The following is a 115343-nucleotide window of genomic DNA, read 5'->3' on the forward strand; positions in this document are numbered from 1 at the left end:
AAATAAAATCGCTAACATCATACCTTCCGGATATGCCGGGTTTACAGTACGAATTAGCACCGCCATTACGCCGATTAATGCGCCATACCACCATTTACCCGTGTTAGTAAAAGAAGCGGAAACAGGATCAGTCGCCATAAACACCATACCTAATGCAAAACCACCTAAAACAAGATGCCAATGCCAAGGCATTGAGAACATTTGGTTAGTTTCGGAACCAATAAGATTAAATAGGGTTGAAGTTGCGATCATACCGATCATTACACCGGCAATAATACGCCACGCTGCAATACGGGTGAATACAATGATTGCACCACCAATTAAAATGGCTAATGTGGAAACCTCGCCCATTGATCCCGGAATATTACCGATAAACGCATCCATCCAAGTAATCGGCGTGCCGCTTACTGCGTGTTGTAAAGCACCTTGACCACCTTGAGACCATTGAGAAAGTGCCGTTGCACCTGAGAAACCGTCTGCGGCAGTCCATACCAAATCACCGGAAATTTGTGCCGGATAAGCAAAGAACAGGAAGGCGCGACCTGCAAGTGCAGGGTTCATAAAGTTACGGCCAACGCCACCAAAGATTTCTTTTGCAACAACAATACCGAAACTGATACCTAAAGCGGCTTGCCATAATGGTAATGTCGGTGGAACGATTAAAGCGAAAAGAATGGTAGAAACGAACATTCCTTCATTTACTTCGTGACCACGTACAACAGAGAATAATAATTCCCAAACCGTACAAACGGTGAACACGACCAAGTAAATCGGAAGGAAGAAAATCGCACCTAACGCCATTTTACTACCCCAGCCTGCATTCAGGCTTAGATCTAAGCCCAAACCGTTCGCTAGTGCATAATGCCAATCGTCTGCGATTAATTGTTCTAAATTACCTAATTGATTTAACGCAGGAATCGCTTGGTTACCCACATTGTACATCCCGTAGAAAATAGCAGGGAATAATGCGAGGAAAACCGTGATCATCATACGTTTTGAGTCTAACGCATCACGAACGTGCGTGTTTTTGTGCGTTACCGTACCCGGTGTATAAAGCAAGGTGTAAATCGATTCAAAGATCGGATAAAGCTTGCTGTATTTACCACCTGGTAAAAACGCGGGTTCCATTTTTTCAAAAAGATTTTTTAAACCCATTTTTAACCTTCCTTCTCAATCTTATCCAATACTTGACGCAAGATTGAACCGTATTCATATTTGCCCGGGCAAACGAATGAACAAAGTGCTAAATCTTCTTCATCCAACTCTAAACAACCTAATGCTTGAGCACCATCTGTATCTCCGGCAATTAAATCGCGTAATAACAATGTTGGTAAAATATCCAACGGCATTACGCGCTCATAATTGCCAATTGGCACCATTGCACGCTCGCCACCATTTTCCGAGGTCGTAAAATTGAATAATTTTTTACCGAAATGACCTAATACGGTACGGGTAATGGAATATTTATTTGGTTGCGGAGTGATCCAACCGAAAAATTCTTTTTCATTACCTTCGGCAATCACCGACACTTGCAATGCGTAACGACCTAAATAGTCATGCGCACCTTTTGCCGTGTTACCACAAAGCACAGAACCGGAAATGACTCGATTTTCACCCGCAATTAGTTCATCTTTAGTTAATTGAGAAAGATTTGCACCGATCACCGTACGCACTAAACGAGGTTCTTTTACCTGCGGACCGGCAAGTGAAATAACACGTTCTACGTAAAGTTCGCCACTCGTGAATAATTTACCGATAGCAATGACATCTTGGTAATTAATATGCCATACGGTTTTTTGTGCACCGACAGGGTCAATAAAGTGAATATGTGTTCCAACAAGACCGGCCGGATGTACACCACCGAAATCATGAATTTCAAGATTTGATAAATCCACTGTTGGAATATTCGTGTCGCCGGCTTTACATAAACGCAACGGTTTAGACGGGAATAAACGGCTTAGTACGGTTAAACCATTGGTGAAATCTTGCCAATGTTCTTTTAACACTACCTCAGGATCGGCAGCCAACGGATTCGTATCCATCGCGTTTACGAAGATAGAAGAAGGTTCGCTTTCAATCGCCGGAATTTTGCTGAACGGACGAGTGCGCAATGCAGTCCATAATCCTGATTCTACAAGGTTTTGTTTTACTTGTTCGGAAGAAAGCGTATTGAGTTCATCTGCATTATATTTCGCAAAAGTGATCTGTTCATCACCTTTCACATCAATTACCACAGATTGTAATACACGTTTTTCGCCACGATTAATTGCTGTGATAGTACCGCTTGCAGGGGCTGTGAAAACCACACCCGGATTTTTCTTGTCTTCAAAAAGTACTTGACCTTTCTTAACAGTATCACCTTCGCGCACCTTCATAGAAGGACGCATCCCCACATACTCCTCACCAAGAATCGCAACCTGATTCACAACATTACCGTTGTGGATTACTTGTGCCGGTTTTCCTGCAATAGGAAGATCCAAGCCTTTTTTAATTGTAATCATATTGTTTGCACTACTTTTCAAGGTTAAAAATATGATTGCAAATAAGCAAACTTAAATGCAATCTCGTGTTTGAGCGTGACAGAGAACACTTTAATCATCAAAGCATTAACCGCTGACACATAAATAAAAAAACTCAAATCGGCTCAATTTTTCAACAAGCGAAGTAATATATGCTTATCAAAAAATTAGAAATATAAAATTTAAAGCGCCTCATTCTAGCGAAAATTGACTTTTCATTCCACTTTAACCCACACATTTTGTGAAAAAATTGTGAACTTTTTAAGAAAATACACCTAAAGGACTAGAAATCGGAAACGGCATAAACCTATCGCCCTACTCCCATACAATTGGGTGAAATCGGGAAGGATTCTCCCCGCTTTTCCCATTCTTCTTTTGTGTAAAGATGAAGAGCCAATGCGTGAATGCCATTTTTTAAATCGTCAGAAAACAATTGATAGAGTTTTTGATGACGTTGTACTTTGCCCACGTCGATGAAAGCATCACTTACAATGACCAATTTAAAATGAGAATCGGCACCTTTTCCCGAACTATGCAGATGGCTTTCATTTTCCACGGTTACAAAGTGCGGTTGAAATTCGGCGTGAATTTTATCTAGCAATTCTTGCTGTTTTGACATCATCAATCTCCAATAAAATTTGTAGATAAGGCTATACATTAGCTAGCAAGTTTGCAAGAATAGCACAGATTAATGCTATTAATTGAGGAAATTATGAAACTTACCAACAAAATCAAAGCATTCTCAGCAGTTATCGCTGCGATACTTTTTCTTATCGGCTGTCAAGCACCCTCAAACACTTTAACATTCACACCACAGGCACCAACCGCATCAATGAATGTTAATCAAACAGCGGTTGTGTACGTAATGGCAAACGATGTGCGTGCTCAACCTGAAGTTTCCTTTTATGTGAAAAACGGTGAATTGGTTAAACTTAATGCTTCCCCGAGCGTCACGCAGTTATTTCAACAAGTAATGCAACAAAATTTGATAAGCAAGGGCTTTCGCATTGGACAAGCCAATAATTCAAATGCCGGCGTTACCGTTCAAATCAAAGACTTTTTTACCAATGTTGATCAGGGCAATCTACGCTATCACTTAACCGCTAAAATTCAAGTCGATGTGCTTGTGCAAGGTTCTACCGGAAATTACAGTAAAATTTTTAACGCGACCCGCTCGCAATCGGGCGCATTTAATGCCGATAATGATGAAATTCAAAAAGTATTGGGTGAAACTTTCAAAGATATTGTGAATAACATTTATCAAGATCAAGAGATCAGCCAAGCGATTAATCGGTACAGTCGCTAATTCCAATGGGGGCGATATCGCCCCTATTTTTCTTCCCACAAAAGCTTGACGAATTCCCCTTTCAAGCGTAACATTCGCGCGATTTTTAATTAGAAGGACACACACTTTGGACAGTCATAGTCGATACCGAATATCACTTTAGACTCTCGCCAACTTATCAGCGAGAGTTCGCTGGTAAATCGTTACCTTTCTTCGGCATCTTTTATTGAACGAATCCCATATAAAAACCGGTAGAAAACCGACCGCACTTTTATTGTGCCGATTTCGTTCGATTTCTTTTTTGTTCACGGTTGGCTCTTCATAATCCTAAAAGGAGTATGACCAATGATAAACGCATTTGCCATTAACGATGCACGTCTTACACGTCTTGATGAAATGGAAAATCTCAGTTCTGCCATTTGGCTTGATTTACTAGAGCCGACCGGTGAAGAGCGTGAAATGTTACAGGACGGTTTGGGACAAAGTCTCGCTTCTTTCCTTGAATTAGAAGACATTGAAGCATCCGCACGTTTTTTTGAAGATGAAGACGGCTTACATCTTCACTCATTCTTTTATTGCGAAGATGAGCAAAACTTTGCGGATCTTGCCAGTGTGGCGTTTACGGTTCGTGACGGCCGCTTATTTACGCTGCGTGATCGTGAATTACCGGCGTTCCGTTTATATCGTATGCGTTCACGTAATCAACGTCTGCTAGAATGCAATGCTTACGAAGTATTATTAGATTTATTTGAAACCAAAATCGAGCAACTTGCCGATGTTATCGAAAATGTGTACGCTGATTTGGAAGAGCTAAGCCGTGTTATCTTAAACGGTACACAAGATGAGGCTTTTAATGAGGCGTTAAACACTCTAACGGAGCAAGAAGACACCAGTTCTAAAGTTCGTTTATGTTTGATGGATACCCAGCGAGCGTTAGGTTTCCTTGTGCGTAAAACCCGTTTGCCGGCGAATCAGTTGGAACAAGCGCGCGAAATCCTACGAGATATCGAATCTTTACAACCGCATAATGAATCTTTATTCCAAAAGGTGAATTTTCTTATGCAAGCGGCAATGGGTTACATTAATATCGAACAGAATAAAATTATGAAATTTTTCTCTGTAGTTTCCGTTATGTTCCTGCCGGCAACACTTGTGGCATCCACTTACGGAATGAACTTTGAATTTATGCCGGAGCTACATTTTAAATACGGTTACCCGATGGCAATCGGCTTAATGATTGCTGCGGCACTGACCCCATATATTTATTTTAAACGAAAAGGATGGCTATAATGGAATTATCCCAAACCGCATTGTTTATCGGTTCTTTGATTAATCTTTATGCACTTGTGCTCGTTTTACGTGCGTGGTTACAATTTGCCCGAGTGGATTATTACAACCCGCTTTCACAATTTGCGGTAAAAGTAACGGAGCCGCTACTTAAACCGATTCGTAAAATTGCGCCGGTCATCAAAAATATCGATACCGCCGCATTTTTACTTATTTTCGTACTTGGCATATTAAAAGCCGTACTTTACTTCGGCTTGGTCATTGATGTGATGCTGATTTTAGGTGTACTCAGCATTTTAAAAGCGGTTGGTGTAGCCATTTTCTACGTATTATTTGCCGGTGCAATTTCAAGTTGGTTTAACCGTGGCAATAGCCCGATTATCTATGCCCTCTATCAGCTTTCAGAGCCTTTGCTCCGCCCGGTAAGAAAGATTTTACCGACAATCGGCGTCATTGATTTTTCGCCGATGGTGATTGTTTTTGTCTTGTTATTTATCAACAATTTTATGATTGATATGTTAAAAGGACTTTGGCTGATTGCAGGCTAAAACAAAATATAAGAATTTGGTTAGCCGCGATTTTCGTGGCTTTTATTTACGGAATAAGATGATGTCAGCGATTGAACAAACACCGGACGGTATTCGCCTAAAAATCTTTTTGCAACCTAAAGCCAGTAAAGATCATATTGTCGGGCTTTATGATGATGAACTTAAAATTACAATTACCGCACCGCCGATAGACGGACAAGCAAATGCCCATTTGTTAAAATTTTTAAGTAAAGCTTTTAAAGTACCAAAAAGTAGTATCGTGCTTGAAAAAGGCGAACTGAATCGTCACAAACAAATTTGGATTCCTAATCCGAAATTAATCCCGAAAGAAATCGAAAATCTATTGTAAAAACAAACAAAAAAATCACCGCACTTTCACCTCTCTCCCTGTTAATTTATACCGTTTTACGGTATCCTATGCCACGTTTTCCAATGTAAAAATCCCGCCGAAGTGCGGTCAAAATTTAAGGTGATTTTATGCAAGAACAATATCGTCCTGATATCATCGAACCGAAAGTTCAGCAATACTGGGCAGAAAATAAAGTTTTTAAAGCTATCAAAGACGAATCTAAAGAAAAATATTACTGTCTTTCAATGTTTCCGTATCCATCAGGCCGCTTACATATGGGACATGTGCGTAACTACACCATTGGCGATGTGGTATCACGCTATCAACGTATGTTAGGCAAAAACGTGTTACAACCTTTCGGTTGGGATGCGTTCGGTCTACCGGCAGAGGGGGCGGCGGTTAAAAATAAAACCGCCCCGGCAAAATGGACATATGAAAACATTGCCTATATGAAGAAACAGCTTCAACTTTTAGGTTTTGGTTTTGACTGGGATCGTGAAATCGCCACCTGCAAACCGGAATACTACAAGTGGGAACAATGGTTTTTCACCGAGCTTTACAAGAAAGGTTTAGTGTATAAAAAAACCTCAACCGTAAACTGGTGTCCGAATGATGAAACCGTGCTTGCCAACGAACAAGTACACGAAGGTTGCTGCTGGCGCTGCGATACGCCGGTGGAACAAAAAGAAATTCCGCAATGGTTTATTAAAATCACTGATTATGCAGAACAATTATTAGGCGGTTTGGACAATCTTCCGCAATGGCCTGATATGGTAAAAACCATGCAACGCAATTGGATCGGGCGTTCGGAAGGGGTTGAAATTACCTTTGATATTGCTGAAATAAATGAAAAATTATCGGTTTATACCACGCGCCCCGATACTTTCTATGGCGTAAGCTATTTAGGCATTGCCGCCGCCCATCCTTTGGCAGATCTTGCATCGAAAAATAACCCTGAATTAGCGGCATTTATTCAAGAAGCGAAAAACACCAAAGTTGCCGAAGCGGATCTCGCAACAATGGAGAAAAAAGGGATGGCGACAGGTTTATTTGCTATTCATCCGCTAACCGGTGAGAAATTACCGATTTGGGTGGCAAACTTTGTGTTAATGCACTATGGAACCGGGGCGGTGATGGCGGTACCGGCACACGATCAACGTGACTATGAGTTTGCACAAAAATATGGTTTACCGATAAAACAAGTAATTGCTCCGCTTGCCGATCAAGAAATGGATTTAACTAAGCAAGCCTTTACCGAACACGGCATCTTAATTAATTCCGCTGAATTTGATGGTGCGGATTTTGAGGATGCATTCAATGGCATTGCCGATAAATTGGAAAAATTAGGGATGGGTAAACGCCAAGTGAATTACCGTTTACGTGACTGGGGCGTTTCCCGCCAACGTTATTGGGGTGCCCCAATCCCGATGCTTACGCTTGAAAACGGCGATGTTGTGCCTGCACCTTTAGAAGATTTACCGATTGTTTTACCTGAAAATGTGGTGATGGACGGAGTTAAAAGCCCGATTAAGGCGGATCCAAACTGGGCGAAAACAACTTTTAACGGTGCGCCTGCATTGAAAGAAACCGACACTTTCGACACCTTTATGGAATCGTCTTGGTATTACGCCCGTTATACCTCACCGAAATTTTCCGAAGCGATGCTAGACAAAGAGGAAGCGAATTATTGGTTACCGGTGGATCAATATATCGGCGGTATCGAGCATGCGACTATGCACTTATTATACTTCCGTTTCTTCCACAAACTTTTGCGTGATGCGGGATTTGTGACAAGTGATGAACCGGCAACAAAATTGCTGTGTCAGGGAATGGTGCTTGCCGATGCGTTCTATTACACCAGCCCGACTAACGAACGTATTTGGGTTAGCCCGACACAGGTTACCCTTGAACGTGATGAAAAGGGTCGTATCATCAAAGCAACGGATCAGGAAGGTCGTGAATTAGTTCATACCGGTATGACCAAAATGTCGAAATCAAAAAACAATGGTATTGATCCGCAAGAAATGGTGGAAAAATACGGTGCGGATACCGTTCGCTTATTTATGATGTTTGCTTCTCCTGCGGAAATGACCCTTGAATGGCAAGAATCCGGCGTAGAGGGGGCAAAACGTTTCTTAGGTCGGGTATGGAATTTGGTCTATCAATATCAACAAAATCCGGCAAAAACAGCCCTAGAAATAACCGCACTTTCAGCGGCTCAAAAATCCCTTCGCCGTGAGGTTCACAAGACCATTGCAAAAGTGAGTGATGATATTGGCCGCCGTCAAACCTTCAATACCGCCATTGCAGCGATTATGGAATTGATGAATAAACTCACCAAAGCCCCGTTGGAAAGCGAGCAAGATCGTGCCGTGATGGCGGAGGCATTGAGTGCAGTTGTTCGTATGCTTTATCCGATTACGCCGCATATCTGTTTTGAATTATGGCAGGCATTAGAAAATGAAAGCCCTATCGATACCGTAGAATGGGTGAAAGCCGATGAATCTGCGATGGTTGAGGATGAAAAACTTATTGTTGTGCAAGTAAACGGTAAAGTGCGTGGTAAAGTAACGGTTGCGGCAAATGCGGACGAAGAGACGGTGAAAACCATTGCTTTTGCCGATGAGAACGTGAAGAAATTTACTGACGGTCAACAAATAGTGAAAGTAATTTATGTTGCAGGTAAACTGTTAAATGTCGTGGTAAAACCACAATAATCCATAAAAATAATCGGGCTTATTAGAGCATATCGCATACGCCCTCAACAGGGTTAATCTTGTACAGAACGTATCGGCAGCTCCATAAAATAAAAGTGCGGTTAATTTTAACGGTATTAGGTAGTCGTTGTACAAACCATTGTAGGGTGGCCGTAACGCACTAATAGATGAAATAGTGCGTTACGCAAAGCTTAACTCCCCTACAATTCAAGCTATTTCTGCTTTGTGTGTTTGCAACATAATACCGAATTTTAAAGGAAATTTTTATGCTCAACTCAATCAAAAAATTAGTGCTTATTTCCGGTATCGTTTTCCTTTCAGCCTGCGGTTGGCATTTTCAAAATGGGGCGTTAATTCCTCAGGAATTACGTACGATTGCCTTTGAAAGTAGCGATCCTTATAGTGAAATGTCAATGACAATGCGTCGTCAGTTGCAAGCGAATGATGTAAAACTTGTCAATGCAACACAGGGTGTACCGGTATTACGCATTAATAAACAAACGACAAACGATCAGGTCGCTTCTATTTTTAAACGTGGACGGGAAGCGGAAAAACTCCTGCTTCTAGAAGTGGAAGCCAGTGTACGTTTAGCCAATGGAGATACTTATCCAATTACTGCAAAAGTAAACCGCACTTTCTTTGATAACTCACGTGCCGCGCTTGCAAAATCGGCAGAGCGTGATGTGATTTGGAATGATATGCGCGATCAAGCCGCACGCCAATTGATCACAAAAATGGTGGCATTACAGCAGCAAGTAAAAGGTAAATAATGAATCGCATTTTCTCTGAGCAACTCAGTCATCATCTTTCCCAACGGTTAGCCAAGGTTTATTTCTTGGTGGGGCAAGATCCGTTGTTGCTCAGTGAAAGTGAAGAAATAATTTATCAGGCGGCTAATCGACAAGGGTTTGATGAAAAAAATAGCCTACAAATTGATAATCAAACAGATTGGGCGCAACTTATTGAAAGTTGTCAGTCAATGGGCTTATTTTTCAACAAGCAATTGCTTGTTCTCAATTTACCGGAAAATTTGACCGCACTTTTGCAAAAAAATCTTCAAGAATTAACTGCGGTGTTAAATGAAGATGTACTACTGGTTCTGACAATGCCGAAGTTGGCTAAAACCACAGAAAAACAAGCTTGGTTCAGCGCATTAAATCAGTATGAACCGAATGCATTATTGGTGAACTGTCAAACGCCTAGTGCGGAGAATCTTCCTCGTTGGGTAAAAAATCGAGTACAAACCATGGGGTTACAAGCCGATGATGAAGCTATTCAGCAACTTTGTTATAGCTATGAAAATAATCTGCTCGCCCTAAAACAAGCCCTACAATTACTGGATTTGCTTCACCCTGATCATAAACTTACCTACAATCGCGTAATTGCGGTGGTGGAACAATCTTCGGTTTTTACACCTTTTCAATGGATTGATGCGCTTCTCGCCGGTAAAGTAAATCGCGCTAAACGAATTTTAAACGGTTTGCAGGCAGAGGACGTGCAACCGATCATTTTATTGCGCACATTACAACGCGAACTCTTTACATTATTGGAACTGACCAAGCCTCAACAACGTATTCGTATAACGGATGCCTTGCCGGTTCAACAAATTAAGGCGGAGTTTGATCGCCTGAAAATTTGGCAAAATCGCCGCCCTTTCTTTTTAAGTGCCGTGCAGCGGTTAACCTATCAAAAGCTGTACGGGATTATTCAAGAATTAGCAAATATAGAACGCCTCGCTAAACAAGAATTTAGTGATGATGTATGGAACAAGTTAGCGGATTTATCCGTAAAAATTTGTTTATAAATCAGGTTGATTCGGCAATTAAACGCTGGATAAGTTTTGCATTTGCCGGTGGAAATAATCCCGCATCTAATGCATTTTGCTCAATCCAAAATCCCTCTTGTCCTTCACGCCCAAAGGGTTCGCCAATCCATTCTTCTACAACATAAAAAAAGAACGAGATAATCTTAGTCGGGTATTCAAATTGAAAGCGTTCATAAAGTTTTGCATTTAGCACCACAATACCGATTTCTTCTTCTAACTCCCGTTTTAAGGCCTGCTCCGGCGTTTCACCGGCATCAACTTTCCCTCCCGGAAATTCAAGAGATTGGGCGAAATCTTGTCCTTCTAAACGTTGGGTTAAATAAATTTGTCCAAATTCATTACGAATAATACCGGCGGCAACTTGTATAATTTTCTTATCCATTTTTAATCCGAATGTAGGGAGATATGAACGTTATAATCGACAGCGAAAAGTGCGGTCAAAAATAACCGCACTTTTGCTTCATTAATTATATTTTGCACGGTTACCGTGACAATGTTTATATTTTTTGCCGGAACCGCAAGGACAAGGCTCATTACGACCGACATGACGACGAGAATCCCCCCCCTCATTTTGTGTCGGCTCACCATTTTCTCTGACAGGCTGATGAGATTGGCTTTCACGTGTCGCCATCTCTTGACGTGCACGTTCTGCTTCTTCCATTTCTTCCTGAGTGCGCACACGTACGCGGGTTAATGTTGTAATCACATGATGTTTCAATGAATCCAACATTTCCGTAAACATACGGAAAGATTCTTTTTTATATTCCTGTTTCGGATCTTTTTGTGCATAACCGCGCAAGTGAATACCTTGACGTAAATAATCCATTGCCGCTAAATGCTCTTTCCAAAGTTCATCAAGGGTTTGCAACATTACACCTTTTTCAAAGTTACGCATCGTTTCTTTTCCGGCGAGGGCTTCTTTTTCTTGGTATTCTTCTTCTGCGATTTCTACAATGCGCTCACGTAGGTTTTCTTCGTGAAGATTGCTATCTTCTTCTAACCAATGCGCAATCGGTAATTCCATACCGAACTCTTGTCTCAAGCGTTCTTCAAGCCCTTTTATATCCCATTGTTCTTCCAAAGAATTCGGTGGAATATATTGGTCAATCATGGAATTGAATACATCATGGCGAATCGCTTTAATAGTGTCGGAAATATCATCGTTATCCAATAAGTGATTGCGTTGTTCGTAAATTGCGTGACGTTGATCATTCGCTACATCATCATATTCGAGTAAGTTTTTACGACCATCAAAATGGAATGCTTCCACTTTTGCTTGTGCCGATGCGATGACTTTTGCCAACATTTTGGATTCCATCGCTTCACCCGGTACGGTAAAGGCTTTGCGCATTAAATTTAGCTTGCCTTCGTTCAGGTAAATACGCATTAAACCGTCTTCTAAAGACAAGTAGAAACGGGACGAACCCGGATCACCTTGACGACCCGAACGACCACGTAATTGGTTGTCAATACGGCGAGATTCGTGACGCTCGGTACCGATAATATGCAGACCACCGGCTTTCATCACGATTTCGTGGTTTTTCTCCCATTCTGCTTTTAACGCATCAATTTGTTGCTGGGTAGGATTTTCCAATTTTGCCGCTTGTGCTTTCCAGTTCCCTCCAAGAATAATATCCGTACCGCGTCCCGCCATATTTGTTGCGATAGTCACTGCGCCCGGATAACCGGCTTCCGCCACGATTTCAGCCTCTTGTTGGTGGAATTTCGCATTTAATACGTTGTGTTTAATACCGGCTTTATCTAAGGCTTTAGATAATTCTTCGGATTTTTCAACGGAAATCGTACCAACCAACACAGGTTGCTGGCGAGCGACACAATCTTTAATGTCTTCAATGATCGCATTAAATTTGTATTCTTCACTCTCAAACATTAAATCCGTACGGTCATCACGAATCATTGGGCGATTGGTTGGAATCACTACGGTTTCCAAACCATAAATTTGTTGGAATTCAAAGGCTTCGGTATCCGCCGTCCCCGTCATTCCTGCCAATTTTTCGTATAGGCGGAAATAGTTTTGATAAGAAATTGAGGCAACGGTTTGGTTTTCGCTCTTAATATCTACGCCTTCTTTTGCTTCAATGGCTTGATGCAAACCGTCAGACCAACGACGTCCTGCCATTGTACGACCGGTGTGCTCATCTACAATGACGATTTCCCCGTCTTTGACGATATAATCCACATCACGTTCAAACAAAGTATGGGCGCGCAATGCCGCCATCACGTGGTGGAGTAATACGATACGTCCCGGTGAATAGAGGGAATCACCTTCCGGCATTAACCCTTGTTCTACCAACCAGTTTTCAACCTTTTCTTGACCGCGTTCGGTTAAATGAGCTTGTTTAGATTTGAGATCCAAAGTGAAATCGCCTTCACCTTGATATTCTTCCGTATCTTCTTTTTCTTGTTTGATTAAATGCGGGATCAATTTATTCACTGCAATGTAAAGTCCGGAACTATCTTCCGCCTGACCAGAAATAATTAATGGCGTACGGGCTTCATCAATTAAAATAGAATCCACTTCATCCACTAAGGCATAGCCTAAAGAGCGTTGGAAACGTTCTTCTTTTGAATGCGCTAAGTTGTCGCGCAGGTAATCAAAGCCAAGTTCGCTGTTTGTTGCGTAAGTAATATCCGCTGCATAAGCCGCGCGTTTGGCTTCAGGCGGTAAACCCGGAATATTTACGCCGACACTCATTCCTAAAAATTCAAATAACGGACGATTCGTTTCTGCATCTCGGCGGGCAAGGTAATCATTCACGGTTACCACGTGAACGCCTTTGCCTTCAAGGGCGATTAAATAGCAAGGCAATGTTGCGGTTAAGGTTTTCCCTTCACCTGTTCGCATTTCCGCAATGCAACGATTAGTCAGCACCATACCGCCGATAAGCTGTACATCAAAATGACGCATACCCAAAACACGTTTGCTTGCTTCACGTACTGTGGCAAAGGCTTCCGGTAAAATATCCTGTAAGGTTTCGCCGGATTTTAGGCGATCGCGAAATTCATCGGTTTTAGCACGGAGTTGTTCATCGGTTAGCGCTTCAAATTCAGATTCTAATTTGTTGATTTTTACGACTTGTTTTTTAAGTTTACGCAAAATACGGTCGTTACGGCTACCAAAAATTTTCGTTAAAATGCTCATAATTTCTCTTTAAAAAATAATAGGTTAAATCAGGTGGTGCGAGCGAAACGGTTATATTTCACGCACACAAAAATATTATTTTGTATGAATCCTTTAAATTCAGACAAACGACGGAAAGTGGAAATTAAATAAGCGGAGGTCCGGCACGAATAGGGGCTTGAAGATTCAATACATTCGCAACAAAGTGCGGTCGAATTTCAAGATGTTTTTCTGTGGAATGGGGGATTGAGGATTGTTGAAAACTTTGACGTTGTATTTCTCGTACGACTTTTGCCGTTTCCAACGCTTGTTGAATAGATACCTGAGATGCATAATTTTCCGCAGATTGATTTTCTAAGCTTTGCGCATTAGGTAAAGCAAAAATCGCGATCATACTTAAAAGTAGTCGCGACCAAAAATTCGGTTTGCCTTTGCCTGAAATCATCATCTCGTTGTTTTGTGTAAAAATTGCGTGTATTGTAGCGAAAATTTGAATTGATGTCATTTATTGGGGCTATTTTATGGAAAACAAGGCGAAACGTTACCAAAAAGCGGTGAATATTGTGGATGTAATGGAACACTCTTCCTTTGCCAAAATGATGAAAGAAGGGCTAGCCACTCACGAATTGAATCAAAAATTCAACCGCTCTTTTCCTCAGGAGTTTAAAGGTTTATTCCGAGTCGGCCGTGTAAGCAATAACGTGCTATTTGTTGAAGTGGCAAACGCCGTTGTACGCCAAGGCATTTTATTTCGCCAAACCGCATTATTAAAATTGATTCAAGAGGATTACCCACAAGTGGAAAAATTGGATGTAAAAATAAATCCGGAATTTGTAAAAATCACGCTTTAAAAATCGCAATCAATTCCTTCACTTTCACACGTTTTTCCGAATTTTGGCTAATGGAACGCTGAACTTTTACGCGTTTGAATTTTGCCCCTTTATAAATTTCACGTGTGAATTTGGTGTCGTGGTTGGATATCAGTACGAAAACTTGCTTTTCTTTTTGCACTTTTCTTGCTATTTCCGCTAAAGCACGTTGATGATTCAAGCCAAATTCATTGCCGGCATAACCGGTAAAATTTGTCTCTTGTTGGAGTGGCGCATATGGCGGATCGCAATAAATGACAGAATTTCTATCCGCCAAGTCAAAGGTTTGTTGAAAATCACCGCATAAAAAGACCGCACTTTGTGCTTTATGCGCAAAATAACGGAGCTCGTCTTCAGGAAAATAATGGGATTTATATGCGCCGAAAGGAACATTAAACTCATTTTTGCTGTTGTAGCGACACAATCCGTTAAAGCCGAAACGGTTTAAATAAAGAAAAATGACTGCACGCTCAAAAGGATCTTGTGATAGGTTAAATTGCAGTCTTTTGCTGTAATAGTAATTGGGCGTGTTGGCATTTGGATCAAAGAAAATCGGTTTACAGGCTTGAATATAGCTGTCCACATTTTCTTTCACAATATTAAATAAATTAATCAAATCAGGATTAATATCCGCCAGAATATAGCGTTCAAAATTAGAATTGAGAAAAACAGCCCCGGCACCAACAAAAGGCTCGATTAAACATTGTTTTTTCTTTGGAAAGGCTTTATTGATATCGTCCGTTAAACGAAATTTCCCTCCCGCCCATTTTAAAAACGGACGATGTTTAATTCTAGGCTTAATTTGTTTTTTCGGACGCAACATCTTAATGCGTTTGAGTGCAGCGGCGAATGGCACTTAACACAAGAGTATGATCGGTATCTGTTGCGACATAGGCTTGACCGAGTGATTTAAGAAGCACCAAACGCAATTTACCGGCGAGCACTTTTTTATCACGCATCATATGTGGCAAATAGTCTTCCGGTTGCATGGTATCCGGCGACACCGTCGGCAAGTTAGCGCGAGCAAGTAACTTTTCTAAACGCGATACGTCTGCGATGGAAATATTGCCTAATTCTTCCGAAAGCGCAGCCGCCATCATCATTCCCGTAGAAACCGCTTCACCGTGTAGCCAGTTACCATAGCCAAGATGCGTTTCAATGGCATGACCGAAAGTATGACCAAGGTTTAGTAAAGCGCGATCACCTTTTTCTTTTTCATCGCGTGCCACAACATCCGCTTTAATTTGGCAACAGCGTGCAATGCAGTATTGTAAGGCTTCTTGTTTTAATGCGACAAGCTCGTCAATATGTTTTTCCAGCCATTCGAAAAATTGCCCTTCAAGAATTGCGCCGTATTTGATCACTTCCGCCAAACCGGCATTGACTTCACGTTTTGGTAAAGTATTGAGTGTGAGCGTATCAATCAATACGGTGGAAGGTTGATAAAAGGCACCGATCATATTTTTACCGAGTTCGTGATTTACCGCAGTTTTGCCACCTACGGAAGAATCTACCTGAGAAAGTAAAGTCGTTGGAATTTGAAGTAAACGCACTCCACGCTGATAACTTGCTGCGGCAAAGCCGGCAACATCACCGATGACACCGCCACCTAAGGCGATAATGGTGGTATCTCTCCCGTGATTTCCCTTTAAAAGTGCGGTAAAAATCAGGTTTAAAGATTCCAATGTTTTGTATTTTTCGCCATCCGGCAGTAAAACGTGCTCAACCGAACAACCGCGTTTTTCGAGGGCTTGTGTAACGGTTTCTAAATAAAACTGTGCAACAGTGGGGTTTGATACAATCATTACGCGTTCCCCCTGTTTCACCGGATAATTACGTTCATCTAGCAACAAACCGCTACCGATTAAAATCGGATAACTACGTTCTTGTAATTCCACATTGACGCACAGCATTATTTATCCTTAGATTGAGTTATTCAATCCGTTTATATTATCAATTAAATCTACGATTTGGTTTACCATTACTTTGGCATTTTGTTCATCGGTAGGAAGTGTCATATCGGCAATTTCTTCATATAAAGGATTACGAATTTTTGCCAAATCTTCCAGTACTTGACGCGGATCATCGACACCTTGCAAAAGAGGGCGTTTTTTATCACGTTGAGTCCGTTGGAATTGCTTATCCACCGTTGTTTCTAAATAAATTACAATACCGCGGGCAGATAAATAATTGCGGTTATCTTTCGACATTACCGTCCCTCCGCCGGTAGAAAGTACGATACCTTGCATTTGGGTCAGTTCATTAATAATACGTTCTTCACGTTTGCGAAAACCTTCTTCACCCTCTAAATCAAAAATCCAACTAATATCTGCGCCTGCCCGTTCCTCAATTACGGCATCGGAATCCACAAAATCCATATTCAGTTGTTGTGCTAATTGACGACCGATAGTGCTTTTTCCCGCACCCATAGGCCCTACTAAAAAAATATTACGTTTTTCAGCCATTGTTTTTTTCTAACGATAAATTTACTCAAAATCGATCTTTTTAAAAATTAAGCAAAACCACGAAGTCCGCCAAAAGATCACCCAAAAAATCTTTGAGATTATCGCAATAAATCGCCCTAATTTTCAACCTCTGAGGAAGATTTATTTTAGAAATGGCTAAAGTGCGGTCAAAAAATCCTTCTTTTTTATCACTACCTATCAGATTAACAGATTGAGCTTTCTTTTACGCAAAGGTATAGTTGCCACGCTTTTTGTGGGGAAATGGTATGAATGTTATTTTTGATTATTTTTTATCACTAAATCCGGTGTTCCAAGCATTAATTGCCGGATTATTTACGTGGTTTTGTACGATCTTTGGCTCTGCCTTTGTCTTTTTTTTCAAACAAGTAAACCAAAAATTACTTGATAGTATGATGGGGTTTGCCGCCGGAGTTATGATTGCGGCTTCGGTTTGGTCATTACTTGAACCGTCCTTTGATTTTGCTAAACAAAGTTCAATCGAATGGTATTGGTTACCGACATTAGTTGGTTTCTTAATCGGCGGATTATTTTTACGTACCCTTGACTATTTGGTTCCTCATTTGCATTTAAGCAAACCTATTGAAGAAGCGGAGGGAATGCAGCCACATCGTAGGCTCTCTAAATCAATGTTACTTTTCTTGGCGATCACTATTCACAATATTCCCGAAGGACTTGCAATCGGTGTGGCATTTGGTGCAATCGCTACCCTTGGTGAGGGAGCGGACGCGCTACCACTCACCTTAAGTGCAATCGGTCTTGCGATTGGTATGGGATTACAAAATGTGCCTGAAGGCTCGGCACTTTCTATGCCGTTGCGGGCTGAGGGACATAGCAGAATGAAAGCTTTCGCTTATGGTGCTTTTTCAGCGATTGTTGAACCGATTGGCGCAGTTATCGGCGCATTATTTGTTATTTCGATGACATCAATTTTGCCGTATGCCCTCGCTTTTGCTGCCGGCGCAATGATTTTCGTTGTTGTAGAAGAATTGATTCCGGAATCGCAAAGTAACGGCAACACGGATCTTGCAACATTGAGTTTAATGTTGGGATTTTCATTAATGATGATTTTAGATGTCGTGTTAGGATAGATGTGCCGTAAAGAAAAAGTGCGGTTAAAATCTCACAAAATCTTAACCGCACTTTTTATTATTTGATTTCTTCCGTCTTCTCCGCAGTGCCTTTAATGGTAAGGCTGATTTCTGTGGAAATGAGATATTCAAGAATAGCGGAAAGCTCGGCTAAATTGGTAAGATTGCCGTTTCCTTCTTCATCAAAATACTCCTCATCTTTTAAATTGGCGATAAAGGCGGAGAATACCGCTTTATCAAAGAACTCCGGTGCATTAATACCATGTAGTACGGAAAGACGTTGAGCCACTAATTGACTTTCTTTTTCCAGCGCACTACGTGAAATTTTCGGATCTTTTTGCAAAATAGTTACGGTGATGTAATAACGTTGCAAAATCTCACGTACGCCGGCAGACCAAAGCTGTAAAATGCGCACTTTTGAGCGGTTAATTGAAAGTAAATTGTCATTTGTATGAATGACTTCTTGGCGGGTAAATTCCGCAATAATTTTGCTGATTTGTGTTTTTAATTCTTCTTGATTGAAATGTAAGAATAATTCACCTTTTAGAAAAGGATAAATTTTACTTACGGCATCTAACATCAAATCTTTTTGAATGGCTTCGTAATGTAGCACAATGCTTGCAACCAAAGACGGTAATACAAAAGAGTGTTGAATATTATTACGATAGTAAGTCATTAACACGGCGGAAGTTCGTTCAAGACGGACGATTTCGCCGAAATTATCTTTTTCAACCAACACGCCCACGCGATCAAGACTTAATACATGTTCCAACATTTTATTAGGAGTATCCGCCGGAATCACCATATCTTCGGAATACGGCGCTTGTTGCAACATTTGTTGATAGCTGCTTAACTGCTCAAGTAATTGTTCACGAGAAAGTGCGCGCTGGCGAGAAGAGAGTAATGCCGTTCCTACAAGGTTCATCGAATTTACCGCAGCAGCTTTATTGATATTCACCATCACTTGATTGGAAATGGCATCCACAGCTTGATTAAACCATTGTGGCTTCTCTTCGCTATGACTCTCTTTCCAATCGGGGAAATGTTGGTTGAGGTAGTTTGATAATGTAATAGGTTCACCGAAATTAACGAAGCCTTGACCTAAATTACGCAATTTTTTAATCACTCGGATTACTAATCCCGCATTTTCTTTTTCTTTCGCCGCACCACGTAATTCTTTCGCATAGGTATCAACTTCCAATACGTGTTCGTAACCCACATATACCGGTACGACAGAAATCGGACGACTCTGATTATGTTGGAGTGCCTGTAAAGTCATCGACATCATTCCTGTTTTCGGTGCTAGTAAACGACCGGTGCGTGAACGCCCCCCTTCAATAAAATATTCTACAGAATAACCACGGTAAAATAATTCCGCTAAATACTCACGGAAAATCGCAGAATAAAGCCGATTTCCTTTGAAAGTACGGCGAATAAAGAAAGCTCCCCAACTACGGAAAATACGACCTACCGGCCAAAAATTCAAGTTAATTCCTGCGGCGATGTGTGGCGGCACTAAGCCTTGGTGGTAAAGCACATAAGAAAGCAGTAAATAGTCGATATGACTACGGTGACAAGGCACATAGACGATTTCATGTCCTTCAAGTGCCAATTTGCGTACGCGATCGGCATTTTGCACATCAATCCCAGAATACAATTTATTCCATAACCAGCGTAAAAATCGATCTGCCGCACGAAGGCTTGAGTGGCTTACGTCTGCGGCAATTTCATTTAAAATTTTATAGGCTTCTTTTTCCGCTTTTTCACGACTAATGTTTTTGTTTTTTACTTCATCTTCAATGGCTACTTGAATGGCTTTAGATTGTAATAATTTGTTGAACATTGCTTCACGGTTCGGTAATCGCGGACCGGTTGCAGAAATGCGTTGTCTTGCAAAGTGCATTTTCGCCACTCGTGCTAATTTTTGCGCCATTTTTTCATCCGAACCGTGTTCATTCGCCATATAACGTAGTGAAACCGCTTGAGAGAAACGCACAAAGGTGTCGCGTCCAAACCAAATTGCCGCAAAAGTTTTTTGTATACCGTTTAATAAACGTAAATTCGGTAGAGTGGCTTTATCTTCGTGTCCAGGGGAACGTCCCCAAAGCACGGAAACCGGTACCAGTTGTACATCTAAGTTTTCAAAAGTGCGGTGTAATTCTAGGTATTTATTAAATACTTGAACGGTTTCGTCTTTCGCTCCTTTAGATTTAAAAAATCGGCGGCCTTCATCTAAATATACGTAACGAGGCAAACTTACGCCCTGTATATCATTTTTTTGAGCTGGATCAGGTAAGCCCACATTCAAACAGTTACGGCGGAAAATCACAAAATCTGTTTGGGAAGTGTAAGGTAATACATAAACAATCGGTTGAGAAAGGTTAAGTTGAAGTTCTTCAGCCGGATTGGCAGGAATAGGATTATTTTTTACTAAGAACGATAAAGGAAATTCTAACAATTTACGATAGGCATTCACGATATTCGACATAATATAGGTTCTCTTTTTTATCAAACACTTCCATCATATTATCATATTAGATCGCTTATAACCCTCTAAAATTTAGTATGAACGACAAATAACGGTTGCAACGCCATGAGTTCTGTATATAATGACATAGTTTCTGTATATAACAACAGGAGTGGGTATGAAACCATTAACAAGCAGACAACAAGAAGTGCTGGATTTGCTAAAACGGCACTTAGAAACAACCGGTATGCCGCCTACGCGCGCAGAAATTTCTCGCGAATTGGGATTTAAATCGCCTAATGCGGCGGAAGAACATTTGAAAGCACTGGCACGTAAAGGGGCGATTGAAATTATTGCCGGTGCATCGCGCGGTATTCGTATTCTATTAGATGAAGACCGGATTGAGGAACAGGCAGGATTGCCGTTAATCGGTCGTGTGGCGGCGGGAGAGCCTATTCTTGCAGAACAACATATCGAAGGCACTTACCGTGTTGATGCCGATATGTTCAAACCACAGGCTGATTTTCTGCTTAAAGTTTATGGTCAATCCATGAAGAATATTGGCATTTTAGACGGCGATCTCCTTGCTGTACATAGCACGAAAGATGTACGTAACGGACAAGTTGTGGTAGCGCGTATTGAAGATGAAGTAACGGTGAAACGTTTAGAACGTAAAGGCTCTATCGTTTATCTTCACGCTGAAAATGAAGAATTTCAGCCGATAGTCGTAAATCTTGCAGAACAACCCCATTTTGAAATTGAAGGCATTGCAGTGGGCATTATTCGCAATAATGCGTGGATGTAAATCTTAAAGCTCATTAAAAGTGCGGTTAAATTGACCGCACTTTTTCTATTTTTCGCTATTATGTTGCACTTGCACAAAATATCGTAGATACCATCGATCCTATAGGGTGGGCAAATTTTACCCACCGATTTAAACAATGAATTTCAATGGTGGGCAACAAATTGCACCACCCTACTTTTCACATTGTGCAATGTGCTACATAATACTGCTGTTTTTTGTTTTTTTTTTAAGCTAATTTGCCATTCGATCTATTGCTTACTATAATGCCGAACAATCATTTTCAGGAATTAAGGATAGGAAATGCAATTTTCCAAAATGCATGGTTTAGGTAATGATTTTGTTGTGGTGGATGCCATCACACAAAATGTTTATTTCACACCGGAAACCATTAAACGCCTTGCAGATCGCCATCGCAGTATTGGTTTTGATCAACTTTTGATTGTCGAACCGCCTTACGATCCCGATTTAGATTTTCACTATCGAATTTTTAACGCAGATGGTAGCGAAGTGGCACAATGTGGTAATGGTGCCCGTTGTTTCGCCCGTTTTGTTACTCTAAAAGGCTTAACAAATAAACAAGATATTGCCGTTAGCACACAAAAAGGAAAAATGATTTTAACAGTAAGAGAAGATGGTAAGATCCGTGTCAATATGGGCGAACCGATATGGGAACCGGCGAAAATTCCGTTTACTGCGAATAAATTCGAGAAAAACTACATTTTGCGTACTGACATTCAAACGGTTCTATGTGGCGCGGTTTCTATGGGAAATCCGCATTGCGTGCTTCAAGTAGAAGATATTCGCACGGCAAATGTTGCGCAGTTAGGCCCGCTGTTGGAAAGCCACGAACGTTTTCCTGAACGTGTGAACGTTGGTTTTATGCAAGTAGTAAATCGTAATCATATCAAACTACGCGTTTACGAACGTGGTGCCGGCGAAACCCAAGCTTGTGGCAGTGGGGCTTGTGCTGCGGCAGCCGTAGGGATAATGCAAGGATTATTAGATCATAAAGTACAAGTTGATTTACCCGGTGGCAGCTTAATGATTGAATGGCAAGGGGAAGGACATCCGCTTTATATGACAGGTGAAGCGACACATATTTATGACGGGAATATTCATCTTTAAAACACAAAAGTAAATATAAAAAAGAGAGGCGCCTTTATTTTGAGGCACCTCTTTACTTTTTTATGGTTTATTTTTATATAAATTTAGAACGGAATATCATCATCAAAGCCATCCATTGGTGGTTCGGCTTGTGGCGCTGCTTGTTGTTGAACAGGGCGGGATGGCTGATTATTGTTTGGACGGGCTTGGTAAGATGGTTGTAGTGTGCTTTGTCCCATATCCGGTGCGCCGTAGCCACCGGCGTTTTGATTACGTCCACCCAGCATTTGCATTACATCACCTTGAATCTCTGTAGTATAGCGATCTTGACCGTTCTGATCTTGCCATTTACGGGTGCGTAAACGCCCTTCAACATAGATTTGTGAGCCTTTGCGTAAGTATTCACCGCAGATTTCCGCTTGGCGACGATAGAATACAATGCGATGCCATTCTGTAATTTCACGACGTTCACCGGTGTTGCGATCATTCCAACTTTCACTTGTCGCAACGCTAATGTTTGCTACGGCATCGCCGTTCGGCATAGTACGAATTTCCGGATCATTGCCTAAATGACCTACGATGATGACCTTATTTACTCCAGCCATAAAAAACCTCATTTTTATCATTAAAAAAGTGCGGTTATTTTGCCTGAAATTTTGGAAAAGATCTATAAATTTTAACTGGATATTTGCACAGATGTTTAAATGTGCGATAATGCTCGCAATTTCACAAAAAATTTAAACCAGACAAGTTGTTTTATGGAAAATATCGACATTCGTGGAGCACGCACCCACAATCTAAAAAATATCAACTTAACCATTCCTCGTGATAAGCTTATTGTCATTACCGGCTTGTCCGGTTCCGGTAAATCTTCCCTTGCTTTTGATACGCTTTATGCAGAGGGGCAACGCCGTTATGTAGAATCGCTTTCCGCTTATGCCCGCCAGTTTTTATCCTTAATGGAAAAACCGGATGTCGATTCTATTGAAGGATTATCTCCGGCAATTTCTATTGAACAAAAATCTACTTCCCATAATCCCCGTTCAACAGTGGGAACGATCACCGAGATTTACGATTATTTGCGCTTATTATTTGCGCGGGTAGGTGAACCTCGCTGCCCGAATCACGATGTTCCCTTAACAGCGCAAACCATTAGCCAAATGGTGGATAAAGTGCTGAGTTTACCGGAAGAATCAAAAATGATGCTACTTGCTCCGGTGGTGAAAAATCGCAAAGGTGAACATATTAAGCTCTTAGAAAATATCGCCGCACAAGGTTACATTCGGGCAAGAATTGACGGTGAAATTTGTGATTTGTCGGATCCACCGAAACTTGAATTGCAGAAAAAACATACGATTGAAGTGGTAGTTGATCGTTTTAAAGTGCGGTCAGATTTAGCAACGCGCTTAGCAGAATCTTTTGAGACAGCATTAGAGCTTTCCGGCGGGACGGCGATTGTCGCGGATATGGATAATCCGAAGACGGAGGAATTGGTATTTTCGGCAAATTTTGCTTGTCCTCATTGTGGTTATTCCGTGCCGGAACTAGAACCGCGTTTATTCTCTTTCAACAATCCGGCAGGAGCTTGTCCGACTTGTGACGGTTTAGGTGTGCAACAGTATTTTGATGAAGAGCGTGTGGTTCAAAATCCAACGATTTCGCTTGCAAGCGGTGCAGTAAAAGGGTGGGATCGCCGCAATTTCTATTATTACCAAATGTTGACTTCGCTTGCCAAACATTATGATTTTGATATAGAAGTACCTTATGAAGCGCTACCGAAAAAAATCCGTCAGATTATTATGCACGGTTCCGGCAAAGAAGAAATTGAATTTCAGTATATGAATGATCGCGGTGATGTTGTGATTCGTAAGCACGCCTTTGAAGGTATTTTAAATAATATGGCACGCCGTTATAAAGAAACGGAATCGATGTCTGTGCGTGAAGAATTGGCAAAAAATATCAGCAACCGTTCTTGTGCAGACTGTGGGGGATCCCGTTTACGACCGGAAGCGCGCAACGTGTATATCGGGCCAACGAACCTACCAATGATTTCGGAAAAAAGTATTGGAGAAACGTTGGAATTTTTCACCGCACTTTCTTTAACCGGGCAAAAAGCACAAATCGCTGAGAAAATTTTGAAAGAAATTCGTGAACGTTTGCAATTCTTAGTGAATGTAGGACTGAATTATCTTTCTCTTTCCCGTTCCGCCGAAACCTTATCGGGTGGCGAAGCACAACGCATTCGCCTTGCCAGCCAAATCGGTGCCGGTTTGGTGGGGGTAATGTATGTATTGGATGAACCCTCCATCGGTTTACATCAGCGGGATAATGAACGCTTGTTAAATACTCTGGTTCACTTACGTAACCTCGGCAACACGGTGATTGTGGTAGAACATGACGAAGATGCCATTCGAGCGGCTGATCATATTATTGATATCGGCCCGGGCGCAGGCGTGCATGGCGGACAAGTGATTGCACAAGGTAACGCGCAAGAAATTATGGCGAACCCAAGTTCAATTACGGGGAAATTTTTATCGGGTGAAGAACAAATTGAAATTCCGCAAAAACGAACCGCACTTGATAAGGAAAGATGGCTGAAACTGAAAGGCGCATCGGGGAATAATTTAAAAAATGTGAATTTAGACATTCCGGTCGGTTTATTTACCTGTATCACCGGGGTATCGGGATCGGGGAAATCGACTTTGATTAACGATACTTTGTTCCCATTGGCACAAAATGCGTTAAATCGTGCAGATAAAACGGATTATGCTCCTTACAAATCTATCGAAGGTTTGGAATATTTCGATAAAGTGATCGACATTAACCAAAGCCCAATCGGTCGAACGCCACGTTCTAACCCAGCCACTTACACCGGCTTATTCACACCTATTCGTGAATTATTCGCCGGCGTACCTGAGGCTCGTGCACGTGGTTATAACCCCGGACGTTTTAGTTTTAACGTACGTGGTGGGCGTTGTGAGGCTTGTCAAGGAGACGGTGTATTGAAAGTCGAAATGCACTTCCTACCGGATGTGTATGTACCTTGTGATCAATGTAAAGGAAAACGCTATAACCGTGAAACATTGGAAATTCGCTACAAAGGCAAGACGATTCACCAAGTGCTAGATATGACGGTGGAAGAAGCCCGCGAGTTTTTTGATGCCATTCCAATGATCGCCCGTAAGTTGCAAACCTTGATGGATGTGGGCTTGTCTTATATTCGATTAGGTCAATCTTCAACCACTCTTTCCGGAGGTGAAGCGCAACGTGTGAAATTAGCGACAGAGCTTTCTAAACGCGATACCGGCAAAACCCTATATATTTTGGATGAACCGACAACAGGTTTACATTTTGCGGATATTAAACAACTTCTTGAAGTGCTACATCGCTTGCGTAATCAAGGCAATACCATCGTAGTGATCGAACATAATTTAGATGTGATTAAAACCGCAGATTGGATTGTTGATCTCGGGCCTGAAGGAGGCAGTGGCGGCGGGCAAATTATCGCTACCGGCACACCGGAAGATGTAGCACAAGTAGAAGGGTCGCATACCGCTCGGTTCTTAAAACCGATTTTAGAAAAACGCTAAATAAAACGACCGCACTTACTAAAGCAATATTTATCCCGAAGTGAAGTATCAATAGCATCACAACGGGATAAATAAATATCAAATATTAGAGAATTTCTTTTGCTGTCTCAACGACGTTATCTACGGTAAAGCCGAACAATTTAAATAGTTGATCAGCAGGAGCGGATTCACCGAAGCCATTCATTCCCACAATACGACCATCAAAGCCCACGTATTTATACCAGAAATCTGAAATACCGGCTTCAATTGCGATACGTTTTGTCACTGATGACGGTAATACGCTTTCGCGGTAAGCCACATCTTGTTTATCAAAACGGTTAGTGCTTGGCATAGAAACCACACGCACGTTTTTACCTTCCGCACCTAATACTTCGGCGGCTTTCACGGCAAGCTCAACTTCTGAGCCGGTCGCGATTAAGATTAAATCAGGCGTACCTGCACAATCTTTGAGAATATATCCGCCACGTGCTACATTTGCCAATTGGTCGGAAGTACGGTCCATTTGTGCCAAGTTTTGGCGGGTGAAAATCAATGCACTTGGTCCCTCTTTACGCTCAACAGCTTGTTGCCATGCAATTGCCGATTCCACTTGATCACAAGGACGCCAAGTTTCAAGATTTGGAATTAAACGTAACGAAGCGGTTTGTTCCACCGGTTGGTGGGTCGGGCCGTCTTCACCTAGACCGATTGAATCGTGAGTATAGACAAACAACGCACGTTGTTTCATTAACGCCGCCATACGCACCGCATTGTGAGCGTATTCATAGAACATTAAGAAAGTTGCACCGTAAGGAATAAAACCGCCGTGTAATGCGATACCGTTCATTATGGCGGACATACCAAATTCACGTACACCGTAATTGACGTAGTTACCATCAACATTTTCGTGTGCACGAATTGGTTTTGAGCCGCTCCATAAGGTTAAGTTAGAACTTGCTAAATCCGCAGAACCACCTAAAAATTCAGGCAATAGGTGGGCATAAGCTTCAATCGCATTTTGAGAAGCTTTACGGCTTGCAATGCTTGCCGGGTTGGCTTGTAATTTTTCAATAAAGGCTTTTGATTCAGCCGCCCAATTCGCCGGTAATTCGCCTGTTACACGACGTTTAAATTCCGCAGCCAATTCGGGATAGGCTTTTTCGTATGCAGAAAATTTTTCTTCCCAAGATTTCTCCGCTTCCTCACCTTTCACTTTTGCATCCCACTGTGCATAGTATTCTGCAGGAATTTCAAATGGTGCATAATCCCAATTCAGCGCTTTACGTGTTAAAGCGATTTCTTCATCACCGAGCGGCGCACCGTGGGAATCGTGTGAGCCTGATTTATTCGGTGAGCCGAAACCGATAATCGTTTTACAAATAATTAAAGTCGGTTTTTCTTTTTCTGCTTGCGCTAATATGGTTGCCGCACGAATTTGCTCCGCATCGTGACCGTCTACATTGCGGATCACTTGCCAGCCGTAAGCCTCAAAACGTGCTGCCGTATCATCGCTAAACCAGCCGTCAACATGGCCGTCAATAGAGATATTATTGTCATCATAGAAAGCGATTAATTTACCTAAACCGAGTGTTCCCGCTAAAGAACAAGCCTCGTGTGAAACACCTTCCATTAAACAACCGTCACCTAAGAACACGTAAGTATAGTGATCTACAATATCATGCCCTTCACGGTTAAATTGACCCGCAAGGGTTTTCTCGGCAATCGCCATACCCACTGCATTGGTAATACCTTGACCTAAAGGACCGGTCGTAGTTTCCACACCCGGTGCATAACCGTATTCCGGGTGGCCCGGTGTTTTAGAATGCAATTGACGGAATTGTTTTAAATCTTCAATTGATAAATCATAGCCTGTTAAGTGCAATAGGCTGTAAATCAACATAGAACCGTGTCCGTTGGACAACACAAAACGGTCACGATCCGCCCATTTCGGATTGGTCGGATTATGTTTTAAAAAATCACGCCATAATACTTCGGCGATATCTGCCATGCCCATAGGCGCTCCCGGGTGACCGGATTTTGCTTTTTGCACGGCATCCATTGATAAGAAACGAATTGCGTTGGCTAATTGTCTGCGAGTTGCCATATTGTTCTCCTGTGTGAAAAAATCGCTTCGGCTATTCTACCCTATTTACTTCAAGGCAGAGGTAATTAATTCAATTTTTATGTGATAGTTTTGAGCTATCGTAAATTATGTTCTGCGGCGTCTCAAATGATAACGCTGACTATTTGATTTAACCGGTAAATTGACCGCTCTTTTCGGTTCGTGCGGTACACGGTAAGCCCGGCGATAATGACTTATAAAATAGTGAACGGAACTTGCCAACACGATACCAAGTAAAAATACAACGACCAATTCACCATAAAGTCGGCTGAAAATTTGATTAATTTTACTTTGAGAAGATTGAGCATACTGTGCATCAAAGGTTACACGTAAAAAGCCTTTAATACCGGAATTTGAATAAATCGGTTCAACAATTTGTCGTCGGCTCTTTTCTCTCTCACCTTCCTCGTCAAGCCCTAAATGCGTTCGCAAATTTTCAGAACCGGTACTTTGTGCTAATAATTTCCCCTGAGCATTATAAATTGAGGCATCAATTACAAAATGTTCTTGTACTAAATTATCAAGATTTTCCCTTAGTTTTTCAGATTGAGTATTGTTCACCAATAACACGGAGAACAAATTTGTCTGCTGGCGCACTAAAATATGGGATAAGTTGGAAACCTGATTTACTCCGGCAAGCTGCGAACCGATCTTGAATTGCTGCACGCCAAACAAAATCACAGCCAATGCACCCAAACTAAGAAGCACAATGAGTACAAGCATAAGCGATTTTGTCAGTTTTTCTTTGATTAAACGCAAGTTATTTTCCCCAATTTGCCATTAAATCGGCTAGAATAGTTTCAAGTTTTACAATTTACAGGATTTTCTATGCAAATTCAAAACCTTGCAAGCATCACACAAAAATATTCCTCATTTCCGACCGCACTTTTGCCAAATGAAAGAATCTCTTCGACCAAAGATGCTTTCATTCTTTATGGCAAAATCTTAAATCTAACCGCACTTTCCGAATTTCAACAAAAGTGCGGTCAAAATTTCCAATGTTTTGAGGCATGGAATGTGGCTCAAAATACCGTAGTATTATTGAAAGGCGAATGGCAAGAAACTTTTCTTTCAATCGCACACGAACTTGGTTTGGATATCGCCCTTCTCAATTTTGATGCCAAATTATCTGAAAAAGGTTTATTGGTCATGGATATGGATTCCACCGCCATTCAAATCGAATGTATTGATGAAATTGCAAAACTTGCCGGCACCGGTGAATTAGTTTCCGCAATCACAGAAAGTGCAATGCGCGGTGAACTCGATTTTGAACAAAGTTTACGTCGCCGCGTCGCCACACTAAAAGACGCACCGGAAAGCATTCTACAAACCGTCCGCTCAACATTGCCATTAATGCCGGGCTTGGTTGAAACCATTCAAACCTTACAACAATATGGCTGGAAAACCGCCATTGCTTCCGGTGGTTTTACCTATTTTGCGGATCATTTGAAAACATTGTTGAAGCTGGATTTTGCCGTCTCAAATCAATTCGATATTGTGGACGGTAAATTGACGGGCTTAGTGAAAGGCGAAGTTGTCGATGCCCAATACAAAGCCGACACCCTTCAACGTTTGCGTGATGAATACAAACTCGAGCCGAAAAATACGATTGCCATCGGCGATGGCGCAAATGACTTGGCGATGATGAAGGTTGCAGGTTTAGGCGTTGCCTTCCATGCCAAGCCGAAAGTACAACAGCAAGCTCAAATTGTGGTAAACTTCGCCGACTTAACCGCACTTTTATGTCTTCTAAGTGCGAACGATAAAATTTAATCATTTAATGGGAGGAACATTATGCCATCTTTTGATATTGTCTCTGAAATTACGATGCACGAAGTACGCAATGCGGTAGAAAATGCAAATCGCGTTTTAAGCACTCGCTATGATTTTCGTGGTGTTGAAGCCGTCATTGAACTTAACGAAAAAAATGAAACGGTGAAAGTAACCACCGAATCCGACTTCCAACTTGAACAATTAATCGAAATCTTAATCGGTTCTTTTGTGAAACGAGGGATTGAACACGCTTCACTTGATATTCCAACGGAAAGTGAACACCACGGTAAACTTTACACCAAAGAAATTAAACTCAAACAAGGGATTGAAACCGAGATGGCAAAAAAAATCACAAAATTAGTGAAAGAGGCAAAAATCAAAGTTCAAACCCAAATTCAAGGCGATCAAGTACGTGTAACCGGTAAATCACGTGATGATTTACAAGCCGTAATTCAATTAGTAAAAAACGCAGAACTCGGGCAACCGTTCCAATTTAATAATTTTAGAGATTAAGCGGGCTTTTCTATTAGATTTTTCATTTCAGAAAAGTAATGCAAAATGTGAGAAAAAGTGCGGTCGGAAAAACAGGTATTATACAGCAGTCGCACAAAGAGAATTTTATCTCTGATATTTCTTGGAGTAAGGTGCATTAAGCAAAGCAGTAACGCACTGATTAATATGGCTTAATGATGAAATGGTGCGTTATGACTTTGCCTAACGCACCCTACAATGTTTTGCGCAATGCTACATAATACCGAAAATATCTACCAATTTGAAACAATCATCATTTTTTGGTATAGTTCGCACACTTTTAAGAAACAATCTCTCAATTCCTACTGAGTGTTTCCATCAAAATCGCACTTCTATGTGCTGTCATCGCAGTGGTTCCACTGCACGCTTTCTTGCCTTAAGGCAATGTTAAATTAAATCGAATTTTTAAATTTATCTTACTTAATTTTTAAGGGGAAAAAGTTTGTCTTTATCTCAATTCATAAAAAATCGAACGTCATTTAATCCTTTTGTGATTGGTTTGACATTATTTTTGGTTTTGTTATTGGTGGTTATGATTTTAATTGCACCGGAGCAAACACAATCACTTTTAAACCAAACAAAAGTCGGTATTTTTACTCACTTTAGTTGGTTTTATATTTTAACATTTTCAATATTTTTAAGTTTTCTCTTTATTTTATCCGTGAGTAGTTTAGGGAATATTAAACTCGGTAACGATGAGGAAGAACCTGAATTTGGTTTTCTTTCTTGGTTAGCGATGCTTTTTGCTGCCGGTATGGGGGTGGGGTTAATGTTCTTCGGCGTGGCGGAACCACTAACCCATTATCTTTCCGAAATTACAACCGGAGCACCGGAGCATAAACAACAAGAAGCCTTGTTACACACATTATTTCACTGGGGGATTCATGCTTGGGCTGTCTATGGAATGATCGCATTAGCCTTAGCCTATTTTGGTTTCCGTTATAAATTACCCTTGGCATTACGCTCTTGTTTCTACCCATTACTAAAAGATCGTATCAATGGAAAAATAGGCGATATTATCGACATTATGGCATTACTTGCCACTCTATTCGGTATTATTACTACATTAGGTTTCGGCGCATCTCAATTAGGTGCGGGATTACATCAAATAGGTTGGATTAGCGAAAATAACTTCAGCCTACAAATTATTGTTATTGTTGTCGTAATGAGCCTAGCGATTTTTTCTGCGATTTCAGGTGTAGGAAAAGGCGTAAAAATGCTAAGCGAATTAAATCTCAGCTTAGCGTTTTTACTACTTATTTTCGTATTATTAACCGGACCGACACTTTATTTACTTTCTGCATTTAGCGATAATATCGGTACTTATCTCGGCAATTTAGTGCAACTTAGCTTTAAAACCTATATATATGAACAGGAGCATACCGATTGGTTTAGTGGCTGGACGATCCTTTATTGGGCATGGTGGTGTTCTTGGGCACCATTTGTCGGTTTATTCATTGCCCGTATTTCCAAAGGACGAACAATTCGCGAGTTTATCTTTGGTGTATTAGTAATTCCTAGTTTATTCGGTATTCTCTGGTTTACCGTATTTGGTAATACGGCAATTTGGTTAAATGATGGGCTCGCAGTCGGTTCGCTCGGTGAAATGATTTCATCACCTGAAATCTTACTCTTTAAATTCTTAAATTATCTGCCTTTACCGACCATAACAGGCTTAGTGAGTTTAATTATTATCGCCTTATTTTTTATTACTTCGGCAGATTCGGGAATTTACGTATTAAACAATATTGCCTCTCGAGATAAAAGTATCACTTCACCACGATGGCAAGCGGTGATGTGGGGCGTGTTAATGTCTGTGGTTGCGATAGCTTTAATGCAATCGGGCGGTTTAGCCAATCTTCAAACGATGACCTTAATCGTAGCATTGCCATTCGCCCTTTTAATGTTGGTTATGTGTTTCAGTTTATGGAAAGGTTTAAATGCCGATAAAAAATATTTTGAAACCAAAGTTAACCCAACCAGTATTTTTTGGACGGGAGAAAAATGGAAAGAACGTTTAGAACAAATGATGAATCAAACCCAAGAGAAAGATATTCTTCGTTTCTTAAAACACACTGCTCTACCTGCTATGCGTGAGCTACGCCAAGAATTGATCGGAAAATATAACTTGAGCGTTCACGTTAATACTTTATTTGAGCAAGATGAACCGGCGGTTGAATTAGTTATTCAAAAAGAATCTATGCGAGACTTTATGTATGGAATTAAATCCGTAGGGCACGAAGTCTCAGAACAATTAATTAATGATGAAAACTTGCCGCATATTCAACACCATACTACTTATGAGCCATACTCTTATTTCTTTGATGGTCGCATAGGTTATGATGTGCAATATATGGATCAAGATGAACTCATCGCCGATATATTGAAACAATATGAACGCTATTTAAGTTTGCTTGATGATGTAGGGCAAGAATTAATGGCACATGAACAAACGGAATTAGCGGAATAATTTGCCAGTATAGGGCAGTTCTCCTATACTTTCACTCATTCAATAAAATAGAGGTTTAGGAATCTAGTATGCGGGCAAATGCACTTGAGAATTTAAAGTCCATTGCAAAAAATAATAAACGGAGACTATTCATCACTTTCTTTTTCGTTGCGCTTGAGAATATCTTGTTTTTGACCTATCCGATATTCGGTAGCTTTGCCGTAAATGCGATAATGCAAGGGGAAATTTGGTTATCCTTGACCTATTCCCTCGTTGTATTGATTATCTGGCTTGTCGGCGCAACACGCCGTGCAATAGATACTCGTGCATTTGCCCGAATTTACGCCGAACTCGCCGTGCCGATTGTGTTAAATCAGCGTGAAAAAAATTTAAATACCTCTGCAATTACGGCGCGAGTAGCATTATCTCGCCAATTTGTCGATTTTTTTGAACAGCATCTGCCTACGCTAATTATGTCCGGCTTTTCAATTATTGGGGCGGCAGTGATGTTACTGATCATTGAATTTTGGTCAGGTGTAACCGCTTTCGGGATTTTGATATTTTTCTCATTCTTACTGCCTCAATATGCCAAAATCAACGATTTACTTTATTTAAAACTCAATAATCGGCTAGAAAAAGAAGTGCAAGTGATAGAAAAAAGCGAGTCCTATCAACTTGATAAACACTACGACTTGCTGGCTAAATTACGCATTCGGTTATCCAACCGAGAAGCGATGGGTTATTTATGGATTGGTGTTGCTGCTGCAATTTTATTCGGCGTAACCGTGATTCGGCTTGCGACAACTGACGGTATTCAAGCCGGGCATATCTATGCCGTCATCACTTATCTCTGGACTTTCGCCATGAGCCTTGGTGATGCACCAAGATTATTGGAAGAATTTTCAAATCTAAAAGATATTGGAAAACGGGTGGAAGTCTAAATACAAGCTGTCGTAAATGGAGAAAAGTTTACGGCTGTTTGTTATTTACTATTATTTTCTTAATTTACTTCAAAGACTCCTCTTCATCTCTTATTCAGTAAATATTAAAGAATAAGCATTTTATTTCATACTCCCTTTTTAATTGTTACTTATAGTCCGTTGTTTTATATACCACATCTTTGCAAAATAGCACTATTTTGGAGGTTGCTATGATTTTAGAAAAATTAGGCTCAAAGGTAAGAGAATTACGGAAACAACAGGGGTTAAGCCAAGAAAAATTTGCTCTTAAAGCAGAGATGGATCGCACTTATCTTGCTGGCATAGAACAAGGAAAACGTAACCCCTCAATTAAAAGTTTAGAAAAGATCATTCAGACACTAGGCGTTTCTTTTCATACGTTTTTTGAAGGAATGTAGCTGTTGATTATAAGTAACAATTTAATTAGAATTTAGGGAGTTTTGATGGTACATTTTGGTGAGGCTGAAAGAATTATTAAGCGTTATTTCTCATTAGGGCAGGATGTTTCATTTTTAGGTCAGCCCTTTGTTGTTGAAAAAGTTGGAAAACCTACTTGTAATAAAGGTGAACCTAAAACAGATATTTATCTTTTATTGCGAAATGAAACACAATCCCAAGAAATCAAAATTTCATATAAAAAAGATAATGCCGATTTTTTAGAAAATAAAATTAAAGATGAGCGAGCAGAACAGATCTTTGGTTGTGATTGGCAAAAAATAATTGAACAATCTACGCAACAAATTAAAACTAATTTTTTAACAAGACCACTTATTTTTAAAGAGGGATTTTCAAGAACAGAAAAAGGTGCAATTACATTAGGGTGGAAATTTGAGCTAATGAATAAAATTAGTGGCGAATTGTCAGGAAGAATTTTACTCAATAAATCCCAATTAGTTGACGTTTATGCAGGCACTCATTTACCGATGGATAAACAACATGCAACGGTAAATAATGAAGTTATATCTTATTCAGGTGTGGCAAATTACATTCTTATTGGACAATCATTCCTGTCTGCTCAAGATGTTCTAGATAACATAATTGCCATTCCTGATTATGTAGAAAAATATCCTGATATTTATTTTGCGTGTAAAGCTCTTAATTACCGTACATTTAAGCAGAAATTTGATGGAAATAGACCGCTTGCAGTTCAAATAAACTGGCAGGTTATCGAAAACAAATTAATCCCTGAGTTTATTTTTAATCTCCCATTAAAGTGGAATGGTAATGATGTAGCAGAACAATTAAAAATGTGTTTGGAAAAATTAAATATCAATACAACAGATGATATTAATGAACAAAACGCTCAATTAGATTATATTTATCAATAAGGAAAAGATGAAAGTTATTAGTTTATTTAGCGGTTGTGGTGGTTTAGATTTAGGCTTTGAAAAAGCAGGATTTGAAATTCCTGTTGCAAATGAATATGACAAAACCATTTGGGCGACGTTTAAGGCAAATCACCCTAAAACTAAACTGATTGAAGGCGATATCCGAAAAATACAGGAAAGTGATTTTCCTGATGAAATTGATGGCATTATCGGTGGACCACCTTGCCAATCTTGGTCGGAGGCTGGAAGTTTGCGTGGGATCGATGATGCTCGAGGACAATTATTTTTCGACTATATTCGTATTTTAAAAAGCAAACAGCCTAAATTTTTTCTTGCTGAAAATGTAAGCGGAATGCTTGCAAATCGCCATAATGAAGCTGTACAAAATATTCTAAAAATGTTTAAAGAGTGCGGTTATGATGTGACTCTCACGATGGTTAATGCCAAAGATTATGGGGTGGCACAGGAACGCAAGCGCGTGTTTTATATCGGTTTCCGCAAAGATCTAAACATTAATTTTGAATTTCCAGAGGGATCTACGGCTGATGATAGAGATAAAATTTCGCTAAAAGATATTATTTGGGATCTTAAAGATACGGCTGTTCCTGCTCTTACTCAAAATAGGGCAAACCCACAAGCAGTCAATAATAATGAGTATTTTACGGGTAGTTTTTCGCCTATTTTTATGAGCCGAAATAGAGTAAAAGCATGGCACGAACAGGGCTTTACTGTGCAGGCGTCGGGCAGACAATGTCAGCTACACCCCCAAGCCCCTAAAATGGAAAAGCACAGCACAAATGATTACAGATTTGTAGTGGGAAAAGAGCATTTATACCGCCGAATGACTATTCGAGAAGTGGCAAGAATACAAGGCTTTCCCGATAATTTTAAGTTCATTTATCAAAATACAAATGATGCTTACAAAATGATTGGGAATGCCGTTCCTGTCAATTTAGCATATGAGATCGCTGTTGCAATTAAACAAATAATACAAAAAATCCCAACTCATTCTATACATACAAAAACTCTGAACGTTCCATAAAGTTCTGATATTCTCAAGCGGTCGTAAACTGTAAAAACTTTACGACTGCTTATTTGTCGTCAACTGTAAATACAGTTATTCAAGAATTTCAGATAATTGCTGATTATGAAGTCTCCTAAAAGCAATCGCACTTTTATTGCTTTCCTCTAATTCTCTTTCCCACTCGACTAAGCTATTATTTACTAACAATCAATAAATTTTTAATGAGCCACAATGAACTTTCTCGCCCACAGTATGATTTCTCTTGAGTTAGAGAAAACAATACCAAATAGCCGTACGCTATTTGGTAATTTTGTCGGTGATTTTTATAAAGGACGGATCGAGAATTTAGCTGTTGCAAGCCATATTCAAGATGGCGTGAGACTACATCGGTTTATTGATAGTACGACAGATCGGCAAGAAAATTTCCTGAATCCATTACTTGCTAAAGACTTTGGGCGATTTAAAGGTATTGTGTCGGATATTGTGATCGATCATTTTATCGCAAAAAATTTTAGCGGTCTGTTTCAGCTGGATCTTGAACAAACTGAAATGGAAATATTGGAGACTATCCTTCAATATCAATCTATTTTTCCACGGGAATTTCGTTCATTGCTTAATTGGTTGTCACAGAATAAGGCGTTATCCCATTATGCCTATTTAGATTTTTTAACCGATCGTGTTTTTTCCGGAATGGCGCAGCGTATTACTCGTGGTGAAAAGTTATGTTTAGCGGGGGATGTGTTGAAAAAGCACTATGCAGAACTTGAGAAACTGGCGATACAAGAATTTCTTTATACCAAAGATGAAAGTATCCGAAAATATCAGTCTTATATAGCGCTTGCAAATATCACGTAGGGTACGGTTAGGCAAAGCCGTACGCACCAATAATGAAATGGTGCGTTACGCAAAGCCCAATGTACCCTACCCAAACAAATATTAGATACAATATTACTCTCTTGCAACAGATACATAATACCGAAAAACTTCACGAAATTTGACCGCACTTTGCTCTTCAGTTCCCCTCCATTCGCTGTAATCTCTCCCGTAGATCCTCTGCAGTTTGGCAGGTTTTAATCTTTTCAAATACGGTATCGGCTTCATCATATTCCTTATTTAAATAACGCAGCCACTGCTTAATTCTTGCGACATGATAAAAACCGGAATCGTGAAAATTTTCCATTTCGGCATATTTTTGTAAAATTTTCCGGATTTCCGACCAATACATTTTAGGGGAATTTGATTTTAGAACATAGCTTAAATTAGGTATATTTAATGCGCCACGCCCCACCATTAAATCTTGGCACCCTGTTTGTGCAAGACAATTTTGTCCGTCTTGCCAATGCCAAATTTCACCATTAGCAATCACCGGAATGGATAAACGTTTGCGAATTTCGCCAATCTTCGCCCAATTAATGCGATCCGAGCGATAACCATCGGCTTTTGTTCGTCCATGAACGGTGATTTCTGTTGCTCCGCCTAGCTCTACAGCATCGGCAATTTCAAAGGCTTGGGAAATATCATCCCAACCTAACCGCACTTTTACACTCACCGGCAGATGATTAGGTATTGCTTGGCGCAAAGCACAGGTAGCACGGTAAATTAATTCAGGCTGTTTGAGCAACGCCGCACCACCATGGCTACCATTTACCGTTTTAGAAGGGCAACCGCAGTTTAAATCAATGCCATGCGAACCAAGTTCAATGGCTCGAATCGCATTTTCCGCTAAACAATCAGGATTTTGCCCGAGTAATTGAACTCTCACCGGCGTGCCTGCGGGGGTAAATCCCTGATTTTTCAATTCGGGACACAGGCGATAAAACACTTTTTGAGGAAGAAGTTGATCGACTACTCGAATAAATTCCGTAATACATAAATCATAATCGTTCACTTCGGTAAGAAGTTGGCGTACGAAAGGATCCAGTACGCCTTGCATTGGTGCAAGAATTACCCGCACTGTTTATTTCCAGCCTTTTGCTTTACAAATTAAATCGTAAGCCGCTTGGATTTGCTGGGCTTTTTCTTTTGCCATTTCCATCATTTCCGGCGGCAAACCTTTTGCCACAAGTTTATCCGGGTGGTGTTCGTTCATTAAACGGCGATAAGCACGTTTCACCGTATTGCGATCATCGGATTCACTCACACCCAATACTTTATAAGCATCACCTAAAGTCGGGCCGGAAGATTGTTGATACGCGCCTCCGCTTTGTTGATATTCATAACCGCTGCGTTGTTGATACGCACCTTGTTGATATTGTCGGTAAAATCCACCTTGTGCAAAAGCTCGAGCTGCGGTTTCCATTGCGAGCATTTGCTCAAATTGCATACGTGATAAACCTAGTTCTTCGGCAATCACATAAAGCACCTCTTTTTCGGCTTCGTGAAGTTGAGAATCAGCAAATGCAGCCTGCACCTGCACATGTAAAAACATACGCAATAAATCGGCTCGTTGCCCACACCCAATACGAAACTCACGGATCACTTGGCGAATAGGGAAATCCGCCTCTTTACCTCGGCGGAAAGCCTCTTGTGCCAGTTTGCGACCATTATCATCTAGCTTCATTTGCGCCATTAATTGGCTTGCAAGTTGAATATCTTCTTCCGTCACCCGTCCTTTAGATTTACTCAAATGACCAAGTACGGCAAAGGTAGTCTGCATAAATAAATCTTGACGTGTCGTTTTACGCTTAAAAAAACTGGAATTGACCGCGCCAAGTTCGTATAACTTTTTATCTGCCATAGAGCCCAAAATCAGCCCGGCAATAGCACCGAAGAAACCACCCATTTTCCAGCCGATAAACACACCTAAAATTTTTCCAATAAAATTCATTCTTTCCTCTGATTACTTAAAGTGCGGTTATTTTTTTGAATATTTTTGCTCTAAATAAAGAACGTATCGCCATAAATGGTGATAAAGATCCATTTATCAAGTTTTACACACCAAACGCTGCACGATAAGCATGCATTTCAGCCAAATGGTTACAATAGCGAGGATCTTGTTCAATAAATTGCATCAAATCATCCAAATCAATAATAGACAATACTTGACATTGATAATCACGTTCGACTTCTTGAATCGCCGAAAGCTCACTCTTGCCACGCTCTTTTCGATTTAACGCAATTAACACGGCGGCAAGTTCCGCCTTGTTTGCACTAATTAATGCCATAGATTCTCGGATTGCCGTACCGGCGGTGATAACATCATCGACCAACAGAACCTTACCTTGTAACGGGCTACCGATTAAATTTCCACCTTCACCGTGATCTTTTACTTCTTTGCGGTTAAAACAGACGGGTTTATCAATATTATATCGGTTAAATAACGCCACAGAAACGGTTGTACCAATAGGAATGCCTTTATAAGCCGGGCCAAAAACAACATCAAAATCGACCGCACTTGCTTGAATTGCCGCAGCATAAAATTCCCCTAAACGGGCTAAATCCGCACCTGTATTAAATAATCCTGCATTGAAAAAATACGGGCTTTTACGTCCTGATTTCAAGGTAAATTCACCAAATTTCAATACGTTACGACTTAAAGCAAATTCAATAAAATCACGTTTATATTGTTCCATTTTTAGCCCTTAAATCCCTAGTGCCTCACGTTGCGCTACAAAAATTTGATAGCAGCCCTGTTTCGCTAAATCGAGTAATGTTAGTAACTCTTCGTGGCTGAAAGGCTCTCCTTCTGCTGTGCCTTGCACTTCAATCATACGACCGTCTTCCATCATCACCACATTCATATCGGTTTGTGCAGCAGAATCTTCTATATATTCCAAATCGCATACGGCATTTCCTTCTACAATGCCGACAGAAATGGCAGAAACCAAACCTTTGATAGGGTTCGTTTTTAAGGTTCCGTTTTCGATTAAAGCATTAATCGCATCACATAATGCAACCGCCGCCCCTGTAATAGCTGCCGTGCGTGTACCGCCATCCGCTTGGATAACATCGCAATCGAGAGTAATTGCACGCTCACCAAGTGCTTTTAAATCCACCATGGCACGTAGCGAACGGGCAATTAAACGTTGAATTTCCATAGTGCGCCCCCCTTGTTTACCCTTTGCGGCTTCACGCTGCATACGGCTATGGGTCGAGCGCGGTAACATACCATATTCAGCCGTCACCCAACCTTGATTTTGACCTTTTAAGAAGCGCGGCACGGAATCTTCCACCGTTGCCGTGCAAAGCACCTTGGTATCGCCAAATTCGACTAAAACAGAACCTTCAGCGTGTTTAGTGTAATGACGGGTAATTTTTATTTGACGGGGTTGATGATTTTCTCGATTATTCGGACGCATAAAAAAATTCCTTGATATGTAAATAAAAAAGCGCACCATTCTAGCACGCTTTTGTTTTTCCTTATGAATGAGATTGTACAAAATTTCGAATTTTATCGAAGGTTTCCGATAAATCCGCCGCAAAATTAATCTTTTGTATTTCAGGTATCGTATTTGATTTCACCAGCATTCTAAGAGGTTGGAACTGCATATTGCAAAGATAAAGCTGCTGATGTGGCAACATATGTTGTACAAATCGAGTAAGCGCGTGAATTCCACCGGCATCCAACACGGTCACCGCATCACACTGCAATACAATATGCTTGATTTCGTGATCCGTATGCACGGTTTTATCATGAAGATCAGAAAATAATTTATCCGCTGCAGCAAAAAATAACGGACCACTGATGCGATAAACCAACACATCATCCAAATCTTCCGGTGCATTATGCTCAATGGTCTTTGTCATCTCTGCGATAGTACGGATAAACAATAAACTCGCTAGCAATACTCCTACGCTAATGGCAATCACCATATCAAATAATACGGTTAAAATCAGGCAAGTGAACAATACCGCCATTTCATTTTTACCGGAACGGCGTGCAAGGTGAATAATTTCATTCACGCTTGCCATATTCCACGCCACTACTAAAAGCAATGCCGCCATAGAAGAAAGCGGTAAATAAGAAAGCGTCTGCGCAAATAAAAGTAACGCAAATAAAACTAAAAGTGCGTGAACAACACTCGCAATCGGTGAAACCGCACCTGATTTCACATTCGCAGCAGAACGTGCAATTGCCGCCGTTGCCGTAATCCCACCAAAGAAAGGTGAAACAATATTACCTAAACCTTGTGCAAGCAATTCATTATTTGAATGGTGTTTGGTGTCCGTCATATTATCAAGCACGACAGCACACAATAAAGACTCTATCGCACCTAATACCGCCATTGAAAAAGCCGCCGGCAATAGGGCTTGTAAACGATTAAAATCCCATTCAATAAGCTCGCCTTGCGCATTAGGAATATTCCAAGGCAATGCAAAATCAGGTAATACATTTGGGATTCCCTGCCCTATCGAGCCGTCAGGCAAAATATATTGAAAAGCAGAGCCAATAGTCGCCACATCAAAACCAAAGTACTGTAATACTAAAGCAAGAATAGTACCTATCATCACCGCAGGTAAATGACCCGGTATTGCAAGCCGAAATTTATGCCATTGCGTTAATATTAACAAAGTGATTAACCCAACGGCAGTATCCGCCCAGTTAATCGTTGGAAGTGCGGTTAAAATTGCGTGAATTTTTTCCGGATAATGCGCCGGCATCTTTTCAATACTGAGACCAAGAAAATCTTTAATTTGTAGCGTACCAATAGTAATCCCGATCCCGCAGGTAAAACCCAAAGTTACAGGCAAAGGAATGTATTCAATTAGTCGTCCAAGACGAAACAAAGCTATTAAAATTAAAATTACACCGGAGAGCAATGTTGCCATCAATAAACCACTCAATCCGAATTGCTGAGTGACGGGATATAAAATCACCACAAAGGCAGCAGTTGGCCCTGAAATATTGAATCGGGATCCTCCCGTAACTGAAATCACAATCCCTGCAATAATCGCGGTATAAAGCCCATGTTGTGGAGGAACACCACTGGCAATCGCCAACGCCATAGAAAGCGGTATCGCAATTACCCCAACCGTTAAACCAGCGATAATATCCCGAATCAGTGATTTTTTCGTATAACCGGCACGAAATGCATCCTTTAGAGCGCTAAAAGGTTTTACGGCTAAAAACACATTTTTAGAAAAGAGTGATTTAATGTGCATAAAAAAACGACAAAAAGTGAACAAAGTGCGGTTATTTTAGCGAAAGTTTGAAAAGATTTTAATGTTCTAGCTCAAAAAACTTGACTAAGTTAGTGCAAATCTTTATAGTTTGCGCACCTCAACACGGTGAGATGTCCGAGTGGTTGAAGGAGCACGCCTGGAAAGCGTGTATGTGCGAAAGTGCATCGGGGGTTCGAATCCCCCTCTCACCGCCAGAACACAATTCTTTAGCATTCGCCAACGTTTTCTAATGACTTTAAACTCAAATAAATTCAAATAGTTATTGTTTTTTAATGATTGCTTATATCCGCACTTTTTAGATCCCTGTTAAGATCCCTCGTTGTGTAGGGGATTTTTCTAGGGATCTAAAACGCACATTCATTTTATCTTACATACTACTTAAACACTTCAATTCCACACATATAACACATTATGTTCTATAGCTAGACTTTTATCTAACTATAAAAAAGCGATCCCGAATTGATCTGCCCCCCAAAAGTTGGACAAAATAAACCAACTCAGTCAGGGGCAGATTTTATGACCAAATACAATCAAACATTCAAACAACAAGCCATCGATTTTTATCTTAAAAATCACTTAGATGTTTCACTTACAAAAAAGCAATTTCAACTTTCCGACACCACCTTAAGACGTTGGATTACCCAATATCAACATTCAGGCAATGCAGGGCTTGCCCTATTGCCCGGCAAACGCATTTATTCCGCTGAATTTAAATATCAAGTCATCCTTGCCGTTCAAAAAGGGGATTTCTCTGCAAGGCAAGCGACAATCCATTTCGGCATAAGTAATTCAGGTCTTATCAGCCAATGGTTGAAAGCCTTTGAAAAAGACGGTATAAACGGTTTACACCCCAAACCGAAAGGAAGACCGACAATGTCCCCGAAAAAACCAAAATACGCCAAAATGCCACCGCCGCCGAAGACCGAAGAAGACCGCTTACGGTTAAGGATTTTGGAGCTTGAAGCGGAGGTGGCATTTCTAAAAAAGTTGGACGAAGTGATACGGGAGGAAGAAGCCGAACGGCGGCGATTATCCAAAGATTGAGAGGGACGTTTCCGCTTAACATCTTGCTTTCATTGGCAAATTTGTCTCGTAGTGTGTTTTTCTATCATTTAAAGCCGAAGGCGGATAAAAATACCGCACTTAAAGCGGAAATCAGGCGGATTAAAGCAGAAAATCCGGCGTATGGTTATCGCCGAGTAAGTACGTTATTGAAAGGCGTTAATCACAAACGGGTACAACACTTAATCCAACAAATGGGGCTACAGGTGAAGGGCAAAAAAGCGAGAAAGTACGCCGCCTATCGCGGTGAAATCGGAAACATCGCCCCAAACCGCTTACAACGGGATTTCACCACAACCCGACCAAACGAAAAATGGCTTACCGACATCACGGAAATCAAAGCCAAAGACGGCAGTAAATGTTACGTCTCACCGATTTTAGACTGCTTCAACTCGGAAATCATCAGCGTTGCTATCAGTCGAAGCCCGAATTGGCAACAAGTGAAAGTAATGTTGCAACAAGCGGTCGAAAAATTACCCAAAGAGGCGAAGCCGATACTGCATTCGGACCAAGGTTGGCAATATCAAATGTGTGCGTATCAACGCATCTTACAAGAAAACGGCATAGTGCAGAGTATGTCAAGAAAGGGAAACTGCCTAGATAATGCGATGATGGAGAGCTTTTTCGGGCGGATGAAAACGGAATGTATCTATGGTAAGCATTTTGACAATGCCGAGGAGGTTGCACAAGCGGTGAGGGAGTATATACGGTATTACAATGAGGAACGAATACAATTAAAATTAAACGGCTTGAGCCCGATACAATATCGAACTCAAACCATTTGTTAAATGGTCTAACTTTTTGGGGTCAGATCAAATAGAGATCGCTTTTTCATCATAATTAGCAATGACTAGTGCTTAAATAATATTGGTGATCGCATCATCAATATATAGTTTTGCTCCTTCTGCGGAATTAGAAGTATAGAGGGTATAACTATGCTCTGTACCATCTAATGCGGTATGAGTAACCTTTTCGGTACCTTTTGTAAAGGTACCCTTCGTATCCACAGTATCGTTGCTATCGCCGGAAATATATAATGGATTAGAATTTGAATTTGCCAATACATCTGATGCCTTCAGAACCACTTTCTGCGCTCCTGTTGCCGTCATATCAACCGCTTCAAATTCTCTTAAACCATCCGGTTTACTAGTACCAGATCCAGAATATCCAGAATGGAGATTTACCGTTGTGCCGCTACCGCTAATCGCAATAGTATCAAAACCTTCTCCACCACGAATATCGGTTTGATTACGCCCAGAATTGATTTCATTTCCCTTATTATTGTACTCAATTGCACTATAATCTTTTGTGAACTCAATTACATCATCACCGGCGCCACCGGTAATTTTGTAGTAATGGTTATCGGTTGTATAACCAACATCGCCCAGAATGATCTTATCGTTACCAGCTCCACCATCAATGGAAGTATCTCCAACGTGAGTCTTATAGGTGGTAGTGAATTGTGCATTACTCAAATCAATAGTGTCGTTACCATCACCACCATAGATATGCGTCATACGTAAATCACTTGCCACTACAACTAAATTGTCATCGCCATCACCAAGTTCTACATTGACCCAGAATAAATCACCTTTACCACGATTTGGTTTCAAGATAACGGTATCATCTCCGGTGCCCGCTTGAATATCAGTATATTGAATATTCCCGGCACCTTTTTCCCCCATTGATAACTTGTCGTTACCTTCACCAAGATCAATCTTGTTCCAATTGGTTCTCTTATTAACATCCTTGACAGCAGGTGTATTACCAAGTGCTCCACCACCAATAATAACCGTGTCATCGCCTATTCCTAGGTCAATCTGATTATTCAGACCGAATAATTTTCCACGCACAGTTAATACATCATCCCCATCACCGGTTTGAATAACTGAATTATTCTTTGCATTTAAAGAACGAAGGTTACCACGAATATCAACTTTATCTTCATCGGCACCCGTGTTAATTTTCGTACTAATGGCATTATTGGTAATAATAACTTTGTCTTTTCCCGCATTGGTATTAATTGTACCGCCGGTAATTGACATTCTGCCGGTAATATCATCAGCACTGGTTCCTTTACCGACCACAACAAGATCATCATTATCTCCGGTATTAATCTGTCCCTTGTCGCCAATCTTACCGGCAGATAACGGATTTTTATCTTTAATTTTTTTCACAATTCCTGAACTAGGATTATTCGGAACTGTACGTCCGGTAATAATCACATTAGGATCAGTAACCGGTCGATCATCCTCATCTTTATCATCAGCTAAATCCTTATCAGTAGGTTCATCTGAAGTGTCAGTATCTTCCTCCCAACCAGTGGTGTCTACCCAATTGTTGCTGTCTGTTGGAGGAGTCACTTCCGGTACTTGGATACCATCAAGTGCTTCCGCTTCTTTCGCTAAGTCCGCTTTGTCCGCATTGTCATCCGGTAACGCCTTAATCGCTTTTTCCGCCGCCGCTTTCTTATCCGCCGCGTCTTTCGCTTTCGCTTCTAAGTCCGCTTTTTCTTCCGCGGTGATATTTTTGTCTTCATCGGCTTTCGCTAAAGCGTCTTTCGCCGCTTTATCCGCCGCTTTGGCTTCTTCAAGTGCTGCTTTTGCGTCTTTTGCCGGATCTTCTTGCGGGGTCACGTCCGGTACTTCAATACCGTCCAGTTTACCCACTTCGTCCGTTAAGCCTGCTTTCTCCGCGTTATCCGCCGGTAAATCGTTGATGGCTTTTTCCGCCGCCGCTTTCTTCTCTGCCGCCTCTTTCGCTTTCGCTTCTAAGTCCGCTTTTTCTTCCGCGGTGATATTTTTGTCTTCATCGGCTTTCGCTAAAGCGTCTTTCGCCGCTTTATCCGCCGCTTTGGCTTCTTCAAGTGCTGCTTTTGCGTCTTTTGCCGGATCTTCTTGCGGGGTCACGTCCGGTACTTGGATACCGTCCAGTTTACCCACTTCGTCCGTTAAGCCTGCTTTGTCCGCATTGTCATCCGGTAACGCCTTAATCGCTTCTTCCGCCGCCGCTTTCTTATCCGCCGCCTCTTTCGCTTTCGCCTCTAAGTCCGCTTTCTCTTCCGCGGTGATATTTTTGTCTTCATTGGCTTTCGCTAACGCGTCTTTCGCCGCCTTGTCCGCCGCTTTGGCTTCATCTAACGCCGCTTTCGCGTCTTTTGCCGGATCTTCTTGCGGGGTCACGTCCGGTACTTGGATACCGTCCAGTTTACCCACTTCGTCCGTTAAGCCTGCTTTGTCCGCATTGTCATCCGGTAACGCCTTAATCGCTTCTTCCGCCGCCGCTTTCTTATCCGCCGCCTCTTTCGCTTTCGCTTCTAAGTCCGCTTTCTCTTCCGCGGTGATATTTTTGTCTTCATTGGCTTTCGCTAACGCGTCTTTCGCCGCTTTATCCGCCGCTTTGGCTTCATCTAACGCCGCTTTTGCGTCTTTTGCCGGATCTTCTTGCGGGGTCACGTCCGGTACTTCAATACCGTCCAGTTTACCCACTTCGTCCGTTAAGCCCGCTTTCTCCGCGTTATCATCCGGTAACGCCTTAATCGCTTCTTCCGCCGCCGCTTTCTTATCCGCCGCCTCTTTCGCTTTCGCCTCTAAGTCCGCTTTCTCTTCCGCAGTGATATTTTTGTCTTCATTGGCTTTCGCTAACGCGTCTTTCGCCGCCTTGTCCGCCGCTTTCGCTTCATCTAACGCCGCTTTTGCGTCTTTTGCCGGATCTTCTTGCGGGGTCACGTCCGGTACTTCAATACCGTCCAGTTTACCCACTTCGTCCGTTAAGCCTGCTTTCTCCGCGTTATCCGCCGGTAAATCGTTGATGGCTTTTTCCGCCGCCGCTTTCTTATCCGCCGCGTCTTTCGCTTTCGCTTCTAAGTCCGCTTTTTCTTCCGCGGTGATATTTTTGTCTTCATTGGCTTTCGCTAACGCGTCTTTCGCCGCTTTATCCGCCGCTTTCGCTTCATCTAACGCCGCTTTTGCGTCTTTTGCCGGATCTTCTTGCGGGGTCACGTCCGGTACTTGGATACCGTCCAGTTTACCCACTTCGTCCGTTAAGCCTGCTTTCTCCGCGTTATCATCCGGTAACGCCTTAATCGCTTCTTCCGCCGCCGCTTTCTTATCCGCCGCCTCTTTCGCTTTCGCCTCTAAGTCCGCTTTCTCTTCCGCGGTGATATTTTTGTCTTCATTGGCTTTCGCTAACGCGTCTTTCGCCGCTTTATCCGCCGCTTTGGCTTCATCTAACGCCGCTTTCGCGTCTTTTGCCGGATCTTCTTGCGGGGTCACGTCCGGTACTTGGATACCGTCCAGTTTACCCACTTCGTCCGTTAAGCCTGCTTTCTCCGCGTTATCATCCGGTAACGCCTTAATCGCTTCTTCCGCCGCCGCTTTCTTCTCTGCCGCCTCTTTCGCTTTCGCTTCTAAGTCCGCTTTTTCTTCCGCGGTGATATTTTTGTCTTCATTGGCTTTCGCTAAAGCGTCTTTCGCCGCCTTGTCCGCCGCTTTCGCTTCTTCAAGTGCTGCTTTTGCGTCTTTTGCCGGATCTTCTTGCGGGGTCACCTCCGGTACTTGAATACCGTCCAGTTTACCCACTTCGTCCGTTAAGCCTGCTTTCTCCGCGTTATCATCCGGTAACGCCTTAATCGCTTCTTCCACCGCCGCTTTCTTCTCTGCCGCCTCTTTCGCTTTCGCTTCTAAGTCCGCTTTTTCTTCCGCGGTGATATTTTTGTCTTCATTGGCTTTCGCTAAAGCGTCTTTCGCCGCCTTGTCCGCCGCTTTGGCTTCTTCAAGTGCTGCTTTTGCGTCTTTTGCCGGATCTTCTTGCGGGGTCACCTCCGGTACTTGAATACCGTCCAGTTTACCCACTTCGTCCGTTAAGCCCGCTTTGTCTGCGCTATCATCCGGTAACGCCTTAATCGCTTCTTCCGCCGCCGCTTTCTTCTCTGCCGCCTCTTTCGCTTTCGCTTCTAAGTCCGCTTTTTCTTCCGCGGTGATATTTTTGTCTTCATTGGCTTTCGCTAAAGCGTCTTTCGCCGCCTTGTCCGCCGCTTTGGCTTCTTCAAGTGCTGCTTTTGCGTCTTTTGCCGGATCTTCTTGCGGGGTCACGTCCGGTACTTCAATACCGTCCAGTTTACCCACTTCGTCCGTTAAGCCCGCTTTCTCCGCGTTATCATCCGGTAACGCCTTAATCGCTTCTTCCGCTGCCGCTTTCTTATCCGCCGCCTCTTTCGCTTTCGCTTCTAAGTCCGCTTTTTCCGCTTCGTCAATCTTGCCGTCTTCATTGGCTTTCGCTAAGGCGTCTTTCGCCGCTTTGTCCGCCGCTTTGGCTTCTTCAAGTGCTGCTTTTGCGTCTTTTGCCGGATCTTCTTGCGGGGTCACGTCCGGTACTTGGATACCATCAAGCGCTTCCGCTTCTTTCGCTAAGTCCGCTTTGTCCGCATTCTCATCCGGTAAGTCGTTGATGGCTTTTTCCGCTGCCGCTTTCTTATCCGCCGCCTCTTTCGCTTTCGCTTCTAAGTCCGCTTTTTCCGCTTCGTCAATCTTGCCGTCTTCATTGGCTTTCGCTAAGGCGTCTTTCGCCGCTTTGTCCGCCGCTTTGGCTTCATCTAACGCCGCTTTTGCGTCTTTTGCCGGATCTTCTTGCGGGGTCACGTCCGGTACTTGGATACCATCAAGCGCTTCCGCTTCTTTCGCTAAGTCCGCTTTGTCCGCATTCTCATCCGGTAAGTCGTTGATGGCTTTTTCCGCCACCGCTTTCTTCTCTGCCGCGTCTTTCGCTTTCGCTTCTAAATCCGCTTTTTCCGCTTCGTCAATCTTGCCGTCTTCATTGGCTTTCGCTAAAGCGTCTTTCGCTGCTTTGTCCGCCGCTTTGGCTTCTTCAAGTGCTGCTTTTGCGTCTTTTGCCGGATCTTCTTGCGGGGTCACGTCCGGTACTTGAATACCGTCCAGTTTACCCACTTCTTCCGTTAAGCCTGCTTTGTCCGCATTGTCATCCGGTAACGCCTTAATCGCTTCTTCCGCCGCCGCTTTCTTATCCGCCGCGTCTTTCGCTTTCGCTTCTAAGTCCGCTTTGTCTTCTGCACTGATGCTGCCGTCTTTTTGCGCTTCGGCTAAGGCTTCTTTCGCTGCTTTGTCCGCCGCTTTGGCTTCTTCAAGTGCTGCTTTTGCGTCTTTTGCCGGATCTTCTTGCGGGGTCACGTCCGGTACTTGGATACCGTCCAGTTTACCCACTTCGTCCGTTAAGCCTGCTTTGTCCGCATTGTCATCCGGTAACGCCTTAATCGCTTCTTCCGCTGCCGCTTTCTTATCCGCCGCGTCTTTCGCTTTCGCCTCTAAGTCCGCTTTCTCTTCCGCGGTGATATTTTTGTCTTCATTGGCTTTCGCTAAAGCGTCTTTCGCCGCCTTGTCCGCCGCTTTCGCTTCATCTAACGCCGCTTTTGCGTCTTTTGCCGGATCTTCTTGCGGGGTCACGTCCGGTACTTGGATACCGTCCAGTTTACCCACTTCGTCCGTTAAGCCTGCTTTGTCCGCATTGTCATCCGGTAACGCCTTAATCGCTTCTTCCGCCGCCGCTTTCTTATCCGCCGCCTCTTTCGCTTTCGCTTCTAAGTCCGCTTTCTCTTCCGCGGTGATATTTTTGTCTTCATTGGCTTTCGCTAACGCTTCTTTCGCCGCCTTGTCCGCCGCTTTGGCTTCTTCAAGTACTACTTTCGCGTCTTTTGCCGGATCTTCTTGCGGGGTCACGTCCGGTACTTGGATACCGTCCAGTTTACCCACTTCGTCCGTTAAGCCTGCTTTCTCCGCGTTATCATCCGGTAACGCCTTAATCGCTTCTTCCGCCGCCGCTTTCTTATCCGCCGCGTCTTTCGCTTTCGCCTCTAAGTCCGCTTTTTCCGCTTCGTCAATCTTGCCGTCTTCATTGGCTTTCGCTAACGCTTCTTTCGCCGCCTTGTCCGCCGCTTTGGCAGCCTCAACTGCAGTTTTGGCTGTATTCAAGGCCTCATTATTTGTATCAGAGTCAGAGTTGGAAGAACTACCGCCGGATGAGCTAGATGAACTTGCAATCAGTGCTCCTAAACCAATGATCCCCAAGCCGGCAAACACCCAACCCCAATTCGGTAAAAACGGAACTACAAAAGGTTCGCCGCCAAGAACTTCGGCGGCGATAACGTTTTGCTGTAATGCGGCAATGGCATCGGCACTTTCACCTGTCTGCGGGAAATAAGCATAGTAAGAATGATTCTCTGCTAAACCGATAACAGGGCTTAACTCATCATTAGCGTAGTAATCTTCAATAATTAGACTTGGTGAATTTTTTTCATCTTCAAACGCAATTTCTAAATTATTGCCATTGCGTTTAGCAAAAATAGGTTGAGGAGCTAATTGAGTGGAATCATCAACCAATTCAAAGGTGATTTTTTCTACCGGTTGTTTGATAACGGTAGCCGCACCTTTTTGATTGGTAATTGCAACGGTTTGCAATGTTTTACCACTCTCTGTATTGATTTTTAGGGTAATGTTATTCATAAAAAATCCCTCCTTAATTTAGTATCTTTTTATGAACGATTAATTACTTAAAAAAAGTAAAAACTTACCCATTGTAAAAAAAAAAAAAAAAAAACAAGCCCTAAACACCTAATTTTTAAGTTTTTTTTATTGAAAAATTAATTGAATTTAGCAAATACGCGGTACTTACTATTTGCTATTCTAGAATGAGAAATAGGATGAAGAAAAATGGCACGCCCTAAAGGATTCGAACCTTTGACCCACGCCTTAGAAGGGCGTTGCTCTATCCAGCTGAGCTAAGGGCGCATTTTAGGAATACTTCTTTTGTATGAAACTTCGGGGGAAATATAAAAGAGGTGGTCGGCGAGATAGGATTTGAACCTACGACCCACTGGTCCCAAACCAGTTGCGCTACCAAGCTGCGCTACTCGCCGATAAGTGGGGCTAATTATAGTGAGGTTTCTTATTCAGTCAATCAATTTTTATCATTTTATAGTTAATTGCTTAAAATTATCTCATTTTTTTAATCCGGTACATTTGGATTTTGTAAATCTATGCATTGTCAGATAGAATAGCAAACGTTTACGTTTCATTATTGAGGATTTTCAATGACTGCACAAATCATTTCGGGTACTGCACTTTCTAAGCAGATAAAATCCGAAGTTTCACAAAAAATCGTACATTATCGTAATGAAGGGAAGCGTACTCCCGGGCTTGCAGTTATCCTTGTCGGTGCGGATCCGGCTTCCCAAGTATATGTAGGAAGCAAACGCCGTAGTTGTGAAGAAGTGGGCATTACATCTCAATCTTATGACTTACCGGAAACAACAACCGAGCAAGAATTACTTACATTAATTGATCAGTTAAATGCCGATGAAACCATTGATGGTATTTTGGTTCAGTTGCCGCTTCCAAAACAAATTAATTCAGAAGCAGTCATCGAGCGCATTGATCCGAAAAAAGATGTAGATGGTTTTCATCCTTATAATGTGGGGCGTTTATGCCAACGAATTCCGACACTACGCGCCTGTACGCCTTATGGAGTGATGAAACTACTGGAAACAACGGGAATTGATTTACACGGTAAACACGCTGTTATTGTTGGTGCTTCAAATATTGTCGGTCGCCCAATGTCCTTAGAATTGTTGCTTGCAGGCGCAACGGTTACCGTTACTCATCGCTTTACAAAAGATCTTGAAAGCTATGTTCGTCAAGCCGATGTGCTTGTGGTTGCAGTGGGGAAACCAAACCTTGTGCCGGGTGAATGGGTAAAAGAAAATGCGGTCGTCATTGATGTGGGCATTAATCGCATTGACGGTAAACTAGTTGGGGACATCGGATTTGAAGCGGCAGCCCAAAAAGCAAGTTATATCACCCCGGTTCCCGGTGGAGTTGGTCCGATGACGGTTGCAATGTTAATGTACAACACGCTTTATGCCTATGAGCACAATAATAAGTTGAAATAATCGGTATTATACATCGGTTGCACAAAACAGAGTAGGGTGTGTTAGCCAAAGGCGTAACGCACCTTAAACCCAAGTTTGGTGCGTTACGGTAAGCCTAACGCCCCCTACATTTGAATTAAAAACAGCCTTTTGTGCAACTGCTACATAATATCGGGAAAACGAAAAAGTGCGGTCAATTTTGACCGCACTTTTGTTTTCATCGTTAATGTAGCTTCAACCTTGGTTTTAAATAACGGTTAATTTTATCCACCAAGATAATCAAGCCGATTTTAATACAACCGTGCAACGCATGTTGATGCATACGATATAAGGAAACATAAGCGAATTGTGCGAATTTTCCATGTACGGTTAGCGGATTTTTACCAAATTTATTGGTTAAACTTCCTAATGCCGTGAAACTAGAGAGGGATACCAACGTCCCTTTATCATTATATTTAAAGGCTTTTAACGGCTTGTTATCAAAGATCGCAAAGATATTTTTCGCACAAGCTTTTGCCATTTGGTGTGCCGCTTGTGCGCGAGGTGGAACCAATTTTCCATTTTCTTGAGTTAATGCCGCACAATCGCCAATAGCGAAAATACTGTCATCTACCGTTGTCTGTAACGTATCTCTTACTACCAATTGATTGATTCGATTAAGCTCCAAACCATCAAAATTGTGAGTCACTTTCGAGGTGCGAACCCCTGCCGCCCAAACGATTAAATCCGCTTTAATTTCTTCGCCTTCTTTGGTAATCAGCGTGTTAGGTTGGGCTTCGGTAATCATAGTATTTAATTTTACATTCGCCCCCATTTCCTCAAGTTCATCCAGCACTGCTGCGGATAAATCTTCAGGTAATGCCGGTAATAAACGAGAACCGGCTTCTACCAATGTAACTTGTAAACAATCGGTATTAATTTTGCCATAACCGTAAGAAGATAAATCTTCAGCGGCATGATACAGTTCAGCCGTTAGTTCCACACCGGTCGCACCGCCTCCAACAATGGCAACATTCACTTTATTTTCATCCACCAATTTTTGTTTAAATTCTTCTTCGCCAATATCGTCTAATGCGCGATTTTCTGAAAATTTTAAGAACAATTCCAACATTTTATGTTGAAAACGCAATGCTTGATCGGAACTATCTAGGAAAATGCAGTTATCAGCGACCCCTTTGGTATTAAAATCGTTAGATTTACTCCCTATCGCTATCACTAAGTAATCGTAAGGGATACGGCGGGCAACTACGAGCATATCCCCCTCTTGACCATAAACCGGAGCAAGCTCCACATATTTCTGCTCTCGGTTAATACGAATAATTGAACCTTGCTCGAAACTAAAATAATGATTTTTACCATGAGCGCGATAGCTTAACGAATCGACTCCATCATCCATCACACCTGTTGCAATTTCATGTAATAAAGGTTTCCAAAGATGAGTTGCATTACGATCTACTAAAGTAACTTTAGCCTGTTTTTTACGACCCAGCTTATCCCCTAGGAAGGTCGCCAGCTCAATACCACCGGCACCGCCACCAACGATGACTACGTTTTTCATTAATTTCTCCTAAAATGATTAAATTTCGTTAAAAATGTTAAATTAATGTAATAATAACATAAAACAACAGGTGGGATCATTACTCACTAAGGAGAAAAGATTAAGTTTGGTGAGCCTGATTATAGAGAGGTTCAAGCGATCGTATCGTTTCAGTAATAAAGGTGATGGTATCCAATTTTGCTAAATCTGCTTTTTCAACATTTTTGCCTATACACCAAAAATCGTTATCGTTACGTAGAAGAAGATCTTGTTGAGTAAATTGCTTCGCTTGTCGAAAATCATCATACTCACTTTCATCACCACGCCACAAATCAAAATCAGCAAACTTGATGAAGTCAAAATTCTCCAACCATTGATTATATTGTTGCACGTTAATTTGTGAGCGATCTGCGCGATAACAATGCCAATCCAAGCTTACAGAAAGTCGGCGACGATTTAACAGCACAGAAAAAATTGCAGCTGAATTTTGATTAAACTCATATTTAAAATAGGCAAAGAAATGCGCGCGTACCTGCCAACCATTCGTCCAACTTTCAATATGAGGTTTTGCAAAAGGTGCGCCAAGTTGAGCCGAAACAGCCTGAATTATTGCTTTCCAATTATCCCATTCTTTCTTATAACGTGCTTTGATTGACGGAATTTCTTCCGGACAAAATTTTTTCATTTGAGCAAATTGGAAAAAAGGAATATTGAAAAGATCGCAAGATTGTGCAGATAAACTCGGTATCATCATTGTCTTTCCTATGGAATAATATTTGCTACAACAGGTTTTAGATTAAAAATCACAGTAATTTTTGACCGCACTTTGCGTAAAAATTTGCTTATCTTCCCAACGCAACATCGTCATTCGGTTATTCCACACACAACCGGTATCAAGCGCATAAATATTCGGCGGTGTAATTTCATCAACCAAACTTGCCCAATGTCCAAATATAATCGACATTTGCCGATAAAGCGGATTATCCAAATTAAACCAAGGTGTGAGTTCTGCCGGGGCTTCTTTAGGAGGCAATTTACAAACAAAATCCAAACGATGGTCAAAATAACAAAAACGCATACGGGTAAATACGTTAATGATATAACGCCAACGATCGATACCTTCTAGATCGACCGACCAGCGGTCGGGCTGATTTTCATACATTTGAGAAATCAAAGCGTAAAAATCCCCGTTTTGTAATATATTTTCCACTTCTTTGGCACAAGCCTTCGCCGTGGCGAGATCCCAGTCAGGCGAGATTCCCGCGTGCGTCATCACAAAATTAAATTCTTCGTGATGTACAAGTAAAGGTTGATGACGAAGCCAATCAATAAGCACTTCAAAATCCGGTGCTTGAAAAATCGCTTCAACGTGATCACGGGGTTTAACTTTTTTAATACCGAGTGCGGTTGATATTAAATGCAGATCGTGATTACCCAGCACCGTTTGTGCCGCATTGCCGAGAGATTTTACAAAGCGCAAACAGTCTAAAGATTTATCTCCACGGGCAACAAGATCACCGACAAGGTAAAGTTTATCTTTATTTGGGTTGAATTGAACACGTTTTAACAAAAGCTGCAATTCATCAAAACAACCCTGTAAATCGCCGACTAAATAAGTTGCCATTTTGACCGCTCTTTTAAGTAAAAAATTTAAACGATGCCATTACTAGGCTTCGTCATCTATGATTTCGTTTTTATTGACATCAACAGGGGGATTATCCGCCAACCAATTCGCCAAACGTGCATAATCCGCAATCGAGAGATTTTCCGCCCGAGCATTGAGATCAACCCCAAGTGCGGTCAAATTTTCAGGAGAAAATAAACCGGAAAGGGCATTACGCAATGTTTTACGGCGTTGATTAAACGCCTGTGAACACACACGATTTAACCAATATAAATCTTTTACAGGGTGAGGGAGTTCTTTATGCGGAATTAAGCGCACGACTGCCGAATCCACTTTAGGCGCAGGTTTAAATGCGCTCGGCGGAACTTCCAACACCGGCATCACTTGGCAGAAATATTGCGCCATAATCGTTAAACGTCCATAAGCCTTGCTGTTCGGCGCAGCACATAAACGTTTCACCACCTCTTTTTGCAACATAAAATGCATATCTTGAATAACATCATGATAGTTGAATAAATGGAACATTAATGGCGTTGAAATATTATACGGTAGGTTACCAAACACACGTAATTTTTGCTTTGATGTATGAGTTTGTTCCGCATAAAGAGAGCCGAAATCAAACTGCATTGCATCGGTTTCAATAACATTTAATTTTTGGTGTAAAAAAGGATGATGACGTAAACGTTCGGCGAGATCGCGGTCAAGTTCAACCACAGTTAAGTGATCAACTTGCTCGCCAACCGGTTCGGTTAATGCGCCAAGTCCTGGGCCAATTTCAACCAAAAATTGCCCTTTTTGTGGATAAATCGCGGCAACGATATTTTGAATCACGTTATTGTCGTGCAAAAAGTTTTGTCCGAAACGTTTACGGGCAGTATGCCCTAGGTGTTTTTTTGAGTTCATAATATGCTTATCTTTTATAAAATTGCGTTCATTATAGAGCCTGTTTCGGGATTGTAAATCGTCACGCATTTAGACTAAATCAACTTTTTTCCCCTCAATTTTATTTTCATCTTTCGCATAATCCCAAAAACGGCTATAATCCGCGCGTTTTTTATCAAAATTGACCCAAAGTGCGGTCAAAAAACCATTATTTTTTAGAGGATACAATGGCAAAAGAAGATAGCATTGAAATGCAAGGCACCATTTTGGAAACCCTACCGAACACGATGTTTCGTGTGGAATTGGAAAATGGTCACGTGGTAACGGCGCACATTTCAGGAAAAATGCGTAAAAACTATATTCGCATTTTAACCGGCGATAAAGTTACCGTGGAGATGACTCCTTATGACTTAAGCAAAGGACGCATTGTTTTTCGTAGTCGCTAGTTTTATTCCACTAAGCAAAGCCGATAATTTTATCGGCTTTCTTTTTGTTCAAAAACAACTCAAATCGGTTGCGGAATGCAAAATTTTATGTATAATCCGCAACCCTTAGCCACATTGAATTTTCGTTCCTTGCCTTTGCAGATTGGTGGCTAATCTACGTCAAAGGCTGATTAACCCGTAAGGAGCAGTAATGCGTCACTACGAAATCGTGTTTATGGTTCACCCGGACCAAAGCGAGCAAGTATCAGGTATGATTGAACGTTACACAGGTTCTGTAAAAGAAGCAGGTGGTCAGGTTCATCGCCTAGAAGATTGGGGTCGTCGCCAATTAGCGTACCCAATTAATAAATTACACAAAGCACATTATGTGCTTATGAATGTAGAAGCGCCTCAACAAGTAATCGACGAGCTAGAAACGACTTTCCGTTATAACGATGCTGTATTACGCAGTCTTGTTATCCACACTAAGCACGCCGTAACAGAAGCGTCCCCAATGGTTAAAGCAAAAGATGATCGCAAAGCTTTAGCTGAAATTGAAAACAACGATTTTGAGGATGCTGAAGAGTAATTCAAATATTGATAATCGCTTATCGTTAATAGGAGTTGTAACTCAATCTCCTAAGCATTCGAAAAGTCCGAATGGAATTGAGCATTGTGGTTTCTGGTTAGAGCATCGTTCAGAAAAAATCGAAACCGGATTATCGCGCCAAGCTTGGCTAAAAATGCCAATTCAAGTAAGTGGTCATCAATTAGTAGAAAAAACTCAAAGCATTACGGTCGGCAGTCAACTTTTGATCGTGGGTTTCATTACCTCACATAAAACCTCAAACGGTTTAAATCAATTAGTATTACATGCCGAGCAAATCGAATTTATAGATTAGGAGACAGCCAAATGGCACGTTATTTCCGTCGTCGTAAGTTCTGCCGTTTCACAGCGGAAAATGTTGTAGAAATCGATTACAAAGATATTGCGACATTAAAGAACTACATTTCTGAAAGCGGCAAAATTGTACCAAGCCGTATTACCGGTACTCGTGCGAAGTACCAACGTCAATTAGCCCGTGCAATCAAACGCGCGCGTTATTTAGCGTTACTTCCATACACTGACAACCATCAGTAATTAAGGAGATACGGTAATGCAAGTAATTCTTTTAGATAAAATCGCTCACCTAGGTAATGTAGGTGATCAAGTTAATGTTAAATCAGGTTTTGCACGTAACTTCTTAATCCCACAGGGTAAAGCTGTTATGGCAACTAAAGCTAACATTGAACATTTTGAAGCACGTCGCGCTGAATTAGAAGCGGCAGCAGCGGCAAACCTTGCAGCAGCACAAGCTCGTGCGGCACAGGTAACTGCACTAGAAACAGTAAGTATTGCATCAAAAGCCGGTGATGAGGGTCGTTTATTCGGCGCAATCACAACTCGTGATATTGCTGAAGCAGTGACCGCAGCGGGTGTTGAAATTGCGAAAAGCGAAGTTCGTTTACCAAACGGTCCAATCCGTACTCTTGGTGAGCACGATGTTCGTTTCCAACTTCACGGTGAAGTATTCGCATCATTAAACATTATTGTTGTTGCTGAATAATTTATCCTATGGATAAAAAACCCGACTTTGGTCGGGTTTTTCTTCTTTAGAGTGTAATGAAATACTAACTACTTTCAGCCCTTCTTATTTTAGCTAGGGTTTATATGTCCCTCGTTCGACAATAATGCCCACACTATGTGCTTGTGCAACTGCCTTTGGCTTACTTAACTTTAAACGCAAACCCGAAATACCGAAATGTTGTTGTAATTGGTTTGCTACTTCATAAGCTAGACGTTCTACAAGGAGAAAAGGCTTCCCCTGCACATAATCTATAATAAACTGACTAACTTCTGCATAATTTAAGCAATATTGAACATCATCCGTTTCAGCAGCTTTACGGCAGTCCCACATCATTTCAATATCAAAAATAAGTTTCTGTTTAATTTTCTGCTCCCAATCATAAACCCCAATTTGAGCAAATACGGTTAATTCTTCAATAAAAATACGATCCATATCAGGTTCCTCCAAAATTATTGTAGGCGTATGCTATCAAGTTTAGGTAAAATAGCGAATAAATTTTATCACTCCGAGGTATCAATGAGCCTATTCGCCGTCTTTTATATGATTTTCGCCTATCTTTTAGGATCTATTTCCAGTGCTATTTTAGTTTGCAAAGTAAGTGGCTTACCTGATCCTCGTCAAAATGGCTCTCATAATCCCGGAGCAACCAATGTGTTTCGTATCGGAGGTCAATGGGCGGCATTAATAGTACTTATTTTCGATATTTTAAAAGGTATGCTACCTGTTTGGGCGGGATATTACTTAGGATTAACACAATTTGAATTAGGTATGGTGGCTCTCGGTGCTTGCCTCGGTCATATCTTTCCAATATTCTTTCAATTCAAAGGAGGAAAAGGCGTTGCAACCGCATTCGGTGCTATCGCCCCGATTGCATGGGCTGTTGCAGGTTCAACATTAGGTACTTGGCTTGCCGTATTCCTCATCAGTGGCTATTCATCTTTAAGTGCAGTCGTTACCGCATTAGTTGTCCCTTTTTATGTTTGGTGGTTTAAACCGGAATTTACTTTTCCCGTAGCGCTTGTAAGCTGCTTATTGATTTATCGCCATCATGACAATATTCAACGTTTATGGCGAGGACAAGAAGATAAAATATGGTCGAAATTTAAAAATAAATAAAGAATCTATCAGTCGATAGGTCAGACCGCTGACAAATATGCAATTTTTAATAATGGGGAGTAATGGACAAAAGGCATAACAGAAAAAAGTATTGGTAAAAAGTGCTTTCGAGCCTTATAGTAAAAGGCTTTAAAGCACTTTTATTTTTATGAATAAAAAATTGTCCTTTTTTGCCATTCTAACAATATTCAGAAACATGGCTTCAAAAATAACCTTCAACATTATAGATGTATAAATTGTAATAAAACATTTTCCAATAAAAAACAATTAAATCCCGTCGTGAAATAACAAAACCCCTTGAACTCTACCAGTCCAAGGGGCTTGATATGTTTGAACCCGGCGGTGCCCTACTCTCACATGGGGAAACCCCACACTACCATCGGCATTACGGCTTTTCACTTCTGAGTTCGGTATGGGGTCAGGTGGAACCTCCGCACTATCGCCGCCGGGATAATCCTTCGATAACTGCTTCTTTCTCTTTAAACAATTGGTCACAAGCCGAAAAATCTTCTCCAAAATCTCTCTTATCTTTCTCATTCAGTCAGTTCGCTACAAAAACACTTGAGCGTTGTATAGTTAAGCCTCTCGGGCAATTAGTATGGGTTAGCTCAATATCTCACAATACTTACACACCCCACCTATCTACGTCTTAGTCTTAAACAACCCTTACTCTCTTATAGAGTGGGAGAACTCATCTTAAGGCAAGTTTCGTGCTTAGATGCTTTCAGCACTTATCTCTTCCGCACTTAGCTACTCGGCAATGCATCTGGCGATACAACCGAAACACCAGTGGTGCGTCCACTCCGGTCCTCTCGTACTAGGAGCAGCCCCTCTCAATTCTCCTACGCCCACGGCAGATAGGGACCGAACTGTCTCACGACGTTCTAAACCCAGCTCGCGTACCACTTTAAATGGCGAACAGCCATACCCTTGGGACCTACTTCAGCCCCAGGATGTGATGAGCCGACATCGAGGTGCCAAACACCGCCGTCGATATGAACTCTTGGGCGGTATCAGCCTGTTATCCCCGGAGTACCTTTTATCCGTTGAGCGATGGCCCTTCCATGCAGAACCACCGGATCACTATGACCTACTTTCGTACCTGCTCGACTTGTCCGTCTCGCAGTTAAGCTTGCTTATACCATTGCACTAACCTGACGATGTCCGACCGTCATTAGCAAACCTTCGTGCTCCTCCGTTACTCTTTGGGAGGAGACCGCCCCAGTCAAACTACCCACCAGACACTGTCCGAGTACCCGTTACAGGCACTTCGTTAGAACATCAAACGTTAAAGGGTGGTATTTCAAGGATGGCTCCACGATAACTGGCGTTACCGCTTCAAAGCCTCCCACCTATCCTACACATCAAAATTCAAGGTTCAGTGTCAAGCTATAGTAAAGGTTCACGGGGTCTTTCCGTCTAGCCGCGGGTACACCGCATCTTCACGGCGATTTCAATTTCACTGAGTCTCGGGTGGAGACAGCCTGGCCATCATTATGCCATTCGTGCAGGTCGGAACTTACCCGACAAGGAATTTCGCTACCTTAGGACCGTTATAGTTACGGCCGCCGTTTACTGGGGCTTCGATCAGGTGCTTCTCAAATGATTACACCATCAATTAACCTTCCAGCACCGGGCAGGCATCACACCCTATACGTCCACTTTCGTGTTTGCAGAGTGCTGTGTTTTTAATAAACAGTTGCAGCCAGCTGGTATCTTCGACCGGTTCACCCTTCGTGAGTTAATCACTACAAGCTACGCCGGCGCACCTTCTCCCGAAGTTACGGTGCTATTTTGCCTAGTTCCTTCACCCGAGTTCTCTCAAGCGCCTGAGTATTCTCTACCTGACCACCTGTGTCGGTTTTCAGTACGGTTTAGTAAAGCCTGAAGCTTAGTGGCTTTTCCTGGAAGTGTGGTATCGGCAACTTCTTGTCCGTAGACAATCGTCATCAGCTCTCGGTGTTTAAAGAAGACCGGATTTGCCTAATCTTCCCACCTACCACCTTAAACAAGGATTTCCAACACCTTGCTTGCCTAACCTGCTCCGTCCCCACATCGCAGCTTTACCAAGTACGGGAATATTAACCCGTTTCCCATCGACTACGCTTTTCAGCCTCGCCTTAGGGGCCGACTCACCCTGCCCCGATTAACGTTGGACAGGAAACCTTGGTCTTCCGGCGAACGGGTTTTTCACCCGTTTTATCGTTACTTATGTCAGCATTCGCACTTGTGATACGTCCAGCAAACCTCTCGATTCACCTTCATCCGCTTACACAACGCTCCCCTACCCAACAGAATTAATCCTGATGCCGCAGCTTCGGTGCTATATTTGAGCCCCGTTACATCTTCCGCGCAGGCCGACTCGACTAGTGAGCTATTACGCTTTCTTTAAATGATGGCTGCTTCTAAGCCAACATCCTAGCTGTCTAAGCCTTCCCACTTCGTTTCCCACTTAATATAAACTTTGGGACCTTAGCTGGCGGTCTGGGTTGTTTCCCTCTCCACGACGGACGTTAGCACCCGCCGTGTGTCTCCTGAGTATCACTCTTCGGTATTCGTAGTTTGCATCGGGTTGGTAAGCCGGGATGGCCCCCTAGCCGAAACAGTGCTCTACCCCCGAAGGTGTCCGCTCAAGGCTCTACCTAAATAGATTTCGGGGAGAACCAGCTATCTCCCGGTTTGATTGGCCTTTCACCCCCAGCCACAAGTCATCCGCTAATTTTTCAACATTAGTCGGTTCGGTCCTCCAGTTAGTGTTACCCAACCTTCAACCTGCCCATGGCTAGATCACCGGGTTTCGGGTCTATACCTTGCAACTAAAACGCCCAGTTAAGACTCGGTTTCCCTTCGGCTCCCCTATGCGGTTAACCTCGCTACAAAATATAAGTCGCTGACCCATTATACAAAAGGTACGCAGTCACCCTTTCAGGCTCCCACTGCTTGTACGTACAAGGTTTCAGGTTCTATTTCACTCCCCTCGCCGGGGTTCTTTTCGCCTTTCCTTCACAGTACTGGTTCACTATCGGTCAATCAGGAGTATTTAGCCTTGGAGGATGGTCCCCCCTTCTTCAGACAGGATATCACGTGTCCCGCCCTACTTATTGTCAGCCTAGTACCACAATGCACCATTCGAATACGGGACTATCACCCTGTTTCGTTCAACTTCCCAGTCGATTCTTCTTAATACACTGCTATCACTGACGGCTACTCCGCTTTCGCTCGCCGCTACTCACGGAATCTCGGTTGATTTCTTTTCCTCGGGGTACTTAGATGTTTCAGTTCTCCCGGTTTGCCTTGCTTAACTATGGATTCATTAAGCAATAGTAGATTCTTCATCTACTGGGTTTCCCCATTCGGATATCTCGGGTTAAACGCTTCTTATCAACTCACCCAAGCTTTTCGCAGATTTGCACGTCCTTCTTCGCCTCTGATTGCCAAGGCATCCACCTTGTACGCTTAGTCACTTAACTATACAACCTCAAGTGCTTTCAATACTAAACACTTTAGCTGTTATTTAATCTAACTAAACACTCGATTGCTTTTGCTCAATCAAGATTTTTATTACTCAGACTTTCTTCTATCCGCTTTCGCAGACTTAAAAAAATCTCTCAGTTTTCAGCTTGTTTCCAATTTGTTAAAGAACAATAAGATTTCCAATTAAAGTTATCTTTAATTGGCGTCCCCACGGGGATTCGAACCCCGGTTACCGCCGTGAAAGGGCGATGTCCTAGGCCTCTAGACGATGGGGACATCAATTAAAGATACTCTACGCTTCAATCCTTTCTCTCTTCTCTACAATCCATCAGCCAATCTGTGTGAACACTTGTTATCGCTCGTCTCTAACTAAGGAGGTGATCCAACCGCAGGTTCCCCTACGGTTACCTTGTTACGACTTCACCCCAGTCATGAATCATACCGTGGTAAACGCCCCCCTCGCGGTTAAGCTATCTACTTCTGGTACAACCCACTCCCATGGTGTGACGGGCGGTGTGTACAAGGCCCGGGAACGTATTCACCGCAACATTCTGATTTGCGATTACTAGCGATTCCGACTTCATGGAGTCGAGTTGCAGACTCCAATCCGGACTTAGACGTACTTTCTGAGATTCGCTCCGCATCGCTGCTTCGCTTCCCTCTGTATACGCCATTGTAGCACGTGTGTAGCCCTACTCGTAAGGGCCATGATGACTTGACGTCATCCCCACCTTCCTCCGGTTTATCACCGGCAGTCTCCTTTGAGTTCCCGTCCAAAACGCTGGCAACAAAGGATAAGGGTTGCGCTCGTTGCGGGACTTAACCCAACATTTCACAACACGAGCTGACGACAGCCATGCAGCACCTGTCTCTCAGTTCCCTAAGGCACTCCAATATCTCTATCGGATTCTGAGGATGTCAAGAGTAGGTAAGGTTCTTCGCGTTGCATCGAATTAAACCACATGCTCCACCGCTTGTGCGGGCCCCCGTCAATTCATTTGAGTTTTAACCTTGCGGCCGTACTCCCCAGGCGGTCGATTTATCACGTTAGCTACGGGCGCCAGAGTTAAACCCCAACCCCCAAATCGACAGCGTTTACAGCGTGGACTACCAGGGTATCTAATCCTGTTTGCTCCCCACGCTTTCGCACATGAGCGTCAGTACATCCCCAAGGGGCTGCCTTCGCCTTCGGTATTCCTCCACATCTCTACGCATTTCACCGCTACACGTGGAATTCTACCCCTCCCTAAAGTACTCTAGCTACCCAGTATGAAATGCAATTCCCAGGTTAAGCCCGGGGATTTCACACCTCACTTAAATAGCCGCCTGCGTGCCCTTTACGCCCAGTTATTCCGATTAACGCTCGCACCCCCCGTATTACCGCGGCTGCTGGCACGGAGTTAGCCGGTGCTTCTTCTGTGAATAACGTCAATTAATAAGGGTATTAACCTCATTACCTTCCTCATCACCGAAAGAACTTTACAACCCGAAGGCCTTCTTCATTCACGCGGCATGGCTGCGTCAGGGTTCCCCCCATTGCGCAATATTCCCCACTGCTGCCTCCCGTAGGAGTCCGGGCCGTGTCTCAGTCCCGGTGTGGCTGGCCATCCTCTCAGACCAGCTAGAGATCGACGGCTTGGTAGGCCTTTACCCCACCAACTACCTAATCCCACTTGGGCTCATCCCATGGCAAGAGCTTTACGCCCCCTTTTATCTCCCGATATTATGCGGTATTAGCTACCGTTTCCAGTAGTTATCCCCCTCCATAGGCCAGATTCCCAAGCATTACTCACCCGTCCGCCACTCTCTCGAAAAAAAGCAAGCTCTCTTCCGATACCGTTCGACTTGCATGTGTTAAGCCTGCCGCCAGCGTTCAATCTGAGCCATGATCAAACTCTTCAATTCAAAAGTTCAATCGCTCAATAAATACTGACTAAAAATTATTTACCTTTAAAAGTAAAGTAAAAATGAATCTCAAGTTAAGCACTTATTAAGACTTCAAAATTAAAATTTATTTTAAACAAGTCAATCAACAAGTGCCCACACAGATTGTCTGATACATTGTTAAAGAGCAATCCTCCAACCTTAAGTCGAACACTCAACTCAAAATAAGGCGAAAATAAAACGACGCACTGCAATTTTAAACATTTCACAACAGCGCGTCGTTGTGTGGTGCGCATTATAGGGATTTTAGAAATCAATGCAAGCACTTTTTGTAAAATTTTTGAAAAAATTTATTATCTGTTTTTTTATTCAGCAAATTGGATAAAACTTATCCAAAATTGACCGCACTTTTCACTGAAATGCTTAAGGATTAAATTACCTTATATTAAGTACCCTAAACGTCTCAAAGCCCCAGTTAGGTAAACGTTGTTGGAAATATTCTCCATTGATTAAAGGCTGTGTGCAAAATAGGGTATTGCAAATATTCTGCTTGTGTGCAAAAACTTGACGGGCAAGTAAATGTTTAATACGTTGAGCAATCGCCCGCCCGGGTTGCATAAAAAATTTAACTTGCGGCAAACATTGTTGGATCTCCTTCCGGATAAGGGGAAAATGCGTACAACCCAAAATCAACGTATCTAAATCGGACATAGATTGCCAAGGTGCAAGTTCATTCGCTAACTCGGTAATATTTACAGGATAACCATATAATTTTTTTTCTGCCATTTCGGCTAATAATGTTGAGCCCAATCGTTCCACATTGCAATCATATGCAAATTGTTGAATCAATTTATCAATATACCCCCTTTTTACTGTCCCTTTTGTAGCAAGTAAACCGATATGTTTGGTTTGGGAAATTTCTGCAGCAGGTTTAATTGCTGGTACGGTTCCTACAATGGGAATAGAAAAATATTGGCGTAATGTAGGTAATACCACTGTACTTGCTGTATTGCACGCGATTACGATGAGATCCAGCGGATATTTCGTGTGGATATGGCGGCAAATTTTTAACGTCCGTTCAATAATAATCTGTTCTGATTTTTCCGAGTATGGAAAACCTTCATTATCACAGCAATAAAGATAATGATGATCTGGGAATAAGGCTCTAACCTCTTGATAGATACTAAACCCACCAACTCCCGAATCAAAAAAAAGGATACTAGGTTTGTTCATATTACACTTATTAAAACTCAGCAAAAATTAACCGCACTTTAGGATATTGCAGCCAATTATAATATTAGGCTTGGCTATAAATTTCACGATTATTCAGCCAACGCCGAATTAATTGCTCTGCTACAATCGGATTCTCTTTAATTAACTGTTTTGCATAATATTGCACTGTTGGAATCATTTTGCGATCACGCATTAAATTTGCCACTTTAAACTCTGCAATCCCCGTTTGTTTAGTGCCCAATACTTCACCCGGCCCTCTAATTTCAAGATCTTTTTCAGAAATGATAAAGCCATCTTGACTTTCCCTCAACACTTCTAAGCGCTTACGTGAAATTTTACCCAGCGGCGGTTTGTACATCAACACACAAAAAGAAGCGGTACTCCCCCTCCCTACACGCCCGCGTAATTGGTGAAGCTGCGATAGCCCCAAACGCTCGGCATTTTCAATAATCATCAAACTGGCATTCGGTACATCTACGCCCACTTCAATAACAGTTGTCGCCACAAGTAAATCTAATTCTGCATTTTTGAATTGCATCATGACATCTTGCTTTTCTTGCGGCTTCATTCGTCCATGTACTAATCCGATATTCAACATCGGCAAAGCTTTTGTTAAATCTTCCCAAATAGCTTCTGCCGCTTGTGCTTCTAACACTTCAGATTCATCAATTAATGTACATACCCAATACGCCTGACGTTTTTCATTCACACAAGCTTGTTTGACTCGGGCGACGATTTCATCACGGCGTTCTTCTGAAATCACCACTGTAGTAATGGGTGTTCTCCCCGGGGGAAGCTCATCAATAATAGACGTATCTAAATCCGCATACACCGTCATTGCTAATGTTCTCGGAATTGGTGTTGCCGTCATAATTAATTGATGAGGATAAAAACCTGCTTTTTCGCCTTTTTCACGTAACATTAAACGTTGATGTACGCCGAATCTATGCTGTTCATCAATAATGACAAGGGCAAGATCGGAAAATTCCACATCTTCTTGAAATAGGGCGTGAGTCCCCACTACCATTTTTACCGCACCGCTTTTAATTTTTTCCAACTCTGCCTGACGAGCTTTGCCTTTCACCTTGCCGGCAAGCCAACCTACATCAATTCCTAGAGGTTCAAACCAACGCTGGAAATTATTCGCATGCTGTTCAGCAAGAATTTCTGTCGGTGCCATTAATGCCACTTGTTTGCCGTTATCAATTGCGATTAAAGCAGCCAACGCCGCCACCAGTGTTTTACCGGAACCCACGTCACCTTGCACCAAGCGCATCATCGGATAATTTTTCGCTAAATCTTGTTCAATATCATTTACAACACGATTTTGTGCGTTTGTCGGTTGGAAAGGTAACGTTGCCAGAAAACGTTGTTTTAAATCCGTTCGGTAGTGCAGAGGTAAAGCGGAAAACTGCTGTGTTCCTAACCGCACTTTTTGCATTGCGAGATTATGAGCGAGTAATTCTTCAAAAATTAAACGTTGCTGGGCGGGATGTTTTCCCTGTTCCAACATTTCCAAGGAAACATCCGGCGGCGGGCGATGTAGTAACCGAAGGGCTTCTTTCAAACTAAATTGATGGGGATTAAATTCATTAGGCAAAATTTCCGCAATCTGTACTTTATCCAATAAAGCAAGTGCCTGCTCCGTCAATTTTCGTAATGAATTTTGTTTTAAACCTTCCGTTGTAGAATAAATCGGGGTGAGGGTTTCTTCCAATACAATCGGCGTATTATCACGGATAATTTGATATTCAGGATGATGAATTTCCGCCATATGACGGCCACGTTTAACCTCTCCGAAAGCCTTCACTCGAACACCGATTTGAAAACTATTACGCATTCCCGCATTAAAATTAAAAAAACGTAGCATAATTTTCGATGTGCCGTCGGATAGACTTACGGATAAAATCGGACGACGACCAAAAGCCACTTCACAAGTTTGTACAACGCCTTCAATAGTGAAATATTGCTCAGGTCGGAGATGGGCTATCGGTGTAATTCGAGTGCGATCTTCATAGCGAATCGGCAAGTGAAAAAGAAGATCTTGTAAATTATTGATACCGATTTTACTCAACTTATTAGAGACGACACCCCCGACACCGGACAGTGTGGTGAGGGGAACGGCATCAAGAAGTGAAACGCTCATCATTTTGTCATTAGGCATTAATATTGCGTTTTACGCTCACCACACCGGAAATACCTTTAATTCGATGCCGAACGTTAGCGAGATGTTTGCTATCTTTTACATTCACTTGTAAAACCACCAATAATAAATTATTTTTCGCATCTTCCGTCCAAATATTTTGGATACTGCTTTCACCGGCAGTAATTGCAGTCATTAAACTTGGCAAAGCATTTCGTTCATTCAACATTTCAATTTGCAATTCAGCCTCAAAATTGACCGCACTTTGCACGCTTTCCCATTTAGCTTGCGTTAATTGATGCGTGTTTTTTAGATTTTCACATTGTTGATGATGAATAACCAATCCTTTATTTGGCGTACTACATCCGACAATCGGATCCCCCGGAATAGGATGACAACATTCGGCAAATTGTGTGTTCGTCGCCAACATCGGTGCGATTGTTAAGGTATTTGTTTGATTATCAGCGTTACCGTCCACATCAATTTCAATCGCCTCCCCAATTAATTGGTGTGCAACTACAGAGGCAAGTTGATTACCCAAACCGATTTCACGCAATAATTCATCAAGGGAAGAGAGTTTTAAATTATCTAAAACAGCTTGAATTTGTGATGAAGAAAGATGTTCCAAGCAATGTGGTTTTAACGCAAAATTTAATTCAACTTTACCCGTTTCCACCGCATCATCTTCACAACGTTGTTTGAGATAATGACGAATACGGGTTTTTGCACGTGCCGTTACAACAAAGTTCAGCCACGAGGCTTCAGGGTGTGTATTAGGATCTGTGATAACTCTTACCGTTTGCCCTGATTCTAATGCTTTAGATAAAGGATAAGGTTTATGTTCGACAAGGGCTCCTACACAATTATTGCCCACATCAGAATGTACTGCATAGGCAAAATCGACTGCAGTCGCCCCTTTTGGTAACTCAACAATGCGACCTTTTGGTGTAAAGACAAAAATTTCTTTCGGGAAAAATTCCGATTTTACATTCTCAATAAATTCAAAAGAATTCCCTACGCTTTGTTGAATTTCCACCAAATTTTGTAGCCAACGCTGCGCTCGAATTTGAGCCATTGTGGTATCATTTTTGCCGCTTTCTTTGTACGCCCAATAGGCGGTTACGCCCATTTCCGCGACTTGCTCCATATCTTCCGTATGGATGTGCACTTCCACCGGCACACCATGCGGACCTATCATTGATGTTTGCAGTGATTGATAGCCGTTCGCTTTCGGTACGGCGATATAATCTTTCACTCGTCCCGGGCGAGGTTTATAAAGATTGTGCATTTGACCTAGGACGCGATAGCAATCATCAACATTTTTGACAATAATACGGAAAGCGTAAATATCCATAATGGAATGAAATTCTTGATCTTTTGCACGCATTTTTTGATAAATCTTATAGAGGTGTTTCTCACGCCCCCAAACACGAGCAAAAATCCCTGCGTTTTCCAACCGCTCTTTGATTTCATTAGAGATACGCACAATAAGATCTTGACGATTATTGCGCGCCACTTCCACTAATTTCGCCAAAACTTTATAACGATACGGATGCATCGCCTCAAAGGATAAATCTTCCAATTCATTCTTAATGTGCTCAATGCCCAAACGATGGGCAAGCGGACAATAAATCTCTAATGTCTCTTTTGCAATACGGCGACGTTTGTCAGGACGTAACGAACCAAGCGTGCGCATGTTGTGGGTGCGGTCGGCAAGCTTAATTAATACCACGCGAATATCACGGGTCATCGCCAAAATCATCTTACGGAAATTTTCCACTTGTGCTTCTTGGCGGGTGCGGAACTTTAATTTATCAAGCTTTGATACGCCATCTACGATTTCGGCAACGCTTACACCAAATTCATTTTTAAGCTGTTCCTCCGTATATGGCGTATCTTCAATGACATCATGCAATAACGCCGCCATCACTGCTTCATGATCAAGATGCATTTTGGCAATGATCGCTGCAACTGCCACCGGATGGGTGATGTAAGGCTCGCCACTTGAGCGAAACTGCCCTGCGTGAGCATCTCTTGCTATCACAAAGGCTCTCTTGACTAATTCAATTTTATCCGCGGGTAAATACCCTTGAATAATTCGAGCTAAATCTGCAAACAGTTCCAAAGGACACCTGACTTTTTCGGGTTAAATGAATAGGTTGAAATGAAATTGCGGCTGAAATCAACCGCACTTTTAACAATGATTATTCGGTGATTAATGCCACCGCAGCTGCTTCCGTATGTTGAATTACCGCCATGTCTTGCTGCTCTTGCGCATCCATAATATCATTAGAAATTAAGCCTTTTTCAATTTCACGCAACGCAATAACGGTCGGTTTATCATTATCTTCCGGCACTAAAGGTTCACGTTGGTGTAACTGTAATTGTCTTGCACGGCGTGCGGCGGTTAAAATTAAATCAAAACGGTTACCAATTTTTTCTACTGCATCTTGCACTGTAACGCGAGCCATATTTTACTCCAATTCACATAAAAATAAGGGATATAAGGGGAGCTATCATACTAAATCTTAGGTTAGTTATCCAGTAGCTGATGAATTAAGCCTGCATTTTCCTTTTGTTGATAACTTTTCGTCAAACGTTCTGCCTGCAAAATACTCTGCAAATCCGATAATGCTTGCTCAAAATTATCATTCACCACAACATAATCATATTCGTCATAATGCGAAATTTCATCCTTGGCTTTCGCCATACGTTCGGCAATGACGGATTCATCATCCTGACCACGACCAATCAAACGACGCTCCAATTCCGGCAACGAGGGTGGAAGAATAAAAATGCTTTTCACGTTTGGTACTTTTTTGCGAATTTGCTGCGCACCTTGCCAGTCAATATCTAAAAAAACATCAATACCTTTGGCAAGATTTTCCTCTATTGCCGGTAACGATGTACCGTAGTAATTTCCACCGAATACTTTAGCGTATTCCAAAAATAAATCCTGTTCAATTAATGCTTCAAATTCCTCTTTCGACACAAAATGGTAATGCACACCATGGGTTTCTCCCGGGCGCGGAGCACGTGTCGTATGTGAAACCGAAACCATTTTCGGTGTCGAAAAATCGCGTTCTAACAACGCAGAAATTAACGAAGATTTCCCCGCACCGCTTGGTGCTGAAAGAATATATAGATTACCTTTAGATACCATTGTCTGAACCTTTTCTAGAAATTTCAGTCCATTATGCCGATTCTTTTAGAAAAAATCATTAAAGTGCGGTCGTTTTTTCCGGTATTTTTTAACGAGAAAAACCGATTTTGATGTAGATCACAAAAACAAATCGCATTTCTAGTTTTATCCTGATGCACATGCTATAATCTGCGCCGATGTTTTTTGGGGCGGCTTGAGGTTCTAAAACATAACAATTTGTTTAACTTAACTAAAAAGGTGAAAATCTTATGGCTATTAAAATTGGTATCAATGGTTTCGGTCGTATCGGCCGTATTGTATTCCGTGCTGCACAGCAACGTGATGACATTGAAGTAGTCGGTATTAACGACTTAATTGATGTTGAATATATGGCTTATATGTTGAAATATGATTCAACTCACGGTCGTTTCAATGGTTCCGTTGAAGTTAAAGACGGAAACTTAGTGGTAAACGGTAAAGCAATCCGTGTAACATCAGAACGTGATCCTGCAAACCTAAACTGGGGTGCAATCGGTGTGGATATCGCTGTTGAAGCAACCGGTTTATTCTTAACTGACGAAACCGCCCGTAAACACATCACTGCCGGTGCGAAAAAAGTGGTATTAACCGGTCCTTCTAAAGATGCGACCCCAATGTTTGTTCGTGGCGTAAACTTCAATGACTACGCAGGTCAAGACATCGTTTCTAACGCGTCTTGTACAACCAACTGTTTAGCACCTTTAGCTCGTGTTATTCACGAAACTTTCGGTATCAAAGACGGTTTAATGACAACCGTTCACGCAACAACCGCTACACAAAAAACCGTTGACGGTCCTTCAGCAAAAGACTGGCGTGGCGGTCGCGGTGCGGCACAAAACATCATCCCTTCATCAACCGGCGCTGCCAAAGCGGTAGGTAAAGTGTTACCGGCATTAAACGGTAAATTAACCGGTATGGCTTTCCGTGTTCCAACACCAAACGTATCTGTTGTTGACTTAACCGTAAACCTTGAAAAAGCGGCAACTTACGAAGAAATCAAACAAGCGATTAAAGATGCTGCCGAAGGTAAAACTTTCAACGGCGAATTAAAAGGCGTGTTAGGTTATACCGAAGACGCTGTGGTATCAACAGACTTCAACGGTGCTGTTGAAACTTCTGTGTTTGATGCTGACGCAGGTATTGCTCTAACCGATACTTTCGTGAAATTAGTATCTTGGTACGACAACGAAACCGGTTATTCAAACAAAGTATTAGACTTAGTAGCACACGTTCACAACTACAAAGGCTAATCAAAACAGCAAAAAAATCAACCGCTCTTCGGAGCGGTTTTTTACTGCTCTCTATTTTATGTTCAAATTTATAATCCAAAACAAGAGTTCACTAAAAATCATCAAAAATATTAAATATTTATCTGGCTTTTATTGTGATTTAACCTTATATTAGCGCACAACTGTTAGCTCAAATAACATTGAATTAAATAAGGTTACTATGAATCTCGATCTTCATTTTATTCGTCGTATTCAGCAACAAGCAAAAACTCGTGGAAATACGACCGCACTTCGCCATAAAGAAAACGGCATTTGGAAAGATATAAGCTGGACGGCTTTCCAACATCAATTAAATCAACTCTCGCGTGCATTGCTCGCCTGTGATATTCAAATACAAGATAAAATTGCGATTTTCGCCCACAATATGCCACATTGGACAATCGCCGATATTGGCGCACTACAAATTCGTGCCGTTACCGTGCCGATTTATGCAACAAACACTGCACAGCAAGCAGAGTTCGTACTAAATCACGCAGATGTCAAAATTCTCTTTGTCGGAGATCAGGAACAATATGATCACGCATTAGAAATTGCACATCTTTGCCCGCAATTACAAAAAATTGTGGCGATGAAACCAACGATCCGACTTCAACAAGACCGACTTTCTTGCTCATGGGAACAATTCATTGAACTCGGCTCAATGGCACAACAAGGCGAGCTAACTCAACGTTTGCAAAGTAAACAAATGGACGATTTATTCACCATAATTTACACCTCCGGGACAACCGGCGAACCAAAAGGCGTAATGCTTGATTATTCAAATCTCGCCCATCAACTGGAAGCCCATGATCTTGCACTTAATGTTACAGATCAAGATATATCGTTATCTTTCCTCCCCTTCTCTCACATTTTTGAACGTGCTTGGGCGGCTTATGTGCTTCATCGCGGCGCAGTGCTTTGTTACTTGGAAGATACCAATCAAGTGCGGTCGGTTTTAAGCGAGATTCGTCCTACCTTTATGTGTGCAGTGCCACGTTTTTATGAAAAAATTTATGCCGCTGTGCTGGATAAAGTACAAAAAGCACCAAAACTACGCCAAATACTTTTCCATTGGGCGATTGCAGTGGGGCAAAAGTATTTTGATTTAACAACTCAGAACAAACCTCTCCCTCTTCTATTAAAACAACAATATCGTCTTGCAGACAAACTTGTGCTTTCTAAACTTCGTCAATTGCTCGGCGGCAGAATCAAAATGATGCCTTGTGGCGGCGCAAAATTGGAACCGGCAATCGGGCTATTTTTCCATTGCATTGGTATAAATATTAAACTCGGTTATGGTATGACGGAAACCACTGCCACGGTTTCGTGCTGGCACGATTATCAGTTTAATCCTCATTCTATCGGGACGCTAATGCCGAAAGCCGAGGTGAAAATCGGTGAAAATAATGAAATTTTAGTGCGTGGCGGTATGGTAATGAAAGGCTATTACAAAAATCCTGAAGAAACCGAAAAAGCCTTCACTAAAGACGGATTCTTAAAAACAGGTGATGCCGGTGAATTCGATGCGGAAGGCAATTTATTTATTACCGATCGCATTAAAGAATTAATGAAAACCTCCAATGGTAAATATATTGCGCCACAATATATTGAAAGTAAAATAGGTAAAGACAAATTCATTGAACAAATCGCCATTATTGCCGATGCGAAAAAATATGTTTCGGCTTTGATCGTGCCGTGCTTTGACAGCCTTGAAGAGTACGCCAAACAACTCAACATCAAATATCATGATCGTATGGAATTAATCAAAAATTCTGAAATTTTGAAGATGTTTGAACAACGCATTAATGCGGTACAAAAGGAATTGGCTCATTTTGAACAAGTGAAAAAATTCACTCTGCTCTCGCAAGCCTTTAGTATCAAACTTGGAGAAATAACTCCAACCTTAAAACTAAAACGCAAGGTTATTATGGAACGTTATCGCAAACAAATTGAAGCGATGTATCAACAAAACAGTGAAAGCTAATCAAAAATAAAAACGGAAAAAATCCATTATTATGTAGCAATTGCACAAATTTATTTGTAGGGTGTGTTAGGTAAAGCCGTAACGTACCGTAATAAAATTTATTGATGAACTAACAGAAAGGTGCGTTACGGCTTTGCCTAACTAACGTACCCTACCCAAATTAAATATTTGATATAAAATCCTCTTTGTGCGACTAATACATAATACCGAGAAAATCGACCGCACTTTTACCTTGCCAAACTATAAAAAAATCCCCTTTCGGGGATTTTTTATGCTAATCAATGTTGATAGGTTCTACTTTCCAAATATTTTTCGCATATTCCAAAATCGTTCTATCCGATGAGAAAAATCCCATATTGATGATGTTTTGAATCATACTTTCAATCCACTGATCACGCTGTTTGTATTTCTCGTCCACCGTTTTTTGTGCTTCCACATAACTGCGAAAATCGGCAAACGCTTGATAGTAATCGTGATATTGCAATCCTTGCAACAAAGATAAATAGCGCTGCGGTTCTTCCGGAGAGAAAGCCCCTGATGTAATTTGATCAACCACAGTGCGTAGTTCGGCATCATTTTGATAATAATCAAATGAGTGATATCCCTCACGACGGAGCTGTTCCACTTGCTCTACCGTATTACCAAAAATGAAAATATGATCTTCACCCACATTTTCTCGAATTTCTACATTTGCGCCGTCCAGCGTTCCCAATGTTAATGCGCCATTAAGGGCGAATTTCATATTACTGGTGCCGGAGGCTTCTGTGCCGGCAAGGGATATTTGTTCGGAAATATCTGCAGCCGGAATAATCAGCTGAGCCAAACTCACACTGTAATTCGGGATAAACACTACTTTTAAACGTCCTTTCAAACGTTCATCATTATTAATAATACTCGCTACATCGTTAATAAGGTGAATGGTTTGTTTCGCAGCATAATAAGCGGAAGCTGCTTTCCCCGCCAAGATAAAGACGCGTGGCTGCCAGTCTTTTTCAGGCTCTGCAAGCATTGCATTATAGCGTGCGATAATGTGTAACACATTCAATATTTGGCGTTTGTATTCGTGAATACGTTTTACCTGCACATCAAACAAAGCGTTCGGATCAAGCTCAACACCGAGTTCACGTTTCACATAATCGGCAAGTTTCACTTTATTTGCATATTTTATATCTGCAATCGCCTCTTTGAATGCTTTATCATTCGCCACGCTTTCTAATTTTTTGATTTGGCTTAAATCATAACGCCATTCACTACCGATATAAGTATCAAAAAGCGTAGCCAATTGAGGATTCGCCACCGCTAACCAACGACGTGGTGTAATGCCATTGGTAACATTGGTGAAGCGTTCCGGATAAATACGTGCAAAATCTGCAAAAGTGGAAGTTATCATTAAATCGGAATGGATTGCCGCCACACCGTTGACTTTATGAGAACCAACCACAGATAGCCACCCCATACGCACTTTTCGTTGATAACCTTCTTCAATCAAAGAGACTCGGCGAATAAAATCATTATCTGTCGTGATGTAAGTACGCACATATTCCAAGAAATGATCGTTAATGTCGAAAATCATCTGTAAGTGGCGCGGCAGAACTTTCGCCATCATTTCCACAGGCCAAGTTTCTAAAGCTTCCGACATCAACGTATGGCAAGTATAAGAGAAAATACGGCAGGTCATCTCCCATGCTTTTTTCCATTCAAATCCTTCCTCATCAACCAAAATTCGCATTAATTCGGGAATAGCCAACGCCGGATGGGTGTCATTTAAGTGGATAGCGACTTTATCAGCAAGATTCTCAAGGCTATTATGAGTACGTTTATGGCGAGAAATAATATCTTGCAGTGAAGCTGAAACTAAAAAATACTCTTGACGTAAACGCAATTCTCGTCCGTTCCAAGTAGAGTCATCAGGATAAAGAACGCGGGATAAATTTTTAACGGAAGAACGATTTTGCAGAGCGGCTAAATGTTCACCACGGTTGAAATCCGCCAAATTGAAAGTTTCCTCGGCATTTGCCGCCCATAAACGTAGCGTTGCCGCAGAGTTATTTTTATAACCCGGAATCATCTGATCATAAGCAAGTGCGGTCACTTTTTCTTCCGGATTCCAAACAAATTTTTTATCTTCAAAATGTATCGTTCCGCCAAAGGAAATTTTAAAACGTTTAGAAGGACGAATAAATTCCCAAGGCGCACCTTTATCAAGCCAGTCATCAGGGTGCTCCACTTGCTGACCGTTTTCAATTTTTTGACGGAACATTCCGTATTCATAACGAATACCATATCCTACGCCCGGTAAACGCAATGTGGCAATTGAATCCATAAAACAGGCAGCTAAGCGACCTAAGCCACCGTTACCCAACCCCGGATCTACTTCTTTGGCAAGAATCTCTTCTAAATCGACATTAAGTTCGTTTAAAGCCTCTTTCGTTAAACTGTACACATCTTCAGCGATCAGTGCGTTAGATAATGTTCGCCCAATTAAAAATTCCATTGAAAGGTAATAAACACGGCGCACGTCATCAGCCCGCGCTTGACGGGCGGTTGTGATCCAGCCTTCCGTCACAAGATCCCTTACTGCATACAATGTCGCATTTAGCCAATCCCGCTGACTTGCTTCACGCGGTGAACGCCCGATAGAAAAAATAAGTTTATAGACGATTGATTTCTTTAATGCCTGAACATCCAATTCAGGACGATTATAAAGAAAAGGAGAATCAAAATTATCCATTATCATGGTGATAAACCTCGGTTCAAAAAGGAAAAATAACGATAAATAAGAGGGATAATCAGACAAGCTTAAATCTCATTTGATAATGAAATTCAAGCATTGTATAAAACACCAATTATCAGAGTGCAAGCTATGTTTATTTTTCTAAACATTCTTCTTGATTGACGATGAAGACTACCCTTACAAAAAAACGCGTGAATTTTAATCTTTATTAAACAAAAAACAATCAAAATTACACCGCTTTAAAAAATATTTTCAAAGCGGTGTTGTAAGTATCACATCAAATTAAGGTATAAAGTTAAGTATCGCTCCGCAACGTTACGCCAAGTAAAATCTTGATTCATTGCGTTTATGCGTACCGTTGACCAAACTTTTGGCTTTTGCCATAAAGAAAAGGCCTGTTGAATCGCTAAACGTAAATCTTGAGCTTCCGCTCGTTGAAAAACAAAGCCTGTTGCCGACCGCACTTTTATCGTTTCGGATGTACTATCAATGACGGTATCCGCCAATCCGCCGGTTTTACGTACAAGCGGTAACGTGCCATATTGTAAGCCGTAGAGTTGAGTTAAACCGCAAGGTTCAAAACGACTCGGTACTAGAATCACATCACCGCCTGCGATCATTAAATGCGAAAGGGCTTCGTCATAACCGATTTTTACCGCAACGTTTTGCGGATAACTTTCCGCAAGCCGACGAATTCCTTCTTCCAAATTCGGCGATCCGGCACCGAGAATCATTAACTGTCCGCCTTGTTTTACGATTTCATCAGCACTTTCAATTAATAAATCCACCCCTTTTTGCTCGGTAAGACGGGTTATCATCACAAAAGTTAAAGCACAAGCATCTTGAGGTAAATTGAAATAAGCTTGTAGTTCCGCTTTATTTTTCTTTTTACCTGTCATCGATTTTTGTTTGTAATGATGTTTAATATAATCATCACAATCCGGGTGCCAGATTTTCTCATCGACACCATTTAAAATTCCTATCAATTTTCCCTGCTCATACAATCCATAGAGCAAACCTTGAAGCCCATAAGCAAATGCTTCCGTAGTAATTTCTTGTGCATAAGTCGGACTTACCGCCGTCACCATATCGGAATAATATAACCCGGCTTTGAGATAAGAAATTTGTCCGAATAATTCCAATCCATTAACGTGAAACATTCCTTCCGGCAAGCCGATTTCATACAAATGACGATGATTGAATTGCCCTTGGTAAGCTAAGTTATGAATAGTGAAAACGGATTTTGCCGGTTTACCTTTGTTAAACAAATAAGCGGCAGCAAGCCCTGCGTGCCAATCGTGGGCGTGGACAATTTCAGCACGCCACCAAGCATCAAGCCCTGTCGAGAGTTCTGCGCCCACCCAACCTAATAAGGCAAAACGCTTATAATTATCGGCATAATCTTGATAATTCGCATCGTGATAAGGATTGCCCTCACGTGCGTACAAATGCGGCGCATCAATCAAATAAACGCCCACCCCCTTATATTCACCGTAACGTAATACAATGTGTCCGACGAAATTATCAAATTCTGCGACAATATGGGTTTTACTAATTCCGTTAGAAATCGCAGGATAAGCCGGTAACAGAATGCGGACATCCATTCCAATCGCTTTTTGAGCAAAAGGCAATGCCCCAATCACATCGGCAAGTCCTCCGGTTTTTAATAACGGATAAAGTTCCGAACAAACGTGTAACACTTTCATTTATTTCATCATTTCCTTATTGATTTTTAAAACACAGGGATTGGTAAATTCACGCACGCTAATATTTGTCGGTTGAAAAATCTTTTCAAAATTCATACACAATCGCTCAAGGCGATTGTTATGTCTAACGACACCGTTGGCGAAGCCAACGTTCAAAATCTAAAGATTTTTTGACCGCACTTTACGTGCGTGAATAAAGGTTTTTAAGCCTATTAATCCAAATGTTCTTCAAATTTGACTTCTTCCCCTTCCAGTTTTTTCAACATTTTCGGCGTAACAAGAATGACTTTGCCTGTTGAACTGATACGGAAGCGTTTTCTATCTTCTTCAATGTTCACACCAATCTGCATTCCATCAGGAATAACACAATGGCGATCAATAATACAGTTTCTTAACACGCAATCTTTACCAATCACCACTTCCGGTAATACCACACAGCGATCCACTTTAGAAAATGCGTCAATTTTAATACGGTCGAACAAAACGGAATTACTAATCGAAGCATCAGTAATCACACATCCACCACCGATAAGCGAGTTATCTACCGGATGAATATTAGAATGTTTATAGAAGAATTTAGACGGATAGGCTTGAATCGGATTACCGCGAATCGGCCAATTTTGATCGTAAATATCAAGCTGCGGTTCTTCAGAAACCAAGTCAATATTGGATTGCCAAAAACTGTCAAGGGTTCCTACATCACGCCAGTAGATTTCACCTTCCGTATTGCGTCCCATACAAGAACGGCTAAACGGATGTGCATAAAGGGCTTCTTCTTCTAAGCATTTCGGTAACACATCTTTACCGAAATCATGACTGGTTTGAGGGGTATTTACTTCGCGCTCAAGCATACTATAAAGATAATCCGCATTAAACACGTAAATTCCCATTGAAGCGAGGGATACATCAGGCTTGCCGACCATTGCCGGCGGATCTTTCGGTTTTTCCACGAATGCTTTCACTTTTAGGTTTTCATTCACAGCCATTACACCAAATTCGTGAGCTTCACTACGAGGAACTTCAATACAGCCTACCGTACATTTTGCGCCGCTGGTTACGTGATCCATCAACATTACGCTGTAATCTTGTTTGTAAATATGATCTCCCGCCAAAATTAAAATGTATTTCGGGCAATAGTGATCTCGGATGATCGCCATATTCTGATACACCGCATCCGCAGTACCGCGATACCAAGTGGAGTCGTCAATTTGTTGACGGGCAGGTAGCATATCCACAAATTCCCCTCTCTCTTGCGGTAAGAATGACCAACCGGTTTGCAAATGACGCAATAAAGAATGAGCCGCATATTGAGTAACCACACCGATACGATTTAAGCCGGAATTGATACAGTTGGAAAGGGCAAAATCGATAATACGGCGGTTTCCGCCAAAATAAAGTGCAGGTTTGGCACGTTTATCCGTTAATTCGTGAAGACGTGAACCGCGTCCCCCTGCCAGAATAAGAACCAAGGTATCTTTCAAAAGGGCATATTTGTTAGGACTTTTCATCATAAGCTCCGTTTGTGTTTAATCATCCAACATACAACAAACCAAACGCCATACCGCTTACAACGACTTCCTGTGGCCGAATGAACCTTAAGTTTGCTGTTCCTACAAAGGCTTTCCATCGTCTGACAGCATCACTAGGCAATATGAAAGTCTGAGATTCTTTTTTCGCATTAATTAGCAGAAGCCATTTTTCATCTAATAAAATTTGCAATGCTTTGGCTTCAAAATTATGCCAATCCTCTTGCCGCATCGTTTTCCCTTGTGTATTCAACCAAGCGACATTTTCATTAGACCACCAAACATCTTTTTGCAAACTTTGAATGTATTTACGTGCCTGAATTGTTTGTTTGGTCAGATCAAATAATTCTTGATTAAAATCAGCCCATTTCAGCCAAGTAATCTCGTTGTCTTGGCAATAGGCATTATTATTACCGTACTGAGTATTGCCGAACTCATCGCCGGCCAATAACATTGGTGTACCGTTGGCAAGCAATAAACTCATCAGTAAACCGCTTTGTGCAAAAGTGCGGTCATTTTCAACCGCACTTTTTTGCGGTTCCGGTAGGGTTTCCGTTGCTCCCTCTATACCGTGGTTATAACTGTAATTTTCATTACGTCCGTCTCGATTTTGCTCACCGTTCGCTTCATTATGTTTTTCGTTATAGCTCACCAAATCCTTGAGCGTAAAACCATCGTGGGCGGTGATAAAATTAAGAGTACAATGCGGCAAACGGTTATTTTTCTTGAATAGATCGCTTGATCCGGCAAAGCGCTCTGCAAATGCCCCCAACTCGCCGCTTTTCCATAACCAAAAACGACAAAGATCATCACGAAAGCGATCATTCCATTCGGCAAAATAGTTTGGAAAATTTCCCAACTGATAACCGCAATGCCCAATATCCCAAGGTTCAGAAATCAATTTTACACGTTGTAAACTTGGCTCGTTGGCAATATCGGCGAAGAGTTGAGCTTGTCCGTTAAAGTCCGGTTTATCACGTCCGAGTACCGTCGCCAAATCGAAACGAAAACCGTCTACGTGGCATTGTTCCACCCAATAACGTAAGCAATCCACCACCCATTTTCGCCCCACATCAGAGGAAAGATTCAGCATATTGCCACAGCCGGTGTCGTTGATGTAACGAGCGTTATCATTGCGCCAGTAGTAGGTTTTATCATCAATCCCACGCTGACAAAAAGTTGGAAAATGTTGCTCTGATTCCGCCGAATGGTTAAACACCACATCCAAAATCACTTCAATGCCTGATTGATGAAGAGTTTTTACCATTGCTTTAAATTCAGTAAGCGGATTGTCTGTAGCGGCATATTTGGGCTCAATGGCAAACATTGCAAGCGGGTTATATCCCCAATAGTTGTGCAAGTTACGTTCTTGCAAGTGCGGCTCATCAAGGAAAAAATTCACCGGCAACAATTCCACCGCAGTTACGCCTAATTCTTTTAAATAAGCAAGATTAACGGGATGAGCCAAACCCGCATAAGTACCACGCAATGCAGGCGGGATTTTTTCGTTCAGTCGGCTAAATCCCTTCACATGCAACTCATAAACAATCGTTTGCGCCCAAGGCGTATTTAACGTGACATCATCATGCCAATCAAAATCTTCCGAGATAATGACCGCTCTTGGGGCGAGATGGGCGTTATCACGATCATCACTCAGCAAAAACCATGCCCTATTTTCTTTGGTGCTTAAATCCGGTTTACCGCTGATCGCCTTTGCATAAGGATCGAGCATTAATTTCTGCGGATTCGCAAATTCTCCGTGAATGCGAAAACCATACTCCGTACCGAGCTGCACACCGGTTACCGCCAAATGCCATATATTTTCCGACCGAACCATTTTTTCTGAACAAACCATGGGAAAACGGGTTTCAATGCCATTATCAAATAAACAAAGCTCAACGTTATTTGCCGCTTCGGAAAATAAGGCGAAATTGGTAATTTGCTCACCATTTTCAATTTGTTGTGAATAGCCATAAGGCGTTGGCATACCTTGGTTATGGATCCTAAACATAATTGTCTCTTTGTTTTTTCCTTTCCGACTTAAAAAGGGCTAATCCGCCGATTATTCCGCTTTCAATTTCAAATAAACTGTTGCCAACGGAGGAATGGAAACTAAAATTGAGTTCTCTTTTCCTTGGCTTCCAATAGGTTCACTTCGCACTCCGCCAAAATTACCAATGTTAGCACCTTGATAATACATCGAATCGGTATTCAAAATTTCTTCATATTCCCCCTCCGCATTCACACCGATACGATAATCGTGGCGAGGTACAGGAGTAAAGTTACTAATAACGATAATACGTTCACAACGATCGTTTTCATTCAAGCAACTTCTACGTTCAAAGGCGAAAACGGAATTTTCCGTATCATCTACAACCAACCAATCAAACCCTTCCGGTGAATTGTCAAGCTCAAAGAGCGGTCGATTTTGGCGATAAATTCGATTAAGATCTTTCACCAATTTCAGCACCCCTTTGTGCCAACCACCACCAATGTTTTCATCAAGCAAAAACCAATCAAGGCTTTCTTTGTAATTCCACTCCCTGCCTTGTGCAAACTCATTGCCCATAAAGAGTAATTTTTTACCCGGATAACCCCACATATAGCCATAATAAGCCCGCAAATTGGCAAATTTTTGCCACGTATCGCCCGGCATTTTATCAAGCAACGAGCCCTTTCCATGTACCACTTCATCATGAGAAAGCGGTAAAACGAAGTTTTCGCTGTATTGATACATCATTCCGAAAGTCATTTTGTTGTGATGATATTGGCGGTAAATCGGATCAAGTTTCATATAATCGAGAGTATCGTTCATCCAGCCCATATTCCACTTGAAATTAAAGCCTAAACCGCCTTTTTCCGTAGGATGTGTAACACCTGCAAAGGAAGTGGATTCTTCCGCAATAGAAATCGCACCGGGCATTTCATTTTGGATTTTCCAATTGGTATGTTTCAAAAACTCAATAGCTTCAAGATTTTCACGTCCACCATATTGATTCGGAATCCATCCACCTTCGGCACGGCTGTAATCCCGATAGAGCATTGACGCCACCGCATCAACACGAACACCATCAACACCAAAACGTTCTAGCCAATAAAGAGCGCTACTGGAAAGGAAATTGCGCACTTCGTGACGACCATAGTTGTAAATCAGCGTATTCCAGTCTTGATGATACCCTTCGCGCGGATCAGCATATTCATATAATGCGGTGCCATCAAAAGCAGAAAGCCCATGGGTATCACTTGGGAAATGTCCCGGAACCCAGTCTAAAATCACATTAATCCCTGCTTCGTGCGCCCGTTTCACCAATCTGCGGAAACTTTCAGGAGAACCGAAACGGCTGGTAGGTGAATAAAGTCCTAAGGTTTGATAGCCCCACGAACCATCATAAGGAAATTCGGAAATCGGCAAAAATTCAATATGCGTAAAGCCCATTTCTTTCACATAAGGGAGCAATTCATCGGCGATTTGATCATAATTAAGCCAGTAATTGTTTTCCAAATTACGCCGCCAAGAGCCTAAGTGCACTTCATAAATAGAAATCGGTTGATTAGATTGATTCGCCTTACGGCGGGCCTCCGTCATTTCCACCACATTCGGTAACGCACTGATTTCCGATGCGGTATCAGGGCGAAGTTGAGAGCTAAAGGCATAAGGATCGGCTTTCAGACGTAAATTGCCGTAATAATCGATCAATTCAAACTTATAAAGCTGTCCAAGACGTGCTTTCGGTAAGAATAATTCCCATACGCCGGTTTGCGGATGAAATCGCATTGGGTGGCGACGTCCGTCCCAATAGTTGAAATCCCCTACAATGGAAACCCGTTTCGCATTTGGCGCCCACAAGCGGAAATTCACACCGCTCACACCGTCACATTCCATAAAATGCGCACCCAACACTTCATAAGGACGAAGCATTGAACCCTCCGAGAGGAACCATTGGTCTAATTCATTAATCATTAAATGAAAACGATATGGATCTTCAATAATCTGTGCTTCACGACCCCAAAATACTTGTAATTGATAAGCAAAAAATTGGTGGCAATTCGGGACAACACCGGCGAAGAAACCTCGATCGTCTAAACACTCGAGTTCTACAAGGGAATCACCGGATTCTTTATCAATCACAAAAACATGATTGGCATCAGGTAACAAGGTGCGAACTTCAATGCCGTTTTCTGTTTCATGCATTCCCAATGTTGCAAAGGGATCATTATTTTCTGCATTAAAGAAGCTATCAATGATTGATTGTGTAAGTACGGTTGTCATAAGTTAATCCTTACGCGTTGCGGGCTCATTAATCATCGAAAAGAAGTGTTGCGGCTCGTATGGTGAAAAGAAATTCAAGTTGCCATACATTGCTTATATTTTCTCAATAGAAATATTTTTTCGTAAAAATAGTTCAAAAGAGACTGAATTCATTCTAGTCCCGCTCGGAATAAAAACAATGACTTTTATTTAAATTAGTGATCTCTGTCAAAATTTATTTATTCCTCCCTCTAGTCTTTTCCATATTTCTGATTTAGAATTCCGCAATTTTGTTTTTCATCACTCATATTCATTCACAAGCCGTCTTAAGGGGACACATCATGAAACTTGTTGAAGTCAAACATCCGCTCGTTAAACATAAATTGGGTGTAATGCGCGAAGCAGAAATCGATACTAAAAAATTCCGTGAGCTGGCAACAGAAATCGGTAGCTTATTAACCTATGAAGCGACTGCCGATTTAGAAACTGAAAAAGTCATTATCGATGGCTGGAACGGTCCGGTTGAAGTTGATCGTATTAAAGGTAAAAAAGTCACCGTCGTACCGATTTTACGTGCCGGTCTTGGAATGATGGACGGTGTATTAGAACACGTTCCAAGCGCACGCATCAGTGTTGTCGGCATCTATCGTAATGAAGAAACTCTTGAGCCGGTTCCTTATTTCCAAAAATTAGCCAGTGATTTAGACGAACGTCTTGCCATCGTGGTTGACCCAATGTTGGCAACCGGCGGGTCGATGATCGCAACCCTTGATTTATTAAAAGCAAAAGGCTGCAATCATATTAAAGTATTGGTACTAGTGGCTGCACCGGAAGGTATTAAGGCGTTAGAAGCCGCTCATCCTGATATTGAACTTTATTGCGCTTCTATTGATGATCACTTAAATGAACAGGGCTACATTATCCCGGGCTTAGGCGATGCCGGCGATAAAATTTTCGGAACGAAATAAAATTTTCCAAAATATAAAGGCGGCTTTTAAGCCGTCTTTTTACGGGCGGAAGATTTTATTCACCATAGATTTACAAAATCTTCATTATTATGTAGCAGTTGCACGAATATTGTTAAATAACGATCTTGTAGCTACTGTTACTACATAATACCGAAAATCTTTGTAAAATCGACCGCACTTTAAAGTTAATTCAAACAGAGAGTTGAAACTAAATGACCCATCAAAATCAAACCGCATCCGCTCAACCGGAAAAAATGCAAAGTATTGCCAAACAATCTTTTGTCGGCTTACAAATGTTATTCGTTGCCTTTGGCGCACTTGTACTTGTACCGCTAATCACAGGATTGGACTCAAATACCGCGCTTCTTACAGCCGGTATCGGCACACTGTTATTCCAGCTATGTACCGGTAAACAAGTACCGATTTTCCTCGCCTCCTCTTTCGCCTTTATTGCTCCGATTCAATACGGCGTACAAACTTGGGGGATTCCAACCACTATGGGAGGGCTTGCCTGTGCCGGTTTGGTTTACTTCGCCCTTTCCGCCTTGGTTAAACTTCGTGGTAGCCAAGCACTTGAACGGATTTTTCCTCCGGTTGTCGTAGGGCCCGTCATCATCATTATCGGTATGGGACTTGCACCGGTTGCCGTCAATATGGCACTAGGTAAAGACAGTGCCTATGCCTACAATGATGCCGTACTGGTTTCTATGGTAACGCTCTCCGTTACACTGGCTATCGCCGTATTTGCCAAAGGTTTAATGAAATTAATCCCGATTATGTTCGGTATTACGGCAGGTTATATTCTTTGCTTATTCCTTGGACTTATCAATTTCCAACCCGTCATTGACGCCCCTTGGTTTGAACTGCCAAAGCTAACAAAACCGGAATTTAACCTTGAAGCTATTCTTTATATGCTACCGATTGCCATTGCGCCTGCCGTAGAACACGTGGGCGGCATTATGGCGATTAGCTCCGTCACAGGAAAAGACTTTCTAAAAAAACCGGGTTTACATCGCACCTTATTAGGCGATGGCGTTGCAACCGCTGCCGCCTCGTTAGTCGGCGGCCCGCCAAATACCACTTATGCGGAGGTTACCGGTGCGGTTATGCTTACACGCAACTTTAATCCGAACATTATGACTTGGGCGGCAATATGGGCAATTGCGATCTCTTTCTGCGGAAAAGTAGGCGCATTTCTTTCCACCATTCCGACTATCGTAATGGGTGGCATTATGATGCTGGTATTCGGTTCTATCGCCGTCGTAGGAATGAGCACCCTAATCAAAGGTAAAGTGGATGTAACCGAACCACGCAATCTCTGTATTATTTCAGTGGTGATGACCTTTGGTATCGGCAATATGTTTGTGAATGTGGGTGATGCCGTATCATTAAAAGGTATTAGCCTTTGCGCTATCGTAGCAATCGTATTGAACCTAATTTTGCCAAAAGCCAAAAATGAAGTAGAATAACCGCAACTTTAAGGCAGTATTATGTAGTATTTGCACAAATCATTGTAGGGTGTGGTTAGACAAAGCCGTAACGCACCAATTAACAAGGCTTAATGATGAAATGGTGCGTTACGCAAAGCTCAACGCTCCCTACAAAAAAATATCGGATATAACATCATTCTCTTTGTACAACTGATACATAATATCGTTTTAAGAGCTAAAAATAGCCTTTTTCTTCTCTAAATTAATTCGCGTTATATCGTTTTGAACCAGCAGTTACCTTTGCCTATTCATCAAATTGATGAGCACACATTTGAGAATTTTTATGCCGACAACAATTTGTTGTTGCTGGATTCGCTACGCAAAAATACGCAGCAGATTCAACAGCCCTTCTTCTATATTTGGGGAGGGAAAGGATGTGGCAAAAGCCATTTGCTGCGGGCTTTCAACAATCAATATTTAACCGAACAACGTGCCGCCATTTATGTTCCATTGGCAAAATCCCGCTATTTTTCCCCTGCCGTATTGGAAAATCTGGAACAGCAAGAACTCGTCTGTTTGGACGATCTCCATACCGTAATGGGTGATCCCGAATGGGAAATGGCGGTTTTTGATTTATTCAATCGGATCAAAGCCGAGGGCAAAACATTACTCTTAATCAGTGCGGACGTTTCGCCTTCCGCCCTCAAAGTAAAACTGCCCGATTTAGCTTCTCGGCTAAAATGGGGAGAGATTTATCAACTCGCCCCTTTAACCGATAAGCAAAAATTAGAGGTGCTGCAAAAAAATGCCCGCCAACGCGGTATTGAATTACCCGGTGAAACGGCACAATTCTTACTAAAACGTTTGGATCGCGACACTCATACCTTATTACAAACTCTTGAAAAGCTTGATAAAGCCTCACTGCAAGCACAACGTAACCTCACGATTCCCTTTGTGAAAGAAACATTGGGGCTATAAAAAAACAAAAAGTGCGGTTAATTTTCGGTATTATGCAGCACTTTTATCTTTTAAAATTTATCGTTTTGCTTTCTTAATAAACTTCATCAAACGTTTACGTTTACGCAGCTGATTTGGTGTAAGTTTGTTTTTGCGTCCGGCAAATGGATTTGCTCCTTCTTGGAAAATCAAACGAATCGGTGAACCGATAATTTTTAAACTCTTACGATAATAGTTGGACAAATAACGTTTATAGGAATCCGGCAATTTTTCCATTTGGTTACCGTGCACCACAATAATAGGCGGATTATAACCGCCCGGATGGGCGTATTTTAATTTAATACGGCGACCACCTATCATCGGCGGTTGATGTTCATCCGTTGCCATTTGCAGGATACGGGTAAGTATGGATGTTGTCATTTTTTGCGTAGCACAGGCATAAGCCTCTTTAATGGAATCAAATAAATTCCCCACACCGCTGCCGTGTAAAGCGGAAATAAAATGCACACGAGCAAAATCAATAAAATCCAAACGGCGATCAAGCTCCGATTTCACACGATCTTTCACATCTTGATCAAGCCCATCCCATTTATTCACCACGATAACAAGAGAACGTCCCGCATTTAAAATAAAGCCGAGTAAAGATAAATCTTGGTCTGAAATATTTTCCCGCGCATCAATGGTGAGCAATACCACATTCGCATCTTGAATCGCCTGCAAGGTTTTGATCACCGAAAATTTTTCCACCGCAAGGTGTACTTTTCCACGCTTACGCACACCGGCCGTGTCAATCAAAGTATAATGTTGACCATCGCGCTCCATCGGAATGTAAATACTATCACGCGTCGTTCCCGGCATATCGTAAACCACCACACGATCTTCGCCTAAAATACGATTTGTTAATGTTGATTTTCCTACATTCGGGCGACCGACAATGGCAATTTTGATATTTTTATCTTGCTCTTCTTGGTTTTCATCTTCAAGTGCTTCATCGAGCAATGCCGAGTCTTCTTCCGAATCAAAATCAAATTCTTGTTCCCATTCATCTTGTTCTTCATCGGAAGTGCGGTCGATTTCTTCGGTGTTTTCCTTTTCCAATTGTTCTGCGAATGGTGCCAACACGTATTCCATTAATTGGGTTACACCTCTGCCTTGTGAAGCGGCGATTTGTGCTATCTCCCCTAAACCCAATTGATAAAATTCGGCACAGTGAGAGTCCGCATCAATACCGTCTGTTTTATTCGCCACCACTACGGTAGTTTTGTTCTGACGTTGACGTAAATAATTTGCAATGCCAATATCCGCCGAGGTTAAACCCGCACGGGCATCAACAAGGAAAAGCACAATATCGGCTTCTTCAATGGCAAGCAAAGATTGCTCCGCCATTTTTTCCTCCACGCCTTCTTCCGTGCCGTCAATACCACCGGTATCAATAACAATAAACTCATATCCTGCGATATGCGCCTGACCATATTTGCGATCGCGCGTTAATCCGGGAAAATCTGCCACTAAAGCATCACGGGTTCGAGTTAAACGATTAAATAATGTGGATTTTCCCACATTTGGGCGCCCCACGAGGGCTACAACAGGAGTTGCCATAAAAAATCTCTTATCTTATCAAAATTGGCGTCATTATAACGGAAGTTAGCCTATTGGCAAAAAAACGATTTGAAAATAGCGGATATAAAAAAAGCACCTTTTAGGCGCTATTTTTATTCTTGAAAGAATTGGCGGAATGGACGGGACTCGAACCCGCGACCCCCTGCGTGACAGGCAGGTATTCTAACCAGCTGAACTACCACTCCGCACTTTATATTTTGGTTATTGCTTTCGCAAAAAACACAAACAAGGAGGAATCTACTAAAGATTGGCGGAATGGACGGGACTCGAACCCGCGACCCCCTGCGTGACAGGCAGGTATTCTAACCAGCTGAACTACCACTCCGCTAAGTGGTGCGTATCATAATGATCAGCCGTTATCTCGTCAATCTTTTTTTTCGATTTCTTGAACGGCTGTTTATTTAATGTGCGGTTTCATCATTTGTGCGTAAATCCCACAAACATTTTCCATCACTTTTTTTATTAATCATTTTCAATAATTCCAAATGCGCTTGCGTTTCTTCCTCACTGGGCTGAATGATGTTTAAATTATTGGAAAAAATAACCGCACTTTGTTTAAATTCGGAATGATTTTCTTGTGTTGCCATCACAACTGACAGATTATTTTCCTCTTCTTCCTCACCGAATAGACTGGTTTGTCCACCCGTCATCGAAAGATAAACGTCTGCCAAAATTTCCGCATCCAGTAACGCACCGTGCAACGTTCGCTTACTGTTATCAATACCTAAACGATCACAAAGCGCATCCAAACTATTACGCTTACCGGGATAAGCTTGGCGTGCCATTTGCAAAGTATCCGTTACTACGCAAATATCCGCCGTCTTAACATCTAATCCGAGTTTGCGAAACTCATAATCCATAAATCCCACATCGAAGGGAGCGTTATGAATTAAAAGCTCCGCCCCTTTAATATAATCAATAAATTCTTGCGCTATCGCCTTAAATTCCGGTTTATCCGCCAACATTTCATCCGTAATCCCATGGACTTTAATCGCATCAGGATCTACCGCTCGATTCGGATTAATATAAATGTGAAAATTATTTCCCGTATAGCGGCGGTTCACTAATTCCACCGCACCGATTTCAATAATGCCATGCCCTTCATAATGAGCGCCAAGCTGGTTCATACCTGTGGTTTCGGTATCCAGCACGATTTGACGATTCGGATTAATCATTTGTTCAGCCTACCTCTTTTCATTACAATGTGGCTCATTTTACACAACAGATAGTTTATTATGCAAAAACAGATTGAAATTTTCACAGATGGCTCTTGCCTCGGCAACCCGGGAGCGGGCGGTATTGGCATTCTGCTACGTTACAAACAGCATGAAAAACAAATTTCCAAAGGTTATTTCAACACAACAAATAATAGAATGGAACTCCGAGCCGTAATTGAAGCACTTGAAAGTCTAAAAGAACCTTGCATAATCAGCCTTTCCAGCGATAGCCAATACATGAAAAACGGCATCACAAAATGGATTTTTAATTGGAAGAAAAATAATTGGAAATCCAGCACCGGCAAACCGGTGAAAAATCAAGACTTATGGATCGCATTGGATAAGGCGATTCAGCCTCATAAAATTGAATGGAAATGGGTAAAAGGGCATGCCGGACACCGCGAGAATGAAATCTGTGATGAATTAGCCAAGAAAGGGGCTGAAAACCCAACTTTTGAGGACGAAGGTTATCTACTAAATTAAGTGCGGTTGATTTTTTCCTATTTTTTATAAACAATAACTGTACAAAAAACATACTAATTTGATTGAAAAATGTGATCTTGATCTAATTTTTGAAAAATGCTAACCGTTTTCTATTGACAGAAAAATAGCTTTTTGCAACGATCCGGTCGCCTATTCTAGGCGGTTGACATTTTCGATAATGAAAAGTTCAGTCTTGGTCGTTAACACACCAGTAAGGAATAACAATTATGAAAAAAACACTAGCAGCATTAATCGTAGGTGCATTTGCCGCTTCAGCAGCAAACGCAGCAGTAATTTATGAGAACGAAGGGACTAAAGTTGAATTAAACGGTTCTCTTCGTGTAATTTTGGAAAAAGCTAACAGTAAAGAAACTGATGCAGCAGGTAATTCAACAAAAAAATCAAATTCAGCATTACGTAATGCGGGTTCACGTTTTGGTGTAACGGTGAAGCATAACTTGGATAATGATTTCTATGCGTTAGGTCGTTTAGAGTTCCGTTTCGACGATACCGAGTCTCGCGACAAATTTGGTAGCCTTTATGCTAAACGTGCTTATGTAGGCTTAGGTAGCAAAGCGACCGGTGATATCACTTTCGGTCGTCAACTAACCGTTGCGGATGACTTAAGCCAAACTAATGATTATGAATATGGTATCATTCCAAAAGGTGACTACATCCCAACTTCCGGTACCGGTGTAATTCGTTATGACTACCGTGGTGTGGAAGGCTTACAAGTAAGCGCAAACTATAACTTCGGTCAGCGTCACGATGAGAAAGGACATAATTTAGATGCTGATGCACGCATCAAAAATTCTTACGGAGTAGGTGCACTCTATGCTCAAGATGCGTATGATGTACGTTTTGCATATGGACATACTAACTACGAGACTGGCACAGCCAATACTAAGCACCGTAAAGATGGCTACCTAGTTTCAGCAAGTTATGCATTTGGTGATTTTAAATTAATTGGTGATTTTGGTTATGCTCATGAAAAAGACGGGGACGAAAAAACCAATAAATTCTATGTATCTCCAGGTTTTGAATACCAAGTTATTCCTGCATCTAAAGTATACGGTAACTACCTCTATGAACGTGTTAAAACTGAAGATGTAAGCAAATCAAAAACACATGGTTTCTTACTTGGTGCTGACTACAAACTTCATAAACAAGTTGTTGTATTCTTAGAAGGTAAATATTTACGGACTAAAGATTACTCAGATAATGGTAACGGTTACACCTATAGCGGTAAAACAGATGACAAAGCCATCGGTGTAGGTATGCGTGTTTACTTCTAATTATTAAATTAGAAACAACTCCAGAAAAGGCGAATCTTCCGATTCGCCTTTGTTCATTTTTAAATATTCATTTTAAAAGTGCGGTTATTTTTCAATTATTTTTCGGTATTATGTAGCAGTTACATAAATCATCGTAGGATGCCGTTAGGCGACCAATTAACAAAGTTTAATGATGAAATGGTGCGTTACGCAAAGCTCAACATACCCTATTCAAATTAAATATTAGAGATAAAATTCTCTTTATACGATTGCTCCATAATAATGTTATTTTTGACTACATACCGCAATAAAATGCAATTTACGTTGTGGATCATTAAAGATTTTAAACATACGCTTAAATTGCTCACGATTCTCCGGCTTCATCGCATTTTTAATAATTTTCAACGTGCCAAATACACCTTCATCATAAATCATCCCCCGCGGTGAAAGAAGCGTCATTTCTCCCGAAAAAGTTTCTATATTGCGAAAACCGCATTCTTGAAAAATCTCTTTCCAACCCTCTTTCGTTAATGGTGTTACCGCTACATTAATGGCTTTACGCATATCTTCAAGGATCGTTTGATGATTTTCTGTACCAACCAGCATCACATCATGAGTAAGTAAAAAACCGCCCGGTTTTAATACACGTAAATATTCAGTAATTGCCTTTTTCTTCGCTTCTATGGGCAACATCGTGAGCATTGCTTCGTTGATAACGATATCAAAGGTTCCCTCATCAAAAGGGAGTTTCATTGCATTCGCACGTTGCACATGAATTTTATCTTGCATCCCCTTTGCTTCAATGTTTACTCTTGCTTTTTCCAATGCTTCTTCATCAAGATCCACACCTTCAATATGACAACCGAACCGCTTTGCTAAACCAATCGCTGTCGTTCCCATATTGCACGCGACTTCCAGTACTTTTTTATCTTTGTTGAAATCACCACTTGCAATCAACCAATCCGTTGCTTTCTTACCACCGGGACGCAAGCGGGTTTTACCTAAACGTGCTAAAAAATTATGTCCGACTTCTTCCTTTGCCATCTTAATCTCCTACTTAATTACTAGGTTTTATATTATAGATGAAAACGCTTTTTATTAAAATGATAAAAAGCCTGTACAGTTATTTACTGCACAAGCTTTTTTAGAACAGAATTAATGGTTATTAAAAGAAGGGGATTTTAGAAAATCAATCCCTCAAATAAGTCGTACCTCAATTCAATTTCCATTCCCCGTTTACTACAGTACCAATTACTTGATAATCCGGTGTGAACACCGCTAAATTGGCGATTTTCCCTTTTTCTACCGAGCCCAAACGATCATCAACTCCAATGGCACGAGCAGGATAAAGATTACTCATTCGAATAGCTTCAGCAAGAGGAATTTCAACAAATTCGACTGCATTTTTAATTGATTCCATCATTGTGATAGAGGCTCCGGCTATTGTTCCGTTTGTATCGTAACAACGCCCTTCTTTCACGTAAATCGTTTTTCCTTCAAAAGTAAATGTTTCTAACTCAGGACCTGCCCCTGCTGCGGCGATAGAATCCGTTACGATACACAATTTATCACCTTTGATTTTCTTATCAATGCGAACATTGCCATAATCAACATGTATGCCATCCACGATAATACCGGTGTAAACATCCGAATCCAGCACCGCACCGACCACGCCCATAGCCCTCCCTGAACTAATTGGTGACATTGCATTATGTAAATGCGTTGCAAAAGTCGCACCTTTGCGGAAGGCTGCTTTTGCCACATCATAGGTGGCATTAGAGTGCCCAATAGATACGATAATTCCGTTTTTCACAAAATCAGGGATATATTGTGTAGTTGGGTTTTCTGCTGCGATGGTTATTTTGGTAATGACATCGCCGTTTTCGCAGAGAAAATCTTTCATTTCAGGTGAGATTTCACGAATATATTCCGGACGGTGTACGCCTTTTTTCTCTACGCTAATATAAGGACCTTCAATGTGTAAGCCGAGTGCTTGATTTTTATGCTTGGTTAAATATTCACGCATAATTTTGACCGCACTTTTAATGCCTTCATCCTGTGCCGTGATAAAAGTCGGTAAGAAACTGGTGCAGCCGGATTTTAAGTTGGTGGCTTGCATTATTTCTAACGTTTCTACGGTAGTTTGATCGTTAAACATCACGCCACCACAGCCGTTAAGTTGTAGATCAATAAAGCCTGCCGTAAGGTTATTGCCCTGTAAATCAATGATTTTAAGATCTTTTTCTACTTCATTTTGCGGTATGACCGCTTCAATCATTTCACCGTTGATAATAACGGCAAAATCCCGTAATACTTCGTATTTTGTGTAAATAACACAGTTCGTTAATGCGTATCTCATCTTATTTCCCTAAAAATAATCAAAAAAACGACCGCACTTTCGTGCGGCGTTGGCGATTTATGATAACACGCTATGAATTGCGCGTTGTTCCAATTCGGTGAAGTATTTGACTGTTTTGACTTTCAACTCTTGTTGTGCAGATTCATCACAAACTAAAATGAAATGGCGATGAAGTTGTAATGCGCTGACTGTCCACATATGATTTACCGAACCTTCCACCGCCGCTTGCACGGCAAGGGCTTTTTGATGCCCGGTTGCAAGAATCATCACTTCTTCCGCATCAAGCAGTGTGGCAACTCCGATGGTTAATGCATATTTCGGCACTTTATTTATATCATTATCAAAAAAACGCGAATTGGCGAGTAATGTATCTTGCGTTAAGGTTTTAATGCGGGTACGAGAATTCAATGAGGAAGCAGGCTCATTAAAAGCGATATGCCCGTCATTACCCACGCCGCCCATAAAGAGATTAATTTTTCCGTAAGATTTTATTTTTTCTTCATAACGACGACATTCTTCATCGTGATTATCGGTGTTACCGTTCAGAATATTGATATTTTCCGGCTGAATATCAACATAGTTAAAGAAATTGTTATACATAAAACTGTGATAACTTTCCGGATGTTCTTTCGGCAAACCAACATATTCATCCATATTAAATGTCACCACATTTTTAAAACTCACTTCGCCTGCTTGATAAAGTGCGATTAATTCTTGATAAGTTTTTAACGGTGTACCGCCTGTTGGTAATCCAAGAACAAACGGACGTTCCGCCGTTGGTTTAAAATGATTAATACGATCCACAATATGGCGTGCAGCCCAGCGGCTCACTTGTTGATCATTTTGTAGGGGGATTAGACGCATAATAAATTTCCTTTATTCTAACCGCACTTTTAGAGAACGAAAGTGCGGTCATTTTTCCATTTAATTCGGTATTATGTATCGGTTGCACGAAGAGAGTTTTATATCCAATATTGGTGCGTTATGGCTTCGCCTAACTGTACCCTACAATGATTTGTGTAACAGCTACATAATAACGATTTAATTTCGATATTATGTCGCTTGCACAAAAAGAATTTAGTGATATAGGTTCTGTAGGGTGGGCAACAAGTGTACCACCCTACCTTTCACTTTGTGCAATCGATATACCGTATTACTATAAATATTTCTCTTTTAGTGCTTTGGCTCTAGCGAGTTGTTCCGGCGTTGCTTTTGCTGTCATCGGTTCACGGCAGTAACCGGCTTCCACGCCTTCTAATTTGAGCAATTCTTTGATGGTTAAATATAAGCCGTTTGCTAAAATACCTTCAATTAAGTCATTAGTAACGTGTTGAATTTCCAATGCTTCTTTTATTTTACCGGCTTTTGCCAATTCAAAGATTTGACGTGCGCGCACACCGTTTACATTAAAAGTTGAGCCAATCGCGCCATCCACACCTAAAGAGGCAGCCGGTAACATCATTTCATCAAAACCTGCCCAAATTAGGTGTTCCGGATAGGCTTTTTTCAAACGTTCTAACAAATAAAAGTCCCCTGCTGTAAATTTCACGCCAAGCACTTTTGGATTTTTATAAAGTTCGCCGAATTGTTCGATCCCCATATTCACACCGGTTAAAAACGGAATGGAATAGACGATCATATTATTACCGGTTTCGGCAATAATAGTCTCGTAATAATGTTTAATCTCAGGGAAACTGAATTTATAGTAGAATGGAGTAACGGCAGATAAGCTGTCATAGCCTAATTCGGTAGCATATTTACCCAATTCAACCGCTTCGTGTAGGTTTACACTTCCCACTTGTGCGATAAGCGCAACCTGATCTTTCGCTTCATCTTTCGCAATGCGGAAAATTTGTTTTTTCTCTTCAGTCGAAAGCATAAAATTTTCGCCGGTAGAACCGCCCACATACAAACCATCGACTTTCATTTTATCGATATTGTGGCGAATAATCTGGCGTAAACCTTTTTCATTAATCGAGCCATCTTCGTTAAATGACACTAATAACGCACTGAAAATACCTTTTAAATCACGCATAATTTTCTCCTATTTTATACGTTGCTCTAGAATTACATTGAGCGTTTTTTGCTTGGTTTGCACCGCTCTATCTTGTTCACTTTGTACTAACAAAGCGTAAATCAAATCTAATACAAAAAGCTGGGCGATCTTGGTACCGATAGAATCCCCCTGCAATTTGCCTTGTTTATTACCATTCACTAATACAAAATCGGCGGATTCCGTAACAGGTGAACGTAAGCTGTGTGTGATAGCCACTGTGGTTGCACCGTTTTGTTTGGCGATTTTTAAGGCGTGGGCCGTTTCTTGCGAACAACCGGAATGACTAATACCAATCGCAACATCATTGGGTTTTAATAATGCCGCCTGCATATACATAAAATGATTATTACCGGTGGCATCCACTTGGAAACCGATTCGCATTAATTTATTTTTTGCTTCTTCTGCAGTGATACCGGACGATCCCACGCCAAACAAAAAGATTCGATTTGCTTGACGTATCGCTTTCACACTTTCTTCCAGTTGTTTAAAATCTAATAAATTAATACTTTCACTTACAACATTGGAAATCGCATTTTGTAACTTTTGTGCAATATGATACGAGCTATCCGCTTGATCAATATCCGTTTCCAATAACGGATTATCAAGATTATCTTTGGTCGCCAACTCAATTGAGAGCTCTAACTTGAAATCACTAAACCCTTTAAAACCGATAGAACGACAAAAACGTACAAAAGTCGCTTCGCCTACATTTAAATGAGCGGCAATTTCAGAAAGCGGGCATTGCACTACAAGATCCGGCGACATTAAAATCGTATCTGCTATTTTTTTCTCGGTTTTCGTTAAACTCTCATATAATGAGCTAATCGTATTCAAAATATTGCCACTCTTAACCATAGCAAACTCCTAAAACCGAATTATTTAAGTAAAACATCGTTAACCCAATAGGCTGCACCAATCAATCCGGCATCCGGTCCTAATTGGGCTGCAGTTAATTCACAATGATAAACTTGTGGCATTTCATTGAGAAAATGCTTAACCAAGGGTAAATAACCTTCAGCTAGTCCCACGCTGCCACCGATTACCACTTTTTGCATATCCAAACCGATTTTCAAATCCGCCACCAAATTCGCAATGGCATAAGCGGAACGTTTTACAAGTGCGGTCGCTTTTTCATCATTTTTTCTGAAAAGTTCAAATACTTCTTTTGGGGAGCAAGGGCTTTCCCAGCTTAAAGTAGCTGCTTCAATCGCCCGTCCTGCCGCAATCGCTTCAACACAACCACGGCGACCACAACCGCATAGAGGCCCGTTTGGATCCGCTACAGTATGCCCGATATGACCTGCAATGCCATTCGGTTTAGTGAGTAATTGATGATCTAAAATTAATCCGCCGCCAACACCGGTCGAAACGGTGATAAAAGCAAAATTAGCAAGTTGAGGTTGATTCTGTAACTGATATTCTGCATAGGCTGCCGCCTGTACATCATTGAGTAAACCGATAGGTTTATCCGTGTGGCGTGCAATACTTTCTTTTAGTGGAAACTCGGCTAAACCACCGAGGTTTTTCGGATTAAGTGCGGTCAAAATTCCCTGATTAATAATTCCCGTTGAGGCAACGGCGACATAATCAAATCGACCGGCATAATCTATTAATAATCGTTCAATGGCTTGATGTAGTGCTTTTGCAGCATTATCTTGCGGTGTCGCAATTTGTTGGCGTGAAGTTATCTCACCATTTTTAACGATTGCCGCCGCAATTTTAGTACCGCCAATATCCAGAGCTAAACAGCGCATAATAAATCCTTAATTATTGAGGTCCGGTTCAATAAAATATACCAATATTATTTGACCGCTTTATTTCGCAGATTTCACTGCATTTGCAAACCAACCCACAATATGTTCAAGACGGGTTAAAGCGGATCCTACCGTAACAAAATCCGCACCGATTTCGATGGCGATTTTAGCGAGTTCCGGCGTATTATAACGCCCCTCTGCCATCACACGGCAGCCTGCGGCTTTAAGATCTTTCACTAATTGATAATCCGGTTCTTCCGGCACTGCATTACCCGTATAGCCTGACATCGTGCTACCGATAATATCAAAGCCTAATTTTTGGCAATGTAAACCTTCCTCTAAATTGGAACAATCCGCCATAGCCAAACAACCTAATTCATGGATTTTTTTGACCGCACTTTCCAAATCAATCGGGCGTAGGCGGTTCGTCCCATCAACGGCGATAATATCCGCCCCTGCTTTTGCAAGATCTTCAATATCAGATAGAAAAGGCGTAATACGAATCGGACTATCCGGCAAATCCCGCTTCACGATACCGATAATGGGTACATTCACCACCGGACGTGTCGTCTTTAAATTATCAACACCTTCAATACGAATACCGGCAGCTCCGCCGATGACAGAAGCCTGCGCCATCGCAGCAACAATTTCGGGTTTATCCATTGGGCCATCATCTACAGGTTGGCAAGAAGCAATTAAGCCGTTTTGAATATGTTGAAAAACTTGTTCATGTGTAAGTTTTAGCATATAAATATCTCATTTTTCATTTATGACGTATGCCTTTAGCCAAAATTGCTAAAGTCTCCCTTGTTATACGACCGATATTATATAGAAAAATCACTCCATATTAAAATATTTTTTGAAGTATATTTTTGTAAATGTGATCTATATCTCATTTTTGAAATAAAACTCCAAAATCTATTTAAAAAAACTTTTTTTACTCTTAGAATGAGAAACGAATAAATCATTTTGGTTGAAATACTGCCAAAAATCATTCTCACAATAGCACTATCAATTTGATAGATTTCAATAGGAGCAACATTATGAAATTCACCAAACTTTTTCTTGCAACGGCAATGACTTTTGGTATGTCTTCCGCTGTTTTGGCTGCAGATTATGATTTAAAATTCGGAATGAATGCCGGAACTTCATCTAATGAATATAAAGCGGCAGAAATGTTCGCTAAAGAAGTAAAAGAAAAATCAGGCGGCAAAATTGAAGTGTCACTCTACCCTAGCTCACAATTAGGTGATGACCGTGCGATGTTAAAACAATTAAAAGACGGGGCGCTTGATTTCACTTTTGCTGAATCCGCACGTTTCCAGCTGTTCTATCCTGAAGCCGCCGTATTCGCTCTTCCTTATGTAATCAGCGACTACAATATAGCGCAAAAAGCCTTACATGAAACCTCGTTCGGTAAAGATTTAATTCAAAAAATGGATAAAGATTTAGGTGTTACATTACTTTCTCAAGCCTATAACGGCACTCGCCAAACCACATCAAATCGAGCCATTAACAGCATTGCCGATATGAAAGGATTAAAACTTCGCGTGCCGAATGCGGCGACAAACTTGGCTTATGCAAAATATGTCGGCGCATCGCCAACTCCAATGGCGTTCTCTGAAGTCTATCTTGCTCTTCAAACCAATTCTGTTGATGGTCAAGAAAACCCGTTAGCCACAGTGCAAGCACAAAAATTCTATGAAGTGCAAAAATTCTTAGCCATGACAAACCATATCTTAAACGATCAACTTTATTTGGTGAGCAATGAAACCTATCAGGATTTACCGGAAGATCTACAAAAAGTGGTGAAAGAGGCAGCTGAAAACGCAGCAAACTACCACACTAAATTATTCGTAGAAGGGGAAAAAGAATTAGTGGCTTTCTTTGAAAAACAAGGTGTAACCATCACCCATCCTGACCTTACGCCATTTAAAGAAGCAATGAAACCGTTCTATGCAGAATTTGTGAAACAAACGGGAACGAAAGGCGAGACCGCTTTAAAAGAAATTGAAGCACTCGGTAAATAATCCATTTTGAGTGTGCCGGCTCCTCGGCACACTTAACACTTAACCTTTAACCTTCTCTTTGTTTCGTCTCCCTTTTTATGGAGTGAAGTATGAAAATCTTTAACAAACTTGAAGAATGGATTGGTGGCGTATTATTTCTTGTCATCTTTGGCATTCTTGTGGCACAAATTTTATTCCGTCAAGCATTTAACTCCCCTTTAATTTGGAGTGAGGAATTGGCGAAACTCCTCTTTGTTTATGTAGGTATGCTCGGCATTAGCGTCGCTATTCGGAAACAAGAACATGTTTATATTGATTTCTTAACGAATTTAATGCCCGATAAAATCAAAAAAATCGCCAATACCTTCGTGCAACTTGTCATTTTTGCCGGTATTTTCTTCTTTATTCATTTTGGTATTCGCACCTTTATGGGCGCAAACTTTCCAATTGATGCTTTAGGCGGTATTTCAGAAAAATGGATCTTTGCCTCTCTGCCGATTATTTCCATTTTGATGATGACCCGATTCTTCCAAGCCCAAGCGCAAAATTTTAAAGAAAACAAAAGCTATTTGCCTGCTATCTTTTTTATTGTAAGTGCGGTTATTTTATTAGCGATTTTATTCTTTGCGCCTGACTGGTTTAAAGTATTACGCATAACAAATTACGTAAAATTAGGTTCTAACGCCGTTTATGTCGCATTACTTGTCTGGCTTGTCATTATGTTTCTTGGCGTACCGGTGGGTTGGTCATTATTCATCACAACGTTACTCTATTTCTCAATGACACGTTGGAATGTCGTGAATGCGGCAACAGAAAAATTAGTTTATAGCCTTGATAGTTTTCCGCTTCTCGCCGTGCCGTTTTATATTTTAACCGGTATTTTAATGAACACAGGGGGGATTACCGAACGAATCTTTAATTTTGCCAAAGCCCTATTAGGACACTATACCGGCGGTATGGGACACGTGAATATCGGTGCAAGTTTATTATTCTCAGGCATGTCAGGCTCCGCACTCGCAGATGCCGGCGGTTTAGGTCAACTTGAGATCAAAGCAATGCGTGATGCAGGCTATGATGATGACATTTGCGGTGGTATTACTGCAGCTTCTTGTATTATCGGTCCATTGGTTCCGCCAAGTATTGCAATGATTATTTACGGTGTGATTGCCAATGAATCCATCGCAAAACTTTTTATTGCAGGATTCATACCGGGTGTATTAGTAACAATTGCATTAATGGCAATGAATTATTACATCTCTAAAAAACGTGGTTACCCGAGAACGCCTAAAGCCTCTCGCGAACAACTTTGTACCTCCTTCAAAAAAGCGTTTTGGGCGATTTTAACACCATTATTAATTATCGGTGGTATCTTCTCCGGCTTATTCAGTCCGACTGAATCTGCGGTAGTGGCAGCGACTTACTCCGTTATTATCGGTAAATTCGTCTATAAAGAATTGACCTTGAAAATGCTTTTTAATAGCTGTGTGGAAGCTATGGCGATTACCGGTGTTGTTGCATTGATGATTATGACGGTAACCTTCTTCGGCGATATGATCGCTCGTGAACAAGTGGCAATGCGCATTGCCGATGTATTCGTTGCCGTGGCGGATTCACCTTTGATGGTATTAGTGATGATTAACGCACTCTTACTCTTCCTCGGTATGTTTATTGACGCATTAGCATTGCAATTCTTAGTACTTCCGATGCTTATTCCTATTGCAATGCAATTTAATATTGACCTCATATTCTTCGGCGTAATGACAACGTTAAATATGATGATCGGTATTCTAACACCACCGATGGGTATGGCTCTCTTTGTTGTGGCACGGGTGGGGAATATGTCCGTTTCTACGGTAACAAAAGGGGTATTACCGTTCCTTATTCCGATTTTTGCCACGCTGGTAATAATGACTATCTTCCCGCAAATTGTTACGTTCATACCGAATCTATTGATTCCATAACATAAAAGTGCGGTCATTTTTGACCGCACTTTGTTCCCCTCTCTTTAGAAATTAGAAAAAAGAAAACATCATTCAATATTTACTCTATTCAATGCCGTTTTATGAATAGCAAACAACAACCTTTGCTTAGATAAAGTTTATTAATATTGCGGTATTATGGCATCACTTGAAAAAAAGCTGTTTTTAATTCATGTGTAGGGTGCGTTAGGCTTGCCATAACGCACCAAATTGGGGGGTTAACGGTGCGTTACGCCTTTGGCTAACGCACCCTACTCTGTTTTATGCAATAGTTACATAATATTGTTAATCTGTAGGGAAATGTAGTAGAAAATCACTAACATCGGTTAAAACATTAAATTATGACGATAAACATTGACTGCGGAGTAAATTTTCCTACCGAGAACGATATTACATAACGGTTGCACAAAGTGTAACTTTAGTTTGTACACTTTCTATATAGTAAAAATCCACCTTCATAGAAGGTGGATTTTTACTCATCGATTATCTTATACCGTAAACGACAATGGTTTTTCCATGGGCGTGAATCAAATTTTGGTCTTCTAACATTTTAATAATGCGTCCTACCGTCTCACGGGAACACCCTACCATTTGCCCGATTTCTTGGCGTGTAATTTTAATTTGCATACCATCAGGGTGAGTCATTGCTTCCGGTTGTTTTGCCAAATTTATCAGGGTTTGCGCAATTCGTCCTGCCACATCCAAAAATGCCAGATTGCTCACTTGACGTGATGTATTTTGTACACGGCGCGCCAATTGTGCGGTGAGAAACATTAAAATTTCAGGGTTGAGTTGGATAAGCTGACGATATTTTTTATAGGAAATTTCAGCGATTTCACAAGGTGTTTTGGTTTTTACCCAAGCCGAGCGTTTTGATCCCTCATCAAACAATCCTGCCTCACCAAAAAATTCTCCGGCACCGAGATAAGTTAAAATCATCTCTTTGCCTTCATCATCTTTTGCCGACACCATCACGCTACCTTTAATCACATAATAAAGTGTTGTCGCATCTTCGCCTGCATGAATTAAGGTTGATTTTGCCGGATATTTATGAATATGGCAGTGTGTTAAAAACCAATCCAGCGCCGGATCTCTTGCCGGAGCTTTTTCTTCCTGATTCAGCTCCATATCAATATCGACATAATCTGACATATCGACTCCTTATCAATTCCTTACTTTAAAAATTCCATTTTATCTTTTATATCAATGGATTCATGCAACTCTGACCAAACAATCACCGCATCTCCATTACGAACGCGCGCTAACAACTGCTCTTTTTTTCGTGCGAGAGGAATTTCTTCAACACCGTAATCCGTTCCTTCACGCAATATGATACTTTCAATAATATTATCAAGCGTTGTGGGATCTAAATCCTGCCACGGAATAATCATATATTTCCCTCGGAAAGTCAATCAAGCGAATAACGGCTCAATAAACCGCCATTGCTGTTCAAAAGACTGGTTTGAAGTCGTGCGAAAATTCGTACGAACATAGCGCATAAATTGTCCTTCACATAAGGTAACCAGATGAGAGGCAATAATGCGCACATCAACAGAAAAACCTTTTCCCTCACGCAATTTTCTCATTTGTAAAATATTGACGAATTGCATTTCAAGGCGATCGAAGAATTGAGCAACACGCGCTTGTAATTGCGGATCTTCAAACATTAACGCGTGACCGGTTAAAATTCGTGTCAATCCCGGATTTTTACGGGCAAAATCCAAAATCATCTGTAAGATATCATGCACACGATGCATTGTATTGGTTTCGTTACGAATAGAGGTATTAATTCGGCTTAGTAAATTACTTTCAATGTTCTCAATCAAGGCTTCAAACATTTTGGTTTTACTAGGAAAGTAACGATAAAGCGCCGCTTCCGATACGCCGACTTCTTGCGCTAAACGCGCAGTCGTCATCCGCTCCATTCCCCGTTCAGAATGTAGCATATGCGTCAACACGGTCAACACCTGCTGACGGCGTTCTTTTATCGTACGCTTTTCAATTTTTGACACTTTCACTTCCGGCTTAATTTCATCTACACCGTCTAATGATAATTGCTCTTCTACCATAAATTATTTCTTACCCGAATGTCCAAAACCACCTTCACCACGTTCGGTTTCCGTAAATTCGCTAACAATATTGAACTCCGCCTGTACAATCGGCACAAATACAAGCTGCGCAATACGATCACCGATTTCTACTTTGAACGGTTCAGAACCACGATTCCATACAGACACCATTAAAGGACCTTGATAATCAGAGTCAATCAACCCCACTAAATTACCTAACACGATGCCGTGTTTATGCCCTAACCCCGAACGAGGTAAAATCACCGCCGCCAAATTAGGATCGGCAATATAAATAGATAGCCCCGTCGGAATCAATTTCGTTTCACCCGGTTGAATTTCCAAGCTTTCATCAATCAATGCCCGTAAATCAAGCCCTGCCGATCCTTCAGTCGCATAAGTCGGCAAAGGAAATTCCTTGCCGATGCGTTGGTCTAAAATTTTCACATCAATTTTTTTCATTTACTTCCTCTAGTTCGATATCAAAGTGCGGTCAAAATTATACGTTTTTTCAACATTATGTAGTAGTTGCACAAAGAGAATTTTATATCCAATATTTATTGGGTGTAGGGTGCGTTAAGCTTTGCGTAACGCACCATTTATTTCATCGTAAAACCCTTTATGGTGCGTTACGGCTTCGCCTAACAGTACCCTACGGTGATTTGGGCAAGTTACATAATCCTGCGTTTATCTCAAAGTGCGGTCAAAATTATAAGTTTTTTTGATATTGTAGAACGATTTCGTTCACCAAATCAGCGGCTAAATCAGCTTTTGATTTTAAAGAAAGGGTTTTACCGCCACCTTGCCAAAAAAGTTGTAAGGCATTTTCATCCGCATTAAATACTTGCCCACCGGATACATCGTTCGCACAAATCATATCCAATTTTTTACGTTGCAATTTATCTTTCGCATAATCCGCTACATTTTGTGTTTCGGCAGCAAACCCGACGGTGAATGGGCGAGATTCGGACAAATGCCCCACGTCCGCGACAATGTCCGGATTCTTAATGAGCCTTATCGTCATCTCATCACCTGATTTTTTAATCTTTTGCGTGGCGACTTCTGCAACACGATAATCAGCCACAGCCGCACAACCAATAAAAATCTGATTTTTGAGCGCACTTTCAAGGGCGACTTGCCACATTTCTTGTGCAGAAATCACATCAATACGATTGACGTTTTTCGGTGTCGTTAAATTGACCGGCCCACTAATCAAAGTTACATTTGCACCACGTTTAGCAAAAGCCTCTGCAATAGCAAAGCCCATTTTTCCGGAGCTGTGATTAGAAATATAACGCACCGGATCGAGCGGCTCACGTGTTGGTCCGGCAGTAATGACTACATTTAAATCTTGTAAATCTTGGTTTTGAGCAAAGAAATCGGAAAGAGCGGTCAAAATTTCCATAGGTTCGGACATTCGCCCAGTACCCACATCACCACAAGCCTGAAAGCCGCTATTTGGTCCGATAAATTGCACGCCACGTCCCTCAAGTGCGGTTAAATTTTGCTGAGTTATGGGCTGACGGAACATTTGTTGATTCATTGCGGGAGCAAGAAAAATCGGCGCATTTGTTGCCAAACAAATCGTCGAAAGCAAATCATTCGCCATTCCTACCGTAAAACGGGCAATAAAATCGGCACTTGCCGGCGCAATCACAATGACATCCGCCCATTTCGCCAATTCAATATGTCCCATGGCAAGCTCCGCTTGCGGATCAAGTAAAGATTGCGCCACGGCATTACCGGAAATGGCTTGCAAAGTCAGGGGAGTCACAAACTCTGCCGCTGCAGAGGTTAACACGACACGAACCTCAGCCTCAGCCTCCGCCTTACGTAATAAGCGAATAAATTCAATGGTTTTATAAGCTGCAATACCACCTGTAATCCCGACCAGCACACGTTTTCCGGCTAATTCCATTTCCTCTCCGTTCAAGAATATTTAAGTTTGTTAGTGCTTAACCACAATTCGTTGCATTTTACTTCAATTTATCAGAATAAAAAATTTTATTTTTACGATCTGCTTCCCAGATTTTATATGCCGCCTTAGCGTTATTGAGAAAGTGCGGTCAAAATTTAAGGCATTTTGTCTCACATAAAGGAAAATCAATGGAATCAAGCGAACTTATGCCACGCGAAAAACTATTAAAATATGGCGTTAATACACTTTCGGATCACGAACTCTTAGCGATTTTTTTACGCACGGGTATAAAAGGTTGCCCCGTTATGCAACTTTCCAAACTGGTGCTTGAACACTTCGGTTCGTTCCGAGCATTACTTTCCGCTGATAAAAAAACATTTTGTGCGGTGAAAGGGCTAGGCATTACGCAATTTATTCAACTGCAAGCGACCACTGAAATGACTAAACGCTATCTTAAGCAAGAGATATTTAACGCTCAAATTTTCGATGAACCTGAAATTGTTAAACTCTACCTGCGTACGGAATTACAACACGAAGAACGTGAAATTTTTATGGTGCTTTTCTTAGATAGTCAACATCGTCTTATTAAAAAAGAACGACTATTTTTAGGTACAATTAATGTTTCCAGCGTATATCCTCGTGAAATCATCAAAGCAGCCCTTTATTGCAATGCAGCGGCACTTATTTTGGTACATAATCACCCTTCAGGCATTGCCGAACCCAGCTATGCAGATAAAATTATCACGCAAAAAATTTGTGATTCGGCAGAATTAATGGAGATTCGAATTCTCGATCATTTTATCGTAGGTAAAGGCGATTGCTATTCCTTTGTCGAAAACCGTTTGCTTTAACTTTATTAGTTCCGATCATTTTTCACCGCTAAGCTGTTGGAAAATCGCATTTATACTTGAGAAATGAAAATAAAGTCAGTATAATCTGCGACCTTTAATATAGTAAGCGGGTCGGATTAGCGCGACCTGACGAGGGAGCAAACCTGTTTTAAACAGGTTTAAACAATCCGAACCGTAAGCTCGAGCTTATATTTAGTTATTGGAGATTATTATGTCTAGAGTTTGTCAAGTAACAGGCAAGCGTCCTGCGGTGGGTAACAATCGCTCACACGCAATGAATGCGACACGTCGTCGTTTTCTTCCAAACCTTCACACTCACCGTTTCTGGGTTGAAAGTGAAAAACGTTTCGTAACCTTACGTTTAACTGCGAAAGGTATGCGTATCATCGATAAAAAAGGCATTGATGCAGTGTTAGCTGAGATCCGTGCTCGTGGCGAAAAAATCTAAGGAGCTAAAATATGGCAGCTAAAGGCGCTCGTGAGAAAATCCGTTTAGTTTCTACTGCAGAGACCGGTCACTTCTACACAACCGATAAAAACAAACGTAATATGCCTGAAAAAATGGAAATCAAAAAATTTGATCCGGTAGTGCGTAAACACGTTATCTATAAAGAAGCAAAAATCAAATAATTTTGTAGGTAAAAAGCCCGACGTTGCTCGGGTTTTTTTCTATCTTAGAGTGAGGAAATTTCCTCTGAAACCATTCTTTTTACAGAAAACGAAATTCCTCTCGAAATTAAATCAAGAGTATCTAAATGCCTGAACTTCCTGAAGTTGAAACCGCCTTGCGCGGTGTAAGCCCCTATCTCGATGGTTTTACGATTGAAAAAATTACCGTGCGCCAACCTAAATTACGTTGGGCGGTTTCACCCGAATTGGTAGAACTAAAGAACGTAAAAATTTTAGCCCTCGGCCGTCGCGCGAAATACCTAATTATTCACACGGAAAAAGGCTATATCGTCGGTCATTTAGGAATGTCCGGTTCTGTACGAATCGTGCCGCATGATAGCCCGATTGATAAGCACGATCATCTTGATATCGTCATCAACAATGGAAAATTATTACGCTATAATGATCCCCGCCGTTTTGGTGCTTGGCTATGGACGGAAGATCTTGATGAATTTCACTTATTCTTAAAACTCGGGCCTGAACCCCTTTCTGACGAATTTAATGCGGAATATCTATTTAAAAAATCTCGTAAAAAAACAACCGCACTTAAAACCTTTCTGATGGACAATGCCGTTGTTGTCGGCGTAGGAAATATTTACGCCAATGAAAGCTTATTCTTATGCGGTTTACACCCACTCAAATCAGCGGGCAATCTTACCCGAAAACAATGCGGGTTAATCGTTGACACTATTAAAACCGTACTGACTAAAGCGATTGAGCAAGGTGGAACAACCCTTAAAGACTTTTTACAACCTGATGGTCGTCCGGGATATTTTGCGCAAGAACTGTTAGTGTATAGTAACAAAGATAAACCTTGTCCAAAGTGCGGTACAAAAATCGAAAGTTTAGTAATTGGTCAACGTAACAGCTATTTCTGTCCCCATTGCCAAAAGAAAAAATAAAAACCGTTTTCCTTCTATTTTAAAAATTATGCCCGCAAACAAGAGATTCATTAGGGCATAAGGTATCCGCTCCCTGCCGTTTACGCCACCAATTAATAATATGGAAATTTAATTAAAGCGGGCTTTCGATTTGCAATTTGTCGCAAATCTCGGTAACGGTAAGGGTTAAACAAGAACGCAGTAATTTTTCTTTACGTTGCTGTTTCATTTGAAAAAGCAGTGAATCCGGCGAAGCCGTATCAGGGGGAAAATCCAATAGGTATTTTTCTTCCACAAAACTTAATCTTTGCGCAAAATCGATAATCACTTCATCAGAAAAGCCGTATTCTTTTTCATCATTATTTAGCCGCTCTTTTAAATCAATAAAATGGAGAATATCTTCAAAAACAGAACGCTCAAACAAGCCTAGACCAAATAACACTTTTAACCGAATAGAAAGATCAGAAAGCGGTCCGCTGGTTTCAAATAAAGAATCAACCACGGATTTAACGGCAAAATCCGTTTTACGAAAAACGCGGTTAATCAAACCGTCCACCATTTCATCAAAAATTGTTACGGAGGCAATAATAAAACCTCGAACGGAGCTTGCTTCGTTAAGTTTTTCATAAATATGTTCTGATGGCACTACTAAATCCTTTTATTTTTGACCGCACTTTGCAATGAAAAAGGGCGAAAATTAATTCGCCCATAATCACTAATGAGGAATGCTTTCGTAAGCCTGTGCGATACGTTCAATTACCGTTTCATCTTGTAATTCGGTGTACTGGCGAATGGTTTCATGCACGCCTTTTTCATTAAGAGTTCGTACTAGTTCCAAAGCTTGCGGATCTTGTTCGTTACGATAAGATAATGCGGCTGCAATGGTATGAACCAAGTGCGTATTATCAAGTTGATATTCTAGCGTGCCGCGTAACGGTTTAACCAAGCGATCATTAAAACTTAATTTACGCAGCGGTTCACGACCTACACGGTCAACATCATCAACCAAGAACGGATTGGCAAAACGTTTCAATATTTTTTCGATATACGCACGATGAGCTTGCGGTTCAAAACCATAACGCTTAATCAATACCGCACCGCTTTCTTCCATCGTTGCTTTAACTTCAGCTTTAATTTCCATATCTTCGATACTTTCTTTTACAAAGCGATAACCTTTTAATTTACCGAGATACGAAGTAGCGGCATGACCGGTGTTTAATGTGAATAATTTACGCTCAACAAATGCCATTAAGTTATCGGTTTTTTCCATACCGTTAATCGCTGGAATTTCTCCCTTAAATTGCGTTTCATCTACAATCCATTCACTAAACTCTTCAACCGTAACAAGTAATGGGTCCGATTCGTCCGCTTGCACCGGCGGCACAATACGATCCACCGCAGAATCAACAAAACCGACCACTTTCTCTACTTTCGCCTGCATTTCCGGGCTTAAATGCGCAAATACCTGCTCTTTCAAGAAAGTTGTACCGCGCACCATATTTTCACAGGCAATAATATTTAACGGTTTCTCATTCCCCGTATTCAAACGGGCTTCTAAACCTTTCGCAATGGTACTTGCAATAATTTTTAGTACATTCGGTCCGACTGCAGTGGTAATGAGATCAACCTCATTAAATAATGCAATAACTGCGGTTTCATCTTTTGAATAGACACCGCCCACATTCGTTACCCGTTCAATGGTATTTAAATTTTCACCCACGATTTTTACGTTATAGGCTTGATTCTGCTTTAACAAATTAATTACGTGTTCATTCACATCGGCAAAAGTTACGTGTATATCACTATCAGCCAATAATTTACCAATAAAACCGCGGCCGATATTTCCAGCCCCAAAATGTAATGCTTTCATATTACTACCCCAAGTTGATTAAAAAGGATAGCGGCGCAAAAACGCCGCTAAAATTTACCGCACTTTATGCTTTAAGTAATGCGAGTACTTTTTCCACATCATTTGTTGACGTTAAGATTTCAATGGCTTCCTCGCTATCCAGCGCATTCGTAATTGCAGAAACCACCTGAATATGCTCATTATTTTTCGCGGCAATCCCCACAACCAGTTTTGCGATGCCGTCTTCCTCATCATTAAAGCGTACACCGGACGGATACTGACACACGACAATACCGGTTTTTAATACCGAATCTTTCGCCTCGATCGTACCATGCGGCACTGCAACCCCTTCACCAAGATAAGTTGAAACTAATTTTTCACGCTCGAACATTGCATCTACGTAACTAGGTTCAACAAAACCTGCTTTCACCAATTGCTCACCGGCAAAACGAATGGCTTCATCTTTGTTATCGGCACTTAATCCTAAGAAGATTTGTTCCGGTTTTAAGGTAAATTTCGCCCCATTTACTTCCACTACATCTTCTTCGTTTTTTTCAGTAACCGCCTGTACGTTTAGCTGTTCTTTTAAATCTTGAACAAGGCTATCGTAGAATTTATTATCCAAGAAGTTACTTAAAGATAAATGCATTGCATTCGGTGCCTGTTTTTTCGCACGTAGAGTTAAATCTTGATGGGTAATCACAAGACGTGCATCATCAGGTAAATCATTAATCGCCACATTGGTAACTTCTAACGCCAAACCGGCATCATTCACTTTTTTACGCAACATACTTGCACCCATCGCACTCGAACCCATACCGGCATCACAAGACACATAAATTTTGCTTAGCCCTTTATAGTCAATCACTTGGGTTTGATTTAAATTGCCTGTTTTCATCGCTTTTGAGGCTGCTTGCATTTCTTCAAGATTGCTTGATTCTTCTTTTTGAATTTTTAAGAAGAAAGAGGCTAATACAAATGAAACCGCACAAGCAACAATTACTGAAGCCACTACCCCGACAACAGAAGCTTTCGGCGTCATCATCAACACAGCGATAATTGAACCCGGAGAAGCAGGTGCAACTAAACCTGCACTAAATAACGTTAAAGTGAATACACCTGCCATTCCACCGGCAATTACCGCAATGAGTAAACGAGGGTTCATTAACACATAAGGGAAATAAATTTCGTGGATTCCGCCTAAGAAATGAATCACTGCCGCACCGCCTGCGGTTTGTTTTGCCGAGCCTTTTCCAAAGAAAATATAAGCAAGCAAAATACCGAGCCCCGGACCGGGATTGGCTTCAATTAAAAAGAAAATAGACTGACCGAATTCTTGCGATTGTTGAATACCAAGCGGTGAAAAGATGCCGTGGTTAATCGCATTGTTTAAAAAAAGAATTTTTGCAGGTTCTACGAAAATAGATGTCAACGGAAGCAAATTATTATCCACTAACACTTTTACGCCGGCGGCTAATAATTCGGTTAACGACTTCACTACCGGGCCGACAACCCAGAAAAATAAAATCGCTAAAATCATACCGATAATGCCGGATGAGAAGTTGTTTACCAACATCTCAAAACCACTCTTGATTTTACCGTCCGCCCACTTGTCAAAACGTTTAATCGCCCAGCCACCGGTAGGGCCTGCAATCATTGCACCTAGAAACATTGGAATATCCGTACCGATAATTACCCCGGCCGTAGTAATGGCACCGACCACCGCACCACGATCTCCGCCCACTAATTTACCACCGGTATAACCGATTAATAGCGGAAGTAAATAAGTAATCATCGGCCCGACCAATTTTGCCAAAGTTTCATTCGGCAACCAACCTGTCGGGATAAAAAGTGCGGTAATAAAACCCCACGCAATAAATGCGCCGATATTCGGCATCACCATATTGGAAAGAAAACGTCCAAAACTTTGAATTTTCACTTTCACGCTTGCTGATAGCATAGAAACCTCACAAATAAGGAAATTGTATAAAGTGCGCTCAACATAGCATAAGAATTTTTCAGGCAAAAATAATTTTGTTCAAATTTGTGAACTTGATCACAAAATTTTCACAAGGATAATTTAAATAAATGTGATAAAGATCACATTATTTATTTTTGTTGGTGTTTTTTGTGAGAAAGATCACATTTAATCCCCTCTAACTTAAAATAAGTTAATTCAATTACGTTTTCTTACTGCAAAAACAAAGCCCTCCTACCTCTTTAGGTGTATTTCATATACCTTGCTTTGATCTAAAGCAATATTTTGGCAAATCCCGCTAGAAAATAGCCGCACTTTTGGTATTGTTACACTTGAACCGAGCCCTCTTTTTTAAGTAATTTCAATACGTTATCAAGAACGGTTCGCATTTAAAATCATTTTACTTTTCCTACCCTAGTTATGGAGTGATTATCGTGAACGCATTAAGAAAAAGCCTTGTTTTGGCGGCTTCTTTCGCTGCCTTAGGAGCTTACAATTCTGCCTCGGCAGAAATGGTCTATAAGCCGATTGAGCAACCTGTTGAAGCCCCAAATCCTAATTTAAAAATTGAAGCGGTAAATGAAAAATTCGCTGAAAAATATCCGTTGCAATTTCAATCTTGGAAGGCTACGGAAAAAGGCGATAAGATTATTTATGCCGATGAAGAAAATCCTCGCCTAATCGTACTTTGGGGTGGCTATGCATTCGCTAAAGAATACAATGCACCACGCGGGCACGCTTATGCTATTAAAGATGTGCGCGATATTTTACGTACCGGCGCACCAAAAACGGCTAACGATGGCCCACAACCAATGGCATGTTGGACTTGTAAAGGCCCGGATGTTCCGCGCTTAATTGCAGAATGGGGAGAAGAGGGCTACTTCAATGCTAAATGGGCGAAAGGCGGAGCTGAAGTAGTAAATTCCATTGGTTGTGCCGATTGTCACGATACCACTTCAAAAGATTTTGCCGAAGGAAAACCGGCTTTACGCATCGCACGTCCACACGTGTTACGCGCATTGGATAACTTAAATAATGCATTGCAAGCGAAAGCAAAAGCCGAAGGTAAAGATCAGGTTAATTTAAGTTTCAACACTGCCGCACGTACGGAAAAACGGGCGGAAATCTGCGCAAACTGTCACGTTGAATACTACTTTGCCGGTGATATTAAGCAGGTTACATTCCCTTGGAATAACGGTCAAACCGTAGATGATATCGAAAAATACTATGATGATATCGGTTTCAGCGACTGGACTCACTCTCTTTCTAAAGCGCCAATGCTAAAAGCACAACATCCTGACTTTGAAATTTGGTCTTTAGGTATGCACGGTAAAAACGGTGTAACCTGTATCGATTGCCATATGCCTAAAGTCCAAGATGCCGAGGGCAAAGTTTATACCGATCACCAAATCCAAAATCCATTCGATGCTTTCAATAGCACTTGTGCAAACTGCCACGATCAAAGCAAAGAAAAACTTCAAGATATCGTCGCTTCACGTAAAAAAGAAGTGAAAGACATAATGGGTCGTTTAGAAGATCAAGTTGTGAAAGCGCATTTTGAAGCCAAAGCGGCTTGGGATGCCGGTGCAACGAAAGAAGAAATGGAAGCGGCATTAATGGATATCCGTCACGCACAATGGCGTTGGGATTATTCTGCGGCAAGTCACGGCGGTCATATGCATGCACCGGACGTTGTTCTTCGCGTATTGGGTTCAGGTATAGATAAAGCTGCTGAAGCACGCACTAAACTTGCCGTTATCCTAACGAAACACGGTGTAAAAACCCCGGTTGAAATACCGGATATTTCTACGGCAGAAAAAGCTTGGAAAGTCATGGGTATCGATATCGAAAAAGAACGCAAAGCAAAAGAAGAATTTTTGAAAACCGTTGTGCCTCAATGGGAAAAAGAAGCAAAAGCTAATGGCAAATTAGCAGAAGATACCGCAACAAAACAATAAGAAAAATTACCGCACTTTTGCGTTCCTGAAAAGTGCGGTCGTTTTCAACGATAAATTTGAGGTAACCCTAATGAATTTAACTTCTTTATTTCGTAATATGGCAA

At 41.4% G+C, this 115343-nt stretch carries 95 protein-coding genes, 6 tRNA genes and 3 rRNA genes (2 of these 104 only partly in view); 44 read left to right on the top strand and 60 right to left on the bottom strand.

Annotation, left to right across the window (positions count from 1 at the left end; all coding sequences use genetic code 11):
- The 3 genes from HEMROJRC1_RS02820 to HEMROJRC1_RS02830 all read right to left on the bottom strand — a co-directional run.
- Positions 1-1155, bottom strand: the 5' portion of a protein-coding gene (locus HEMROJRC1_RS02820) for an NADH:ubiquinone reductase (Na(+)-transporting) subunit B (protein WP_226691536.1). It extends 81 nt beyond the left edge of the window; the window shows 1155 of its 1236 coding nt (coding positions 1-1155); it begins with the start codon at positions 1153-1155; its stop codon lies beyond the left edge, outside the window.
- 2 nt (positions 1156-1157) lie between these two features.
- Positions 1158-2501: a Na(+)-translocating NADH-quinone reductase subunit A gene (locus HEMROJRC1_RS02825; RefSeq protein WP_226691537.1), complete on the bottom strand. Its 1344-nt coding sequence runs from the start codon at positions 2499-2501 to the stop codon at positions 1158-1160.
- A 325-nt stretch (positions 2502-2826) separates the two neighbouring features.
- The gene (locus HEMROJRC1_RS02830; RefSeq protein WP_226691538.1) at positions 2827-3138 is read right to left on the bottom strand and encodes a BolA family transcriptional regulator; all 312 of its coding nucleotides are present in this window, start codon (positions 3136-3138) and stop codon (positions 2827-2829) included.
- A 93-nt stretch (positions 3139-3231) separates the two neighbouring features.
- On the opposite strand from HEMROJRC1_RS02830, the gene HEMROJRC1_RS02835 reads away from it, so the two are divergent.
- The 7 genes from HEMROJRC1_RS02835 to holA all read left to right on the top strand — a co-directional run bounded on the left by HEMROJRC1_RS02835 (position 3232) and on the right by holA (position 10509).
- Positions 3232-3825: a YajG family lipoprotein gene (locus HEMROJRC1_RS02835; protein WP_226691539.1), complete on the top strand. Its 594-nt coding sequence runs from the start codon at positions 3232-3234 to the stop codon at positions 3823-3825.
- Positions 3826-4149: 324 nt separating this feature from the next.
- Complete coding sequence (gene corA, locus HEMROJRC1_RS02840) at positions 4150-5094, top strand: magnesium/cobalt transporter CorA (RefSeq protein WP_226691540.1); 945 nt, start codon at positions 4150-4152, stop codon at positions 5092-5094.
- Complete coding sequence (locus HEMROJRC1_RS02845; RefSeq protein WP_226691541.1) at positions 5094-5639, top strand: YggT family protein; 546 nt, start codon at positions 5094-5096, stop codon at positions 5637-5639. Before corA ends, HEMROJRC1_RS02845 begins: the two co-directional genes overlap by 1 nt.
- A gap of 61 nt (positions 5640-5700) precedes the next feature.
- On the top strand, positions 5701-5988 hold the full coding sequence (gene yggU / locus HEMROJRC1_RS02850) for a DUF167 family protein YggU (protein WP_226692914.1): 288 nt from the start codon (positions 5701-5703) through the stop codon (positions 5986-5988).
- 128 nt (positions 5989-6116) lie between these two features.
- Positions 6117-8705 (top strand): leucine--tRNA ligase, encoded by a 2589-nt coding sequence (gene leuS, locus HEMROJRC1_RS02855; protein ID WP_226691542.1) that lies wholly within the window; start codon positions 6117-6119, stop codon positions 8703-8705.
- Positions 8706-8971: 266 nt separating this feature from the next.
- Positions 8972-9475 carry an LPS assembly lipoprotein LptE gene (lptE, locus tag HEMROJRC1_RS02860; protein WP_226691543.1) on the top strand — a complete coding sequence of 168 codons (504 nt, stop codon included), beginning with the start codon at positions 8972-8974 and terminating at the stop codon, positions 9473-9475.
- A complete protein-coding gene (gene holA, locus HEMROJRC1_RS02865; RefSeq protein WP_226691544.1) occupies positions 9475-10509 on the top strand; it encodes a DNA polymerase III subunit delta in 1035 nt (344 codons plus the stop codon). Before lptE ends, holA begins: the two co-directional genes overlap by 1 nt.
- 1 nt (position 10510) lies before the next feature.
- Here the strand turns inward: holA and mutT are convergent, their stop codons facing one another.
- The 3 genes from mutT to secM form a co-directional block, all read right to left on the bottom strand.
- The gene (mutT, locus tag HEMROJRC1_RS02870) at positions 10511-10912 is read right to left on the bottom strand and encodes an 8-oxo-dGTP diphosphatase MutT (RefSeq protein WP_226691545.1); all 402 of its coding nucleotides are present in this window, start codon (positions 10910-10912) and stop codon (positions 10511-10513) included.
- 81 nt (positions 10913-10993) lie between these two features.
- A complete protein-coding gene (gene secA, locus HEMROJRC1_RS02875) occupies positions 10994-13693 on the bottom strand; it encodes a preprotein translocase subunit SecA (RefSeq protein ID WP_226691546.1) in 2700 nt (899 codons plus the stop codon).
- A 124-nt stretch (positions 13694-13817) separates the two neighbouring features.
- Positions 13818-14117: a secA translation cis-regulator SecM gene (gene secM / locus HEMROJRC1_RS02880; protein ID WP_226692915.1), complete on the bottom strand. Its 300-nt coding sequence runs from the start codon at positions 14115-14117 to the stop codon at positions 13818-13820.
- A gap of 76 nt (positions 14118-14193) precedes the next feature.
- Here secM and HEMROJRC1_RS02885 point away from each other — a divergent pair, with 76 nt between their 5' ends.
- Entirely contained in the window at positions 14194-14523 is a 330-nt protein-coding gene (locus HEMROJRC1_RS02885) for a DciA family protein (protein ID WP_226691547.1), read from the top strand.
- On the opposite strand, the gene HEMROJRC1_RS02890 is transcribed toward HEMROJRC1_RS02885, so the two are convergent.
- Genes HEMROJRC1_RS02890 through aroK form a run of 3 tightly spaced genes read right to left on the bottom strand, consistent with a single transcriptional unit; the run spans position 14513 to position 17006 of the window.
- Positions 14513-15364, bottom strand: coding sequence for a Dam family site-specific DNA-(adenine-N6)-methyltransferase (locus HEMROJRC1_RS02890; protein ID WP_226691548.1), 852 nt, complete (start codon positions 15362-15364; stop codon positions 14513-14515). The two genes, HEMROJRC1_RS02885 and HEMROJRC1_RS02890, sit on opposite strands and share 11 nt — an antisense overlap.
- Before the next feature lies 1 nt (position 15365).
- Positions 15366-16454, bottom strand: a complete 1089-nt coding sequence (aroB, locus tag HEMROJRC1_RS02895; protein WP_226691549.1) for a 3-dehydroquinate synthase — start codon at positions 16452-16454, stop codon at positions 15366-15368.
- A 9-nt stretch (positions 16455-16463) separates the two neighbouring features.
- Positions 16464-17006, bottom strand: a complete 543-nt coding sequence (aroK, locus tag HEMROJRC1_RS02900; RefSeq protein ID WP_226691550.1) for a shikimate kinase AroK — start codon at positions 17004-17006, stop codon at positions 16464-16466.
- A gap of 275 nt (positions 17007-17281) precedes the next feature.
- Between aroK and HEMROJRC1_RS02905 the strand changes: the two genes are divergently transcribed.
- Positions 17282-18115, top strand: coding sequence for a ZIP family metal transporter (locus HEMROJRC1_RS02905; protein ID WP_226692916.1), 834 nt, complete (start codon positions 17282-17284; stop codon positions 18113-18115).
- Between the two features lie 58 nt (positions 18116-18173).
- Here the strand turns inward: HEMROJRC1_RS02905 and plsB are convergent, their stop codons facing one another.
- A complete protein-coding gene (gene plsB / locus HEMROJRC1_RS02910; RefSeq protein WP_226691551.1) occupies positions 18174-20603 on the bottom strand; it encodes a glycerol-3-phosphate 1-O-acyltransferase PlsB in 2430 nt (809 codons plus the stop codon).
- A gap of 157 nt (positions 20604-20760) precedes the next feature.
- On the opposite strand from plsB, the gene lexA reads away from it, so the two are divergent.
- Together lexA and dapF are read left to right on the top strand one after the other, a co-directional pair.
- Positions 20761-21387 carry a transcriptional repressor LexA gene (gene lexA / locus HEMROJRC1_RS02915; RefSeq protein ID WP_226691552.1) on the top strand — a complete coding sequence of 209 codons (627 nt, stop codon included), beginning with the start codon at positions 20761-20763 and terminating at the stop codon, positions 21385-21387.
- A gap of 300 nt (positions 21388-21687) precedes the next feature.
- Positions 21688-22512, top strand: coding sequence for a diaminopimelate epimerase (gene dapF, locus HEMROJRC1_RS02920; protein ID WP_226691553.1), 825 nt, complete (start codon positions 21688-21690; stop codon positions 22510-22512).
- Between the two features lie 83 nt (positions 22513-22595).
- Here dapF and HEMROJRC1_RS02925 read toward each other — a convergent pair whose 3' ends face one another.
- Positions 22596-23096, bottom strand: a complete 501-nt coding sequence (locus HEMROJRC1_RS02925) for a single-stranded DNA-binding protein (protein ID WP_226691554.1) — start codon at positions 23094-23096, stop codon at positions 22596-22598.
- A gap of 153 nt (positions 23097-23249) precedes the next feature.
- Here HEMROJRC1_RS02925 and uvrA point away from each other — a divergent pair, with 153 nt between their 5' ends.
- Positions 23250-26081: an excinuclease ABC subunit UvrA gene (gene uvrA, locus HEMROJRC1_RS02930; RefSeq protein WP_226691555.1), complete on the top strand. Its 2832-nt coding sequence runs from the start codon at positions 23250-23252 to the stop codon at positions 26079-26081.
- Between the two features lie 85 nt (positions 26082-26166).
- Here the strand turns inward: uvrA and tkt are convergent, their stop codons facing one another.
- Both tkt and HEMROJRC1_RS02940 read right to left on the bottom strand, forming a co-directional pair.
- The gene (tkt, locus tag HEMROJRC1_RS02935) at positions 26167-28164 is read right to left on the bottom strand and encodes a transketolase (RefSeq protein WP_226691556.1); all 1998 of its coding nucleotides are present in this window, start codon (positions 28162-28164) and stop codon (positions 26167-26169) included.
- A gap of 105 nt (positions 28165-28269) precedes the next feature.
- On the bottom strand, positions 28270-28941 hold the full coding sequence (locus HEMROJRC1_RS02940; RefSeq protein WP_226691557.1) for a YtjB family periplasmic protein: 672 nt from the start codon (positions 28939-28941) through the stop codon (positions 28270-28272).
- A 69-nt stretch (positions 28942-29010) separates the two neighbouring features.
- On the opposite strand from HEMROJRC1_RS02940, the gene serB reads away from it, so the two are divergent.
- From serB to HEMROJRC1_RS02980, 8 genes are all read left to right on the top strand, one after another.
- Complete coding sequence (gene serB / locus HEMROJRC1_RS02945) at positions 29011-29955, top strand: phosphoserine phosphatase (RefSeq protein WP_226691558.1); 945 nt, start codon at positions 29011-29013, stop codon at positions 29953-29955.
- 21 nt (positions 29956-29976) lie between these two features.
- Positions 29977-30468: a YajQ family cyclic di-GMP-binding protein gene (locus HEMROJRC1_RS02950; protein ID WP_226691559.1), complete on the top strand. Its 492-nt coding sequence runs from the start codon at positions 29977-29979 to the stop codon at positions 30466-30468.
- Between the two features lie 460 nt (positions 30469-30928).
- Entirely contained in the window at positions 30929-32956 is a 2028-nt protein-coding gene (locus HEMROJRC1_RS02955; RefSeq protein WP_226691560.1) for a BCCT family transporter, read from the top strand.
- 68 nt (positions 32957-33024) lie between these two features.
- On the top strand, positions 33025-33876 hold the full coding sequence (locus tag HEMROJRC1_RS02960; protein WP_226691561.1) for an ABC transporter six-transmembrane domain-containing protein: 852 nt from the start codon (positions 33025-33027) through the stop codon (positions 33874-33876).
- Positions 33877-34085: 209 nt separating this feature from the next.
- Positions 34086-34292 carry a helix-turn-helix domain-containing protein gene (locus HEMROJRC1_RS02965; protein WP_226691562.1) on the top strand — a complete coding sequence of 69 codons (207 nt, stop codon included), beginning with the start codon at positions 34086-34088 and terminating at the stop codon, positions 34290-34292.
- 45 nt (positions 34293-34337) lie between these two features.
- On the top strand, positions 34338-35222 hold the full coding sequence (locus HEMROJRC1_RS02970; protein ID WP_226691563.1) for a hypothetical protein: 885 nt from the start codon (positions 34338-34340) through the stop codon (positions 35220-35222).
- Positions 35223-35229: 7 nt separating this feature from the next.
- A complete protein-coding gene (locus HEMROJRC1_RS02975; protein WP_226691564.1) occupies positions 35230-36264 on the top strand; it encodes a DNA cytosine methyltransferase in 1035 nt (344 codons plus the stop codon).
- A gap of 213 nt (positions 36265-36477) precedes the next feature.
- Positions 36478-37101: an ACP phosphodiesterase gene (locus tag HEMROJRC1_RS02980; RefSeq protein ID WP_226691565.1), complete on the top strand. Its 624-nt coding sequence runs from the start codon at positions 36478-36480 to the stop codon at positions 37099-37101.
- Between the two features lie 157 nt (positions 37102-37258).
- Here the strand turns inward: HEMROJRC1_RS02980 and dusC are convergent, their stop codons facing one another.
- The 5 genes from dusC to dauA form a co-directional block, all read right to left on the bottom strand.
- Complete coding sequence (gene dusC, locus HEMROJRC1_RS02985) at positions 37259-38200, bottom strand: tRNA dihydrouridine(16) synthase DusC (protein ID WP_226691566.1); 942 nt, start codon at positions 38198-38200, stop codon at positions 37259-37261.
- Between the two features lie 3 nt (positions 38201-38203).
- Positions 38204-39073, bottom strand: coding sequence for a co-chaperone DjlA (gene djlA / locus HEMROJRC1_RS02990; RefSeq protein WP_226691567.1), 870 nt, complete (start codon positions 39071-39073; stop codon positions 38204-38206).
- A 103-nt stretch (positions 39074-39176) separates the two neighbouring features.
- Entirely contained in the window at positions 39177-39818 is a 642-nt protein-coding gene (pyrE, locus tag HEMROJRC1_RS02995; RefSeq protein ID WP_226691568.1) for an orotate phosphoribosyltransferase, read from the bottom strand.
- Positions 39819-39827: 9 nt separating this feature from the next.
- The gene (gene rph, locus HEMROJRC1_RS03000) at positions 39828-40544 is read right to left on the bottom strand and encodes a ribonuclease PH (RefSeq protein ID WP_226691569.1); all 717 of its coding nucleotides are present in this window, start codon (positions 40542-40544) and stop codon (positions 39828-39830) included.
- 61 nt (positions 40545-40605) lie between these two features.
- Positions 40606-42348, bottom strand: coding sequence for a C4-dicarboxylic acid transporter DauA (gene dauA, locus HEMROJRC1_RS03005; RefSeq protein ID WP_226691570.1), 1743 nt, complete (start codon positions 42346-42348; stop codon positions 40606-40608).
- A 125-nt stretch (positions 42349-42473) separates the two neighbouring features.
- Here dauA and HEMROJRC1_RS03010 point away from each other — a divergent pair.
- A tRNA-Ser gene (locus HEMROJRC1_RS03010) sits at positions 42474-42563 on the top strand.
- Between the two features lie 322 nt (positions 42564-42885).
- A protein-coding gene (locus tag HEMROJRC1_RS03015) for an IS3 family transposase (protein ID WP_226691504.1) occupies positions 42886-44219 on the top strand; the annotation gives its coding sequence in 2 pieces (ribosomal slippage) (positions 42886-43390 and positions 43390-44219; 1335 coding nt in all).
- A 69-nt stretch (positions 44220-44288) separates the two neighbouring features.
- Here HEMROJRC1_RS03015 and HEMROJRC1_RS03020 read toward each other — a convergent pair.
- The 3 genes from HEMROJRC1_RS03020 to HEMROJRC1_RS03030 all read right to left on the bottom strand — a co-directional run bounded on the left by HEMROJRC1_RS03020 (position 44289) and on the right by HEMROJRC1_RS03030 (position 51358).
- Positions 44289-50945 (bottom strand): calcium-binding protein, encoded by a 6657-nt coding sequence (locus HEMROJRC1_RS03020; protein WP_226691571.1) that lies wholly within the window; start codon positions 50943-50945, stop codon positions 44289-44291.
- A gap of 208 nt (positions 50946-51153) precedes the next feature.
- Positions 51154-51230, bottom strand: a tRNA-Arg gene (locus HEMROJRC1_RS03025).
- Positions 51231-51281: 51 nt separating this feature from the next.
- Positions 51282-51358 (bottom strand) — tRNA-Pro (locus tag HEMROJRC1_RS03030).
- 174 nt (positions 51359-51532) lie between these two features.
- Here HEMROJRC1_RS03030 and folD point away from each other — a divergent pair.
- A complete protein-coding gene (folD, locus tag HEMROJRC1_RS03035) occupies positions 51533-52390 on the top strand; it encodes a bifunctional methylenetetrahydrofolate dehydrogenase/methenyltetrahydrofolate cyclohydrolase FolD (protein WP_226691572.1) in 858 nt (285 codons plus the stop codon).
- A 202-nt stretch (positions 52391-52592) separates the two neighbouring features.
- Here folD and HEMROJRC1_RS03040 read toward each other — a convergent pair whose 3' ends face one another.
- From HEMROJRC1_RS03040 to HEMROJRC1_RS03060, 5 genes are all read right to left on the bottom strand, one after another.
- Positions 52593-53927 carry an NAD(P)/FAD-dependent oxidoreductase gene (locus HEMROJRC1_RS03040; protein ID WP_226691573.1) on the bottom strand — a complete coding sequence of 445 codons (1335 nt, stop codon included), beginning with the start codon at positions 53925-53927 and terminating at the stop codon, positions 52593-52595.
- Positions 53928-54027: 100 nt separating this feature from the next.
- A complete protein-coding gene (locus HEMROJRC1_RS03045; protein WP_226692917.1) occupies positions 54028-54654 on the bottom strand; it encodes a glucose-6-phosphate 1-dehydrogenase family protein in 627 nt (208 codons plus the stop codon).
- 48 nt (positions 54655-54702) lie between these two features.
- Positions 54703-55530, bottom strand: coding sequence for a bis(5'-nucleosyl)-tetraphosphatase (symmetrical) ApaH (gene apaH / locus HEMROJRC1_RS03050; protein ID WP_226691574.1), 828 nt, complete (start codon positions 55528-55530; stop codon positions 54703-54705).
- Positions 55531-55572: 42 nt separating this feature from the next.
- A complete protein-coding gene (gene rsmA / locus HEMROJRC1_RS03055; protein WP_226691575.1) occupies positions 55573-56433 on the bottom strand; it encodes a 16S rRNA (adenine(1518)-N(6)/adenine(1519)-N(6))-dimethyltransferase RsmA in 861 nt (286 codons plus the stop codon).
- Positions 56434-56502: 69 nt separating this feature from the next.
- Complete coding sequence (locus tag HEMROJRC1_RS03060) at positions 56503-56646, bottom strand: hypothetical protein (protein ID WP_226691576.1); 144 nt, start codon at positions 56644-56646, stop codon at positions 56503-56505.
- On the opposite strand from HEMROJRC1_RS03060, the gene infA reads away from it, so the two are divergent.
- The 5 genes from infA (at position 56640) to rplI (ending at position 58444) form a co-directional block, all read left to right on the top strand.
- Positions 56640-56858 (top strand): translation initiation factor IF-1, encoded by a 219-nt coding sequence (infA, locus tag HEMROJRC1_RS03065; RefSeq protein ID WP_013746899.1) that lies wholly within the window; start codon positions 56640-56642, stop codon positions 56856-56858. The two genes, HEMROJRC1_RS03060 and infA, sit on opposite strands and share 7 nt — an antisense overlap.
- Before the next feature lie 190 nt (positions 56859-57048).
- Entirely contained in the window at positions 57049-57426 is a 378-nt protein-coding gene (gene rpsF / locus HEMROJRC1_RS03070; RefSeq protein WP_226691577.1) for a 30S ribosomal protein S6, read from the top strand.
- Positions 57413-57739 (top strand): primosomal replication protein N, encoded by a 327-nt coding sequence (gene priB, locus HEMROJRC1_RS03075; protein WP_226691578.1) that lies wholly within the window; start codon positions 57413-57415, stop codon positions 57737-57739. Before rpsF ends, priB begins: the two co-directional genes overlap by 14 nt.
- Before the next feature lie 11 nt (positions 57740-57750).
- On the top strand, positions 57751-57978 hold the full coding sequence (gene rpsR, locus HEMROJRC1_RS03080) for a 30S ribosomal protein S18 (protein ID WP_005598105.1): 228 nt from the start codon (positions 57751-57753) through the stop codon (positions 57976-57978).
- A 16-nt stretch (positions 57979-57994) separates the two neighbouring features.
- Positions 57995-58444 carry a 50S ribosomal protein L9 gene (gene rplI, locus HEMROJRC1_RS03085; protein ID WP_226691579.1) on the top strand — a complete coding sequence of 150 codons (450 nt, stop codon included), beginning with the start codon at positions 57995-57997 and terminating at the stop codon, positions 58442-58444.
- A gap of 93 nt (positions 58445-58537) precedes the next feature.
- Here rplI and folB read toward each other — a convergent pair whose 3' ends face one another.
- Positions 58538-58897, bottom strand: coding sequence for a dihydroneopterin aldolase (folB, locus tag HEMROJRC1_RS03090; protein WP_226691580.1), 360 nt, complete (start codon positions 58895-58897; stop codon positions 58538-58540).
- 84 nt (positions 58898-58981) lie between these two features.
- Here folB and plsY point away from each other — a divergent pair, with 84 nt between their 5' ends.
- Positions 58982-59581, top strand: a complete 600-nt coding sequence (gene plsY / locus HEMROJRC1_RS03095; protein ID WP_226691581.1) for a glycerol-3-phosphate 1-O-acyltransferase PlsY — start codon at positions 58982-58984, stop codon at positions 59579-59581.
- Positions 59582-59915: 334 nt separating this feature from the next.
- Here the strand turns inward: plsY and rrf are convergent.
- From rrf to gmk, 9 genes are all read right to left on the bottom strand, one after another.
- Positions 59916-60031 (bottom strand): 5S ribosomal RNA (gene rrf / locus HEMROJRC1_RS03100).
- A gap of 122 nt (positions 60032-60153) precedes the next feature.
- A 23S ribosomal RNA gene (locus HEMROJRC1_RS03105) occupies positions 60154-63051 on the bottom strand.
- Positions 63052-63255: 204 nt separating this feature from the next.
- Positions 63256-63331: transfer RNA gene (locus HEMROJRC1_RS03110), tRNA-Glu, on the bottom strand.
- Between the two features lie 94 nt (positions 63332-63425).
- Positions 63426-64960, bottom strand: a 16S ribosomal RNA gene (locus HEMROJRC1_RS03115).
- The 16S, 23S and 5S rRNA genes sit together here with 1 tRNA gene alongside, the layout of an rRNA operon.
- Before the next feature lie 414 nt (positions 64961-65374).
- Positions 65375-66172: a glutamate racemase gene (gene murI / locus HEMROJRC1_RS03120; protein WP_226691582.1), complete on the bottom strand. Its 798-nt coding sequence runs from the start codon at positions 66170-66172 to the stop codon at positions 65375-65377.
- A gap of 64 nt (positions 66173-66236) precedes the next feature.
- The gene (gene recG / locus HEMROJRC1_RS03125; protein WP_226692918.1) at positions 66237-68318 is read right to left on the bottom strand and encodes an ATP-dependent DNA helicase RecG; all 2082 of its coding nucleotides are present in this window, start codon (positions 68316-68318) and stop codon (positions 66237-66239) included.
- 10 nt (positions 68319-68328) lie between these two features.
- The gene (gene spoT / locus HEMROJRC1_RS03130) at positions 68329-70440 is read right to left on the bottom strand and encodes a bifunctional GTP diphosphokinase/guanosine-3',5'-bis pyrophosphate 3'-pyrophosphohydrolase (protein ID WP_226691583.1); all 2112 of its coding nucleotides are present in this window, start codon (positions 70438-70440) and stop codon (positions 68329-68331) included.
- A gap of 79 nt (positions 70441-70519) precedes the next feature.
- Positions 70520-70786 carry a DNA-directed RNA polymerase subunit omega gene (gene rpoZ, locus HEMROJRC1_RS03135; protein ID WP_226691584.1) on the bottom strand — a complete coding sequence of 89 codons (267 nt, stop codon included), beginning with the start codon at positions 70784-70786 and terminating at the stop codon, positions 70520-70522.
- A gap of 62 nt (positions 70787-70848) precedes the next feature.
- Positions 70849-71478 (bottom strand): guanylate kinase, encoded by a 630-nt coding sequence (gmk, locus tag HEMROJRC1_RS03140; RefSeq protein ID WP_226691585.1) that lies wholly within the window; start codon positions 71476-71478, stop codon positions 70849-70851.
- A 248-nt stretch (positions 71479-71726) separates the two neighbouring features.
- Here gmk and gap point away from each other — a divergent pair, with 248 nt between their 5' ends.
- The gene (gene gap / locus HEMROJRC1_RS03145) at positions 71727-72746 is read left to right on the top strand and encodes a type I glyceraldehyde-3-phosphate dehydrogenase (protein WP_226691586.1); all 1020 of its coding nucleotides are present in this window, start codon (positions 71727-71729) and stop codon (positions 72744-72746) included.
- 199 nt (positions 72747-72945) lie between these two features.
- The gene (locus HEMROJRC1_RS03150; RefSeq protein ID WP_226691587.1) at positions 72946-74748 is read left to right on the top strand and encodes a long-chain fatty acid--CoA ligase; all 1803 of its coding nucleotides are present in this window, start codon (positions 72946-72948) and stop codon (positions 74746-74748) included.
- A gap of 274 nt (positions 74749-75022) precedes the next feature.
- On the opposite strand, the gene HEMROJRC1_RS03155 is transcribed toward HEMROJRC1_RS03150, so the two are convergent.
- The 5 genes from HEMROJRC1_RS03155 to glgB all read right to left on the bottom strand — a co-directional run bounded on the left by HEMROJRC1_RS03155 (position 75023) and on the right by glgB (position 84984).
- Positions 75023-77485 (bottom strand): glycogen/starch/alpha-glucan phosphorylase, encoded by a 2463-nt coding sequence (locus tag HEMROJRC1_RS03155; protein ID WP_226691588.1) that lies wholly within the window; start codon positions 77483-77485, stop codon positions 75023-75025.
- 269 nt (positions 77486-77754) lie between these two features.
- Positions 77755-79188, bottom strand: coding sequence for a glycogen synthase GlgA (gene glgA / locus HEMROJRC1_RS03160; protein WP_226691589.1), 1434 nt, complete (start codon positions 79186-79188; stop codon positions 77755-77757).
- Positions 79189-79400: 212 nt separating this feature from the next.
- Positions 79401-80696 carry a glucose-1-phosphate adenylyltransferase gene (gene glgC, locus HEMROJRC1_RS03165; protein WP_226692919.1) on the bottom strand — a complete coding sequence of 432 codons (1296 nt, stop codon included), beginning with the start codon at positions 80694-80696 and terminating at the stop codon, positions 79401-79403.
- A 22-nt stretch (positions 80697-80718) separates the two neighbouring features.
- On the bottom strand, positions 80719-82725 hold the full coding sequence (glgX, locus tag HEMROJRC1_RS03170; protein ID WP_226691590.1) for a glycogen debranching protein GlgX: 2007 nt from the start codon (positions 82723-82725) through the stop codon (positions 80719-80721).
- Positions 82726-82776: 51 nt separating this feature from the next.
- Positions 82777-84984 carry a 1,4-alpha-glucan branching protein GlgB gene (glgB, locus tag HEMROJRC1_RS03175; protein WP_226691591.1) on the bottom strand — a complete coding sequence of 736 codons (2208 nt, stop codon included), beginning with the start codon at positions 84982-84984 and terminating at the stop codon, positions 82777-82779.
- Between the two features lie 320 nt (positions 84985-85304).
- Between glgB and upp the strand changes: the two genes are divergently transcribed.
- The 3 genes from upp to hda all read left to right on the top strand — a co-directional run bounded on the left by upp (position 85305) and on the right by hda (position 88339).
- Positions 85305-85931, top strand: a complete 627-nt coding sequence (gene upp, locus HEMROJRC1_RS03180) for a uracil phosphoribosyltransferase (protein WP_226691592.1) — start codon at positions 85305-85307, stop codon at positions 85929-85931.
- Positions 85932-86143: 212 nt separating this feature from the next.
- Complete coding sequence (locus tag HEMROJRC1_RS03185; RefSeq protein ID WP_226691593.1) at positions 86144-87400, top strand: NCS2 family protein; 1257 nt, start codon at positions 86144-86146, stop codon at positions 87398-87400.
- A 243-nt stretch (positions 87401-87643) separates the two neighbouring features.
- The gene (gene hda / locus HEMROJRC1_RS03190; RefSeq protein WP_226691594.1) at positions 87644-88339 is read left to right on the top strand and encodes a DnaA inactivator Hda; all 696 of its coding nucleotides are present in this window, start codon (positions 87644-87646) and stop codon (positions 88337-88339) included.
- A gap of 57 nt (positions 88340-88396) precedes the next feature.
- On the opposite strand, the gene der is transcribed toward hda, so the two are convergent.
- The 4 genes from der to dnaQ all read right to left on the bottom strand — a co-directional run bounded on the left by der (position 88397) and on the right by dnaQ (position 91113).
- On the bottom strand, positions 88397-89917 hold the full coding sequence (der, locus tag HEMROJRC1_RS03195; RefSeq protein WP_226691595.1) for a ribosome biogenesis GTPase Der: 1521 nt from the start codon (positions 89915-89917) through the stop codon (positions 88397-88399).
- Between the two features lie 129 nt (positions 89918-90046).
- Positions 90047-90123: transfer RNA gene (locus HEMROJRC1_RS03200), tRNA-Asp, on the bottom strand.
- A 63-nt stretch (positions 90124-90186) separates the two neighbouring features.
- Positions 90187-90263, bottom strand: a tRNA-Asp gene (locus HEMROJRC1_RS03205).
- A 76-nt stretch (positions 90264-90339) separates the two neighbouring features.
- Positions 90340-91113, bottom strand: coding sequence for a DNA polymerase III subunit epsilon (gene dnaQ / locus HEMROJRC1_RS03210; RefSeq protein WP_226691596.1), 774 nt, complete (start codon positions 91111-91113; stop codon positions 90340-90342).
- A gap of 60 nt (positions 91114-91173) precedes the next feature.
- On the opposite strand from dnaQ, the gene rnhA reads away from it, so the two are divergent.
- Positions 91174-91638 (top strand): ribonuclease HI, encoded by a 465-nt coding sequence (rnhA, locus tag HEMROJRC1_RS03215; protein WP_226691597.1) that lies wholly within the window; start codon positions 91174-91176, stop codon positions 91636-91638.
- A 227-nt stretch (positions 91639-91865) separates the two neighbouring features.
- The gene (locus HEMROJRC1_RS03220) at positions 91866-92933 is read left to right on the top strand and encodes a porin (RefSeq protein ID WP_226691598.1); all 1068 of its coding nucleotides are present in this window, start codon (positions 91866-91868) and stop codon (positions 92931-92933) included.
- Between the two features lie 264 nt (positions 92934-93197).
- On the opposite strand, the gene HEMROJRC1_RS03225 is transcribed toward HEMROJRC1_RS03220, so the two are convergent.
- The 7 genes from HEMROJRC1_RS03225 to HEMROJRC1_RS03255 form a co-directional block, all read right to left on the bottom strand.
- Positions 93198-93956 (bottom strand): class I SAM-dependent methyltransferase, encoded by a 759-nt coding sequence (locus HEMROJRC1_RS03225; RefSeq protein ID WP_226691599.1) that lies wholly within the window; start codon positions 93954-93956, stop codon positions 93198-93200.
- A 169-nt stretch (positions 93957-94125) separates the two neighbouring features.
- Positions 94126-95271, bottom strand: a complete 1146-nt coding sequence (nagA, locus tag HEMROJRC1_RS03230) for an N-acetylglucosamine-6-phosphate deacetylase (protein ID WP_226691600.1) — start codon at positions 95269-95271, stop codon at positions 94126-94128.
- A 57-nt stretch (positions 95272-95328) separates the two neighbouring features.
- Entirely contained in the window at positions 95329-96135 is an 807-nt protein-coding gene (gene nagB / locus HEMROJRC1_RS03235; RefSeq protein WP_226691601.1) for a glucosamine-6-phosphate deaminase, read from the bottom strand.
- Positions 96136-96427: 292 nt separating this feature from the next.
- On the bottom strand, positions 96428-97306 hold the full coding sequence (gene nanA / locus HEMROJRC1_RS03240; RefSeq protein ID WP_226691602.1) for an N-acetylneuraminate lyase: 879 nt from the start codon (positions 97304-97306) through the stop codon (positions 96428-96430).
- A 9-nt stretch (positions 97307-97315) separates the two neighbouring features.
- On the bottom strand, positions 97316-98182 hold the full coding sequence (locus tag HEMROJRC1_RS03245; protein WP_226691603.1) for a MurR/RpiR family transcriptional regulator: 867 nt from the start codon (positions 98180-98182) through the stop codon (positions 97316-97318).
- A gap of 20 nt (positions 98183-98202) precedes the next feature.
- Entirely contained in the window at positions 98203-99081 is an 879-nt protein-coding gene (locus HEMROJRC1_RS03250; RefSeq protein ID WP_226691604.1) for an N-acetylmannosamine kinase, read from the bottom strand.
- A 60-nt stretch (positions 99082-99141) separates the two neighbouring features.
- A complete protein-coding gene (locus HEMROJRC1_RS03255) occupies positions 99142-99828 on the bottom strand; it encodes an N-acetylmannosamine-6-phosphate 2-epimerase (protein WP_226691605.1) in 687 nt (228 codons plus the stop codon).
- Positions 99829-100121: 293 nt separating this feature from the next.
- Between HEMROJRC1_RS03255 and HEMROJRC1_RS03260 the strand changes: the two genes are divergently transcribed.
- Together HEMROJRC1_RS03260 and HEMROJRC1_RS03265 are read left to right on the top strand one after the other, a co-directional pair.
- The gene (locus tag HEMROJRC1_RS03260; RefSeq protein ID WP_226692920.1) at positions 100122-101111 is read left to right on the top strand and encodes a sialic acid TRAP transporter substrate-binding protein SiaP; all 990 of its coding nucleotides are present in this window, start codon (positions 100122-100124) and stop codon (positions 101109-101111) included.
- Positions 101112-101200: 89 nt separating this feature from the next.
- Complete coding sequence (locus tag HEMROJRC1_RS03265) at positions 101201-103051, top strand: TRAP transporter large permease subunit (protein ID WP_226691606.1); 1851 nt, start codon at positions 101201-101203, stop codon at positions 103049-103051.
- Positions 103052-103552: 501 nt separating this feature from the next.
- Here HEMROJRC1_RS03265 and crp read toward each other — a convergent pair.
- The 5 genes from crp to coaBC all read right to left on the bottom strand — a co-directional run bounded on the left by crp (position 103553) and on the right by coaBC (position 107053).
- On the bottom strand, positions 103553-104221 hold the full coding sequence (gene crp / locus HEMROJRC1_RS03270; protein WP_226691607.1) for a cAMP-activated global transcriptional regulator CRP: 669 nt from the start codon (positions 104219-104221) through the stop codon (positions 103553-103555).
- A gap of 20 nt (positions 104222-104241) precedes the next feature.
- Positions 104242-104460, bottom strand: a complete 219-nt coding sequence (locus tag HEMROJRC1_RS03275) for a YheU family protein (RefSeq protein WP_226691608.1) — start codon at positions 104458-104460, stop codon at positions 104242-104244.
- Between the two features lie 21 nt (positions 104461-104481).
- Positions 104482-105138 (bottom strand): nucleoid occlusion factor SlmA, encoded by a 657-nt coding sequence (gene slmA, locus HEMROJRC1_RS03280; RefSeq protein WP_226691609.1) that lies wholly within the window; start codon positions 105136-105138, stop codon positions 104482-104484.
- A 3-nt stretch (positions 105139-105141) separates the two neighbouring features.
- Positions 105142-105597 (bottom strand): dUTP diphosphatase, encoded by a 456-nt coding sequence (gene dut, locus HEMROJRC1_RS03285; RefSeq protein ID WP_226691610.1) that lies wholly within the window; start codon positions 105595-105597, stop codon positions 105142-105144.
- Positions 105598-105844: 247 nt separating this feature from the next.
- Positions 105845-107053: a bifunctional phosphopantothenoylcysteine decarboxylase/phosphopantothenate--cysteine ligase CoaBC gene (gene coaBC, locus HEMROJRC1_RS03290; RefSeq protein WP_226691611.1), complete on the bottom strand. Its 1209-nt coding sequence runs from the start codon at positions 107051-107053 to the stop codon at positions 105845-105847.
- Positions 107054-107259: 206 nt separating this feature from the next.
- On the opposite strand from coaBC, the gene radC reads away from it, so the two are divergent.
- The 4 genes from radC to mutM all read left to right on the top strand — a co-directional run bounded on the left by radC (position 107260) and on the right by mutM (position 109475).
- Positions 107260-107904 carry a DNA repair protein RadC gene (gene radC / locus HEMROJRC1_RS03295; RefSeq protein ID WP_374707300.1) on the top strand — a complete coding sequence of 215 codons (645 nt, stop codon included), beginning with the start codon at positions 107260-107262 and terminating at the stop codon, positions 107902-107904.
- A gap of 211 nt (positions 107905-108115) precedes the next feature.
- Positions 108116-108352, top strand: a complete 237-nt coding sequence (gene rpmB / locus HEMROJRC1_RS03300) for a 50S ribosomal protein L28 (protein ID WP_011608297.1) — start codon at positions 108116-108118, stop codon at positions 108350-108352.
- An 11-nt stretch (positions 108353-108363) separates the two neighbouring features.
- Positions 108364-108534 (top strand): 50S ribosomal protein L33, encoded by a 171-nt coding sequence (rpmG, locus tag HEMROJRC1_RS03305; protein WP_005613503.1) that lies wholly within the window; start codon positions 108364-108366, stop codon positions 108532-108534.
- Positions 108535-108659: 125 nt separating this feature from the next.
- Positions 108660-109475 carry a bifunctional DNA-formamidopyrimidine glycosylase/DNA-(apurinic or apyrimidinic site) lyase gene (mutM, locus tag HEMROJRC1_RS03310; protein WP_226691613.1) on the top strand — a complete coding sequence of 272 codons (816 nt, stop codon included), beginning with the start codon at positions 108660-108662 and terminating at the stop codon, positions 109473-109475.
- Between the two features lie 112 nt (positions 109476-109587).
- Here the strand turns inward: mutM and HEMROJRC1_RS03315 are convergent, their stop codons facing one another.
- The 3 genes from HEMROJRC1_RS03315 to HEMROJRC1_RS03325 form a co-directional block, all read right to left on the bottom strand.
- Positions 109588-110100: an MltR family transcriptional regulator gene (locus tag HEMROJRC1_RS03315; protein ID WP_226691614.1), complete on the bottom strand. Its 513-nt coding sequence runs from the start codon at positions 110098-110100 to the stop codon at positions 109588-109590.
- A 69-nt stretch (positions 110101-110169) separates the two neighbouring features.
- Positions 110170-111324 carry a mannitol-1-phosphate 5-dehydrogenase gene (locus tag HEMROJRC1_RS03320; protein WP_226691615.1) on the bottom strand — a complete coding sequence of 385 codons (1155 nt, stop codon included), beginning with the start codon at positions 111322-111324 and terminating at the stop codon, positions 110170-110172.
- Between the two features lie 64 nt (positions 111325-111388).
- Positions 111389-113263 (bottom strand): PTS mannitol transporter subunit IICBA, encoded by a 1875-nt coding sequence (locus tag HEMROJRC1_RS03325; protein ID WP_226691616.1) that lies wholly within the window; start codon positions 113261-113263, stop codon positions 111389-111391.
- Between the two features lie 452 nt (positions 113264-113715).
- Between HEMROJRC1_RS03325 and nrfA the strand changes: the two genes are divergently transcribed.
- A complete protein-coding gene (gene nrfA / locus HEMROJRC1_RS03330; RefSeq protein WP_226691617.1) occupies positions 113716-115239 on the top strand; it encodes an ammonia-forming nitrite reductase cytochrome c552 subunit in 1524 nt (507 codons plus the stop codon).
- A 70-nt stretch (positions 115240-115309) separates the two neighbouring features.
- A protein-coding gene (nrfB, locus tag HEMROJRC1_RS03335) for a cytochrome c nitrite reductase pentaheme subunit (protein WP_226691618.1) crosses the window boundary here: on the top strand, positions 115310-115343 show its 5' portion. The gene runs 605 nt beyond the window's last position; 34 of the gene's 639 nt are visible here — the first part of the coding sequence; the start codon lies at positions 115310-115312; its stop codon lies off the right edge, out of view.

The organism is Rodentibacter sp. JRC1 (assembly GCF_020521555.1).
In the GTDB taxonomy this organism is placed as follows: domain Bacteria; phylum Pseudomonadota; class Gammaproteobacteria; order Enterobacterales; family Pasteurellaceae; genus Rodentibacter; species Rodentibacter abscessus.

Excerpts from the sequence above, each read along its gene's own strand:
- HEMROJRC1_RS02825 (WP_226691537.1), bottom strand. The coding sequence starts at position 2,501 with ATGATTACAATTAAAAAAGGCTTGGATCTTCCTATTGCAGGAAAACCG.
- HEMROJRC1_RS02830 (WP_226691538.1), bottom strand. The coding sequence starts at position 3,138 with ATGTCAAAACAGCAAGAATTGCTAGATAAAATTCACGCCGAATTTCAA.
- HEMROJRC1_RS02835 (WP_226691539.1), top strand. The coding sequence starts at position 3,232 with ATGAAACTTACCAACAAAATCAAAGCATTCTCAGCAGTTATCGCTGCG.
- corA (WP_226691540.1), top strand. The coding sequence starts at position 4,150 with ATGATAAACGCATTTGCCATTAACGATGCACGTCTTACACGTCTTGAT.
- HEMROJRC1_RS02845 (WP_226691541.1), top strand. The coding sequence starts at position 5,094 with ATGGAATTATCCCAAACCGCATTGTTTATCGGTTCTTTGATTAATCTT.
- yggU (WP_226692914.1), top strand. The coding sequence starts at position 5,701 with ATGTCAGCGATTGAACAAACACCGGACGGTATTCGCCTAAAAATCTTT.
- leuS (WP_226691542.1), top strand. The coding sequence starts at position 6,117 with ATGCAAGAACAATATCGTCCTGATATCATCGAACCGAAAGTTCAGCAA.
- lptE (WP_226691543.1), top strand. The coding sequence starts at position 8,972 with ATGCTCAACTCAATCAAAAAATTAGTGCTTATTTCCGGTATCGTTTTC.
- holA (WP_226691544.1), top strand. The coding sequence starts at position 9,475 with ATGAATCGCATTTTCTCTGAGCAACTCAGTCATCATCTTTCCCAACGG.
- mutT (WP_226691545.1), bottom strand. The coding sequence starts at position 10,912 with ATGGATAAGAAAATTATACAAGTTGCCGCCGGTATTATTCGTAATGAA.
- secA (WP_226691546.1), bottom strand. The coding sequence starts at position 13,693 with ATGAGCATTTTAACGAAAATTTTTGGTAGCCGTAACGACCGTATTTTG.
- secM (WP_226692915.1), bottom strand. The coding sequence starts at position 14,117 with ATGATTTCAGGCAAAGGCAAACCGAATTTTTGGTCGCGACTACTTTTA.
- HEMROJRC1_RS02885 (WP_226691547.1), top strand. The coding sequence starts at position 14,194 with ATGGAAAACAAGGCGAAACGTTACCAAAAAGCGGTGAATATTGTGGAT.
- HEMROJRC1_RS02890 (WP_226691548.1), bottom strand. The coding sequence starts at position 15,364 with ATGTTGCGTCCGAAAAAACAAATTAAGCCTAGAATTAAACATCGTCCG.
- aroB (WP_226691549.1), bottom strand. The coding sequence starts at position 16,454 with ATGCTGTGCGTCAATGTGGAATTACAAGAACGTAGTTATCCGATTTTA.
- aroK (WP_226691550.1), bottom strand. The coding sequence starts at position 17,006 with ATGGCTGAAAAACGTAATATTTTTTTAGTAGGGCCTATGGGTGCGGGA.
- plsB (WP_226691551.1), bottom strand. The coding sequence starts at position 20,603 with ATGTCGAATATCGTGAATGCCTATCGTAAATTGTTAGAATTTCCTTTA.
- lexA (WP_226691552.1), top strand. The coding sequence starts at position 20,761 with ATGAAACCATTAACAAGCAGACAACAAGAAGTGCTGGATTTGCTAAAA.
- dapF (WP_226691553.1), top strand. The coding sequence starts at position 21,688 with ATGCAATTTTCCAAAATGCATGGTTTAGGTAATGATTTTGTTGTGGTG.
- HEMROJRC1_RS02925 (WP_226691554.1), bottom strand. The coding sequence starts at position 23,096 with ATGGCTGGAGTAAATAAGGTCATCATCGTAGGTCATTTAGGCAATGAT.
- uvrA (WP_226691555.1), top strand. The coding sequence starts at position 23,250 with ATGGAAAATATCGACATTCGTGGAGCACGCACCCACAATCTAAAAAAT.
- tkt (WP_226691556.1), bottom strand. The coding sequence starts at position 28,164 with ATGGCAACTCGCAGACAATTAGCCAACGCAATTCGTTTCTTATCAATG.
- serB (WP_226691558.1), top strand. The coding sequence starts at position 29,011 with ATGCAAATTCAAAACCTTGCAAGCATCACACAAAAATATTCCTCATTT.
- HEMROJRC1_RS02950 (WP_226691559.1), top strand. The coding sequence starts at position 29,977 with ATGCCATCTTTTGATATTGTCTCTGAAATTACGATGCACGAAGTACGC.
- HEMROJRC1_RS02960 (WP_226691561.1), top strand. The coding sequence starts at position 33,025 with ATGCGGGCAAATGCACTTGAGAATTTAAAGTCCATTGCAAAAAATAAT.
- HEMROJRC1_RS02965 (WP_226691562.1), top strand. The coding sequence starts at position 34,086 with ATGATTTTAGAAAAATTAGGCTCAAAGGTAAGAGAATTACGGAAACAA.
- HEMROJRC1_RS02970 (WP_226691563.1), top strand. The coding sequence starts at position 34,338 with ATGGTACATTTTGGTGAGGCTGAAAGAATTATTAAGCGTTATTTCTCA.
- HEMROJRC1_RS02975 (WP_226691564.1), top strand. The coding sequence starts at position 35,230 with ATGAAAGTTATTAGTTTATTTAGCGGTTGTGGTGGTTTAGATTTAGGC.
- HEMROJRC1_RS02980 (WP_226691565.1), top strand. The coding sequence starts at position 36,478 with ATGAACTTTCTCGCCCACAGTATGATTTCTCTTGAGTTAGAGAAAACA.
- djlA (WP_226691567.1), bottom strand. The coding sequence starts at position 39,073 with ATGAATTTTATTGGAAAAATTTTAGGTGTGTTTATCGGCTGGAAAATG.
- pyrE (WP_226691568.1), bottom strand. The coding sequence starts at position 39,818 with ATGGAACAATATAAACGTGATTTTATTGAATTTGCTTTAAGTCGTAAC.
- rph (WP_226691569.1), bottom strand. The coding sequence starts at position 40,544 with ATGCGTCCGAATAATCGAGAAAATCATCAACCCCGTCAAATAAAAATT.
- dauA (WP_226691570.1), bottom strand. The coding sequence starts at position 42,348 with ATGCACATTAAATCACTCTTTTCTAAAAATGTGTTTTTAGCCGTAAAA.
- HEMROJRC1_RS03020 (WP_226691571.1), bottom strand. The coding sequence starts at position 50,945 with ATGAATAACATTACCCTAAAAATCAATACAGAGAGTGGTAAAACATTG.
- folD (WP_226691572.1), top strand. The coding sequence starts at position 51,533 with ATGACTGCACAAATCATTTCGGGTACTGCACTTTCTAAGCAGATAAAA.
- HEMROJRC1_RS03040 (WP_226691573.1), bottom strand. The coding sequence starts at position 53,927 with ATGAAAAACGTAGTCATCGTTGGTGGCGGTGCCGGTGGTATTGAGCTG.
- apaH (WP_226691574.1), bottom strand. The coding sequence starts at position 55,530 with ATGGCAACTTATTTAGTCGGCGATTTACAGGGTTGTTTTGATGAATTG.
- rsmA (WP_226691575.1), bottom strand. The coding sequence starts at position 56,433 with ATGAACTCAAAAAAACACCTAGGGCATACTGCCCGTAAACGTTTCGGA.
- infA (WP_013746899.1), top strand. The coding sequence starts at position 56,640 with ATGGCAAAAGAAGATAGCATTGAAATGCAAGGCACCATTTTGGAAACC.
- rpsF (WP_226691577.1), top strand. The coding sequence starts at position 57,049 with ATGCGTCACTACGAAATCGTGTTTATGGTTCACCCGGACCAAAGCGAG.
- priB (WP_226691578.1), top strand. The coding sequence starts at position 57,413 with ATGCTGAAGAGTAATTCAAATATTGATAATCGCTTATCGTTAATAGGA.
- rpsR (WP_005598105.1), top strand. The coding sequence starts at position 57,751 with ATGGCACGTTATTTCCGTCGTCGTAAGTTCTGCCGTTTCACAGCGGAA.
- rplI (WP_226691579.1), top strand. The coding sequence starts at position 57,995 with ATGCAAGTAATTCTTTTAGATAAAATCGCTCACCTAGGTAATGTAGGT.
- folB (WP_226691580.1), bottom strand. The coding sequence starts at position 58,897 with ATGGATCGTATTTTTATTGAAGAATTAACCGTATTTGCTCAAATTGGG.
- plsY (WP_226691581.1), top strand. The coding sequence starts at position 58,982 with ATGAGCCTATTCGCCGTCTTTTATATGATTTTCGCCTATCTTTTAGGA.
- murI (WP_226691582.1), bottom strand. The coding sequence starts at position 66,172 with ATGAACAAACCTAGTATCCTTTTTTTTGATTCGGGAGTTGGTGGGTTT.
- recG (WP_226692918.1), bottom strand. The coding sequence starts at position 68,318 with ATGAGCGTTTCACTTCTTGATGCCGTTCCCCTCACCACACTGTCCGGT.
- rpoZ (WP_226691584.1), bottom strand. The coding sequence starts at position 70,786 with ATGGCTCGCGTTACAGTGCAAGATGCAGTAGAAAAAATTGGTAACCGT.
- gmk (WP_226691585.1), bottom strand. The coding sequence starts at position 71,478 with ATGGTATCTAAAGGTAATCTATATATTCTTTCAGCACCAAGCGGTGCG.
- gap (WP_226691586.1), top strand. The coding sequence starts at position 71,727 with ATGGCTATTAAAATTGGTATCAATGGTTTCGGTCGTATCGGCCGTATT.
- HEMROJRC1_RS03150 (WP_226691587.1), top strand. The coding sequence starts at position 72,946 with ATGAATCTCGATCTTCATTTTATTCGTCGTATTCAGCAACAAGCAAAA.
- HEMROJRC1_RS03155 (WP_226691588.1), bottom strand. The coding sequence starts at position 77,485 with ATGATAATGGATAATTTTGATTCTCCTTTTCTTTATAATCGTCCTGAA.
- glgA (WP_226691589.1), bottom strand. The coding sequence starts at position 79,188 with ATGAAAGTGTTACACGTTTGTTCGGAACTTTATCCGTTATTAAAAACC.
- glgC (WP_226692919.1), bottom strand. The coding sequence starts at position 80,696 with ATGAAAAGTCCTAACAAATATGCCCTTTTGAAAGATACCTTGGTTCTT.
- glgX (WP_226691590.1), bottom strand. The coding sequence starts at position 82,725 with ATGTTTAGGATCCATAACCAAGGTATGCCAACGCCTTATGGCTATTCA.
- glgB (WP_226691591.1), bottom strand. The coding sequence starts at position 84,984 with ATGACAACCGTACTTACACAATCAATCATTGATAGCTTCTTTAATGCA.
- upp (WP_226691592.1), top strand. The coding sequence starts at position 85,305 with ATGAAACTTGTTGAAGTCAAACATCCGCTCGTTAAACATAAATTGGGT.
- HEMROJRC1_RS03185 (WP_226691593.1), top strand. The coding sequence starts at position 86,144 with ATGACCCATCAAAATCAAACCGCATCCGCTCAACCGGAAAAAATGCAA.
- der (WP_226691595.1), bottom strand. The coding sequence starts at position 89,917 with ATGGCAACTCCTGTTGTAGCCCTCGTGGGGCGCCCAAATGTGGGAAAA.
- dnaQ (WP_226691596.1), bottom strand. The coding sequence starts at position 91,113 with ATGATTAATCCGAATCGTCAAATCGTGCTGGATACCGAAACCACAGGT.
- rnhA (WP_226691597.1), top strand. The coding sequence starts at position 91,174 with ATGCAAAAACAGATTGAAATTTTCACAGATGGCTCTTGCCTCGGCAAC.
- HEMROJRC1_RS03220 (WP_226691598.1), top strand. The coding sequence starts at position 91,866 with ATGAAAAAAACACTAGCAGCATTAATCGTAGGTGCATTTGCCGCTTCA.
- HEMROJRC1_RS03225 (WP_226691599.1), bottom strand. The coding sequence starts at position 93,956 with ATGGCAAAGGAAGAAGTCGGACATAATTTTTTAGCACGTTTAGGTAAA.
- nagA (WP_226691600.1), bottom strand. The coding sequence starts at position 95,271 with ATGAGATACGCATTAACGAACTGTGTTATTTACACAAAATACGAAGTA.
- nagB (WP_226691601.1), bottom strand. The coding sequence starts at position 96,135 with ATGCGTCTAATCCCCCTACAAAATGATCAACAAGTGAGCCGCTGGGCT.
- nanA (WP_226691602.1), bottom strand. The coding sequence starts at position 97,306 with ATGCGTGATTTAAAAGGTATTTTCAGTGCGTTATTAGTGTCATTTAAC.
- HEMROJRC1_RS03245 (WP_226691603.1), bottom strand. The coding sequence starts at position 98,182 with ATGGTTAAGAGTGGCAATATTTTGAATACGATTAGCTCATTATATGAG.
- HEMROJRC1_RS03250 (WP_226691604.1), bottom strand. The coding sequence starts at position 99,081 with ATGCGCTGTTTAGCTCTGGATATTGGCGGTACTAAAATTGCGGCGGCA.
- HEMROJRC1_RS03255 (WP_226691605.1), bottom strand. The coding sequence starts at position 99,828 with ATGCTAAAACTTACACATGAACAAGTTTTTCAACATATTCAAAACGGC.
- HEMROJRC1_RS03265 (WP_226691606.1), top strand. The coding sequence starts at position 101,201 with ATGAAAATCTTTAACAAACTTGAAGAATGGATTGGTGGCGTATTATTT.
- crp (WP_226691607.1), bottom strand. The coding sequence starts at position 104,221 with ATGTCAGATTATGTCGATATTGATATGGAGCTGAATCAGGAAGAAAAA.
- HEMROJRC1_RS03275 (WP_226691608.1), bottom strand. The coding sequence starts at position 104,460 with ATGATTATTCCGTGGCAGGATTTAGATCCCACAACGCTTGATAATATT.
- slmA (WP_226691609.1), bottom strand. The coding sequence starts at position 105,138 with ATGGTAGAAGAGCAATTATCATTAGACGGTGTAGATGAAATTAAGCCG.
- dut (WP_226691610.1), bottom strand. The coding sequence starts at position 105,597 with ATGAAAAAAATTGATGTGAAAATTTTAGACCAACGCATCGGCAAGGAA.
- coaBC (WP_226691611.1), bottom strand. The coding sequence starts at position 107,053 with ATGGAATTAGCCGGAAAACGTGTGCTGGTCGGGATTACAGGTGGTATT.
- radC (WP_374707300.1), top strand. The coding sequence starts at position 107,260 with ATGCCACGCGAAAAACTATTAAAATATGGCGTTAATACACTTTCGGAT.
- rpmB (WP_011608297.1), top strand. The coding sequence starts at position 108,116 with ATGTCTAGAGTTTGTCAAGTAACAGGCAAGCGTCCTGCGGTGGGTAAC.
- rpmG (WP_005613503.1), top strand. The coding sequence starts at position 108,364 with ATGGCAGCTAAAGGCGCTCGTGAGAAAATCCGTTTAGTTTCTACTGCA.
- mutM (WP_226691613.1), top strand. The coding sequence starts at position 108,660 with ATGCCTGAACTTCCTGAAGTTGAAACCGCCTTGCGCGGTGTAAGCCCC.
- HEMROJRC1_RS03320 (WP_226691615.1), bottom strand. The coding sequence starts at position 111,324 with ATGAAAGCATTACATTTTGGGGCTGGAAATATCGGCCGCGGTTTTATT.
- HEMROJRC1_RS03325 (WP_226691616.1), bottom strand. The coding sequence starts at position 113,263 with ATGCTATCAGCAAGCGTGAAAGTGAAAATTCAAAGTTTTGGACGTTTT.